Genomic DNA, 115,343 nt, shown 5'->3' on the forward strand with positions numbered 1-115,343 from the left:
CGTTCAGCATCCACTTTATTGCTTCATCATCAGACAGTGATTTCATTTCGATTACAGCAGATTGCTTTTTCAGCAATTTTGTAATTTTTTTTCGCTCATCTAATTTTTCATATGGTGCAACAAACACAACGATCGTATAAGGAGCAGGAGAGTTTATGTATTGTTCAAGCTTTTCAACACGGTGTTCAAGCTTTTCTTTTTTCTTTTCACTTGTTAAAAAGACTGGATTTTTTATAATTACAACCCGCTTTTCTCCCATAAATGGTAACGTTTCAGCATCCTCAATTGCCGTTTCCACTGGTGTTTCTTCCATATCATATACAGATAAATTAAAATCCTTCTCCTCCTCCAAAAGAGAAGCTTGTACGATATGACGGAGTGTTTCCTGCATCAAAAATGACTCTTCTCCAACTAATAGATAAACTGGTTGTATATTTTTTTTCTGAATATCTTTCCATACATTAAAAATCATGTTCATTCTCCAATCGTTCATTTCACTTTATTTATCGTAAAGTGAAAAAACAGCTTTGGCAAGTAATAAAGAAAAACCGAATTCAAAATCAAAGTTATCTTTTATTTATAAAAAATGAATAAGGGAACTAAAAACACTTTAGTTCCCTTTTAAATATGAACGCTTCGATTCAGGGCCTAGGTACCTAAATTCGAAACGATGCTCCAATGTAAGTGTTATTTATTGTGACCAATATAAAATGAACTATTATTGATTGTTTATAACATTAATGGAAATTGCCGCCTTTCGTAAACTGCTCAGCATATCAGGGCTAATTAATAGGAAGATGATGTAGATTTTTTTATAGTAATCGCTTATACTAAAATTGATATAGGAGGGGTAACAGTGAACGAATTTGAAAAGAACGTCCAAAGTAAACGTAATGATGCTATTGATTCAGGTGTGGGATTCGTTGTTTCATTTGGATTTTTCGCGACAATTTTCATCATTGCGACTGTTGTTAAATTAATCTCTGCTTAAGCGATGACACACGATTACATAGAGACTGCTGCTGCAGTCTCTTTTTCGTTTATCACTTTACTTCATCGTATGGCGGATAAGTAAAAAACGTTCCTGCATTTCCATTAAATTCATATAAAATTCCACCTTGAAGATCTGTTCTAAAAATAGAGATTTTTCTACTCATCAATTTCTCCATTACTTCATCATGCGGGTGTTGATATCGGTTTTGATAGCCAGCCGAAATGATCGCAATTGAAGGGTTTAAATGATCTAACAGCTGATCAGAGGTTGAACCTCTGCTTCCATGATGACCAACTTTTAAAACATCTGCTTTTAAATTCGGATATGTCGATATTATTCTCTCTTCACTTTTCATTTCAGCATCCCCTGTAAATAACCATTTTAAGCCACCTATTTCCGCTAATAATACCATGGAATCATCATTTTTACTTTCAGTTAATGCAGAGGGTGACAAAATGTGAAACATAAAATCCTTATATAGTAATTGATCTCCAGCTTCAACAACTCTAATATTCATTTTCTTCCTTTTCGCCTTTTCAACAATCTCACTTTCAAGCTCTCCTCTTATAAATCCTTTAGGTATAACGAGTTCCTCCACATTAACTTCATTTATGAAAATCAAGGCTTCTCCAATATGATCCAAGTCGCCATGCGATAAAAATAATCCATTAAGTTTTGTTACCCCTATTGACTTTAAGTAGGGGATTGTTGTATCTTCAGCAATTGAATAAACATTCTTCCTTAACTCCCAGTCTTCAGAAGGAAAAGTAATTTTACCACCCGTATCAATCAAAAAGTTCCCTTTATTGAATGGAAGTTGAATAAAAATCGAGTCACCTTGTCCAACATTGATCACCATAACTCTTCCATGAGGATTTATATATGATAGATGTAAATGTATGAAAAAAAGAAGGAGCAATCCACAAAATGGTTTATACAAAGACTTAAATGTAGGATTCTTTTCAAAACGAAGGAATAAAACAAGTGTAGCAATACAATAGAAGATAATAAAAAGTAGTGAAGGTTTTCCAGTTGTGAGTGTGGTAAAAGATATATCAGCAGCATTTAAGACAAGATGATGAGAATAACCTAAAATAATGTGTAATAATGAAACCAATGGCATTCCAAGTGTTGATGAAAATGAAATCACAACAGTTGCTAAAATCGATAAAGGTAAGATACATATTGAATAAAAAGGGACAAAGACCATATTCAAAGGTAAACTAATGAGTGATACCTCAAAAAAATGAAACAACATTAGGGGCATTGCACAAAGTTGAGCAACAGTTGATACAATAAACAGCCTTACAAAAGCATTAGAAAACAATGTGATTAATTTTGATGAAAGTAATAATCCAAGGCTTACAATATATGATAATTGAAAACCAACTTGAAACAAATAGTATGGATTAAGCAAAAGTAAAACTAAACATGTAAAACTGATCACATCTGTTGCAGTAAATTTTTTATGAACAAGACTCGTAATGAAATAAAGTATAACCATAAAGGATGCTCGTATAACGGATGGTGAGCCACCAGTTAAAATCATATATATCGGAAGCAATATAATCAAAATTTTCTTTGAATTTTCATGTGTTACACCAAAATAAATGAAAAGGAAATATACTCCTCCAACTAATAAACCAACATGCAAGCCTGATATTGCCAACAAATGGACAATACCTAATTTCTGGTAAGCCACTTCTACTTTTTCATCAAGTAAACGCCTTTCGCCAAAAATGAGGGCTTGCACGATTCCTTCAGACGAACTCGGAAATTTTTCCTCAATTAGATTTAGTCCTTTTTCTCGATACTTTTGAAGAAGAGACATCACGTTTAAATCGCTTGCGTGACATCTTTGAATATCTGTTATCCGAAACTCCCAATGGATATGGTTGTCATGAAGATATTGTTTATAGTCAAATGCGTTAGGCATTGTTGGGGATTTGGGTACTACTAATTCACCTTTTAAAACACAAATATCACCAGATTGTAATTCCTGTAATGAGTTTTTTTCTTCAAATGACTTGATTGAATAGGAAAAAGTAACTTTCTCCTCTAATTCAGTTTGAATTATTCCTTTCATATAATTTCCATCTATTTCTGGGGTAGAGTATACCGTGCCCGTAGTTTGATAATCTCCTTCATTCAGCTTAGTTTGATTTTGAAATTCTGTGTAAAAATAGGTGGAGAGATAGACGAAAATAACAATCAAACCAAGAAAACTGAGAAAGGATTTAAACTTTAATTGGAGATAAATAAGAAAGGCTATTGTAAAGAAGATAGATAACGGGTGGAAATGAAACCGTCCCATTGTTATGGCTAAACAAGCAGCTATTGCGAGGAAAAGAAAATGGCCTTTAATTAAGCTTCACCACCTTATCATGATGAATTTGTAGTCTTTTCATATAAGATTTAATAGAAAGCAATCGCGACTAAACAATTGCTTTCATTAACTATGTTGTTACGAAAATAAAGATTTAGCTTCCTCTTTTAATCGGTGTAGCTCTTCGCTCTTCTGTGTTTTCTCCAGCTTGTCCAGTAGCTCAAACACAAATGCTTCTTTTTCCTTATTTTTGTTCTCAATAGATGTGTTTTCTAGATTAACATGCTCTACTTTAACATTTGCTTGTTGAAATAACTCAACTGCATAAGGATGGTTTTTGTAATCAACCGCATAGTATACAGTTTTAATACCAGCCTGAATAAGTGCTTTACAACATTGAAGACAAGGAAAATGAGTCACATATATCTCAGCACCATCTGTTGGTACTCCAAACTTCGCACATTGCAGCAATGCATTCATTTCAGCATGTACAGTTCTAACACAATGATTATCAATAACATAACAGCCCTCGTCTGAACAATGCACACCACCTGCTATAGAGCCATTATAACCACCCGCTATTATTCTTTTATCTCTAACGATTGTAGCTCCAACAGCTAGCCTCGTACATGTACTCCTCATAGCTAGCAAATGACTTTGTGACATAAAATATTGATTCCAGGATATTCGACTCATGCTGCTACTTCCCCCACTCGACATTTTTCTTAAACCTAGTTTATCGGGAAATGCAAATATTCGCAATTCAAACTTTTGTAAAGTTTAATTAACGGTAACTTCTTCTTTTAATTTTTCTAATGACTTTTCTCCAATACCTGATACTTCTAATAACCCCTCAATCGTTTTAAATTTACCGTTTTCTTCTCTATAAGAAATAATAGCTTCAGCCTTTGAAGGTCCAATTCCTGATAGTGTTTGAAGCTCCTCACTTGTTGCTATGTTAATATTGATTTTCTTAGAACTTTCCTTATTTTCATTAGTAATTTGAAATGGATTTTCTTTATTTTCACCGATTAGTGGAATATAAACCACCATTCCATCTTCTAATGAAGAGGCAAGGTTTACGGCCGCTTCATCAGCGTGATCACTCAATCCTCCAGCTTTTTCAATAATTTCATGTACTCTTGCATTTGCTGAAATTTCATAAACTCCAGGTTGTTGAACGGCCCCTTTTACATCAATGACGATGGTAGCTGCTTCTGAATTTTCACTTATTTTCTCCTCAACCTTGCTTGTTTCATAACTTTCACTTGTTTCAATATAAGCACCTTCAACATTTGCTGTCACAAGTTCAGATGAGGCTTGGATATTAAAAAAAGAATAATAAAGGATGGTTATAACTAATAAACTAACCAATAAGATAATCCATTTTTTGTATTTTCGGATGATACTCATCAATAAAACTCCTTTTAAAAATTAATCATAAAACATCAATTCAAAACATATCGTGTATGAGAGAATTGCATTCTAAGGAGGGGATATACTTTGAATGTAGGTTTTGTTGGAACAGGAAATATGGGGAGAATTTTAATTGAATCATTTATTGAGTCGGGTGCAATTAAACCCTCATTCATTTATATGATGAACCGAACGATGACTAAAGCTGAAGTGATAAAGAATTTATATCCACAAACAAATGTAGTTGAAACAGCTGAAGAAGTAGTGAAACATTCTGATTTAATTTTTATTTGTGTCAAGCCATTAGATATTCACCCCCTTTTAAAGAGTCTTGACCATCTTTTAACACCTAATAAATGCATAATATCAATAACTAGTCCTATTAATGTTGATCAACTAGAATCACTTGTTGAATGTCAGGTTGCAAGAGCGATTCCAAGTATAACGAACCGCGCATTCTCCGGAGTCTCGCTAATTACTTACGGAAATTCATGTCATAAGGAAACAAAAACAACGATTGAAGAATTATTTGAACAAATTTCCAATCCTGTTCAAATTGAAGATGATATTACTAGAGTCTCATCTGATATCGTTAGCTGTGGGCCAGCTTTTTTCAGCTATTTACTTCAACGATTTGTAGATGGTGCGGTTGCGGAAACAAATATAACCAAGGAGCAGGCAGTTCTTTTAGCAAGTGAAATGATCGTTGGTATGGGCAAGTTGTTGGAAACAGAAATATATACTCTTCCTACTCTACAGGATAAAGTCTGTGTAAAAGGTGGAGTAACCGGAAAAGGAATCAAAGTGTTGGAAGATGAAGTGGGAGAAATGTTTGAAAAGGTATTTCAAGCAACACACGAGAAGTATTATGAAGATATAGAAGAAGTGTCTGTTCAGTTTAACAAAATTCCAAATAAGTAATTCTCTATCATAAAGCTAAAATCCTTCTATGTTTATAAAAATTTTTTTAGGTGAACTCTTATTATGAGTTCACCTTTGTTTTTTGACAAATAAAGAAAATTCTTTCTGCTTGAGAATGGGGCTGCCTTTCGAACTCAAAATCACTACAAATATTTAACACTTGAAAAGAAGATGCTTTTAACCAAGAAATATATTCCTCAATTGAATATGTTCGTTGGTAGTGTATCTCATCATATCTTTCATAGAGTTGATTATGTCTAACAAAAAACGTCATATCGTGTTCTATACTGTTTTCTTCATCCCCTAAAAAAGAATTCCAAATAAAGCTAACTTCCTCATCTTGATCAGCAAAAGTATTGTTTGCAAATACATGATGAATTTTATGTATAGAATGGACATCAAAAATAAATAAACCATCCTCTTTAAGTTGTTCAAAAACAGAGTGAAAGGTAGCCATGACATCTTCTTTTGTTTCTAAATAATTTAAGGAATCACAACAAATTGTCACAACATCAAAAAGTTCAGAAAAACCATCTAGCTCGCGCATATCTTGCTGAAGGAATAGTAAATTAACTTTGTTCTTCTCAGCTTTAGATTGTGCTACGGTCAGCATATCTTCACTAAGATCAACACCTGTTACCTCTAAATTATTCTTTGCTAAAGATACCGCTATTTCACCTGTTCCACAGGCTACATCTAAAAGTTTACTTGCTCCCTTATGATACTTTGATATAGAGTCCTGAATAAAACCAACCCACCTATCATAGGGAGCATCTTTCATTAGATGATCATAAATATAGGCAAAGCCTTTATAAATCATTGTTCTAGCTCACTTACGAGATCCTCTGTTGGAGCATCTCCCCATAAACGCTCTAAATTATAATAGCCTCTTTCATCTTTATGAAAAACATGGGCAACGACGTCACCTAAGTCAATTAAGACCCATCGAGCTTCATCGAAGCCTTCAAGTCGTTTTACATTCAAACCCTTCTCTTCAGCCTGTTCTTTTATTTCTCTTGCGATAGCTTGTACCTGTTTATCAGAGTTTCCGTGGCAAATAAAGAAATAATCGGCTATAAGGGAAATTCCATTCATGTTAAGTGCAATAATGTCCTCTGCACGCTTACTGTCTGCTGCTTTTGCTACTGTTGTTAAAATATCTCTACCTGTCATTAACTTGATTTTCCTCCTTTTAAAATTAAAGAATTATATGTTTTAATCGTATCTGGGTAAATGGCTTGATTTTTTTTAAGTAAGAATACAATCGTATTTTGTAAAGATTTGATTAATGCTTGATCTAAGCTTGTCTTAGCTAGCTCTCTTACTTCCTCCACACCGGGAAATTGTCTGCCTGGCTCTATATAGTCTGCCACATAAATGATTTTTTCAAGCAATGTCATATCAGGACGGCCTGATGTGTGGTATTTAATTGCTCTTAAAACCTCTTTATCCTTAATCCCTACTTCTTTTTTCACAAGATAGGCACCAACAGGAGCATGCCAAAGCTCACTATTATGTTCTAACAATTTTTGGGGCATTTCTTGTTCTTCAATAATTCTTTTCATTTCTTTTTTTGGTCTGAACTTAGCATAATCGTGAAAAATAGCTGCTGTTTCTGCCTTTTTGACATCTCCCCCATACAATTCAGCCAAGGAAATAGCTGTCTCCATGACACCCAGTGTATGAACATAGCGGTGCTCTGTTAATTGCTCAGCAACAATTTTTAAGGCTTTTTCACGTTCCATATAAATGATTCTCCTCTATATATCTTTTCACATTCTCCGGCAGAAGATAATCAGTATTTCCGTGTATTCTTAAACGTTTTCTTATCATAGTTGAAGAAACCTCAAATTGAGGAATTTCCACCTCAGTTACCGGATATATAGAGCTTGTCTTAAATCCAGCTCTTTTCACACCAACAAAAGTAACCAATTTAATAATCTCATCTATTTGGTGCCATTTTGGTAAATACTCAATCATATCTGCACCTATAATAAAATAAAAATCATATTCAGGAAATTCTTCAAGTAGTAACCTTAATGTATCATATGTATAAGATGGACCATCTCGTTCTAATTCAATTGTATTGACTTCAAATTGTTGATTATCTTTAATAGCAAGTTTAAGCATATTAAACCGATGTTGACTTTCAGTAAAATGCTCAGTTTGTTTATGAGGAGGAATTTGGTTAGGAATAAACCATATTTCCGATAATTGCAAAGCTTGTAATACTTCACTTGCAATTAATAGGTGGCCAAAATGCGGTGGATCAAATGTTCCACCTAGTATTCCTATTTTCTTTTTCATTCCCCATCCCCCCATTGATTAATTTGGTAAACGGATTTGTTTATTCTCTTTAGATTCTTTATACAAAACAATCGTATTACCGATGATTTGTACAAGTTCAGCTCCTGTACCTTCTACAATCTGCTCAGCAACTGTGTTTTTATCTTCTTCACAGTTTTGAAGAACAGATACTTTAAATAACTCACGTGCTTCTAGTGCATCTGTTAATTGTTTAATCATATTATCATTTACGCCACCTTTACCCACTTGAAAAATCGGGTTTAAATGATGGGCTTCTGAACGTAAAAATCTTTTTTGCTTACCTGTTAGCATGATGTACCTCCTAGTTTGTTATGAACAATTGCTGACATTTTTTCAATTGATGGAGATTTTCCTGTCCATAGCTCAAACGCAAGGGCTGCTTGATGAATAAACATCCCAACCCCTGTATGGACTGTTAACCCAAGAGATTTCGCCTCTTTTAAAAGAGCAGTCTGAATTGGGTTATAAATAATGTCACTAACTACCGCAGAATTTTTGGCATTATTTAATGAGATTGGTTTTTGATCCACATTTGGATGTAGCCCTACAGCTGTGGTTTGAATAATAATGTCATACGCTTGTAACGTTTTCTCAGCCTCTTCTAATGATAAAGCTTTGCTTGTATTTAAAAAAGGACATTCTTTTATTAATTCCTCAGCTTTTAGAATCGTTCGATTACATACATCAACATGTTGAGATCCAGAATGTGTAAGTGTGAGGTATATTCCTCGAGCTGCACCACCTGCACCAATAATTAGTACTTTATTTTCTGACAGGGGCTTTTTAATAACTTCTTTCAATGACTGAACATATCCATTACCATCTGTATTATGACCAATCAATTTTCCATTTTCATTAACAACTGTATTAACTGCCCCTGCAATTTTTGCTGTTTCATCAAGTTCATCTAAATAAGGAATAATCGATATTTTATGTGGAATTGTTACATTAACCCCCCTAATATCAAGGGTTTTCAAGGCTTGAACAGCTTCTTCTAGACGGTCTGGCTCAACATGAAACGCATGATAATGACCATCTAAGTTATTTTCTTGAAACGCGTCATTATGAATAGCTGGTGACATTGAATGTTCAACCGGGCATCCAATTAAACCGTATAGCTTCCCCATATCTATTATCTCTCCCCGATTAAATTAATGATTTTCTTAACGTAACATTAACTCCCTTTGGGGCATAAGCAACGATTTTTTTACCAGGGTTATTAACAGTCACCCACCCCAAGCCTGAAAAGACTACATCTGTTTTCCCCTCACTAATTGAAAATTCATGAGGAATTAGTTTTGGAAATGCTTCAACCTCTTCTTTTCTTGGTGGTGTTAATAATTCCCCTGCGTGCTTTTCATACAAAGAATCTGCATTTTCTAGCTTTGTTCGATGAATTGTTAATTCATTTGGAATATAGCAAACCAACGCTTCTCTTCCACCTGATACATAATCTAGGCGAGCCAACCCACCAAAATACAATGTTTGACTTTCATTTAATTGAAACACTTTAGGCTTGATTTCCTTTTTAGGACTTAATAGCTTTAAGTCGCGTTTATCAACATAATGAGCCATTTGGTGGTGATTAATGATTCCTGGAGTATCGTATAAAGACGCCCCGTTGTCCAGTGGAATTTCAATTAAATCTAGTGTTGTACCTGGATAATGTGACGTGGTGATGACATCGTTTACCCCTGCTACCTCTTTAATCATTCTATTAATAAAGGTAGACTTTCCAACATTTGTACATCCTACAACATAGACATCTTGTCCATCACGGTATTCATCAATTAATTCAGCAACCTCTCTTATACCGTGGCCTTTTGCAGAGCTTACTAAACAAACATCAATTGGTTTTAAGCCTAATTCCTTCGCTTCTCTTTTCATCCAATTGATCAGCTTTTGTTTTTTGACTGATTTCGGCAATATATCACTTTTGTTTCCTACTAATAATATTGGATTACCTTTTACAAATCGCTGAATCCCTTGCAACCAACTTCCGCTAAAATCAAAGATATCAACAATTTTTACAATTAATCCATTCGTTTCACCTATTCCGTGTAAAATCTTTAAAAAATCATCATCTGTTAGTGAAACATCTTGTATTTCATTATAATTTTTTAAGCGAAAACATCTTTGGCAAATGATTTCATCTTTTTCTATAGCACTTGGTGGAGCATAACCCAATATTTTAGGATCTTCGGTTTGTATGGCTACTCCACAACCTATACATGAAAATTGTTGCTCTGACACGTTTTTATTCCTCCCATTGAATCATACCTTTTCGTTTCAAGTTATCCATGATTCTCCGTTCTATCATTCGGTTAATTCTAGTAAAAAAACCATCTGTTGAAGCAACTGGAACAACTAAAATCGTTTTAAAACCATTTCGATTTCCACCTAAAACATCTGTTAAAAGCTGATCACCAATAACAACGACTTCATCTTTTTTTAAGTTCATATCTTTTACAGCTTTTACAAATGCCCTGCCCATTGGTTTTCTAGCCTTATATATGAAAGGGATTGAATGAGGATCCGAGAATGCCTTTACACGTTGTTCGTTATTATTGGAAACAATTGTAATCTTCATTCCTTGATCTTTTACCTCTTTAAACCACTCAAGCAACTGTGGAGTTGCATTCGGGCGATCCCATTCGACAAGTGTATTATCTAAGTCTGTAATAATTCCTTTAATTCCACTCTCTTTTAATTTCTTGGGTGAAATATGAAAAATACTTTTTACATATTCACCAGGTAAAAATAACTGTAGCATGAGTTTTGACACCTCATTATTCATTTTTTTGCCATCTTACATCATAACGAATTTAAAGCATACTTTCAAAACAAAATTAAATTATATGTGTAAAAGGTAGAAAAAATTTCAAAAACTTTTCGACAAATTCCGACCCTCTTCAACAGGTGTGGATAATATTATACACATTATCCCCCTTGAAATACCTCGATTTATCCACCTTATAAACAACATACCCACAATTTATCCACTATTAAATGTGGATAACAGAACGGTTGTTCTCACAAATTATTCATGTTAGATTTAAATCAATAACAAAATATAACATTTTAACAATGACCTAATTAAGAAAGATCGGTCACTACTTTACCTTAAAAAGACCTGAAAATGTTAGGAGGTGTAGAGCCAAACTTAATTGGCCACCCAACATGCGCAAACTTTCTGACGAGCTATTAATTGAATCGTATTTTAAAGCAACTGAAATGAAACTACATGATGATTTTATAGAACTAATTATAATGGAAATTAAGCGCCGTTCTTTGGGACATGTATTAAAAGCTTCTTCATAAGCTTCTACATGCCGCTTAGACGGCTCTTTTTTTATCTATACTCTTAATATGTTATCCAATCGAATTTCACACTACACGCATATCTAATATGTATCTTCTAATTTGTGAATGTTATTATACCATTAGTTCACATGTACCACTATATTTATTTATCAATGGTACATGAAATAACCCCCTATCGTTCTGGGGGTTCATAACTTCACTTATAATAGTTGTAATAATAGTAGCCTCCGCCAATAACCAAAAGTAAGATTAACAGCACGACGATAAACGCATACCAGTACCCATAACCAGTCCCCCCTGCTGCTGCATCGTATTGTCAAAACTTCTATAAGAAATAGGTTATAAAATATCTCCATAGAGGGCTTTATAGGCAAAAAAATTGCCACCCCCTAAATTCTTTGGATAATTGAGGTTACCACACACCCAACAACCAAGAATGGAAGTGACAATTTGTACCCTCAAATTATAACCTATTTATTAACTTTTATAAACTATCAAGAACAACTCATTCGAACATTGCTTACTTTATTGATTGGTAAAAGCATGTTCGATAAACCTACTGAACAGCCCGTAAATAAACCTTATCGAAAACTTCAAGTGGATGACCTTCCGGTCATTGAAGTTCTAGAACAGCTTGATTATCGAGTTCTTCTTAGTGAATATCTAGAGAAGAACGGGAAAGCTCTCAAACCTGTTCAAAGGCGTAAGAATGCAAAAGTTTCCGTACCTAAAGCCATGAACTGTCCAAAGTGTGGTGCTCCATCGGATTATCTTTATGCCAACAATGGAGATAAAGGTCAGTATCAATGCAAGGTGTGTACAGAACTTTTCAGTGAAAAGAACCGTTACTCTAAGGAGGCCATCCTGAAGTGTCCTCATTGTTCCAAGACTCTCGAGAAAATAAAAGAAAGAAAAGATTTTCACGTGTTTAAGTGCAAGAACAATGACTGTTCTTATTATCAAAAGAAGCTCAATGGGATGACTTCAAAAGAAAAGAAAAGGTTCAAAAAGGACCCTCAAGCATTTAAATTGAGATACATTTTCCGTCAGTTTTATATCGATTTCCAGCCGTTATCTAAGGAATCACCAGAACTGCCGGCCGTGGACTTATCAAAGATTTATGCATCCCCACATACATTAGGATTGATCCTAACCTATCATGTAAACTATGGCCTTTCGGCCCGTAAAACAGCTGCGATTATGCAGGACGTACACGGAGTGATGATTTCACATCAGACTGTATTGAACTACGAAAATAGCGTAGCTTTATTACTTAAACCTTATGTGGATCACTATCCCTATGAACTTTCAGACCAATTCTGCGGTGATGAAACGTATATCAGAGTAAACGGTCGATGGCATTATTTATTTTTCTTTTTTGACGCCGTGAAAAAGATTATTCTTTCGTATCCGGTGTCGCCTAATCGAGACACAGCAACAGCCATTCGAGCAATTGATGAGGTCTTAATCAAGATGAAAGAGATTCCAGAAAATCTGACCTTTGTGGTAGACGGGAATCCAATCTATCTTTTAGCCCAACATTTCTTCGCTCAACATGAGATTTTATTCGATGTGAAGCAGGTCATTGGATTAACCAATGAGGACCCTGTTTCAACCGAATATAGACCAATGAAACAAATAATTGAGAGACTTAACCGCACCTTTAAGGGCAATTATCGCTCCACTCATGGATTCGGCTCTGAACATGGTTCCATTTCATACGTCACCTTATTTACGGCCTACTTTAACTTTTTGCGTCCGCATGCCGCCTTAGAAGGAAAAGTGCCCGTAGTGAATCCAGAACTCAAGGGGCTTCCAACAATGCCAGCACGTTGGACAAAGCTCATTGGATTAGCACAACAATGGATAGTAGAACAAAGACAAGCCTAACTTTTTGTTTAGCTGAGCCCTTAAGCTAATTCAGCAATCGGCGGAGCGAACTCTTGACAAACCGAACTTGCCAATGGTTTAAAATGGAAACAACCAAGGGCTTATTTGGTATGCCTTCTTTTGTTCCCTTCGCCCTTGTTAAACAATCCACAAACCATTGGCGTGTTTGTCAAGAGAGATTGCGGCGCATCTCCATCCAGTAAATAGGAGAGAAGCTAACCCTTTAGGTAGTTTTCATAAATCTTTTGACACTACCTGCTGCATAATATGGGTATGGTGCCGGTCCATATGGTGAATATCCGTACATCCCTATTTCCTCCTTTTATGTGGTTGACTACTTTATAAGTATGAACATTTCCCCCATATCGATTAGGCTGATATCCATAAATCGTTCCAAAAATATTCTCTTGAAACTTATTATTGGCTTTTTTATGTGTACAGACACGAACAAGCCTCTACTTACATACACATGACTTATAGGCACTTGCCTACATAAAGTATTACTGGAGGTGGAGGTATGACAGGGCTCATAACAGCACTTGGCTTTTTTGTTAAAGAATTAGTGTTCTTAGTATCTTATGTGAAAAATAATGCCTTTCCACAGCCTTTGTCTGCATCAGACGAAAAGAAATATTTAGAAAAAATGTCTGAGGGAGATGAATACGCAAGAAACCTTTTAATTGAACACAACTTGCGTCTTGTTGCCCATATTGTAAAAAAATTCGAAAACACCGGCGAAGACTCGGAAGATTTAATTTCAATTGGAACAATTGGCTTAATAAAAGCAATAGAAAGCTATTCACAAGGTAAAGGAACAAAATTAGCCACTTATGCGGCTAGATGTATTGAAAATGAAATTTTAATGCATTTACGAGCATTAAAGAAAACTAAAAAAGACGTTTCCTTACACGATCCAATCGGTCAAGATAAAGAAGGTAACGAAATCAGCTTAATTGACGTGTTAAAATCTGAAAATGAAGATGTAATTGAAACGATACAATTAAATATGGAGCTCGAAAAGGTTAAGGAATATATTGATATTCTAGACGGAAGAGAACGAGAAGTTATTGTTGGCAGGTTTGGTCTCGACCTAAAAAAAGAAAAAACTCAACGTGAGATTGCAAAAGAATTAGGTATATCAAGGAGCTATGTATCTAGAATTGAAAAGCGTGCATTAATGAAGATGTTCCACGAATTTTACCGAGCTGAAAAAGAGAAGAGAAATCGATTAAAAGAAAAATAAGAGCTAAAAAAAGAGAAGGGAGTTTAACTCCCTTCTCTTTTTGAATTTTTATTTCTGCTTAGCTAGGCAGTGTCCTTCTCAACAGTTAAATGTAGTAATAATTCAATTTTCATCATTTTCATCGCCTCCAAATTTTTAGTATGTCGTACTCATTACATTTCACGATAAATTCCAAATTGTTTTTCTTTCATTTCATCCATTCTTTTTTGGATCTCTTGATTTCTTTCAACATCATTTTTAGAATTTTTTCTTTTTGAAACTGAAAGTGTCAATGTAATAAAAAATAAGTTAATCGTCATGTGTATCACCTCCTTTAAAGCATTTAACACCTCTTGATGTCTTTACACAGGTTGCCAAATCTTTAAGAGGATACTCCTTTGTAGGAGTTTTTTATTTTCTTTAACAGTAAAGATAGGAAGTAAGAACACATGGATACTTGATGACCGCCGAATACAACACGATCGTCCATAATTACTGAAAAAAGTAAATAAAAACGCCACAGGGGGCAACCTGTGACGTAATAAAGACATATAAAACGCCACAAGTTAAACCTATCAACCTGTGGCGTGTGGTTACTTTTATCATCAAATGTAAAAATAAACTACTATTGGGATACACCAGTGTGGTCGAATAGATCTTTTATTATTTTGTTGTTTTGTTTTTTCGATACAGCAATACATTTGATCATTTTCTTCGACCTCCTTAAGTTTATTTATTACAATGGTAATTATATCCACAATTTCCATTTATGTAAACAACATTTTTCACTTTTATTAAAGTTTATATTTTCTGATAATTCAATTCTAAAATTAACGATCTTCAACGCAAAAAAACCGATCCATTTAAAGATCGGTTTTTCTTAATGCTCCTCTATTTCATCCAACTGTTTTTTAAAATATAATGATTTTTTAAAGCAAAGGAATGATCCAATTAAAAACAATAGTGTTGTAACCATAAGAGCTATGTCATATATTTCTTGCTTTCCTTCGTCAGGTAGTACAACGCCAATATATAAGAAAACACTAACGGCCAATAGGATAAAGGCATAGTGCTTAAAATCCATCATAAGTGCTTGTAACTTTTTCTTAGTCATTTCATCACCTACTAAAAGTGTTATACATACACAATAACACAGACTAGTAGACTATTAATCAAGTAAATAAATCCAAATGTGAGAGCCGATAAAAAAGTCGATCATGAAAGATATTCATAATCGACTTCTTTAAATGGACTCAACAATCTTTAAGACTAAATTAGCAGAGTGCTTTGCTGCTTGATCTAAAAATTGATCAAAAGAAATATTCGATTCTTTACCCGCAATATCAGATAGTGCTCTTATCACAACAAAAGGTACTTCAAATTGATGACATACCTGAGCAATCGCGGCAGCTTCCATTTCACCGGCATAAAGATTTTGAAATTTACTGCGGATAAACTCAACTTTTTCTGGATCACTTAAGAAAGAGTCTCCTGTTACAATTAATCCCTTTGCTACCTGAATGTCTGTTATTTCTTCAGCTTTCTTAGCTGCAATTTCGACTAGCTTAGCATCTGGTGTATATGCTGCTGGTAGTCCTGGTACTTGTCCGTACTCATAACCAAATGCTGTTACATCAACATCATTATGTCGAACCTCAGTAGAAATAACAACATCTCCTACATTTAAAGAAGAATGAAACCCTCCTGCAGATCCAGTATTAATAACATAATCAGGTTGATATCGATCCAAAAGCAAGGTTGTACTTAATGCTGCGTTTACTTTTCCAATACCAGACTTTAAAAGAATAACTTCTATTCCTTTGTAAAGCCCCTTTGTAAATTCACTTCCCGCTATCACTTGTTGCTCTTTGTTATCCAGTTTATCTCTGAGGATGGTAACCTCTTCTTCCATCGCTCCAATAATCGCAATTTTCATCTCATATCATTCCTTCCTTATGTATACCTGTAAACATTATTCTATGTAGTTATGCAGTCTCCTAATAGAGTTTACCCATTTCGAGTCCCTAAAGCAAGGTCAAACAGATCAAGCTTCAACATTATGGTGTTGAAGCTATTCTTTTGGTACTATTTATGATAGATAAAATCAACTAGTTTTGAGGTGTGTAATAATGAATTTACAATTAGATTTACTTAAAGATAAGATAGAGTTTTTTGAGGCACATACGATAAAAGAACTTGAGAAGAGGATAAATGAACAAATTGTTCATAACCAGGCTATTTTATTACATGTTCATTCTGTATCACATCAGATGCATGTGAATGAGGAAGGAAAAAGATTATATAGTGCTGTTGTTCATTTTAAAGCAAACTTTTAACAATTAAAAAGGATGTTTGTACGGTCACAATTAATCGTACAAACATCCTTTTTTATTATTGTAGTTTTTCAATTTTTGTAGGCATCCAGCCTTCATTCTCAACCCATGTAATATAAACTTTATATTTCACAGATTGATCTTTTGGTGAAATAGTTCCAGCTGCATCATTAGGTCCACCATTATTACCAAGATACCAAATAATCATATCTGATTCAGGAATACCTGTTGCATAGCTCAGTGCCTTTGTCATCTCATTCCAATCCTGTGAGCCCTTTGTATAATTTGCTGAATGCGGCTCTGATTGAGAAGTTCCAATTGGTTTCCATCCAGAACTTTCTATGGTTTCTGCAATACCTGATTCTGGGTCTCCCTCAGTAATAGTTGCTTCATCAAATGAATCTTCAACTTCTGATTCAGTTGCTTCTTTCTGTTCCAAGTCTTCATCGGAATCTTGTTTAGCTTGTTCGCTACCTTCTTCGGTATTTTCATCTTGTTTCTCTTTTTGATTTTCTTCTGTATCGGTATCAGGGTTTTCCTCTTCAGCTTTATTTTCTTCACTTGCTACCTGTATATCTGGTTGTTCATTGTATTTAGCTGTTTTCTCAGTTTGGTTTGCACCCAAGATAAGTTGAGAGCCAATAACAAAAATAAGGATTAATACAATACCAATTAATGTGTTTAGTACTATATTTGTTTTTCTTTTCTTATCTCTTTTTTCATAACGAGAGCTGTTTAAATGTTGATTACTCAATGCCCTACACTCCTTTATCCCTCAAACCTTCAGTCTTTATTTTAGCATTTGTACTATTTTCTATCTAGTCGTATCATAAAGCTTAATCCCAAGGATTTCCACTCCTAAACTAGTTTTTTCGTTCGTCAATTTTAGACATCTCTTCTACAACATCATAAAATGCTGCATTTGTACCAGCCTCTGCACTTGTTGTATCCATTTCAACTACGACTAGTGCATATCTAGGATTAGAAGATGGGAAGTAGCCCGCAAACCATTTGTTGTATAATGTATGACCATTCTCATCTTTTTTCCCTGTTTGTGCTGTCCCTGATTTACCTGATACCTCAAAAGAAGAAGTTTGAAACCTTCTACCTGTCCCCTCAGGGTCTGTGACGACTAATCGAAGAAGTTTTTGTAGCTTGGATGCAGTAATTGGTGAAAGTTCTTCTCCTCCTAAAGAATTAGACGTAAATGAGAACATATTTGTTCCATTTTTATATAATATATTTTTTACGATTTTTATTTGTTCTTTTTGACCGCCTCTTGCGATAGTTGCCATCATATTTGCAATAGCAAGCGGTGTAATTTTTACATTCTTTTGACCAATAGCCGTTTGATCAATAGCTTTTGCTACACTTTTATCTTTTTCATCTCCCCAAATATTACCTGTTTTTTCATCAGGCAGCTGTTTAAAATTTTCATAATGGAATACTTCACCACTCCAGCCAACTGGCCCGATTAATCCTAATTTATCCGCAGTATTATCAATTACATTTTTATCTTTTTCCATTAATTCCTCTGCTAAAGTTGTAAAAGTATAATTACAGCTTTTTGCGAAGCTTCTTTCAAAAGAAAGTTGTCCATCATCCTGACCACCATCATCTTCTCCGTATAAATTTAAACTACAATTAAATTGTCTTGTAGCATCATCTAAACCATATTCAATTGCTGCTGCAGAAATGACAGTTTTAAATACTGAACCAGGAAAAAGAGGCTGTAACATATAATTTGTTAACGTACTTGATTCAGAACGACTTAACGTTGGCCTACTTACCATTGACAAGATCTCATTATTTTCAATGTCCAGTAAAACAAGTCCACCTTTTTCAACTTTTTGTTTATCTAATACTTTTTCCGCCATCTCCTGTATGTTTTTATCTATTGTCGTTTGAACGGTTACAGGATAAAAAGGATTTGAATCAGCAATATATTTAACATTAATTCCAAATAAAGGGTGACCGTCTCCATCAACATGGTATAAAAGCTTTGTTTCTGCATCAGGTAATAAAAACTCATCAAATGCCCTCTCAAGCCCTGTTACACCAATTTTTGTTTTATAAGATAAGTCAGTACGATCTGGATACTTTTCCCTTAAGCGTTCAGCGTTTTCTCCGGTAATTCCTATTATATGCTCACCTAATGATTCATCTAACAAAGTTTGTCTATAAATCCCAAACACTCCAGGAATCTTGAGTTCATTTATTTTTTCTAATTCTGCATTTGTTAGTTTTACACCATCGTCTGTAGAAAGCACAACTGGTTCTTTTGTTTCTGAAACTAATCCATTTAGTTCATTGCTTGAGATGTTAACAATTTTAGACAATTCCTCTGCAGGCCATGAAATTTCTTTTAAAAAGGGAAATAATACAAGCGAAGGTTCTGCGTGTTTTTGAATTGATTCTCCATTTCGATCCACGAAACGACCTCTACCGTCATCAATAACAACTTCCTGTGTTCTTTGATTCACACTTTCCTGAACAAGATTTACTCCTTTTTTCGAAAATGATTCTGTGTGAATTAATTGGATATCCGCTAACCTGTATAAAGTAGCACATAGCATTAATATAAAGAAAATACCTACAACAAGCATTCTTCTATTTGGATTCATAAAAACCTCCTGCAGGTGTTTATAGATCCCATTTATAACGGTATATGCACCATTAAATAAAAAACACCTCGTCTCCATTTTGGACGAGGTGTTTCGTATATAAACCTTTTATTAGCTAATGTTCACAATTTTAACAAGCATTTCTCCGCCTGGTGTTTGAACAGTTACTTCATCATCAACCTTTTTACCTAATAAACTTTTGGCAATTGGAGAATCGTTTGAAATTTTACCTTCAAAAGGATCAGCTTCAGCACTACCAACTATTGTATATGTTTCTTCCTCACCGTCTGGAAGCTCTGTAAATGTAACAGTTCGCCCTAATGAAACGGAGCTTGTATCTGCTTCACCTTCGATGATTTTTGCATTTCGGATCATATTTTCTAATGTTGTAATACGACCTTCAACAAATGCTTGTTCTTCTTTTGCAGAATCATACTCAGAGTTCTCAGATAGATCTCCAAAGCTTCGCGCAATTTTAATTCTTTCTACTACTTCTTTTCGCTTAACCGTTTTCAAATATTCAAGCTCTTGCTCAAGCTTATCTTTACCTTCCTGAGTCATAGGAAAAACTTTTTCTTGTGCCATGTTTGTTCCACTCCTTCTAGTAGACTTCCCCGTCGTACTGAATCATTCATGCTTGTTACTTTCTTTATCTTTAATGAAAATAAATATGTAAAGCTAAGGCAGCTGATTGCCTTAAGTAAGAAAGATGTTGAAGCATAATTTCGTTTTATCTATCAGGCATCGTATTCACTTGATAGTATGTAAAAAAGCAAGGGCAACAATGTGTGCCCTTCACCTATCAAATCCTCACATAAAAAAAGAAAATGATTACCTATACATAATATGATCACAGTAGACTTTATCTATGCTATGTTATTACAAAATTGCATTTAGTTCAAGAATTGTTTGAATTTTTGTTACCATTAAGTCAATTGCAACCATATTTTGTCCACCCTCAGGGATGATAATATCTGCATATCTTTTCGTAGGTTCAATGAATTGATTATGCATAGGCCTTACAACAGAAATATATTGTTCAATAACTGAGTCAATAGAACGCCCACGCTCCTTAATATCACGTAAAATACGTCGAATAATTCTAAGGTCTGCGTCTGTATCGACGAAAAGCTTAATATCCATTAAATCACGTAAACGTTCATCCTCTAGGATAAGGATTCCTTCTAAGATGATAACATCCTTTGGCTCTACTACAATAACATCTTCAGATCTTGTATGCAATTTATAGTCATAAACCGGTTTTTCAATGGCTTCATGATGTAGTAACATGTTTAAATGCTCAATCAATAAATCATTATCAAAAGCAAAGGGATGATCATAGTTTGTATTTAACCTTTGTTCAAAGGGTAAATGACTTTGATCTTTATAATAGAAATCTTGTTCAAGCATTAAAATTGAGTGTCCTTTAAAATGTTCGTAGATTGCTTTAGTTACGCTCGTCTTACCAGAGCCCGAGCCTCCAGCAACCCCAATGACAACCGGTTTTTTTGCCATTTGTATTAGAACCCCTTTCGCATCATGTTGTTTCTAAAGACTGGTTTATCCACTTTGAATCTTACAATTTGTAGTGGATGACGGGCTGCATCAAGCTCTTTACCATCTTCATCCCAAATCTTCTCAATTGTTTGTGTAAAGTTTTCAATTTCCGGACCGAAGAATTCAACTGTTTCACCAGGCTTAAAATGATTACGCTGCTGAAGTGTAACCATTTGCGTTTCATTGTCATAATCCATTACAAGTCCTGCAAAATCATATTCCGTTTTTTTGCTGTGGTTACCAAACATCTGTTGTTGAAAACCTGGAACGCCTTCAAAGAAAGCAGAAGCAGTTTCGCGATTTGCACATTTGTCCAGCTCTTTTAGCCATTCCGGGTTGATTTTAAAGTTATCAGGATCAGCACAGTATGCATCAATCACTTTGCGATAAACGCTGACTACTGTAGCTACATAGTGAATAGACTTCATCCGACCTTCAATTTTCAGGCTATCAATTCCTAGCTCTATCATCTTAGGAATTGACTCAATTAAGTTTAAATCTTTTGGACTCATGGCAAAATGTGCATCTTTTTCTTCAAATAAAGCTACTTCCTCATTATCTTTCAACTTAAAGAGATCATAATCCCAACGACAAGATTGACAACAACCACCACGATTTGAGTCACGAGCAGTCATATGATTACTTAAAGTACAACGACCTGAATAGGCAATACACATCGCACCATGGATAAACGCTTCGATTTCAATATCAACCTTTTCTTTCATTTCCTTAATTTCTTCTGCACTAGTCTCACGAGCTAATACAACACGCTCGAGTCCTTCTTCTTTCCAAAACTGAACTGCTTTCCAGTTTGAAAGAGATTGCTGAGTACTTAAATGTACCTCAAGCTTCGGCGCAACCCGACGACATGTTTCGATAATTAATGGATCAGCTACAATGATTCCTGTTACACCTGCATCTTGAAGTCCCATTAAATATTCATCAAGACCGTCAATGTTTTCATTATGTGCAAATATGTTTGTGGTTACATAGATTTTAGCACCATATTTATTGGCAAACTGTACACCCTCTGCCATTTCCTCTAAGGAGAAATTACCTGCATTTGAGCGTAAACCATACTCTTGTCCACCAATAAAAACCGCATCTGCACCATAATGAACAGCGATTTTTAATTTTTCTAAATTACCAGCAGGTGCTAATAATTCTGGTTTTTTCGTAATGACTCGTTTTCCATCAACGATTTCTGAAATTTTATCAATAACTGCAGTCAATTTTTTCACTCCTTTGTTCATTTATAAAAAGATTAATACACTGTTTCTTTAAAGAAAAATCCTGTATCTAAAGGACGGTTTTTCGCCTGTAATTCTTCTATTTCTTCTAATAACGTATCTTTTACCTCTTCATATTCAGCATTATTCTCAACACAAAGATCAATTGCTTTTCGGTATTTTTTTGTTACTTCAATAATATATTCAGGGGTTTGAAGAACTCCATCAATCTTAAATGAGTCCACACCTGCATCAATCATTTCTCCGAGCTCATCAATAATACACATATCATTTGGACTCATAATATGTGTGCCATTCACGTCTTCAAAAATCGGATATTTATTATCTCGTTCTGGATCAAATAGGAACATTGATTCGTTCTGATCACGTTTTTCTATCTTCAATGCTTTACCTTGGTATTCAAAATAATTTCCTAAAAGATTTCGTTTAGATTGGAACATACAGGTCATGCCATGAACTTGTACTTCAATCTCAACTTCTGCATTGTCTTTTATTTCCACAATAGCATCCATACTTAATTCTCTTGCAAGTACAGCGCGTTTTGCACCCTTTTTTCCCCAATAATTACATGTATACCAGTTAGTTGCTGTTGTTTCCGTATTCCAATGGAGCTTTAACTCTGGAGCAACCTCTTTAGCAGCCATTAACACAGCCGGATCACCGAAAATAACAGCGTCTGGCTTGATTTCATTTAGAAAAGATAAATATTTTTCAACCTCTTCTATTGTTTCATTATGAAAAACTGCATTCATTGCAACGTACACTTTTTTATTATGTTTATGAGCAATATTAATTGTTTCTCTCACTTGGTCTTGTGAGAATTCACCTGCAAGTCGAAGACCAAACTTTTGTTCACCAATAACAAATGCATCTGCACCGGCATGAATTAAAGGGAGAATATCTTCTACTTGTTTTGGTGTTACTAATAATTCTGGTTTCTTCATTTTCCAACCACCTCGTTACCTTTCATTTTCTTCTAGTAACAGCAATTCCGTCTCCAACTGGAATGAACGTTGTTTCATAGCCTTCTAACGTAGACAACATCTTGTTATACTCATCTAATTTTCTAACAAGTGTACGTTGTCTTCTTGTGCTCAGTTCTGTACGATCTCTTGCAACGGTTCCTTTAAATAATACATTATCCGTATAAATCATCCCTGTTTTTGACAGCATTGGTTCATATAAATCATAAAACTTCTTATATTTAGCTTTTGTAGCATCTATAAACATAGCATCGAATGGACCATGTTTCTCTATTTCATCAGCTAGTGTTAAGGCATCTCCAAGATAGGTGATAATCCGATTCTCTAGTCCAAGATGTTTAATATTTTGTTGAGCTACTTCAAAGCGTTCTTCATCCATTTCAACACTAATAATCTGTGTTTGTGGCAATTGAAGTGCCATACGGATAGCTGAATACCCGATAGCTGTTCCAATTTCAAAAATTTTTGTTGGCTTTTGCATAGATAAAAGCAACAAAAGTACTTCTATACCTATCTTCTCCATTATCGGAACTTCATGCTCTTGTGCATACTGTTCTATTTCTTTAACAAATTGTGGACTTTCTGGAATTAAGTTCTCCACATACATGATCACGTCATTAGGTAACATGTGGCCCTCCTGCAGATTTAAAGCGCCAACTGAAAACTTGAGGAAGATCAAACCATACCTGCAAGAGTCATATAGCGCTAATGTAAACTAGAGATGATATCAAATCACGAAAAGAAGAGCCCCATACATGAGAACTCTTGTTTTAGCGTTTATAATATTTTCGTTTCAATTAACAACTCGATATATTTTACCACAATAAGAAAGGGAAAGCGAATAGTTAATTCACGATCCCTTTCATTTCCTCTACTGATTTGTAATGTGCTTATTTTTTTCTTTGTTATGCTCATCTAAAGTTTTAGTAAAAATGACGTCTCCTTGCTTTGTAGCAAGAAAATATAAGAAGTCTGTATCTTCTGGATTAAGAGCAGCTACAAATGAAACTTCTCCGGCATTTGCAATTGGTCCTGGAGGTAATCCACGATTTTGATAGGTGTTGTAAGGTGAATCAACCTCTAAATCAGCATATAATACACGATCTTTATGTTCTCCTAATGCATATAACACAGTCGGATCTGTTTGCAACGGCATTTTTATTTCCATTCGATTATAAAATACACTTGATATTTTTTCACGATCAGCTTTTTCTGTTGCCTCTTCTTCAATTAATGAAGCCATTGTAACTAATCTGTGCACACTCATATTTTTTTCCTGTAATTGCGGAATATATTTTGCTACTACTTCACTCATTTTTTGTACCATTGGTTCAAGAACTTCTTCTAATGTTGGTTTTTCTGTATAGTATGGGTAAGTTGCAGGAAATAAATATCCTTCCAAAGCATACTTTATATTCTCTTGATAAATATCATCTGTTAATAAGTCTGGATATTTTGCCTTCATTGAATCAATAAAAGCCTTGTCCGTTAGAGTAGCTAAAACCTCTTTTTCTGTATAAGGTGTATTATTTGCAATAATAGAGGCAATCTCTGTAAGTTGTCTTCCTTCAGATATGGTAATTTGAAAAACAGCTTCATCCATGACTTTTCCTTTTTTAAGTATTGAAATAATATCTGTAATTGTCATTGATTTTGCCAGCTGATAGTCACCAGCCTGAAAACCTGATTCATTTTTAAATTTTATATAATATTTAAAGACTCGATCATCTTTAATAATGCCGCTCTCTTCTAATATTTTTGAAATACTAGAAACAGACGATCCAATCGGTATAGTAACATCAATTGCTGTTTGATCATTAGGATCTATAGGCTGTAATGAAGACTTAATATATAAATATCCGCCACCGATTATCCCTGAAAAAACAATTAGAAGAACGATGAATACTGTTAAAACAATCTTTCTTACAACCTTCGCTTCACTTTGTTTTTCCAGTAACTTTTCGCGGAATGTATCTTTTTTCGAATCATCAGACATGTTGTATCCCCCTCTCATCCCAATTATTATACTACAATGTTCATGATGTTTCGGCAATTTTTTTAAGACAAGGAGAAAATTCATAGTATTAGCACAATGATCCGAAAAAAACACAAAGAAAAAGGGACAAAAGAATGATTCTTTTGTCCCTAACATTTTATTCTTCCTCTTCTTCATCCAGAAACGTATTTAACATTTCTTCAATTAAGTCCCACTCTTCGTCAGTTTCGATTGGTTCTAGTTCACCATCTTCTCCATCCGCATGGGGATTAAAGCTTGATGCATGAATCTCAATCTCTTCGCTGTCATCTTCATCAGCGCCTACTGGATAATATAGTACATAGGATTTTTTGAATTCTTCTGATTCAAACGTAAATAATACCTCGCAAAGTTGTTCATTTCCATTTTCATCAATTACTGTAATTTGTTTTTCACCGTGATCCATTTATTCACCTCATAGTATTGTTTGTTAATTTAGACTATCTAAGTAGCCTTGTAAAATCATAACAGCAGCCATTTTATCAATAACTTGTTTCCTTTTCTTACGACTAACGTCTGCAGAAATGAGCATTCTTTCAGCAGCCATTGTTGTTAATCGTTCATCCCAAAGTACGACTGGAAGACCAAATTTCTTTGTCAAAATATCAGCAAATCGCTGACTTGCTTCAGCTCTTGGTCCTATTGTCCCGTTCATATTTTTGGGCATTCCTAGAACAATCTTTTCTACATTATGCTGCTCAATGATTTCAGTAAGTCGTCCTAATTGATAGTCTCGACTTTCCTCATTTATTTTAATCGTCTCAATTCCCTGGGCTGTCCACCCTAGCTCATCACTTACAGCCACTCCAAGTGTTTTTGAGCCTAAATCTAATCCTAAAATTCGCATATTATGCCTCTCGTTTTTTTTGTAAGTAAGATTTTACTAGCTCCTCAATTAATTCATCTCGCTCAAGTTTGCGAATTAAATTCCGTGCGTCGCGATGACGGGGAATATAGGCAGGATCACCCGAAAGTAAATATCCAACAATTTGATTAATTGGATTATAGCCTTTTTCTTGTAACGCATCGTACACAGTATAAAGAACTTCATTTACATTGGTTTCGACCGTTTCATCAGAAAAATTAAATTTCATTGTTTTATCAAATGAACTCACCGTTCGCACCTCTTTCTCAGATTCATAATCGGAATCTGCTTGTCCAATCTTACCTACATTTTACACTACTTTTCTTAATTATAAAACGGATTCAACCCATTCATCGACAAGTTTTAGCGCTTCTTCCAGTTTTTCTGGTTGTTTTGCACCTGCTTGTGCCATGTCAGGGCGTCCGCCGCCTTTTCCACCACAACGTTCCGCTACTTCTTTGATTAATTTACCAGCATGATATCCTTTATCAACTAAATCCTTTGTAACACCCGCAATCAGATTTACTTTTCCATCTTCAGCTGCTCCGAGAACTACAATAGCTGATTGGAGCTTATTTTTCAAGTCATCCATCATGCCACGCAGGCTGTTCATGTCTTTTGCATTAACTTTTGCAGCTAAAACTGTTATTCCATTTATCGTTTTAGCTTGATCGACGATGCTGCCAGCCTCTAGATTTCCAAGCTTAGTTGTTAATGATTCATTTTCGCGTTGAAGTGCACGGTAATCTTGTAATAAACCACTGATTCTTGAAACAATTTCTTTTGGATTTGCTTTTAGTAGCTCAGCAGCCTCTTTTAATTTCTCATATTGCTCATTCATATATTGATATGCTGCTTTTCCTGTAACAGCTTCAATACGTCTTGTTCCAGCGCCAATACCTGTTTCTGTTACAATTTTGAATAGTCCAATTGAAGATGTATTATCAACATGACATCCTCCACATAGCTCTAAGCTGTAGTCTCCAACTTGAACAACACGAACAATATCTCCGTACTTCTCACCGAATAGTGCCATTGCTCCCATTTCTTTTGCTTCATTTAAAGATTTAAAATCAATATTTACAGCAATACTTTTCCAGATTTGCTCATTTACAATCTGCTCAATTCGTGACAGCTCTTCTTGGCTCACTTGACCAAAATGTGAGAAGTCAAATCGAAGACGATCAACTGTTACTAAAGAACCTGCCTGATTTACATGAGTACCAAGTACATCTTTAAGTGCTTGATGTAATAAATGTGTTGCTGTGTGATTTTTTACAATACCAGTACGATTTTCTTTAGCTACTGAGGCTGTAAATGTATCTCCAGTTTGAAGAGTACCACTTTCTACAATGACATTATGAAGGTTCTGGCCATTAGGAGCTTTTTGAACATCTTTCACTTTGATCATTGCTTTATCACTTGTCAGCGTTCCTTCATCAGCAATTTGTCCGCCACTCTCAGCATAAAATGGTGTTTTATTAAGGATTATTTGCACTTCTTCACCTTCGTGTGCTTCTTGAACAACTTCACCGTTTTTCACAATCACAACAGCTTCTGAATTGTTAACAATTAGCTGATTGTATCCAACAAATTCACTTTCCGTTTTAATTTCTCCAAGCATGCCACCTTGAACCTGCATAGAATCAACCTTTTGCATAGCTGCACGAGCACGTTCGCGTTGTCTGCTCATTTCTTCTTCAAAGCCCTCATGATCAACTTTCATGCCTTCTTCTTCAGCATATTCCTCTGTTAACTCAACAGGGAATCCATACGTATCATAAAGACGGAAAACATCTTCTCCTGGAATTTCATCATTTCCTTTTTCTTTTTGCGTTTTGATTACTTCACTAAGGATGGCTAACCCTTCATTTAATGTTTCATGGAAACGCTCTTCCTCGTTTTTGATAACTTTTTGAATGAACTCTGTTTTTGTTTTTACTTCTGGATAAAAATCAACCATAATTTCAGCAACAACTGGAACAAGCTCGTACATGAATGGACGGTTTATATTAATTTGCTTGGCATAACGTACTGCTCTTCTTAATAGGCGTCGCAATACATATCCACGACCTTCATTAGAAGGGAGAGCACCATCACTTATCGCAAAGCTTACTGTACGAACATGGTCAGCAATAACTTTAAATGAAACATCTTTTTCTTTATCTTTACGATACTGTTCACCTGAAATTTGCTCAGTTGCTTTAATAATTGGAATAAATAAATCTGTATCAAAGTTTGTTTGAACATTTTGAATAACGGAGACCATACGCTCAAGTCCCATTCCTGTATCAATGTTTTTCTTAGGAAGTGGTGTATATGTACCATCAGGGTTGTGGTTAAATTGTGAGAATACCAAGTTCCATACTTCAAGATAACGTTCATTTTCTCCACCAGGATATAACTCTGGATCTTCAGAGTCATTTCCGTAATCTTCACCACGATCATAAAAGATCTCTGTATTCGGTCCACTAGGCCCTTCACCAATATCCCAGAAGTTCCCTTCTAAACGAATGATACGCTCTTCAGGAACACCAATTTTATCCTTCCAAATATCAAATGCTTCGTTGTCCTCAGGGTGAATTGTAACGGATAATTTTTCAGGATCAAAACCAATCCATTTTTCATCTGTTAAGAATTCCCATGCCCATTCAATTGCTTCTACCTTAAAGTAATCCCCAATTGAAAAGTTTCCAAGCATCTCAAAAAATGTATGATGTCTAGCAGTTTTTCCTACGTTTTCAATATCATTTGTTCGAATTGATTTTTGTGCGTTACAAATTCTAGGATTTGCTGGTATTACACGACCATCAAAGTATTTTTTTAATGTCGCAACACCACTGTTAATCCAAAGTAATGTTGGGTCTTCATGTGGAACTAGAGATGCACTAGGTTCCACTGCATGTCCTTTTTCTTTGAAGAAATCTAAAAACATTTGACGTACTTCTGCAGATTGTAAGTGTTTCATATGTATCCTCCTTAAAATTCGGTTTTTATTTGCGAAATTTCTTAACACAAAAAACTCTCGTCTCTGTGTAAAGAATCACCTCTTTGCACAGGGACGAGAGTTAGCTCGCGGTACCACCCTGATTATGGACATAAAAAAGTCCATCACTCTAAAAACCGTAACGTGGTTTTGACGGCAGGTTTTTCTGCACTTAGGAATAGCTTTCAGCTGTCCTTACTTTAGAATTTCTTTCAGCCAGGGAAATTCCTCTCTTTAAAGCGGTCACAACATACTTTTTTCCTTCATTGTTTTTTCATTATTGTACTATCGAGAATTATAGACAAGCGTTATTCAAATGTCAATGTTGTCGTCTAAATTGTGCCAAGTGAACAATAACAACCCTTAAAATGACTACAATAGGCACAGCTAGCATTAATCCTACAACACCAGCTATTTCTCCACCAGCCAATAACGCTAACATAATGACGATTGGATGCATATGAAGGCTTTTCCCCACTATTAAGGGCCCTAGAATATTTCCTTCTATAAATTGCAGCGCAAAGATAATGATCACTACAATAATGAGTGTTTTTGTTGACATTGTAGCAGCAATAATTAAAGCTGGTACCGCTCCAATCACTGGTCCAAAATAAGGAATGATATTTGTCACACCAATTAATAAACCAAGTATTAATGGATATTTCACATGAAAAAACCAAAGAGATAAAAATGCAACTGTTCCAATGATCAAACAAACAAACAGCTGACCACGAATATAGCTTCCTAATGAATGATCTATATCCTTTAGAAATTGAATCGCTTCATTTCTCCATCTTCGCGGGGTAAGATACCAACCAGCTTTTTTTATTTGATCATAATCTTTCAACATATAAAAAACTAAAAACGGGATGATCGCTAGAAGAAGCACATAATCAAATAAGCTCCTTAGACTATTGATCACTCTTTCGATTGTTAATGCAAGCCACTCTTCTGTTTGCTCAAACATCCGTTCAATTCGATCATGTATTCCATCTGGCCAACTGTCTGTTTGATCATGAATTGAATCAATCCATCTGTTATAAGTTGCTTGGAACTGGGGAAAGTTTTCAGATAAATCCCGTAATTGATTAACCAATACAGGTACACCTTTATAAAAACCGTATCCTAGTAAACCAAAAAATAATAAATAAATGATTAAAATTGAAATAGGTCTCGGCATCCCCGTTCGATGTAGTTTTTCAATAACCGGATGCAGTAAATATGTTATAAATGCACTAATAAGAAAAGGGATAAAAATGGCTTTAAACATTAGAAAAAAAGGAGCCCAAATAGAATATAGCTTAAAAAACACAAATACTGTTAACAAGCCTAATAATAAAATGGTAATTCGCAACAACCATTTTATTTGATTGTCTCTCATAGTCACTCCCCCTCTTTCTTATTTATTGTGGAGGGTGATTACGTTTTTTATGTACAAGGTTCATGTAATCTTTAAGAAAAGAGGAGCTGACGAATTCGCCAGCTCCTTACAATTAAAACATTTTCATAACACGTTTTCTCATTTTCTTCATAGAACGATTATTCATCATGTTTGTATTACGTGATAAATGATATGCTGCTGCCCCTACACCCATAGTTATTAATGAGGTTAAAGTTCGATTCAAGACCAATCTCCCCTTTACATGCTTATTGATCGTTCATCCTCAGAAAATAAATCATCAAGTGAGCTAAGTGTCCCATCTTCCTCAACTTGATGTGTTAATATTTTTCCTTTTGAAACAGATAGTTCAATAAAGCAACTCCAGCAGTAATATTGGTTTACACCGATCTTTCCAAGGTCTTTACTTCTACAATTCGGACATGAAAACAATCTAAGCACACCTCTTTTAATAAAGTTCAATGACGATCGCATCTTTGCCAATCGATAGTGGTTCACCGGAAGCCTTAACCACCTTTTTACCTTCAGCGATGTCAGCAAAAAATCCGTCCGTCAGTTCGTATGCCTCAATTGTGTCCATTTTTTCTGAAAAATATACGTCTTCTAATAATCCAAGCTTTTCCCCTTCTTTAGTGAGAACTGCTTTATTGCAAAGATCATCATAAGTGTTATACGTATATTGTTTTTTCATTTCATGTAATGACAGAAGCTTGTCCCTTTCTTCAACCATAACGCCGTTGTCTCCTACTGCATAAATTGATTCAAGAGGAACGAAGCGATTACGCTGAAAAAGGCCCTTGCCGTCCATCATAAGTCCGAATATAAATCCCTTGGAAGATAAGCAAACATTTGTTACATGACCAAGAATGTCTGCACTACTGCTACAATATACTGGAAGTCCCTTTAGCTTCGAAAATGTCCGCAAAGTCATCTCCACCTTTCCGAACATTTTTATATTTCGCCAGCTTCCATAAAGTCATACGGTGTAACGTTTTCCATGCCAATATTTGCATCCTCAAGGGGGAATGGCAATTGTTTTTGTAGTTCGTCAAGTTCTGAATCTTTTATTTGATCCGCTCCAAGCTTTAACATTAAGCTTGTTTGTCTTTCGGAACTTTCATTATTTGAAATTCCCCATTGTAAGGCTTCTAATTCACCACATAAAATAAGAGACCTTTTACTTCTTGTTACTCCTGTATAAATTAAATTTCGTCTTAACATTCGGTAATAGCCTTTAACAATAGGCATAATCACAATTGGAAACTCACTTCCTTGTGATTTATGAATAGAGCAACAAAAGGCATGTGTAAATTGATTAAAATCTTGTTTCGTATACGTTACTTCATTACCATCGAACGAAACTACGATCATATCTTCTTTTTCGGTATTTTCTTTTGCATAAAAAATGGATACAATCTCTCCAATATCTCCATTAAATACGTTGCTATCAGGCTGATTTACGAGCTGAAGCACTTTATCACCATTTCGGTACACAACATCACCGAAATTCAATTCTCTTTTACCAGATGCTTTTGGATTAAAAAGCTCCTGAAGTAATTTATTTAGCTGATCAATACCAGCAGGTCCTCTATACATGGGTGCCAGGATTTGTATATCTTTTGCTGTATATCCCTTTTTCAGTGCACTTTGTATGATTTTACCTATGACTTCTTTCATCTGAGCTTGAGAACACCTAATAAACGAACGATCCGAAGTTGGTGCCGCTATATTTTGTGGAAGTCTACCTTCCTTTATATCGTGGGCAAGTTCAATGATAGAAGATCCCTCTGCCTGACGGTAAATATCTGTCAGACGAACCGTTGGTATCACTTGAGATGCCAATAAATCACGAAGCACTTGACCAGGACCAACTGAAGGAAGCTGATCCTCATCGCCTACCATGATAACCTGAATTTCTTTAGGCAAAGCTTTAAATAATTGGTTAGCAATCCAAATATCAACCATTGAGACTTCATCAATGATCAGAAGTTTGCCTGCAATCGGGTTTTCTTCATCGTGTTCAAACCCATCTGCTCCATTCCATTTTAAAAGACGATGAATCGTAACCGCCGGCATTCCTGTGGCTTCACTCATACGTTTTGCCGCTCTCCCTGTTGGAGCTACAAGTACAATTGGAAAAGTTTCTTCCTTTTTATAATCTTTAGGATCAAGAGAACATCCATGTAAATCTGAATACAATTCTACAATCCCTTTAATAACGGTTGTTTTTCCTGTACCAGGTCCTCCAGTTAGTAGTAACATAGGTGACATTAGCGCCTTCTGAATCGCATCTTTTTGTGTTGGTGCATACTGCACATTCATTCTTTCCTCAAGGTTCCCCAGAGATAATAAAAATTCAGATTCAGGAAATAAATCCTCATATTCTGTTTGATCAAGGATCTTATTAATATTTTTTACCAATCCCTGTTCAGCAAAATAGAGTGATGGAAGGTAAGCACGGTTTTCTTCAACAATCATTTTTCCCTCTTCACCTAGTGCAATGATCTCATTTGCAATATCTGACTCGTGAATGGTTTCTTTTTTAGAGTGATCAAGGAGTTCCTTTGTTTTAACAATTAGCTGCTCCGTTGTAACATAAACATGACCTTCCTGTAGGCAAAGGTGCTCGACATTGTAATGACAAGCTGCTTTAATTCGTTCAGCACTTTTCCCCGATATACCAAGGTGCTCTCCAAGCTCATCCGCACGAACAAAACCAATTCCTTCTACATCCTGTACTAATTGATAAGGATTCTCCTGAATGATGGTTAATGTTTCATCTTGGTAAGTTTGATAGATCTTCATCGCAAGCTGTGGACCAAATCCAAACTGATTTAGCGCAATCATGATTTGCTCAAGACCTTGATGAGAAATTAGCGCATCAACCAATTGTTTTGCTTTATCTTTATTCACCTTAGGAATATCATCCAAAATGGAGGGGTTTTGTAAAATTTTTGAGATAGCGGATTCACCCAATTTTTCAACGATTGCTTCCGCTGTTTTTTTTCCGATACCTTTAAAAAGATCACTTGAAAGATATTGTATAATTCCTTCTTTTGTTTGAGGAATTTCTTTCCGAAAATGCTCGGTTTGAAATTGAAGCCCAAACTTAGGGTGATTTGTAAACGACCCAAAAAAAGTGTAGGTATCATCTTCATGCAGGAGGGGAAAGTAACCAGTAACAGTTATTTCTTTATCTTCTATATCTTCACTCGTTTCATGTACTCTTACTTTTAGCACTGAATAAAGATTTTGTTCATTATGAAAGATAACAACCTTAACTAGTCCTTTGACATAGCGCTCTTTTTCTCCAAATAAATCTGCACTCTCCTGCATTTTTTGCCTCTCCCTTCAGAGAACTTATCTCTCCATATTTCCATTCATAATTTTTAATGCATGTCCTGCCAACATATGGTCCGGCTGGATTTCTAATGCTTTATTCAGCATATCAATTGCTTTTTCACTATTTTCTTTAAAGGCGTATGCTACTCCTATATTATAAAAAGCATCGGCATGTTGCTCGTCTAGTTCGATAACTTCTTCAAATTGCACTAGTGCCTCATCAATTAATTCAAGCTGTGCCAAGCATAAACCATACTGGAATTTTGCATCACTATCATTTTCATTTAACTCTACTGCTCGTTGGAAATAAGGAAGAGCTAAACGGTTTTGACCAAGATTAAATAAACACATTCCTAACATAAAGTGTAAATCACCTTGATCTAAGCCTTTCTTTAATGCTTTTTCATACATATTTTTTGCTTCATCATAGTTTTCTTGATTAAAGTAAACATTTCCTGCTCCATAATAAGCTGTTGCAGAATCTTCATTTATTTCAATTGCTTTTTCATAAAATTTCAATGCCTTTTCAGGTTCATTAACTGCAGAAAGAAGATTGCCAAAGTTAATATAACTAATTGGGTTATTCGGATTTTTCTCAATTGCCTCCGAGAAAAGAGTTGCTGCTTCCTCGAACTCTCCTTTTTGCATTGCTTTAATTCCACGTTGATTAATATCCATCATAATCCTTCCTTTATCTAGTATGTAGTAAATATATAGGATACAGATAAAAAGGGCTGACTCATTGTGTCAACCCCTTCTAGTATCAGAAACATTTATTAAACCAAATTTTTCTCCCTTATCCAACATACCATAATTTTTCACCGTTTTTGAAAACTTCATCGATCGTTCCGCCACCTAAGCATGTATCACCATCATAAAACACTACTGCTTGTCCAGGTGTTACAGCACGAATCGGTTCTTTGAATGTTACCTTAGCGGTTTTGTCATCAATCATCTTGACTGTAACCTCATTATCTTGTTGACGGTAACGGAATTTGGCTGTACAGGTTAAATTCTTTACTTGTTTATCTGAAACCCAGCTCATATTTGTTGCCGTTATGCTATCAGAATATAGTAAGTCATTGTGGAAGCCTTGATCTACATATAACACATTTTTCTTTAGATCTTTACCGACTGCAAACCATGGTTCACCACTTCCACCAATTCCCAAACCATGTCTTTGACCAATTGTATAATACATAAGCCCGTCGTGTTTTCCCTTCACTTCTCCGTCAAGGGTCTTCATCATACCAGGCTGTGCAGGAAGATAGCCACTTAAAAACTCTTTAAAGTTTCTTTCACCGATAAAGCAAATTCCCGTACTATCTTTTTTCGTAGCAGTAGCAAGATTGGCTTTCTTTGCCATTTCACGAACAAGAGGTTTTTCAATATCTCCTAATGGGAACATGACCTTAGACAATTGCTCTTGACCTAGTTGGTTCAAGAAATAGGTTTGATCCTTATTGTCATCAACACCACGCAACATTTTATATTCACCATCTCGATATTCCACTCTTGCATAATGACCTGTTGCTAAGTAATCGGCACCTAGTGACATGGCATGTTCTAAAAATGCCTTGAATTTAATTTCTTTATTACACATTACATCAGGGTTTGGCGTTCTACCTGCTTTATATTCATCCAGGAAATATGTGAATACCTTGTCCCAATACTGCTTTTCGAAATTTACTGCATAATATGGAATACCAATTTGATTACAAACTTCAATCACATCATTATAATCCTCTGTTGCAGTACATACACCATTTTCATCTGTGTCATCCCAGTTTTTCATAAAAATTCCGATAACATCATAACCTTGCTCTTTTAAACGAAGAGCAGCAACAGAAGAGTCAACTCCTCCCGACATTCCTACAACTACTCTTATATCTTTAGGATCTTTTGTCATCCATTATTCACCTCCATGTAACTCTAAGCTGTCACTCTTTTTACAATTTTTGATATTTCATGGGCAGAATATCTAATATCTTCTAAGGATACTCCTAAACCAAAACTAAAGCGAACAGAAGATATGATCCGATCTGAGTCTTTTCCAAACATAGACACTAATACATGAGATGGATCAACAGAACCAGCTGTACAAGCAGAACCACTTGATGCAGCAATACCTGCCAAATCCAAATTCACTAAAAGAGACTCAATTTGAGTTTTCGGAAAGTAAATATTTAGAACGTGAGGTAGACCACTCAATTCTCCATTCACTTCAAATTGTATATCATGTTCTTTAAAAATCGAGATCATTTCCTGCTTATATTTCTTATATTCTTTTCGCTTACCTTCGCGATTGGATGCAGCAATTTCTGCTGCCCGACTGAATCCGCTAATTCCTGCAACATTCTCAGTACCAGCTCGTCGTTTCAACTCCTGTTCGCCACCATATAATGAAGGCTGAAGTTTAATACCGGCTTTAGCATATAAGAATCCAATACCCTTAGGCCCATTGATTTTATGTGCAGATGCAGTTAACAAATCAACACCCAACTCTTGTACGTTAATTTCTTCAATTCCATAAGCTTGAACAGCATCTGTATGAAAATACGCTGGGTATTCCTTTAGAAGTTTTCCTATTTCACGTATTGGCTGAATTGAGCCCACTTCATTATTACCAAACATAATTGAAACAAGCACTGTTTGGTCTGTTAAGTGTTGCTTGAGGTCATCTACAGAAATTAAACCACTTTCGTTAACAGGAAGGTAAGTAATATCGTAACCTATTTTCTCAAGGTATTTACAAGTGTGAAGTACTGCATGATGCTCTATTTCAGTTGTTATAATATGTTTACCGATTTGTTGATTGGCAAGTGCTGTACCGATAATAGCTAAATTATCAGCCTCTGTCCCACCACTTGTAAAAATTAATTCTCCTGGACTTGCGCCAATACTATTTGCAAGAATTCTTCTTGACTCATCAAGAATTCTCCTTGCTTCTCTTCCAAAAGAATGAATACTAGACGGATTACCGAACGTTTCAGTCATTACCTTCATCATTTGATCTGCAACATCAGGGTGAATCGGAGAAGTTGCAGCATGATCTAAATAAACTTTTTTCATTTTCCAACCTCCTTCCTATTAAAAATTTAGTAGCTTAACAAATTTTTAAATATAAAACATATATGGCTCTTGATCTCCGTCTGTATAACTAGCCAAATCTTCAAGCGTTGTGTTATCTAACACTTCTTTTACAGCGTCACGAATTCGTATCCACAGCTGTCTTTTTGCAGGTTCTTCATCCTCTAATACTTCAACAGGGCTTAAAGGCCCTTCAAGAACGCGAATAATATCCCCGGATGTAATATTTGCAGGCTCATCACCTAAAATATAGCCACCATAAGCCCCCCTAATACTTTTTACAAGACGAGCATTTCTTAAAGGTGCGATTAATTGTTCCAAATAGTGCTCTGATAAATCATGAGCCTGTGCAATGCTTTTTAATGAAGTTGGACCTTCACCGTGCTTTCTGGCAAGCTCAATCATAATTGTTAATCCATATCGGCCTTTTGTTGATATTTTCATAATAGTCCCCCTACATACCACGATCTAGTAAACTTGTTTGAAATTGGTTCTTATTAAGTAATTTCATGAATAATAAATTAGTTGTATTCTGACAAAAAGGAATCATAACTCCTGCAACATACCCCAGTGAAATTGTCGCAATCACTGTTCCAATAAAAACAGGACCTCCTAAGAGCCATCCAATGACAAGAACAATTACCTCAATCCACGCTCTAACAAATGTAATAGATTTTCCCGTTTTTTCAACCAGAGCCATCATTAAACTATCTCTTGGACCTGCACCGCATTTAGCAGATATATACAAACCCATTCCATAACATAGTATGACAATTCCCATCACCAACATAATCATTTTACCTAAAAATGATTCAGGAGTTTTTAGAACAGGAAGAAAGATAAACAAGTCAATAAATATTCCAATTGTAAACATATTGATAAAAGCTCCTACCTGCGGAAGCTTTCGCGTTAATAATGATGCAGATAGTAAAACGAGACCACCAATAATAATTGTCCATGAACCTATTGATAACCCTAACTGTTTATATAGCCCGATGTGTAAAACATCCCAAGCTGAAACACCTAAGTCAGCTTTAATTGTTAAAACAATCCCAAATGACATAATCAACAATCCTATAAAAAAGATTGACCATTTTAACAGAAGCTCAAGAGTATTTCTTGTATAAGATTTCAATGAAGGGTCCCCCTATATAGTCATAAACCCTTTACTGTGTAAGCAAGTGTTCAATTCATTAACTTTTTCCATTAGCCATTATAGCATAGATGGTGATATTAGACACTAAAACCGACTATATCGCTAGGACATGATTAATCTAACATGAAAAGTATTATTGATTATTCTTCTTAAACTGCTCAAGCTTGTAATAAATGGCTGATAATCTCTTTTCCTCACCAGCTTCCATTGGTTCGTAATATTTAGTTCCTTTTAAGTTACTTGGAAGGTATTCTTGCTGCACCCATCCGCCGAACGTTCCAATTGGGTGATCATGTGGGTATTTGTATCCAACATGTCCTAACACTTTTGAGCCAGCATAATGGCCATCTCTTAAATGCATTGGGATTTCCCCCACTTTACCTGTTCGAACATCCGCGATGGCCATATCCAAAGCTTTATATGCGGAATTCGATTTAGAAGATAAACACATCTCAACAACCGCAACTGATAAAGGAATACGTGCCTCGGGAAGACCTAACCGCTCACTTGCAATGACAGCAGACAAAACATTGTTACCAACAGATGTATTTGCCAATCCTATATCTTCATAGGCAATCACCACTAGCCTTCTATTTACGGCTACAAGATCCCCTGTCTCAAGTAAATGAGCCAAATAGTATAAAGCTGCATCTACATCGCTACCACGAATACTTTTTTGTAGGCTTGAAAGCAGATTATAAAAGTGAGTTCCCTTTTTATCACCATAAACACCTGTATTACCTGTCAGATCGTTAATAATAGAATCCTCCACTATATAGGTATCTCCTTCTTTAGTGGACGAGTAAACAATTGATTCTAATAAGGTTAAAGATTTTCTTGCATCTCCATTAGCACCATAAGCAATTTTTTTCACTTGCTCCTCGGATATTTGGATACTCATCATCCCTAAGCCATTTTTTTCATCTTTTAACGCCCGTTGAAGTAGCACTTCAATATCATCAACAGTTAATCTTGTTAATTGCTTAATTTGTCCGCATCGGCTTCGTATCGCTGGATTTACATCATGAAATGGGTTTTCCGTTGTTGCACCAATTAAGATAATGTCACCTCGTTCTACATGAGGTAGTAAATAATCTTGTTGAGCCTTATTAAAACGATGAATTTCATCCAGAAACAAGATAACTTTTCCTGTTAAACGAGTCTCCTCAACAACAGCTTCTACATCTTTCTTTCCTGCTGTTGTCGCGTTTAACGCTATAAAAGGTATGCTAGTCGTACCTGCAATAGCAAAAGCTATTGACGTTTTTCCAACCCCTGGCTCTCCGTACAATAACATGGATGGAACATATCCGTTTTTGATCATTTTATATAAACTTGTTTTTTCACCAATGATATCTTTTTGTCCTACGACCTCATCAATTGTTTTCGGTCTCATTCGAAAAGCAAGTGGCTCTCCATTCACTTTAAAACCCCCAGTACAATTCTACCTATAATTATATATGGAATCTTGATGTAAAGAAATAAAAGGAGCTTACCGTCCAAGCACTCCTAAGAATGAAATATGAATCTATGAACTCGAATAAGTATGAGTTTCTAGGAAATGATAAGGTTACGAACGAACATGTTAAAACGAGTAACTCGAAGGAGGTTATCGTGAAAAATAGACATGATGCGTGGACCCACGAAGAAGATATGCTTCTAGCAAAAACGGTAGTAAATCATATAAAGGATGGCAGTACACAAACTGCCGCTTTTAATGAGATCTCGGACAAGATAAACCGGACACCTGCTGCATGCAGCTATCGTTGGAATGCAGAGGTTCGAAAAGAATATGTGAATGATATTGAATTAGCAAAAAAGAAACATAAAGAAAATAAACGCAAATTAAATCAACACAACAATAAAAATACAAGCAAAAAGCCAAAAGAAGACCCTAACATTTTGGAGAGAGCAAAAACGATGCAAACTCAAAGTGAGTTTATTAATATCAATGACTGTATTATTTATCTAAATCAATTAAATAACATGCCCGAAAGCAATTCTTCACTGAAAGAAGAAAATAACCATTTACAAAAAGAAAAACAAGCGTTATATAAAAAAAATAAAGAGCTAGTGGACAGATATAAAAAACTAACAGAGCGGAAACATAAATTAGAAGAAGAATATAAAGTGCTGATGGTTTTAATTCAACATGCACAAAATACATCGGAAGAAGAGCTAAAAAAGGAATACTATCATTAACAGCTAAGAGGCTGCTTGAATGCAGCCTCTTAGCTTTGTTTTTCATCTTTCACTCTTGTAATTTTAATATCCTTCAAAAGTTCTGTAATAACATGACCACCCATGATTAACCCTGCCACAGAAGGGACGAACGCATTTGAAGATGGAGGCATTTTAGCCTTTCTTATCGGCGCAGCATCATTTCCAACTTCTTTACGAACTTCCTCCCGAATTACGATCGGGCTTTCGTCTGAGAAGACAACTTTAATGCCTTTTTTAATTCCTTCTTTACGTAAACGAGTTCGAATAACTTTTGCAATTGGATCTGTATGTGTTTTAGAAATGTCAGCAATTTGAAATCGAGTTGGATCCGTTTTATTTGCAGCACCCATACTTGAAATCACGGGTATATTACGCTTCAAACATTCTTTCATTAAATGAATCTTGTAAGAAATGGTATCTGAAGCATCAATCACATAATCCAAGTTTTGATCAAAAAATTGCTCATACGTTTCTTCTGTATAAAACATTTTTAGAGAAATAACTTCACATTCCGGATTAATATCCTTAATACGTGCAGCCATTAAATCTACTTTAGGTTGTCCAACAGTTGATACTAACGCGTGAATTTGACGATTCACATTTGTAATATCAACATCGTCTTTGTCAACTAATACAAGTCTGCCTACACCTGACCTTGCAAGAGCCTCGGCTGAAAAGGAACCTACACCACCAATTCCTAATACAGCTACCGTACTATTTTTTAGAATATTTAATCCTTCCTTACCAATCGCCAGTTCATTACGTGAAAATTGATGTAGCAACTAACTCACTCCAATTATTAACCTATTTCGTTATCTTGCATAATGACAGTATTTTTACCTGAAAACGAATATAACATACATCGATAGAAAAGCAAGCGTTTTTTGTTTTTTAATCCTATATAAAAAGGGTCACCCTTGTGGAATGACCCTTTCGCTTTGATATGTAGTATAGTCCCAATCGTGCCGTCGCCATTTCCCTCGTTTTGATCCCGCACTCAGCAGGTGGGTGCTTTATTTCAGAGTTTGTAAGTCCTCAATCCGAGGTAGAGGCATGTACTCTGTCTGAAAACTCAAGCTCCCGTATAAACAATGTTAGGTCAAAACTAGGTGTACAACGAACACATCAGGACTTTGTGTTATAGAGATAATATCATAAGCAAATTTTCATTTCAAGATCTTGACAATTAGTCACGCAGTTCAAGATTTAATTCTTCGAGCTGCGCTTCGCTAACAGTGCTTGGTGCGTTTGTTAATAAATCACTTGCACTAGCTGTTTTAGGGAAAGCAATCGTATCGCGAAGATTTGTGCGCCCAGCTAAAAGCATAACTAATCTGTCTAATCCAAGTGCAATACCACCATGTGGAGGTGTTCCATATTCAAAAGCTTCTAATAAGAAACCAAACTGCTCTTTTGCTTCTTCTTCTGAGAATCCTAAAAGCTTAAACATTTTCTCTTGAACATCTTTTTCGAATATACGAATAGATCCGCCACCTAGTTCGTAGCCGTTCAGAACAATATCATACGCTTGTGCTTTCATATTACCTGGGTCTGTGTCAAAAAGATCTATGTCTTCACGAGCAGGCATTGTAAATGGATGGTGAGCTGCATAATAACGTTTAGTTGCTTCATCATATTCTAATAACGGCCAATCTACTACCCATAGGAAATTAAACTTGCTTTCATCGATCAGTTGTAAGTCTTTTCCTAGCTTTGAACGAAGAGCACCTAATGAATCTGCCACCACTGACTTCTTATCTGCAACGAATACAAGTAGATCTCCAATAGTTGCTTCAAGTGTTTGCAATAAACCTTTTTGTTCTTCCTCTGTGAAGAATTTAATAATCGGTCCTTTTAAGCCGTCTTCTTCAACTTTTAACCAAGCTAATCCTTTTGCTCCATAAGGTGCAACGAACTCTGCTAATGCATCCATATCTTTTCTAGAGTATTTCTCAGCAGCACCTTTTACATTAATTGACTTAACTTGACCACCGTTAGCTACAACCGTGTTAAACACCTTTAATCCACTATCTTTAACGATTTCACTAACATCGACAAGCTCTAAACCAAATCGTGTATCCGGCTTATCCGAACCGTAACGTCCCATCGCTTCATCATACGTCATTCTTGGAAGTGGTAACTCAATGTCAACGTTTTTCGTTTCTTTCATGATTCTAGCCATCATTTGCTCTGTCATTGACATAATATCGTCCTGACTCATAAATGAAGCTTCAATATCTATTTGAGTAAACTCTGGCTGACGGTCAGCACGTAAATCTTCATCACGGAAGCAGCGAGCAATTTGATAGTATTTATCAAAACCTGAAACCATTAGTAATTGCTTAAAAATTTGAGGTGATTGTGGTAATGCATAAAATTCACCTTCATGCACGCGGCTAGGTACTAAATAATCGCGTGCTCCTTCAGGAGTACTTTTTGTTAAAATTGGTGTTTCAATATCTAAAAAGCCATTATCATCTAAAAAGCTTCTCATCGATTTTGTCACATTATGACGCATTTGAATGGTATTCAACAATGCTGGTCTTCTTAAATCTAAATAACGATATTTTAAACGAACATCCTCTGAAACTTCTTCTGATTTATCTTCAATTATAAATGGCGGGTTTTTAGCTGCATTGATAATTGTTACTTTTTCAACAATAACCTCAATTGTACCAGTTGATACATTTGGATTAATTGTTTCCTCATCACGGCTTACAACCTTACCTGTTATATCTAACACGTACTCACTACGAACTCGCTCTGCAATCGCTAACGCTTCCGGTGAAACCTCCGGGTTAAAAACAACCTGTACTACGCCAGTACGGTCACGTAGGTCGATAAAAATAACTCCTCCCAGATCACGTCTTTTAGCAACCCAACCTTTTAATACAACTTCTTCTCCAATTGCTGACTCTGGAACTTCACCACAATAATATGTTCGGCCAAACATGTAATCCCTCTCCTTTATACCTTAGATGTTAAATATGTTATAACTTCTTCTATTGAAACTTCTTCTTGAGTGCCTGTTTCCATATTTTTAACGGCAATCACATTTCTTTCAAGCTCATCATCACCTAGTACCGCAACATATTTTGCTTGATGACGGTCAGCAGATTTAAATTGAGCCTTCATTTTTTTATCTTCATAATCTTTTTCTGCAATAAGACCTGCATTTCTCATTTCATAAAGTAAGGAAACGGCACGATCTTTAGCCTGATCCCCCATAGTAACTAAATAACAGTCAATAGATGAGGTAATTGGAAGTTCAATTTTTTCTGCTTCAAGCGCCGCTAATAAACGCTCAATGCTCAAAGCAAAACCAATTCCAGGTGTTTCAGGCCCTCCTATGTCTTGAGCCAATCCATTATAGCGCCCACCACCACATAGAGTGGTAATAGCACCAAAGCCCTCTGCATTACTCATAATCTCAAAAGCGGTATGGTTATAATAATCTAACCCTCTTACTAGTCCAGGATCTACTTCAAATGAGATACCATTTGCACCTAAATAATCTTGAACTTTTTGGAAATACTTCTTAGAATCATCGTTTAAAAATTCTAAAATGGATGGAGCTGTTTCCATTAATTCATGGTCACGATCTTTTTTACAATCTAAGATCCGTAATGGATTTTGCTTCAGACGCGTCTGGCAATCAGAACAAAACTCTTCAATTCTAGGTTCAAAGTGAGCTATTAGTGCTTCACGATGGGCTTTACGACTTTCTGCATCACCTAAGCTATTAATTACTAGCTTTAAGCTCTTTAATCCAAGTGTTTGGTATAAATTCATTGCTAAAGAAATTACTTCTGCATCAATTGCAGGATCATTACTTCCTAATGCTTCTACACCAAATTGGACAAATTGACGAAATCGTCCAGTTTGTGGTCGTTCATATCTAAACATAGGTCCGATATAATAAAGCTTAGTTGGCTGTGATGGATTCGCATAAAGCTTTTTTTCTACAAACGATCTTACAGTTGAAGCTGTTCCCTCAGGTCGAAGAGTAATACTTCTTCCTTTACGATCCAAAAAGGTATACATTTCCTTTTGAACAATATCGGTACTCTCTCCAACACCTCTTGCAAACAGCTCCGTATGTTCAAATATTGGTGTGCGAATCTCCTTATACTGATATCTGTTACATAAATCTCTAGCAGTATTCTCAACAAACTGCCATTTCTCAACTTCTCCAGGTAAAATATCCTGAGTTCCTCTAGGAATCTGGAATGACATAATACTTTCTCCTCCTAATACGAAATGCGGAAGGCACCCGTTTAACGGCGACAAGCATAAGACGAGTAGGAATAGAAGGTTGCCCTTTACCTTCAATTCCTACTTGGCTTATGACCTCGAGGCAGCCAAAAACGCAACGTCCTGTTGACTGCACCTGCACGTCCTGTGCTTCGCCGGTGGCGCCTGTAGCTAGACATTAAAACTTTTTTCAAAAGAACACCACAAATTTTTTACAACAAAAAAACTCCCGTCCTACATCATGTAGGGACGAGAGTTATACCCGTGGTTCCACCCTAGTTGAAGCTGTCTAATGACCTCTTCCACTCAATCAGTTAACGCCTGTATACGTCCTGCCCCTACTAAACGAATGTTTTTCAGAGAGAAACCTAAGGAGTGTTCTTCAATAAGTCATCATGTAGAAATGCTTTCAGCCCCGGACATTTCCTCTCTTGTCATGTGTATTCTTATTTACTGTTCTCCCTCAATGGTTCATAAAAATATGTATGTTTCATTGATAAGATTCTATCGAATTTTATCTTATCATACGTATCTTTGCTGTACATTGTCAAGAACGATTTAAATGTTTTTTTAAATTTTTTACCTCGCGTAATGAAATTCCAAACTCTGAGGCAAGTTCAAAGGAGCTTTCATTTTGTTCTTTTGTCATAAAATCATGAAAATCGATTCCAAAAACATCACGTCGTGAATGCATTAATTCACCTTTATCACTATTTCTCATTTTTAACACACCTCTTTTCAGAAAGGATCAAATTTATAATTCCCTTTTTGGAAGAATTTATTTCAGATTTTAAAGGATCATGAAGATCAGCAGAGAATGAATAATTTGGTAGACCTTTAAAAGGAGGACTTTCTCTTGATTCGCAAAAACCGAACCAACATGATTTGTTTCATACTTTTATTTACAGCTTTTTTATTGAATTCTTCTGTTATAAAGGCCGAAAACAAACAAGTGATCATAAATGTAGAACAAAACTATGTTAGAAGTGGAGCTGGTCTTACCTATTCAGTTATTGCCAAAGTTAAAAAGGGACAAACATTTAATGTGTTAGAAAAGAAGAGGAACTGGATTAAAATTAAACTTTCCCCAACTTCTTCAGGATGGATCCCAAGTTGGTTTACTATAAAAGAAAATTCTGATTCCAAACTTGCTAATAAAAAAACGACTCATTATGAAGTCATATCACTCGCATCTGGACTTAGAATTCGTTCAGGTCCTGGATTATCTTTTGATATGATTGGAAGCTTTGAATATGGAAAAACAGCAATATATCTTGACAAAAGCGGTGAGTGGACACAAATACTCTATTCGGGTAAAACAGGTTGGGTATCCAACAGTTACATAGAGAAAACGAATAGGGCGTCAACAAGAATGGCAAAGGGAATTGTTACAGCTCCTATTTTGAGTATTAGAGATAAAGGAACTTTCTCAGGTAAGGTTCTATCATCAGTACCAAAAAACACAGAGGTGATGATTCTTCAAGAAAAAAACAATTGGTATAAAATATCTTTTAAAAATGAAACTGGCTGGGTTGCAGGATGGTTTATCAAAAAAACAGCAGATACCCAATTCGATACAGATTTAAGCAAGTCTGATCAAACCGTAAAAATTATGTTCGATGGAACCAATATCCGTTCAGGGTCTTCTACGAATAGCACGATTGTGAAAAGAGTCAATTTAGGAGATACATTTCAAATTCTTCAAACAGATGGAGATTGGTATAAGGTTGCCCTTAATGACAAAAAAAGTGGATATGTTGCCGGGTGGGTTGTTGAAACGAGTGGTGTAACTGATCCAATAAGAAGACCAGGTGCCGCACAATATGTTAAAGGTAAAACAATTGTTATAGACCCTGGTCATGGGGGCCAAGATGGTGGAGCAGTTGGCAATGGGGGGACGTTAGAGAAAAATCTTACCCTTACAACAGCAAAGTTAGTATATGATAAGCTGAAATCTGCTGGAGCTAATGTTTTTATAACAAGATCAACAGACACATACATTAGCTTAAATTCAAGAGTCAGTACATCTCATTATCGAAATGCAGAAGCGTTTATCAGTCTTCACTATGACAGTGCTGTTGATCCAAATGCTTCAGGTACTTCAGCCTACTTCTATCATTCACTTAAGGATGCACCATTAGCATTCAGTCTTAACAAAGAGCTAACTCAACAAACAAGACTTATTGATCGCGGTGTCAAATTTGGAAATTTCCATGTTCTTAGAGAAAACCACTCACCTGCTGTCCTATTAGAGCTTGGATTTTTAAGTAATCGAACTGAAGAATTAACGATAAATAGTGCCAGTTATCAAGAACATGCTTCACAAGGAATCTTTAATGGAATTGCGTACTACTTCAAATAAAGTACACTTGAAAAACAAAAAGGTTAGTTTCCCAACAACTAGTTGGAGAAACTAACCTTTATTTACTCTCAATAATTAATGTAACAGGACCATCATTTGTAAACTGAACATCCATCATAGCACCAAATGTTCCAGTTTCAACATGCAGCCCCTTATCTTTTAACTTTTGATTAAACATTTCATATAAATTGTTTGCATAATCCGGCTTTGCTGCATTCATGTAATTAGGACGTCTCCCTTTTCGGCAATCACCATATAAAGTGAATTGTGAAACAGAAAGTACTTCACCTTCTATATCAAGCAAAGAATAATTCATTTTTCCTGATTCATCTTCAAAAATTCTCAAATGAGCAATTTTTTCTGCTAAGTACTCAGCATCTGTCTCAGTGTCGTCATGTGTAATTCCTACAAGCACCATTACACCTGCTTTTATATTTCCAACTACGTCTCCTTCGACTGTTACTTGAGCATCCTTAGCTCGTTGAACAACTACCTTCACAATAAAACCTACCTTAATTCATCATTCTTCGAACCGAATAAATATCCGGTATTTGTTTAATTCTTTCAACTACCTTTTGCAAGTGATTAATATTTGAGATAGAAATAGCCATATTAATTGTCGCAACTTTATTTCGATCAGATTTACCTGCAACTGACGAAATATTCGTTTTTGTCTCATTCACAGCTTGAAGAACTTCATTTAATAAACCACGACGATCATATCCAAGTATTTCAATTTCAACATTGTATTCCTTACGACTTGATAAGGGCTGATTTTCCCATTCAACATCAATTAATCGCTCTTTAGCATCTTCTGTATGCACATTTGTACAGTCAGATCGGTGAACAGATACTCCTCTACCCTTTGTAATAAATCCAACAATGTCATCCCCTGGAACTGGATTACAGCATTTTGAAAGGCGAATTAATAGATTATCAATACCCTTAACTTGTACACCTGCATCACGCTTACGGGAAGATGTAGAAGGAACTTGTTTTACTTCATTCATTACTTCCTGAATATTCTTTTCCTGTTCCTCTTGGTCACGTTTTTTACGCCATTTTTCTGTTAAGCGGTTGGCTACCTGCAACGCTGTTACACCATTATATCCAACAGCTGCATACATATCTTCTTCATTTGAAAAGTTAAACTTTTCGGCTACCCGTTGCAAATTATCAGATGTCATGACTTCTTTTATATCGAAATCAAGATTTTTGATTTCTTTCTCAACCATTTCTTTTCCTTTTTCAACGTTTTCTTCTCGACGTTGCTTTTTAAAGAATTGGCGGATTTTATTTTTTGCTTGTGATGTTTGTGCAAGCTTTAACCAATCTTGGCTTGGACCATACGAATGCTTAGACGTTAGGATTTCAATGATGTCACCAGTTTTTAATTTATAATCAAGCGTAACCATCTTGCCATTTATTTTCGCACCTATTGTCTTATTCCCAATTTCGGAATGAATTCGATAGGCAAAATCAATTGGGACGGAACCAGATGGTAATTCAATTACATCTCCTTTAGGAGTGAAAATAAAGACCATATCTGAGAAAAGATCAATTTTTAATGACTCCATAAACTCTTCTGCATTCGTCACATCATTTTGAAATTCTAGTATTTCTCTAAACCATGATAGTTTTTTCTCTAATGTTGTTTTCTCATCAATATCTTTTCCTTCTTTGTAAGCCCAATGTGCAGCGATTCCATATTCGGCAATCTGATGCATCTCAAATGTTCTAATTTGAACTTCAAGGGGATCTCCTTTAGGTCCAATAACCGTTGTGTGAAGAGATTGGTACATATTAGGCTTTGGCATTGCAATATAATCCTTAAAGCGTCCAGGCATAGGTTTCCAGCAAGTGTGAATAATACCGAGGACAGCATAACAATCTTTAATGCTATTCACAACAATTCGGACTGCCAAAAGATCATAGATTTCATTAAATTGTTTATTCTGAAGAACCATTTTACGATAAATACTGTAAATATGTTTCGGTCTTCCAGAAAATTCCGCTTCAATATTTACTTCGTCTACACGCTCACGTACTTCATCAATTACTTGATCTAGATACTCTAACCGCTCCTGACGTTTCTTTTTCATTAGATTTACGATTCGATAATATTGCTGTGGATTTAAGTATCTAAGCGATGTATCTTCAAGCTCCCATTTGATTTTTGAAATCCCTAATCTATGAGCTAGAGGAGCAAAAATCTCAAGTGTCTCATTTGAGATACGTCTTTGCTTTTCTTGTGGCAAATGCTTTAACGTTCTCATGTTATGAAGACGGTCTGCTAGTTTGATGAGAATAACCCGGATGTCCTGAGCCATTGCAACAAACATTTTACGATGGTTTTCTGCTTGCTGTTCTTCTTTTGATTTATATTTTATTTTTCCTAGTTTTGTAACACCATCGACGAGCATTGCCACTTCATCATTAAATTCATTGCGCAAATCCTCAAGAGTGACCTCTGTATCCTCCACAACATCATGTAAGAAGCCACCAGCAATTGTTGATGGATCCATCTCTAAATCTACCAATATCCCCGCGACTTGAATAGGATGGATAATATATGGCTCTCCCGATTTACGGAATTGTTCTCTATGTGCTTCTTCAGCAAAATCATAGGCACGTTGAATAAAAGCGGTATCTTCGACTGATAAATATCGCTGTGCCTTTTGAATTACTTGCTCAGAAGATAATACTTGTTCATTAGACATGGAATCACCTTTTTGTATTGAAACTTTGATAAACCTCTAAATAAGGAACTGCGCGAAAAATCTGATTTATTCATGTGAAAATCGAGGTGACGAAAAAATTTCATCAATACGATTAGAAAATTTACTATATTGTAACTATTATCAATAAAAAAAGTGGAGATGTAAAGAGGTACATACTATTTTTTACCTACTCCAATTACTGGATATGTTCCTACTTGAGGAATGATAAGGACCATCTTACAGAAAGTTTGCAAAAAAAGCACCCTTCAGAGTGCTCTTAAGAACAAAGGGGACAGAGTTACCTTATTAACTCTTATCCCCTATCATTTATTTTAGTTCATTAAAATTTCATTAATGTTAATACATCATAGCCATCTAATAATTTACGGCCATCTAAATAAGATAACTCAATTAGAAAAGCAATCCCCGCAACAATACCACCAAGCTCTTCAACAAGTTTAATGGTCGCTTCAATTGTTCCTCCTGTTGCTAATAAATCATCTGTAATTAAAACACGTTGTCCTGGCTTGATCGCATCTTTATGAATAGTTAATACATCTTTCCCATATTCAAGACCATATTCAACACGAACTACTTCACGAGGTAATTTACCCTCTTTACGAACAGGGGCAAAACCTACTCCTAGTGAATAAGCAACAGGGCAACCAATAATAAAGCCACGTGCTTCAGGACCAACAACAAGATCAATATGCTTTTCACGAGCATATTCAACAATTTGGTCTGTCGCATATCTATACGCATCCCCATTATCCATTAATGTTGTAATATCCTTGAATTGAATTCCTGGTTTCGGATAATCAGGTACGACTGTTACGAATTGCTTTAAATCCATTTTTTCTTTGTCCTCCTTATACACCTACAGGCGCATCTAATGGAAATCTTTCTTCAAACCACTGCTTAAGCTGCATGTAAGATGTATATAATAACGTTTTTTCTAGTTCTATTCTCATTTGTTTTTGGGCATATGTTTTCGATTCTGTTAAATCTCGTTTTCGAGTTGAAGAATTTGTCGAAATAACACCATTTTCTATTGTAACAAATTCTAGTTCAAAAAACACCTGTGACATGAACTCAATTGTTTCTTTTGTCCAACCCTTATGAGCAGCTAGTTGTTCACCTTGCTCTTGAAGCTTAAAAGAGCCTTTCTTTAAAAGAAATCCATAATACCATTTAAAGTGTTCTCTTGTCGGAATCGTTGAAAAAAAGTGATCTGAATCTTGTTGAAATACCGAGTAAATTCTTGCAGGCTTTCCTTCAGAAAAAAGTGCATCAAAAGAATCTAGTGATGATGGAATATCCATTAAAATAACATGTTTATTTTGAACAGATAGATTTATGGCATCTTGTTTTGTTTTTAAAAACATAGCTTTTTGTTCGAAGCCTATACTCTTCACATAATCATGCGTTTTTTCCTGAAAAGTAACAATTATACTTTTATCTATAGTTGCTACTGAACTTACAAGCTTGTCCACATTTCTTGTTCCTCTAAAATCAAACAGCTGCCACTCATCAACCTTAATGTCTTGTAACATGATTTGTGGTTTGCGAAGATTATTCCACTCATTAATAGATAGTTCCCCAATTGCTGATAAAGTAACAGAGGGTGAAAGTTCATCATGGATATACCCCATACCAAACCCAACGCAATCAAGCTGATAATCTTCTTGAGAAAAAACCAACTTTAGATGATTTTGTTCAGCACCAATTTTCCGAACATTTGCTAATGTAACATTTTCAATTTGAATAACAGGTTTAGGATTGTTCATTCCAAAGGGTGAAAGAAGCTGCATTTCTTCTATTGAATTAACTGAAATATCTTCTAAATTACAGCTTACATCCACTTTTGTTACCGGTATAAAATCATTTTCTGTTAATATGTTTTGTGCCTTTTCAACAAGTCTTTCTCTTAGTAAATCAACATCATCCAGATTTAGTGTCATACCTGCTGCCATTGGGTGCCCACCAAAATGAGGAAGAATATCGCGACATGTTGATAGATTTTCAAACAAATCAAAGCCAACGATACTTCGAGCTGATCCTTTTGCAATTCCTTTTTCTCTATCAATGCTTAAAACAATTGTTGGACGATAAAAACGATCTACAAGCCTTGATGCAACTATACCAACCACACCTGGATTCCAGCCTTCTCTAGCAATAACTAGAACTGGATGATCCTCGATCGGAAAACGAGTTTCAACCTCCTCAATTGCTTCTTCTGTCATTGTGCTAACAAGTTTCTGACGTTCTTTGTTAAGAGAATCAATTTCCTCTGCAATAGCTGCAGCTTCCTCTTCATCTTCAGAAAGAAGAAGATCCACTGCGGGGTCAGCTGATTGTAAACGACCAACTGCATTAATTCGCGGCCCCAGTGCAAAACCTATCGTATCCTCATTTATTTCATCCATCTTGACATTGGCAATTTTCAACAATGATTTTAGTCCAACACGTTTTGTTGTTTTTAACTGATTTATACCTTTTTTAGCTATTAATCTATTTTCATCATGAAGTGCTACTAAATCTGCAATTGTTCCTATTGCTGCTACTTCTAATAAATCAGTTGGAACGTCACCAAGCAGAGCATGACTTAATTTAAAGGCAACTCCAACCCCAGCAAGCTCTTTAAAAGGATAGGTACACCCTGGTTGTTTTGGATGGATAATCGCAATTGCTTCTGGAAGGATCGGACCTGGCTCATGGTGGTCAGTAATAATCACGTCTATCCCTAATTCTTTTGCCACTTGAGCTTCATGAACTGCTGCAATTCCTGTATCAACTGTAATGATTAAAGAAAAACCCTTTTCATGTGCATGTCTAAAAGCAGCTTCATTTGGTCCATATCCCTCGGTAAATCGATTTGGAATATAGAAATCTACGTTTGCACCCAGTGTACGTAAAGCTGTTAATAATACAGTTGTACTGCTTACTCCATCAGCATCATAATCTCCATAAACTAATATATGCTCATTTTGTTCTATCGCCGTTTTTATTCGGTGGACAGCCTTGTCCATATCTTTTAGAAGAAACGGATCATGAAAAGATTGTTTTTCAATTTCCAAGAATTCACGTGCTTCTTCTACTGAATGTATGCCTCTATTTACAAGTAAAGATGCGACTAACGGTGTAATGGATAAGTTATCAATTAGTGTCCCAATTAAGGTTTCATCAGATGATTGAACCATCCATCTTGTTTTTGCCTTTAACATAGTTTCACCCCTCAACCATCCCATTATACAAGAGTGGTCAAGGGGTTTCAATTTAAGGATTATTCCAGAAGTAAATAGGCTTGATTACTAAGCACCGGATGTTGGTTCATGATCCATTTCTTCCTTTTTGTTATCAAGATCTTTTACATTCTTTTCTTTTTCGTCCTTTAACGTTTCTAGCTCCGTTATTAATTTCGCATTTTCTTTTTCAGCAACTTTCAATCTTCGGTGGATTGTTAAAATTCTAACAACTCCTGCAGATGCAATAATAAATCCTCCCATAAAAACTGAACCTAAAATAATTAGTACAAGGGGCCATTCTGCTTTTCCAAATAAATAATCAACCTCAACTGGCTCAACATTTATAACTGCAAAGATGGCAATAATGATGGCAAAAATAATGGCTAGAATTAAACTCCATTGACGTTTCATTTGTATTCCTCCCTTCTTCTAAGGTGAGTAAGGGTTAATATGTACCATTACATTTTGTACGTGTTCATGCTCACTCATTAGCTTTTCTTTTACAAGCTTCCCTATGTTATGACCTTCTTCAACCGTTATGTGAGGGTCAACGGAAACTTTAATATCTACGATAACATAATGTCCATGTTCTCTGGCATGCAACTCATCAATTTTTTTAACCTCACTTATTTTACTCACTGTATCCTTAAGATCAACAACATCTTCATCATGCAAAACATGATCAAGTGTTGTATGGATTGATTCAGCACCAAGCTTCCAGGCCATCTTTATAACCAATATAGCTACAAATAGTCCTGCAACAGGATCTGCATAAACAAGCCAGTCTATTCCCATCTTTTGACCAATTATCGCGGCACCAATACCAGCCAAAGCAGCTATGGAAGAATAAACATCTGAGCGATGCTCATAAGCATTTACAATGATAGCATCACTTTTTATTCTTTTACCCAATCTAAACTTATATCGAAACATCCATTCTTTAACGACGATTGACAATATGACTGCATATATTGCAAGTGGCTTCGGTGCTTCAATTTCCTCAAAAAAAGACTCGAAGGAAGATTTACCAATTTCAAGTCCTACTAAAAACAAAAGAACAGCTACAATAATGGCAGCAATTGACTCTGCTTTTCCATGTCCATAAGGATGATCTTCATCAGGGGGCTGTTTTGCAGCACGTACACCTATGAAAACGGCTAATGACCCTGCTACATCTGATGCCGAGTGAACAGCATCTGCTACTAATGCACGACTTTCTGCAATAACACCAACTGCCCCTTTCACAATTGCAAGTACAATATTTCCAACTACTCCAATCATGGCAGCAAACTCAGCTTGCTTAAATCGATCATTTTTCCCCATATCTTCACCTCTTTTGCTCGTACCTATAGTTTAACCAACTGCTTACAATAAATGAGGGTTATCCCATCTCATTGTATTATTTCGTAAACACATGTGGTTACTTTAAATAATAACAAATTAGAGAGGGATAACCCTTAATTTTATACTTGTGGTTCGTCACTTACTTGAGAAGGAACATCCTTCTTTTTAGTTAATTGCTTTCCTTTCCAAATTAGCCATAGCTGAGCAGCAATAAATAATGAAGAATAGGTGCCCGAAACCAATCCAACTAGTAAAGCAATCGAGAAATTCGTAATTGAAGCACTACCAAAGATCATTAGCGCTATAACAGCAATAACAACAGTCAATACTGTATTAACAGATCTAGTAAAGGTTTGCTGTAAACTGCGATTTACAATCAACTGTAAATCTTCAACAGTTTTAACCTTTTTCTTCTTGTATAGCTCTCTAATCCGGTCGAACGTTACAATTGTATCATTAATGGAATAACCAACAATTGTTAACACCGCTGCAATAAAGGTAATGTCAACCTCTAAACGGGTAATGCTGAAGAAAGCAATGATAAAGAATGCGTCATGAAGCAAGGCAACGATCGACGCGAGCGCCATATAAAACTCAAATCGAATCGCTACATATATGATAATTCCTATTGAAGCAATCAATATTCCATACATTGCATTTCTTGCAAGCTCTTTTCCGACAGTAGGAGAAACTGTACTTATATTTGGATCCATACCATATAATTCTTGAAAATGACTTTTTACTTCCGCAATTTTTTGTTGATCAAGAACACCGATAAATCTAGCAACAGCAATTTCATTGTTATTACCAGCCAAGACAATATCATCAGCTTCTAGACCTAATTTTTCCATTTCATCATTTACTTGTTGTGTTGTTAGACTTTTTTCTGCTTGAACCTCAACACGTGTACCACTTGCAAAGTCTATACCAAGATTCAAACGGAATACTACTAATATGACAATACCAGCGATTACAAGAATTGTTGATAGCATAAAAAATTTCTTGCGATGTTTTAAGAAATCAACATTATCAAAACGAGTAGGTGCAATCGTATCATCATCTGTTTCTTCAATACTGATGATATGCTCCTTCTTCACACCGAAATACCCTTTTTTCTTATCAAGCCAACGGCTCTCTACTAAAAGTCCAAGCAAGATTCTTGATAAAAATACAGCCGTTAAGAAGCTTACAATAATACTAATGATTAACATTGTGGCAAAGCCTTTAACAGAACTTGTCCCAAAGAAAAAGAGCACAGCTCCTGCTAGAATGGTTGTAATATTCGCATCAAAAATCGTTGCAAACGATCGTCTTGATCCAGCCTTAAAGGCAGACCGAACTGTACGCCCAAGTTTTAATTCTTCTTTAATTCGTTCATATGTGATAATATTCGCATCAACTGCCATACCGACACCAAGAATAAGTGCAGCAATACCTGGTAAAGTTAAAACACCATTCATCCAATCGAACACTTGAAGAATTAAGTATATATACGTTGAAAGAGTAATTATTGCAATCAAACCTGGTAAACGATAGAAGAATAACATGAATAGGAAAATGATAGCTATTCCTACAATTCCAGCCAGAACTGTTTGATCTAATGCCTGCTCACCAAACTGAGCTCCAACGGAAGTTGAATACATCTCTGTTAACTTAACGGGAAGAGAACCTGCGTTTAATAAATTCGCCAAATCTTGTGCTTCTTGGATTGTAAAGTTCCCTGTTATGGTAACATCTGTTTGATTAAATACTTGATCAACATTTGGTGCAGAAAGATATTTTGGATCTTGCTTAGTTGCTTCTTCTTGGAATGAATCTCCCTCTTCATAATCAAGCCAAATAACAAGTTGATTATAAGGAGCATTTCCTACAATTTCTTCTGTTACTTCTTTAAACTTCGTTGCATCTTTTAATTGAATCGCAACATTAGGCTTTCCTTGCTCATCAAATGATTGCTTCGCTCCACCTTCTACTAAGTCAGAGCCGTTAAGCATTTCTTTGTCTTCATGATCTCGGAAAGTTAATTCAGCTTGTGTAGATAAAATTTCCCGTGCTTTATTTTGATCACTTACACCTGCAAGTTGAACACGAATTCGATCTTCACCTTCAATCTGAATATTCGGTTCACTTACTCCAAGGACATTTGCACGCTTTTGCAGAGCATTAACTGTACTTACAAGCACATCCCTTGTAATTTCGTCCCCTTCGTTTGCTGGTTCAACTTCATATAGAATTTCGAAGCCCCCCTGCAAATCTAGTCCCAAAATAATGTTGCTTGTTGCCCTATTTGTATTCAGGCCAATAATACTACCTACTACTAGGACAAGTAGAAAAAACGCAATTATGCGTCCGCGCTTAACCATTATGTATCCTCCTTAATTTCCACAAAACGAAATGATATAAAGCCGATAATAACTTACTAAAGATGCAGGCTTTGTTTATTTTACAAGGTTAACATTCCCCATCAAATTATACGCTTTTAAAAGATGTAGAATCAATGTTAAATCAAACCTTTTAACAAATCTTTACCTTCGTCACTTTCGAACCAATTTCCTCCTTTAAATGATTCAACAGTGGCATAGTTCATAAAATCTCCAACTTTTAATGAAAGAATATCACGCACAACCTCATGTACATAAAGTTCAGGTGTTTTTTTCCATTTTTTTGTTTTTAGAAATGACCAAAGCTTTTCTTCAGAAACATCCTCATAGCCTAAAATCATAAATTCTTCTAATTTGCTCTTAATTGCAGGTTTCACATGATGACGGAATTCATCAATTGGCTGCTTATTCATTATTATTACACTCCTTTTACGAGACATTTTAAGGGCTATTTTAAGGAAGTACCACACAATACTATATAACTTGTCATGCTTGGCCTATTGAGTCGCATATAGTAATTGTATATGATTCCACGTTATTTGAGAAGGCAGGGAGAGAAATGTCAAAGCAAACGTTTCTAAAAGGAACGCTCATATTAATCTTGGCAGGATTTATAACCCGTGTATTAGGATTTATTAACCGAATAGTTGTTGCCCGTTTCATCGGAGAAGAAGGGGTTGGTTTATATAACATGGCCGTCCCAACCCTTGTTTTAGCGATTACCATTACACAACTTGGATTACCTGTTGCCATTTCAAAGCTTGTTGCAGAAGCTGAAGCAAAAGGTGATTCTCGTAAGGTAAAGAAAATACTTGTTGTTTCGTTATCAGTAACCGGAACCCTAAGTATCATTTTCACACCAACTATGATGCTTCTCGCACCATTTTTATCTGAGCATGTTTTTACAGATCGACGTACATATTGGCCATTGCTGGCAATTGCTCCCGTAGTTCCAATCGTGGCAATTTCTTCTGTTATCCGCGGCTACTTTCAAGGACGGCAAAATATGCGACCTGCTGCCATTTCCCAAGTGTTAGAGCAAGTTGTTCGTATTTCGTTGGTTGCAATATGTACAAGTGCCTTTTTACCATACGGAATTGAATTTGCCGCAGCTGGCGCAATGATTTCAGCTGTTGTTGGAGAATTGGTTTCACTTATCTACTTGGCAGCCATGTTTAAAGTGAAAAAGAAAATAAGAATTCGAAGAAAATTCTTTAAATCTGTTCAGAATGGAAAAGAAACATTTAATCAATTAATGGGTATCGCACTCCCAACTACAGGAAGTCGATTTATCGGATCACTTTCATGGTTCTTTGAACCAATAGTTGTTGCAAACAGCCTTGCTATAGCAGGAGTTGCCACAGCTGTTGCTACAAAACAATATGGAGGTCTTACAGGATATGCAATACCCTTATTGATGCTGCCTTCATTCATTACATATTCTTTATCTACCTCCCTTGTTCCTGCAATAAGTGAGGCAATGGCTAATAATCAGCTAAAGCTCGTTGAACATCGCTTGCAGCAAGCTTTAAGACTCTCACTTGTAAGTGGTGGGCTGGCATGTGTTGTGTTATATGTTTTTTCGGAACCTTTAATGAGCATCATGTATGGTAGTAGCAAATCTGCCATTTTCGTTCAAGTGATGGCACCATTTTTTATTTTTCATTATTTCCAGGGACCTTTACAGGCTGTGCTACAAGCTTTAGACTTAGCAAAAGCTGCTATGATTAATAGTTTAATAGGTTCAGCTGTCAAAACAGCTCTTATCTTCGTATTAGCAACAAGACCGTCACTCGGTATTATGGGTGCTGCTTTGGCTATTGTCATAGGTATTATGCTTGTTACTCTTTTACATTTTGCAACAGTTATAAAAGTTGTTCCGTTTACGATTCATATAAGAGACTATATTAAAAGTGGAATGACAATGGTCATAGCCGGTGTGACAGGATATTTGTTCTATGAAAATGTCGTAACGGAATTCCCGATCATTTTAAGGTTAATTACATCTTTAACCGTTACATCACTCATTTATTGCTTCTTACTTTTAGTGTTAAAACTTGTAGAAAAAGACGAAATACAACGCATTCCTTTTGTAGGTCATTTTCTTGCTCGATTAATACCAGCAAAATAAAAATATTTTTTCTATTCGTGCAATTGAGTAATGCTCAATTGCTTTTTTTACATAGGCTGTTTTCGTAAAGTTTGTTGTTTTTTGATAAAAGTTGATAGGTAACAATTTTCTGATAAAATAAAATAGAGTGCAACTTCAAGAGGGTTTTATTCGTCTAATTTGAATATTAGAACAAGACGATTGGAGGTTTATAATATATGAGAAAAATTACTCTGCTTTTATCTTTAACTTTGTTGTCCGCTATTCTTTTTGGTTGCCAATCGGAAGATAGCACTACTACGGATGCGGCAAATACCAACGCTGAATTACAATCAGAAGGTGATGCGGAAATTACAAAGATTAGTATTTCTAAGTCAAAAGGAGTCAGTCCAACTGTTTTCGAAGAAGATAAAGATGTCGAAACATTTAAAAGTATTATTTCAAGTGCTGTAAAAGAAGACGGGATAGCGAATATGGCTAATCCTGAATATTATTTGGATGTCATCTACATAAATGAAAATAAGCAAAGTTATCATTTATGGATAGGTGAAAAAGGACAAAAAAGCACCTTAATGAAAACAGACGACACTCATACAATCTATACTGTTTCAGAAGAAATGACTGATAAGTTAATTGAGTTAATAGAATAGAAATTTAATGAGACCTCTTGCTTGAGGTCTTTTCTTATGCACATTTTAGCATTTCAACTGTTGTGTTATTCGATTTTTGACACGCTGAAATAAGCATTTGCTCCACTTGTTTTTCAAAGGATAAATGCTTGTCTATTTCAAGCCATCTGAACCAATAAAGGTAGTTGTCAAGATACTTTGTTGCCACACCTTGAAATCTTCGCATCCAAGTCTTTAAGCGGCTATGAAAACTATTTACATTTTGAATATGATAAATTCCCTTCTTTACTCGTTGTTTCTGTCGGTCATTGATAGGTTCGTGCTTTAATCCCTTCATTTTTGCGAATTTCTTATAGTTAGTCGCTGTATCAGTGCAAAGTAAAGATTTGGGGTCTATATATTTACCGATGGCAGTATCAATTTCATCTGCTTTAACACGACCTGTTCCAGCTTTCAAAGCAATAATGTTGTTATTTCGGTCTTGTGCTACAACAACGGCAATTTTTAAGTCAGAAATCCCTCTCTTTTCGTCTGGAGTCTTCCTTTTCTTAGGTTTACGATGGGTAACTTCACGACCTTTCATTGACTCACGAAAGAAGGTCTCGTCACTTTCAACGATACCTTGTAGTTGTGCAAAATCTAACGAACGCAGAGCATTCAGTATTTTATGCCTCCAATAGAAAGCCGTTGAGATGTGTATTCTAAGCCATTTAGCGATTTTAGGTAGTGTATATCCTTCGACCATCATCTCCATATATTTCACCCATTTATCAGGATAGCGAGAACCAGAGAATGGTGTATTAGTCATATCGTTAAATGTTTTATTACAGTCCTTACAAAGATAGCGTTGGCGAGTCTTGTATTTACCATTACGCTTTACAGATGTGCTTCCACAATGAACACAAGCCATACCACTGTTAAAACGAGTTTCACGAATTTGTTTCAGTAGTTTGGTAATCTTATCTGGTTCATCTGGAAAAAGGTCTCTTTTAAGAGCATTAAATAACTCTAACTGTTCTTCTGTTGTAAGCTCATTTGCATTTTCATACACATCCAACCACATACCGAACGCCTCCTTGAAATAGCATTATACCAAGCCTTTAACAGTATGGTCAAGAAAGCAACAATCTATGCGAAAACAGCCTTTACATAAAAAAAGGTGAAAGTCAATGCGACCTCCACCAACATTAGTTTTTATCTTCGTCCTTCAAATCAATGAAGAAAATGCCTTTTCCATATGTGCATAACGAAATTTGCTTTGTATCTTTATATCCAAGCTTCCGAAGTTGCTGTCTTAACCATAAGTTGTTTTTGTTAATCGTGAGCAAATTCTCATCTTGAATGTTTCCATCAACAATTAGAGGAAGCTGAAGCTCTGGCTGCTTTTTATTTTTTTTCTGTCTTTCAATGACTGAAAGTTTCCCTGTCGGCTCCAAGATAGCAAATTCAACATCTGCAACATTGTTGATGTTTTTATCACGTAGCTGTGTCATCAAATCATCAAAGTTATATCTTTGTGTTCTCATGGCTTGTTCATCTACTTTTCCACGATTAATAATAATTGTCGGCTTTCCGTCTAAAATATGCCTGATTTTTTGATTTTTGAGAGATAAATATGCTAATGAAATCTGAATGATCATTAGAATCAGCATAGGAATAACTGTATTTATTAATGGGTCACTTGGGGCCTCAATTGCTGTTACTGCCATTTCTGCAATCATGATAAAGACCACTAAGTCCAATATGCTCAACTCACCAATTTCTCTCTTTCCCATAAGCCTAAAAATAAGAACAATGAGAAAGTAAAGAAATAGGGTGCGAGCCAAGATCGTTATGTAAAATTCCACTTTTCATGGCCTCCTTTTATCTAATTGCTTAACACTTATTTTGAACGATAACTTAACTTTTATGTAAACATTTCATCTACATCGTAAAGTTTAGAAGATATCGAAAATAAACGTAAACAGAGGAGATACCAAGTGAGATAATAACGATTGGAAAACCAACTTTAAGAAATTCGATAAAATTGATATGCTCTTTTTCCTTTGCTGCAAGTCCCGCAACAACTAAATTAGAGCTTGCACCTAATAATGTCCCGTTTCCTCCTAAGCAAGCTCCTAATGCCAAAGACCACCATAAAGGATCTAAATTTGTCATTCCGTAATCTTTAAACTCGATAATCATCGGAATCATTGCTGCTACAAAAGGGATATTATCAACAAAACCTGATAAAATACCTGTCATCCATAAAATAAGCATTGATGTTTTAGGTAAATCACCCTCTGTGTAAAATACCATTCCACGTGCAAGCTCATCAATAACCCCTACTTCTTCAAGCCCGCCAATTAACATAAATAATCCTACGAAGAAAAATAATGTTCCCCATTCAACTTGTTTAAACACCTCATCAGGCTTGTATTCATCGTGAGTAAGCAATAATAACAATAATGCCCCTGCTAATGCAACACTCGTAAGATCAATGTGTAAAATAGGATTTAAGACAAAGCCAGCAATAGTCATAAGTAAAACGAAAATGGACTTTGGTAATGCCGGTGTTAGTTTTAAATAGTTACTCGCCTTAATCGACGCTAGCTTTTTTTGATCAATCGTGTCAACCTGAAGTTTTGGCCAATAGATCGCGATTAAGTAAATCAAAACAACTGCATAAATAATCAACACAATTGGACTTAAATGAGTAATAAAAGCATTGAACGTTAAATGCTCAACTGCTTGACCAATCATGATATTTGGAGGATCTCCAATTAGTGTAGCTGTTCCACCAATATTTGAAGCGATAATAATTGTAATTAGATAAGGAATGGCAGGTATATCTAACATTCGCACGATTGTAAGGATAATTGGAACAAGTAGAAGCACCATCGTCACATTTGCAAGAAAAGCTGATCCAATAGCTGTTAACGTAGAGATAACAATAAGAAGTGGAATAGGCCTCCCTTTTACTACTTTAGCCATTATAATTGCTACAAACTCAAATACACCTGTTTGACTTGTAATAATGACAATCAGCATCATCGCGAATAACAGCGAAATTGTATTCCAATCTATGTACGTAAGAAATGCCTTGTTTATATCATAAATTCCAACAATAAGCATAGCGACTCCACCCAAACCAGCCGCTAAAGCACGATCAATTTTTTCCGTCATTATAACAAAATAAGTAATAAGAAAGATGATAACTGTTAAAGTGGTAAGCATTATTTATCCTCCTTGATAGTAAACACCATTTAAAAGCAGCCGGATAACATGATGTTTACTACCGAATGAAATAGTACTCAATAAGTAAAAGGATTTTTTTAATCTACAAGCAAGTCCTCTTTACCATCATATGATGCAAGTCCACTAAAATATTTATAGTCTATTTTTTTATTCTATGAATATTCTTTAATAAGACGAGCTCACAACAAGCTCGGGACTTGTCTAGAGGGAAAGGGGGATGCTTTGTGGAAACAAAACAATGGGGTAAAGCAATCCTTTATGGTCTTATCACCATCTTTGTTATGGCTTTAGCCACAAGCCTAGTATTTTCTTTATTATTAAAGTTTACCGATTTAACAGAATCATCAATTACATGGGTGCTTTTAGGTTTGTCGATTCTGGCCTTATTTATCGGTGGCTTTGTTGCCGGAGGAAATGGAAAGGAAAAAGGCTGGCTTATCGGAGGGATTACCGCCCTGCTTTTCTCACTCATTATTTTATTGTTTAAATTTCTGGGCCATGGTGAAATTTTTACAATGGAAGAACTTATGTATCATGGAGGATTTTTATTAGTAGCAATGCTTGGTGGAATCTTTGGGGTTAACGTGTCTTCATCACGAGCAGCAAAATAAAAAACAGGGTTAAATTTATACCCTGTTTTTTTATTATGTTCATAATTAGTCTTTTATAACTTCACGTACTGATTTACGATCGAATGTTAAACGAGTGCCATCTCCTACTTTTAGGACGATTTTGTTTTCGTCAACTGAATCAAGGATACCATGTAGTCCTCCGATCGTCACAATTTTGTCACCCTTTTGTAGGCTGTTTTGCATTTCACGTACAGCTTTTTGTTGCTTTTGCTGCGGACGAATTAGCAAGAAGTAAAAAATTGCGAACATCAATACTAACGGTAAAACTGTTCCTAACATTTCCATTTATTTCACCCCTTTCAAGCAAGTATTAAAAGTTTTTAGCATTTGGTTTATTAAAACCATATGTTTCAAAGAATTCATCGCGGAAATCTCCTAAACGATCTTCACGGATTGCTTGTCTAACTTTCTCCATTAAGTTTACCAGAAAATGAAGATTATGATAAGATGTTAATCTTAAGCCGAACGTTTCATCACTTTTAATGAGATGTCGAATGTATGCACGAGAAAAATTACGACATGTGTAACAGTCACAGTTTTCATCCAGTGGTCCAAAGTCTTTTGCATATTTTGCATTTTTTACGACTAATCGGCCTTCACTCGTCATCAATGTACCGTTTCGCGCAATTCGGGTCGGTAATACACAGTCAAACATATCAATACCGCGGATCGCTCCATCAATTAATGAGTCTGGAGATCCTACACCCATTAAATAACGGGGCTTGTTTGAAGGCATTAATGGCGTTGTAAATTCTAGTACCCGATTCATCACGTCTTTAGGCTCTCCTACAGATAATCCACCAACCGCATAGCCCGGAAAATCCATAGAAACTAAATCTTTTGCACTCTGCTTTCGTAATTCCTCATATTCCCCACCTTGAATAATTCCAAATAACCCTTGATCATTCGGTCTATTGTGAGCTTTAAGGCATCGTTCAGCCCAACGAGTTGTTCGTTCAACTGATTTTTTCATATAATCATATTCGGCTGGATACGGCGGACATTCATCAAATGCCATCATGATATCAGAGCCTAAGTCATTTTGAATTTGCATAGCCTTTTCAGGAGATAAAAACAGCTTGTCACCGTTCAAATGATTTCTGAAGTGCACACCTTCTTCTTCAATTTTACGGAATTCACTTAAACTGAATACCTGAAATCCACCTGAATCGGTTAAGATGGCACGATCCCAATTCATAAATTTATGAAGTCCTCCAGCTTCTTTTACAATCTCGTTTCCTGGACGGAGCCACAAATGATATGTATTACTTAAGATAATTCCTGCTCCCATTTCCTTTAATTCTTCAGGAGACATTGTTTTTACAGTCGCAAGTGTTCCTACTGGCATAAAAACCGGTGTTTCAAAGCTGCCGTGAGGGGTGTGTACCTTTCCTAATCTTGCTCCTGTTTGTTTGCATGTTTTAATAAGTTCGTAACGAATTGGTGAAGTTGACACCCTATTTCCTCCTTAAATGTAACGCTCTGTTTGTCCTTAAGTAAAGGGACAATATTAGATAATTAGCATAGCATCTCCAAAGCTGAAGAATCGATATTTTTCCTTTACAGCGGTCTCGTATGCATGCATAACATGGTCTCGTGTTGCTAACGCACTAACAAGCATAATTAATGAAGATTTCGGCAGGTGAAAATTTGTAATCATGCCATCAATCCCTTTAAACTCATAGCCAGGATAAATAAATATATTTGTCCAGCCATTTTCAGCTGCAAACTTACCATTATGTTTTGAAGCGATGGTCTCAAGTGTTCTAGTTGAAGTCGTACCAACAGAGATAATTCTTCCTCCATTTGAACGAACTTCATTTAAAAGAGCAGCCGTTCCATCTGTTAATTGATAAAATTCAGCATGCATTTCATGCTCTTCTACTGTTTCAGCACTAACAGGACGGAATGTTCCTAATCCTACGTGCAAAGTGATAAACGCAATATGGACACCTTTATTTTTGAGCTCATCGAGAATTTCCTCAGTAAAATGTAAGCCTGCTGTCGGTGCAGCAGCTGAACCGATTTCCCGTGAAAAAACAGTTTGATATCTTTCGCGGTCATCGAGTTGCTCTTTAATATATGGTGGTAACGGCATTTCGCCAAGCGCATCTAAAACTTCGTAAAAGATTCCTTCATAGTCAAAGCGTAATAAACGACCACCATGATCACTTGAACCAACACAAGTTGCTTTTAAGTTCCCTGCTCCAAAGGTGATAATCGTTCCTTCTTTCACTCTTTTTGCAGGCTTAACAAGTGTTTCCCATACATCATCTTCCTGTTGCTTTAACAACAGAATTTCAATACTTGCTCCTGTATCTTCCTTAACTCCAAAAAGTCGGGCCGGCATGACTCTCGTATTGTTAAGAACAAGACAATCACCCGGATTAATATAATCAACAATGCTCTTAAATGTTTCATGCTGAATGTCTCCGGTGTCTTTTTGAAGAACCATTAATCTTGACGCATCTCTTTCTTTTAATGGAACTTGTGCAATTAATTCTTCAGGAAGATGAAAATCAAATAATTCTACTTTCAATACATTCACCTAATTTCTAATCTATCTATTTACATATTTTTAACTACCCATTACTTAAATCGTCCAAGAAACGAAAAAACTAATGAAAGAACAATACTGATAACAATACAGGTGACAATTGGGAAAAATACCGTTGTATTTCCTTTTTTAAACACAATATCTCCTGGTAGTTTCCCTATAAACTGCATAAAAAATCCGACTATAAGAAGGATTCCACCTATGATCATTAAAACTTTAGGAAAATCAATCATGATGAGGAGCCTCCATTTTAAAATGTTGGTAAACCAGATCAGTTACAATTCTTCCTCTTGGTGTTCGTTGAAGAAAGCCTATTTGTAATAAATATGGTTCATAAACATCCTCGATTGTATGAGATTCTTCTCCTATTGTTGCCGAAATTGTATCAATTCCAACCGGACCACCACGGAATTTTTCAATAATTCCAAGTAAAAGCTTATGATCGATATGATCAAGACCTAATTTATCCACTTGCAATCTCTCAAGTGCGTCTGTTGCCAATTCATTTGTAATCGTTTCTACCCCTGTAACTTGAGCAAAGTCTCGAACTCTTCTTAACAAACGATTTGCAATCCTCGGCGTTCCTCTTGATCTTCTTGCCATTTCAACTGCCGCATTATAATCTAAGCCTATATCTAGTATTTCCGCTGTTCTCTCAATGATGTGGGCAAGCTGTTTTTCATTATAATATTCCAGGCGACTTAATACACCAAATCGGTCCCGAAGAGGTGCTGTTAATAAGCCTACCCTTGTTGTTGCTCCAATGAGCGTAAATGGAGGTAGATCTAATCGGACGGATCTTGCAGTCGATCCTTTTCCAATCACAATATCCAGGCAAAAATCCTCCATGGCAGGATATAATACTTCTTCGATTGAACGATGTAAACGATGAATTTCATCAATAAACAGAACATCTCCTGGCTCCAAAGCGGTTAAAATAGCTGCTAAATCTCCGGGCCTTTCTATCGCTGGACCAGATGTGGTACGAATATTAACCCCCATTTCATTCGCAATAATAGTTGCCAATGTGGTTTTCCCTAACCCAGGAGGTCCATATAACAGAACATGATCAAGTGTTTCACTTCGCATTTTAGCAGCTTCTATAAATACTTTTAAATTTTCTTTTACCTTATCCTGTCCGATATATTGACTTAGTGTTTGAGGTCTTAAACTTTGTTCAAGAGAGGATTCTTGTAAGTCTGCTTCACTTGAAACAAGACGTTCGTCCATGTTATCACCTTACTTTAATAGCTTTTGCAAAGCTTTTTTTACATACTGATCAGTTGATAGATTTTCTTGTTGAAGAGAAGGAGTGATCTTTTTAATTTCACGTTCTGCATATCCTAAAACCTTTAATGCCTCTATAGCTTCATTTAAGGCGTGATTTGCTGTTTCAGTTTGCTCTATTTCTTCATGGTTAAACAAATCTGGTGCATACAGAGCTGCCACATCTCCTAATTTACCTTTTAAATCTAAGATAATTTGACGTGCAGTTTTCTTCCCAACACCTGGGAATTTGACTAAAAATGTATCATTTTCATTCTCAATTGCTTCTATTACCTGTGAAGGGTTACCTGATGCAAGTATCGCTAAAGCACCTTTCGGCCCAATGCCCGTCACATTTAAGAGCTTCATAAATAACGCCTTTTCTTCCCTTGATGGAAATCCATATAAAGCTAATATATCTTCACGCACATGTTGATATGTATAAACAACAACTTCCTCTTTACGGCTTTTCGTATAGCTGTAAGGATTCGGGGCATGAATTTGATAGCCTAATCCATGATGATCAATAACAATGTGCTCAGGCGTAATATCATCAACAAAGCCTTTAATAAACTCAATCATTTCTTCACCTCATTATAACTGTACCTCATTGTATCAAAAAACGTTTCTATTCAGAAGTCATTTTATTCAATCTTTCAAAAGGGGTACAATTGTTCTCATCATTATATCTTATCATTTATTATAAAATGTTTGTACGTATTTCTTATTTTAAAAAGGTTTTACTTATTTCCTTATAGAAAAAGAGCTAACCTAAGAGAAACTCTTTAGATTAGCTCTAATTTTCATTGTTTTTCGGTTTTTGAATAATACTGAAGGTTTTGTAAGACTTCTAGATATTGATCTTTAGATTGAATACGAATTCCTTCTTTAAGTTCATCATGTTTTCGACTCTCTAATTTTTCAACATCTAACTGAAAAAATGATTGAATCACTTCATTCGTTTTTGGCTTTCCATTGAAGATCGTCAATGTGCCATCACCAGCAATACCAAAATATCCATTTGTCTTTAATAACGGAGAGATATCATCAATATTTTTCTGAAAGACAACTCTATCCTCTTCTTGATTTAGCAATTGCCAATCCTTATATTCTGCCCAAAAATCTTTCATTGATAAGATGGTTTCCTTTGTCACTTCCTCACTGATTTCTCCATCTAAGTATTTTCTCTTCAATATAACCTTTACTGTTAAAGGCTCCTGTACACTATGTTCTTCAGCATGAATAGGCTGTTGATTTACATTTAAAAGACTGATAAACAACATAACTCCTACAAAACTACAAATGGTAAGGATGCGGCTTCGATGAAACATTCTCACCTATCTCACCTCGCTAATGATTATTAAATCATTTTATATTGTGACCATTTATAGAAGTTTTAACCAAAAATTTTTAATCTAAATCAAAAAACAAGGAGCAAAGCTCCTTGTTTAACGGTTATTAGTAAAAGGACGTTGAACTGCATCGCCTAAGTCATTCAATAATTCATTAACATCTGTATCAATGACATCTCTGTCTACAGCATTTTGAATATCGTTATCGATATTTCGAATGCGTGTAAACGTTCCTTCATCTGTGTAAACTTGAATATTACGTCCATCTGACATTTTTTGAAGCTCTTTTGTTACCTTTTGCTTCATATCTTTGTCATTTCGATCATTCGTATCAACCGCAACTAGCACATTGTCATCTGTAACAATGACTCGCGCATCCTCAACATTGTCCATTTTTTCGACGGAGTTTTTCACTTTTTGAGCAATCTCACCATCACCACGGTTATAATACCCCACTTCATTTAAATGGCGGTGATAATTCGCATCTCCATGGCTATAACGGTTGTCCCGGACAAGACCGTTATCATTATTACCTAGCGGGACAGTTGGATTGCTCATATTACGGTTATCATACCGATTGTTAACTCGTTGAAAATAATTTCTATTATTTTCGCCATTCATTCCATCCATCATTTCAGTAACAGGACCTTCGTTATCTGCACCGTTACCTTCATTTGTATAGTATCCAATTGGCTGAGCTTGATTATTGTTATTGTTTTCTAAGGCACCTTGATCTCCATTACAAGCTGTTAAACCCGTTGTTAACAGTGCAATTGCTGTTAAAGCAGTAGCTTTTTTACCTTTTGTCAAATCAATAACCTCCCCAAGATACTATGTGAGCAAGATGATCGCTCATGTATTATCTTGTACAAGGAAGGAAAAATAAGTCTGTTAGTTAAAGGTAACTATTTAAAAATATGGTGCTTGAGAAGTAAGGTTTGACTTAAGAAAAATATAAAAAAGCAAGGGTGCTTTCACCCTTGCTTCAGACTGTCGACAAAAAGGGTTTGGAATGTAATACATTCCAAACCCTTTTTGCGATTTTATATTAATTTCGTTCAACTTTTATGAAAAAGAGACTCTTCGAGTCTCTATATTATACTATTACTGGACCTTTCCAAGTCCAGTTGGCCATCTTCTTTAAGTTCATGGCAGCAAAAGTAAGCATCGCCTGCATTGTCAATTTTTTGAGTCCCCTCAAAGTTGTCCAACGCATCCCATGCTTTTCTTTGGCATCCGCAAATACACGTTCAATTGTTTCTTTCCGTTTTGCATATATCGGTTTTACATCTTGATGATGACGTAGATGGTCTGCCTCTTCTACGTATTCTTGCCAGATATGGCGCGTCACCACTTTTTGGTGATCTTTACTCTTTGTACATTGAGCCAATAATGGACACGTTGCGCAAATGTGCTTTGGAGATTTGTACTCTCTATATCCCTCTTTAGTTGTTGTAGAGTATTTCAAGATTTCCCCAGCTGGACATAAGTAACAATCGAAGTGTTCATCATAAACATATTCATGTTTTCGGAAGAATCCATCTTTTGTACGTGGTCTTGTGTAAGGTACTGCTGGAATAATATTGTTTTCTATTAAGTACTTTGTAATCGCTGGAGTCTTATAAGCAGCATCTGCAGCAACAGCATTTGGTTTTCCTATTATCTCGCTTACATCTTCAACCAATGGCTCTAACATTTGACTGTCATGAATATTACCTGGTGTAACATCCACGCCTAATACAAAACCTTTGCGATCTGCTGCTGCGTGAAATGAATAGGCAAACTGTTTTGTGCGTTCGTCTTTAACGTAGTAACCACTTTCTGGATCAGTTGTACTTTCCTTGATTTCTTTTGATTCTGCCTTGTCAAACTTATCTGGTGAAAAAGGCTTTTTCCCATGATCTTCACGATCTTGATTAATCTCTTCTTGAAGACGCTCTTGGTAAGCTCTTGTTTCTTTCCGTACGACCTTCTTTTGAAATTTATGCTTATTAGCACTAGCTTTTACATGAGTAGAATCAATGAATATGTGTTCTGCACTAATAAGGTTTTTCTCTGCAGCACTCTTTAATATACGATAGAATATTTGTTCAAATATATCTGTATCTTTAAATCTACGTTCGTAATTTTTCCCGAAGGTAGAGAAGTGCGGTACTTTATCATGGAAACCATAGCCCAAGAACCATCGATAGGCCATGTTTGTTTGAACCTCTTCAATTGTCTTACGCATCGAACGAATACCGAAGGTATATTGAATGAAGGTTAGTTTAATCAGAATGACTGGATCAATACTCGGGCGGCCTACTTCAGAATACATATCTTCCACTAAGTCATAAATAAAAGAGAAATCAATCGCAGCCTCTATTTTGCGAACCAAATGGTCCGCTGGTACAAGTTGATCTAAAGCGATCATTTCAATTTGATCTCGTTGTATGGAATTATGTTTCGAAAGCATATTTATCACCTCAAGATTTTCTTAATACAAGTTTAAATTAAAAAAGACTGTAAGCAAACTCAATTTTCTTGAGTTTGTCTACAGTCTGAAGCAAGGGTGCTTTCACCCTTGCTTTTAAGCAAATTAATCTTCTTCTTCTTCATCACGTTCATCATAATTAGGCATTCCAAACATTTGACCACCTGGGGCTGGTTGCGCTGGATTGTATCCATAAGGACCTGCACCATATGGGGCATAACCTGGTTGGGCCATAAATGGTTGCTGATATGGTTGTTGATATGGCTGCTGATACGGTTGCTGAGCTGGAAAACCGCCATATGGTTGTGCCATAGGGTATCCGCCATATTGGTATGGATTTGCATATGGTGTTGGTCCTCCGCAACCACAATCATCTTGATCATATGCCGGTGCTACTGCCTGTGGATATGGCATACTTGGCATTTGTGGTTGGTTTTCATACTCATACTCATCAGGCATTTCATCATAAGCACCCATAACCTGGTTAGGATATCCAGTGAAGCCCGGTCCAGGCATAACTAGTGACACAGGTACTCCTGCATATGGATTTACTGGAAAGTTTGGTGCATATTGAGCAGGTGCTGCTTGTGGGTATGGCATATTTTGCATATGTCCCTGATTTTCATAATCATAATCATCATCTTCATCATATTCCTCAGGACTTAGTTGCGTTGGATAAGGTTGGTTCGGCATCATCCCCATCCCTGGTCCATATCCATATGGCATTTGCATTGGATAGTATGGAGCAGGTGGACAAAGACCTGATCCTGGTAAAACGGGTGAAACTGGTACCATATACTGCGGTGAAACATATTGCGGCTGGTACATTGCCGGCTGATTATAAGCAGGCATCTGCATTTGTGGCATATTAGGTACATTCGGGACATTTGCCATATTAGCTAAATTCGGCATGTTTGGTACATTAGGCATATTGGCCATATCTTTTAAGTCCTCCTTATCTTCTGTTGCTTCTGGTAAGTAAAATGGCTCTAGTTTTTCTTCTGCGTCTACTTTTGTCATATCAGGCAAGACATTTGCCGGTTTTGGTGGAAGTTGTGGATTTGCCATGTTTGGCATCATCGCCATATTCACCGTATAATAATTATTCACATCCATGCCAGTATATACCGGATGTTGCGCATTTGGTACAGGCGGTATATAGGGTTTTGATGGTTTTTCTGTTAAAGGCTCTTTTGGCATAGTGTCTTCAACATCTACTACTGCCTTTGGCTTTTCTTTTGCAAATGGATGCTCGGCGTTAGGCATTTGCTTCTGGATAGGAGCCTCCTCTTGAATTGGTGCAATTTGCTGTATAGGTGCCTCTTTTTTTATTGGCGCTGTTTGCTGTATAGGCGCTTCCTTCTTAATTGGTGCTTCTTTTTTTACAGCTACATTACCAGAAGGTACTTTGATCTTCATTCCAGGCATGATAAGATCTGGATTACTTAATTGTGTATTCATTCCTTTTAACTCTTCAAAATCAACTCCGTATTTTTTTGCAATTTTCCAAAGAGTGTCGCCTTTTTGTACAATATGAATTTTCAATGCTTTCCCTCCTAAGCCTAAAAATAAATCTAAGCCAACTTCTTCGATGAATGAATGAACATAATGATGATTGACAAATGAAGAAATCATTATGTTGCTTGAGCAAGTTATAAAGAATTCAGATAATGCCATTAATCTTCATAACAATTTATGAGTAAGAAATGGCGAATATGAATAAAATGATAATAAAAGTGGATAAACCTAATGGAAACAGACCTTGTTACAATACTATGATTCAGTGTTGAAAATTATTAGAGTTTTTTTAAAGAGAATTAAGTTATCTCATTAAAATAAAAAAAGAACCGACTAAGTCGATTCCTTTTAGGTGTATTTTATACATTTGCGAGCATACGATCTAATGCTAAAACAGCATCTTTTGTAATTTGTTCCGGTACAACAATTTGGTTAGAGATTTCTCCCTTTTCAAGTCCTTCTAAGGCCCAGAGAAGATGAGGCAAGTCAATGCGGTTCATTGTTAAACACGGGCACATAAATGGATTTAATGAGACAATTTTTTTATCTGAATGATTTTGGATGAGTCGATTAACAAGGTTCATTTCTGTTCCAATTGCCCACTTTGTTCCTGGTTCAGCTGCCTCGATCATATCAATAATATATTTAGTAGAACCGGCGTAATCAGATAAGCCAACAACTTCACGACTACATTCAGGGTGAACAATGATATTCATATCAGGCTCTGTTTTTCGGATATGTTCAATATTTTTTACTGTAAAATTCTCGTGAACAGAACAATGTCCCTTCCAAAGAATGACAACAATTTCTTCTACATGATTACCTTCATACTCCAGCTCATTCGTAATCGGATTCCAGATTGCCATTTTGTCTAAAGGAACCCCTAAATCATAAGCTGTGTTTCTTCCTAAATGCTGATCCGGTAAAAATAAAATCCGTTGTTTTTGAGTAAATGCCCATTCTAGCATTTTTTTTGCATTGGATGATGTTACCGTTGCTCCACCATTTTTACCAACAAATGCTTTAATTGCTGCAGTCGAGTTAACATAAGTTAGCGGAAGAATTGTATCTCCAAAAATCATTTGCAGCTTTTCCCACGCACGATCTGTTTGATCAATATCTGCCATATCGGCCATTGAACACCCGGCTCTCATATCAGGTAAAATTACTTTTTGATTTTCTGATGTTAACATATCTGCTGTTTCAGCCATAAAATGAACACCGCAAAATACAATATACTCAGCCTCTTTATTTAATGCTGCCGCTTGAGCTAATTGCAGAGAATCACCAGTAACATCAGAGAATTGGACAACTTCATCTTTTTGATAATGATGTCCTGGTATATAAAGCTTTGTACCGAATTTCTCTTTAATTTCCTTTACTCTTCTTTCCATTTCTTCAGTTGTTAAATTTTTATAGAATTCCGGCATCATTTCTTTCTTTTCGTGTTCAAGGATATCTAACAGTTCCATTGATGTTCCCCCCTATTTTACATTTAAGCTTATATCTAATGATCTGTATGAATGTGTAAGTATTCCTAAGGATATATAGTCAACATTCGTATGACGATAATCCGCTAAATTGTGCAAGCCAATTCCACCAGAAGCTTCAGTGATAATATGCTTTGGTGTTATTTCTGCAAATCTCGCTACCTCTTCTGGTGACCGATTATCAAACATAATCACATCCGCACCTGCATCAATCGCTTCTTGTAACTGCTCCTCTGTTTCAATTTCCACTTCAATTTTTATCATATGTCCCGTACTTTCTCTTACTTTATTTACAGCATTTTTAATTGAGCCAGAAAATGCGATATGATTATCTTTAATCATCACTCCATCATACAAGCCAAAACGATGATTAAATCCGCCACCACAACGAACAGCGTATTTTTCAAACATTCTTAAACCAGGAGATGTTTTTCTTGTATCACAAATCCTTGTAGTATTTGATTGAAGCAAGTGGATAGCTTTATTTGTTAATGTTGCAATTCCACTCATGCGTTGAAGCAGATTTAAGATAACACGTTCTCCACTTAAAATAACGGCAACCGGTCCTTCAATTTCTGCAATAATGTCTCCTTTTTGAAGAAGATCACCATCTTGTTTTTTTAGATTTACTATTACATCAGAATGAAATAAAGAATAACCAGCTTCAATAATGTTCACTCCTGCAAGTACTCCCTCTTCTTTCGCAAGAATAACAGCCTCTCCTCTAGCCTCCACGCCAAAGATCGTCTGACTGGATACATCTAATTCACCTAGGTCTTCTAAGAAAAACTCTTCCAACTTTTTCTTTAGTTTTATAACATTCACTTTTATACCCCCACAACCATTTCATTCTTTGATCTAAATACTTGTTTTCGATGCCATTTTTCTACTTGATTTGGATAATCTAAACGATAATGACCGCCTCTACTCTCAGTCCTGCTAAGAGAAGAAGTTGTGATCAACCAACCAACTGTCAGCATATTTGTTCTTTCTATTTCATCTATTGTGAAATCCTTCACATTAATATCCCAAAAAGAGATCTGATCCCGATAAGATTCAAACCATTGCTTTGCGAAAAGAAGCTCTTCCTCTGTTCTTTGAATTCCAACATATTTTGTCATGATTTCTTGAATTTCTTGTTTAGTCGGAAGTTTTTTGTTGTCATAATTACTATTTTTATTTGAGTGAAGATTAATATTCGTTGTAGTTTGATGTTCAAAAGGTTGTGATAAAAGATAAGTTGCCAATCTTTGACCGAATACAAGCCCTTCCAACAAAGAGTTGCTTGCTAACCGGTTGGCACCGTGTACACCTGTACATGCCGCTTCACCAATTGCATATAAGTTCTTAATACTTGTCTCCCCTTTATCATTTGTAACGATACCACCCATCAAAAAATGCATGCCAGGAGCAACGGGGATTTTTCCTAATTCAAGTTTTACTCCATATTTTCTGCAAAGTGCAGAAATCGTAGGAAATCTTAAAGAAAAGTTCTCGATCATAGAGATATCTAGAAAAACACGATTTCCTTTTTTCATTTCATAGAAAATGGCTCTTGAAACAATATCTCTTGAAGCCAAGTCAGCTTGAGGATGCAATTTACTCATAAAAGCTTCGTCATTTTGATTAATTAAAATGGCTCCTTCTCCTCGAACAGCCTCAGAAATAAGGCCAACACACTTTCCATCTATATGAAGCATCGTCGGATGAAATTGAATAAATTCCATATCAGCAATGTCTGCTCCTGCCCTATATGCCATTGCAATTCCATCACCCGTGATCACATCTGCATTTGAGGTATGCCCATAAACAGCTCCACAACCACCACTTGCAATAATTGTTTTACTTGCTAGGTATTGCTTACATTCCCCTTTGTTGTTTTTTGTATTAACACCAACACATTTTCCACTCTCAATCACTAGCTCGATCGCCATTTCATTTTCAATCATAGAAACATATTTTTTCGTCTTTTGATACAGAAAAGTGGTCAACTCTTTACCAGTTGCATCTCCACCAGCATGAATAATCCGATTCCTACTATGAGCCCCTTCTTTCCCAAGCAATAATTGTCCGTATGGATTAGTATCAAAATTCATTCCATTTTGTATTAACCCCTGAATCTCAGAAGGACCATCTTGTACAAGGTACTCAACGTTCTGCACATGATTATGATCACAACCAGCAGCCAATGTATCTTCATAATGAAGCTTCCAAGAATCTTTTGAATCTACTGCTGCAGCGACTCCACCTTGGGCAAGCATTGAATTACTTGCTGACCATGAAGACTTTGTAATGATTGTCACATTCAGGTAACGAAGATGATACGCAGCAGAAAGTGCCGCAAGTCCACTACCGATAATAATAACATCTGTTTGAGGCATAACACCCCTCCTGTAATTTACACCTGTCTTGACACCTATATTTACATAAATTTAAAATAATGACAAGAGTTTTTATTTCTATCTTTATAAGATTATTAGAATAATAGGGGTGATACCGTGATTTATCTTGACTATGCAGCAACAACACCAATGAGTGACAATGCTCTTCACATATATACGAAAGCCGCAAAAAGTGCATTTGGAAACAGCAGTAGCTTACATGATATTGGGGAAATTTCAGCAAAAACACTACATGCCTCTAGAAAAATCATTGGAGATTCTATTGGCGGAAATGAAAAAGGCGTTTATTTTACAAGCGGAGGTAGTGAAGCAAATATAGTTGCTGTTCAATCTTTATTAAATGGCTTAGATTCTAACAAAAAACATTTGATTACCACTGTAATGGAGCATTCTTCGCTTTTTACTTATTTCAAAAAGCTAGAATCTGAAGGGTTTGAAGTAACTTTCTTATCTCCTGATAAATATGGGAACATTTCATTATCTTCAGTAAAAAAGGCAATAAAGAGTGATACAGGACTTGTCTCCATTCAACACGGTAATTCAGAGATAGGAAGCATACAGCCTATTGAAGAAATTGGACTATCTTTAAAAGAAATGGGAATTATTTTTCATAGTGATTGTGTTCAAACATTTGGAAAAATACCTCTGAATGTTACCAATATTGATGCAATATCAATTTCAAGTCACAAAATTTACGGCCCTAAAGGAATCGGGGCAGCATATATAAATCCATCTATTCATTGGCACCCTGTCATACCAGGTACAACACACGAATTCGGGTTTCGACCTGGAACAGTCGATGTTCCTGCTGCTGCAGCATTTGCAACAGCAGCCAATGATATAATGACTAATAGAAATGACTTCTACAATCACTATCAAAAGTTAAAAAATTTGTTTATTGAGTTACTTCAGCCTTATAAGGAAAAAATAACTATATTAAACTGGGATGACAAGTTTCACTCCCTGCCAAACATACTGCCTATTATGGTCAAGGGAATCGAGGGACAATATGTCATGCTCGAATGTAATCGGTTTGGCTTTGCTGTATCAACAGGAAGTGCATGTCAAGTCGGAATGCAGGCTCCCCCGAAATCTGTTGTTGCATTAGGATATAGTGATCAAGAAGCAAAGCAATTTATTAGGGCGTCTTTCGGAAAGGATACTACGGAAGAACATATTAGACGTTTTACTGATATTTTAATAAGAATTGTAGAAAATTTCTAAAAAACTTGATGGAATATAAAAAGCAATGGTTTACTAGTGTATAGAGTGTACTCTGGAGGAATGAAAATGAAAGATAAAATATTAGGAGAAGAACGAAGAAGCCTATTATTAGACAGACTAATAAATGCCGAGGAGCCCATCACGGGTGGAGAGCTGGCAACTTTAGCGAATGTGAGCAGACAAGTTATTGTACAGGATATTTCGCTACTAAAAGCCAAAAACCATCCAATTATGGCAACAAGTCAAGGCTATGTTTATTTAAATAAAGAAGCGAATGAACAAAAATTGCATGAACGTATTATTGCATGTAGTCATAATCCTGAACGAACAGAAGAGGAACTAACCATTCTGGTGGATCACGGTGTTTTCATCAAAGATGTTATTGTTGAACATCCTGTTTACGGTGACTTAACAGCATCTATTATGGTTGGAAATCGAAATGATGTAAAAGAATTCATGAAAAAAATCAATCAGCATAATGCTGCTTATTTATCACAATTAACAGAAGGTCTACACCTTCATACGTTGCAGGCAGATACAAGCGAAAAATTAGATCTAGCTTGTGAAGAGTTAAGTAAGGCTGGATTTTTAGTAAAAGAATAAAGGTGACGCAAAAGTACACTATACGAATTAACATTACATTTCGTATAGTAATTCGTGCTAGGCTTAAAAAGCAATTTGGTAAGAAAATCAGCAAAGAAAAATGCTTGGAGATACTCCAAGCATTTTTTACACCAAGTGAAGCACCCGATTAAGCGATTACCAAATCTTCATGGATCACCAGGAAATAAGCTACTAAAATAAGCGGAGAGATTCCTCTTATTGAGGAAATAGCACGAAAAATAGATGTAATAGACGGAAAGATTCCGCTTATTTAATCAAAAAAGATGAAAAGGAACCATTTTAGTTTGCTTAACGGGGAAAATTCCGCTTATTTCCCCGAACCAAGCTCATTCTTCAGTCTAACCGGAAAAACTCCGCTTATTTAAACCATCGGTTATTCAAGTAAGGAGATCACTTTTCTTATTTTGCCTCTTTTTCTGCACCCTGCTTAATCATATAAGCATCATAAGTACCTAACAGCTTTACGCCGCAGCCAAGTGCTTCCAATTCTGAGATCGCTCCTGGTATTAAGACTTCATCTACTTTCATATCAATATCAATGATAAAAAAGTAGTTTCCTAAACCGGTTTTCATTGGTCTAGATTCGATTTTCGAAAGGTTTAGCTTCCGCCAGGTAAACGCGGATAACACTTGATGCAACGCACCTGACTGATCAGATGGCAAGGTAACCATTAATGTTGTTTTTTCCTTCTCCGACACCAATTTTGAGCTTGGATACTCCCCATCAAGAGACGGATGAACAATAGCAAAACGAGTATGATTATAATGATAATCATGAATATTTGCCTTTACTATTTCTAAACCATATTCCTCTGCTGCTAGCTTGTTTGCAATAGCTGCGACAAGTTCTTCGGAATGCTGACTCACATAGTAAGCTGCTGCTCCAGTTGATGTAGCATAGTCATATGTAATGCCTTTAAACGTTTTATGCAAAAATTTATGACATTGAGCAATAGCATGGGAATGAGAATAAACACGATTCACTTGTTCCCACTTCTCTCTATTAGCAGGATGAACCATAAAGTGTTGCTCGATTGGTGAAACAATTTCCCCTACTATATATAATGGTTGCTCATGGATTAAATAGTCTATCGTTAAATTTACTGATCCTTCAAGTGCATTTTCGGTAGGTACGACGGCAAAATCAATCTCCCCACCAGCTACTGCATCAATACATTGCGGTATTGTGGAGTAAGCTACTTGCTCAATGTCATCTCCAAAATATGATTGAACAGCTAAGTGGGTAAATGTTGCTTTCGGACCTAAAAAACCTACCTTAATTGCCAACTTCCATTCAACTCCTTATGCTCCTTGCCCTAAAATCTCAACCTTTTCAACAAACTCTAATCTTCTTAGCTTGGACATAAGCTGATTTATTTCTTCTGTCATCCCATTAGTATTAAGTGATAGCGTTACATTAGCACGGCCTTGAATTGGAATCGTTTGATGTATCGTTAACACATTACAACCAGCATTTGCGACAACAGATAACAAATGAGAAAGTGTACCACTACGATCTTCTAAGTGAAAAAAAAGGGTAATCAGTTTTTCTTTAACCATTGTGTGAAACGGAAACACAGCATCTCGATATTTATAAAAAGCGCTACGGCTCATATCAACACGCTGCACAGCTTCAGCTACAGAGTCTACCTTCCCTCTTTCTATTAACTTCTTTACCTCAAGTGTTTTTTTCATCGCTTCAGGTAATATATCCTCACGCACCAAATAAAAGGTATCGTCCTTCATGATTTCCCTCCCACTTTTTTCTCAATGTAGATAATTTATCACAATATTGGCTAAATTTCTTCCTTTTTTCAGAAGAAAAACGAAATTTCCTTATAAATTGACCAAAATATATGTATAGGTTTTAATTAAGACATAAAAAAAGAGAGCTAACGTTCAGCTCCCTACTAGCTTAGTTTAATCTGCTATTCAACGAATTCAAATTCATAATCCATTAATTTAACAATGTCTCCATCTTCTGCTCCACGTTCACGCAATGCTTCATCAACACCCAAGCCGCGAAGCTGACGTGCAAATCGTCTCACAGACTCTTCTCGAGAGAAATCTGTCATTTTGAAGAGTTTTTCGATTTTCTCTCCTGTTAGAACATATGCCCCTTCACTGTCACGAGAAATAGCAAAATTCGGCTCTTCTTTCTTGAACTCATACACAACACGATTTTCTGTTTCTTCTTCTTCATAAAGAGGAAATTCTGGAGCTTGTTCAATTGCATCTGCAACTGCGTATAATAGTTCTCGAACACCTTCTCTTGTGATGGCCGAAATAGGGAAAATTTGTAGATCTTCCTCTAACTTTTCTTTAAATGATTTAAGATTTTCCTCAGAATCAGGCATGTCCATTTTATTGGCTACAATAATTTGCGGTCTTTCTGTTAAACGTAAGTTATATTCCTTTAACTCCGCATTAATCGTTAAATAGTCTTCATAAGGATCTCTTCCCTCTAACCCGGACATATCAATCACATGAACAATAACACGCGTTCTTTCAATATGTCTAAGGAATTGATGACCTAAACCAATACCCTCATGAGCTCCTTCAATCAATCCTGGAAGGTCTGCCATAACGAAGCTTCTTCCATCTTCCGTTTCGACCATTCCTAAATTTGGAACTAGAGTTGTAAAGTGATATTCAGCAATTTTAGGTTTTGCAGATGACACAACGGATAATAATGTAGATTTACCTACACTTGGAAACCCAACTAATCCAACATCAGCTAATACCTTTAATTCTAAAATAACATTTCGCTCAATACCTGGTTCTCCGTTTTCTGAAAGCTCTGGAGCAGGGTTTGCAGGGGTAGCAAATCGACTATTCCCTCTACCACCACGGCCACCTTTTGCTATAACCGCTTGTTGTCCATGTTCAGTTAAATCGGCGATAACTTGTCCTGTTACTTCATCTGTCACAACAGTCCCTGGTGGAACTTTTACAATCATTGGTGAAGAATTTTTACCATGTTGATTTTTTGACATGCCATGTTCTCCACGAGGTGCCTTAAAATGACGTTTGTATCTAAAGTCCATTAACGTTCGTAGTCCTTCTTCTACTTCAAAAACAACGTCAGCTCCGTTGCCGCCATCACCACCAGCAGGACCTCCCTTTGGAACATACTTCTCGCGACGAAAGGCAACCATTCCGTTTCCACCGTCGCCACCTTTTACATAAACCTTGACCTGATCGACAAACATTTGTCTTCCTCCGTTCTACATACCTATACATAAAGTAAGCTTATATTCAGCTCACTATTAAAGAAAATGAGTAATTGGAATCACATGAGTGATAACGCCACCGTTATCTGGTATGTACTAATTTCCAGTTCATCTACCTGAATAGCATGATTCCCTGATCTTTCAAACCAATTCTTTATTTGCTCTTTATCTTTTAGTATGCCTTCAAAATCAAAAAAGAAACGAATTCCTTCTTCATTAGAATGACCTGTATTCAAAGTAATACTTACATGATTTTCACCCGAGTAATCAACGGTGTTATCTAGTATATCCAAAAATTCCTTACTCCATTTTGTAATTGGTTCATCATAGTGTGAAAAGCTCTTTATATCACCTAAAACTTCATATTCTAATGTAAAATGATGACTATACCAATTAAACGTCATGAGGTAACTTGCAAATAAAGGCATGTGCAGATTACACAACTTTGATTCTTGCTGTGCTTCAATGACAATCTCTTCAATAATATCCTGAACACGATCATATTTTTGTAGTGACATATTACCCTTAATTAACTGCAATTTATTCATCCAGTCATGCCGGGAATGACTTAAAAGATCAATAATATTCATATCATTTTGATTGTTTTTCATACAATTTCTCCTACTATTTAATTAAAATCATTTTCATAAAGGAGTTATACTTATTTTTAGGCTGTATTAAAAATTATAACAAACATTGTATTAGAACTTAAGGAGTAATTTCTAATTTAAGAAGAATTGTATTAAATGAAGTTGAAAATACGTGACGTGTAGTAGAGTTGAATAAGAATAGAGAGCTTATGTACTGTTCTAATTGTTGTTTTTTATCACTATAGATTCAATTGGATATTACTACATGAACATAACCATTTAATTAAAAAACTCTAACCTAGCCGGTTAGAGTTTTTCGTAAAATTAAGCTTCTTGAGCTACTGGATATACGCTAACTTTTTTACGGTCACGTCCGAAACGTTCGAACTTAACAACACCATCAACTTTTGCGAATAGTGTATCATCACCGCCACGGCCAACGTTTTCACCTGGGTAAATTTTTGTACCGCGTTGACGGTAAAGAATTGAACCACCAGAAACGAACTGACCATCTGCACGCTTAGCACCAAGACGTTTTGAGATAGAGTCACGACCGTTTTTAGTCGAACCTACCCCTTTCTTAGATGCGAAGAACTGAAGATCTAATCTTAACATGAAGTTTCACCTCCTGCTTAATGATGAGTTACCGAAATATATTGTCCATACTCTCTTTCAATTGTTTGTAATGAAACAACCATACCTTCTAATAACAATTGAACTTTGTCACTTGTTGATGCATCGAGATTTTCGGGGATTTCTACTTTGAGATATCCTCCTTCTCCTCCTTGATCAATTTGTGGTTCAATGTTTGTTAACGAGAGAACTGCATTAACAGCTCCGAAGGTAACAGCAGATGCTCCAGCGCAAACAATGTCTTTGCCGTATTCATCGAATTCAGCATGTCCAGATAAGATGAACGCTGTAATTAGTCCCTCATTTGAACGATAAATTTTGGCATTTATCATTTCAAATCGCCTTACGCGTTGATTTTTTCAATAACAACTTTTGTGTAAGGCTGACGGTGACCTTGCTTTTTACGGTAGTTTTTCTTAGCTTTGTATTTGAAAACAGTGATTTTCTTTTGACGACCTTGTTTTTCAACTTTAGCCGTAACAGAAGCACCACTTACAGTTGGGCTACCAACTTGAACGTTGTCTCCACCTACAAATAAAACTTTGTCAAACGTAACAGTTTCACCTTGGTCAGCAGCTAGTTTTTCAACGTAGATAACTTGACCTTCTTCAACCTTGATTTGTTTACCACCAGTTTCGATAATTGCGTACATTCTCTGCACCTCCTATAGACTAAGACTCGCCAAAATCAGGTGAATGCCATAGCATTACTTACTACCATATTTTGAGCGGTTGTAGCACGGTGCGCTACAAGTCATAACATTAAACATATTATCAAAAACATAAAGATTATGCAATAGATTTTTCTTTAAACTTTATTTTACTTTGAATATGTGCGAACCCTTTCCATTATTGATTGATAATCGCCAAACTGTTTTATCCGATAGCTTGGGTTCGAGGTATGATACTCAGAACATATAATAGTTATTTTTAATATTTCCTCAAGTTTTATAAGATGTTCATTATTTTCACCGGCTAACAAGTGTATAACATCATTAGTTGCTTCAATCCACACAGCTTCCTCATCCATAAACTGATATTCCCATAGTTCCCGTTCAAGCTTAAAAGCGATAGCTTCTGCTGATGGCATTCGCCCTGTACCTTTGCAAAGTCTACATGGTTCGGTTATAGAAATATCGACAGGTTGTCGAACCTTTTTCCTTGTTATTTGTAAAATATTTAACTCGGTAAATCCTAAAACCTTATGCTGTACACGGTCTTGTTTCATTTGTTTCTTTACTGTTTCTTCAATAAACTGTCGATCTTCCTTTTGCTTCATATCAATAAAATCAATTAAAATAATGCCACTATGATTACGAAGGCGAATTTGTTTTGCAGCCTCAATTGCGGCCAATTCATTTGTTTTCAAAACGGTGTCACGCATCGATAATTTCCCGGAAAATTTCCCGGTATTTACGTCAATTATCGTCATGGCCTCTGTTTGCTCAATAATGATGTATGCACCGTTCTTTAACCAAACAATTTGTTTCAATAATTTCTCTATTTCCTGCTCGATTTTATAAAATGAGAATATTCCCTCCTTTTTATCATGATAAACGATTGATGACTCGGGGTATTCTGTTTTAAGGCTCTGCACACGTTCAAGTTGATCACTAATTAACGTGTCTTCCTTCCTGATAGACATTTCATTCATAAGACGATCAACAAAACTCCTTGCTTCATATACACATTGTGGCTTCGAAATAGCTATCTTTTTCACTTGTTCAAACTTCATCTTCAGACTATTATACTCTTCTTCTAAATCTTTCTTGGATTTCCCTTTGCTTGCCGTACGCAAAAGAATCCCCTCTTGATTCTTACAAAATTCCTCTGTAAGAGCCAAAAGGCGATTTCTCTCTGTTTCATCTGTGATCTTTTTAGACACAGCTTTATAATTGCCATAAGGCATATACACTAAATGACTGCCACCAAATTCAATATTTGTTGTTAGTTTAGGTCCTTTTTGATCTGTTCCGCTTTTAACCACTTGAACAAGCAGCAGCTCACCTTCTCTAACATAATGAGAGACGGATGATTTTGTAGAAGATTCGGCAAGTTGAAAGCTCACCAAATCATTACGATGCAAATAGCCGTTATGAGGTAATCCGATATCAACAAACGCAGCCTGCATACCTGGCAAAACCTTTTTAACACGACCTGCAAAAATATTTCCTACAATTTCATCTTCTGAGGAATATGATTGATGGATTTCAACGAGTTGCTCTTCCTCAAGAACAGCACATCTTGTTTCTTTTGTTTTTTCATTTATGATTATTCTTCTCACAGTTATGAACTCTCTTTCTCTAACTTAAATTCAACGTAAGTGTAATTTTACTATACCATAACATGGACAAGAGAATTAATAGGCATACACAAGATCACCTATTTTTGAATCTGTTAATTTATCAGCAAAATAAGCATGCAGTAACTCATTTTCATCCATTTGAGAAATCTTCACGCCATCTCTTTCAACAATTATTAAGTGCTTACAGCCTCTTTGAAATTGAAGAAGCACATCATAAATGAGCTCATTTTCTTCCACAACAATTGGCTTTATATGATTAATTGATGCCTGTTTTCCATAATATCTTTCCATTAAAAATCGTAGACAACTGTACATTCTGTTTTTATGTTCATGATACAAACTATAAATAAGGAAAGTAGTAATGATCCACATATTAAGATGTGTTGGTGAAAACAACACCGTACTCACTACGTATAATCCTAAAAAGATAAGAGAAGAAATCATCATATGAAAGTGGGCTTTTTGATATGACCAAAAATTTGAGAATAAAATAAATAACAGCTTTCCGCCATCAAGGGGCCAGATTGGTAATAAATTAAAAAGAAGAATGGTCATATTATAAAACGAAAACAGTTGATAATCATCCGGGTTTACGAACCCGAAAAAATACAATAGAAAAACTGTACCTTGAAGCCAAAGATGCTGGATAGGACCTGCAAGCACCACAATAAACTCTTCTTTTAATGAGCGATTACCATGTTCATCAACCTCGGCAACCCCACCAAATGGGAGAAGCATAATATTTTTTATCCTCCAAGAAAAAAAATGAGCACTTATTGCATGGCCCATTTCATGTACAAAAATAATAATCATTAAAAAGAAGAGGGGTTTGAAATTTGCAGTAACGATACTAATAGCAATCATGACCCATAACAAAGGATGTATATGAATTTTTTGTAGAAGTGAAAGATATTTACTCAAATTGAATCACCTGAATTGGGTCTATAAATGCATCGCCCTTTTTAATCGCAAAATAATACGTTCCTTTTTGATTTTCAGAAAGTTTTATTTTACCTAACTCCTTACCTTTTTCAACATAGTCATAAAGAGCAACATCCACTTTATCTAAGTTTCCATACCATGACTTTGTGCCATCAGCATGTTGAAGAACAATCGTAAGCCCTGTTTGATCTTTTTCGCCAGCTTCGATGATAATCCCCTCATTCATCGCTTCAACAGATGGTCGATTCGTTTCCACCATTATTCCTTGTCCATTGTCTTTAAATGACTCTAACACCTTACCTGAGGCCGGTACAGCAAGTTGTACCATTTGAGTATCGTTCTCTGTCTCTGTTTTGTTTTCGTCCTTTGGTTGAAATAAAGCTAGTGGTTCTCCAAACTGATCTTGATACCATTTAGATACAGTCGCAAATTGAAACTCTTCCTCAAGTGAATAATTGATTACCGATTTAGCTTGATCAAACATCGGTGCTCCATTTTTAAAGACAATCGCTGTGACAAGAACCAATATAGCAGAAAATAAGATCTTAAACATAAATACTTCTGTTCGAAAGAGTGGGTGTCCTCCGTTTGGCTTGCCAGGTCCCCCCTCATATGTAGGAGGAGAATAAATACCACCATATCGCTCTTCATCACTTATAAATAAGGAGGTACGACTTGGTTCGTGACTATTTCCATTTGATAAACCTTTTTCGCGTTTCCGCTTTGCAATTCTTTTTCTTACTTCATCCGCTCGATGACTCATCCCCATCCATCCTTTTAGCAAGTTTGTACAAGTGTATGCCTTGTCCTGCCAGGATATGAACAAAAAATGACCGGTATCAAAATTCACCATTGTAAAATGGTTAGAATTAAGACACCAGTCATTTAATCTATAAATCTAGTATTTAAACTCGTACACCGAAGAATTTTTTTAGTTTTACAAACATCCCTTTATTTTGATCTTCTAAAGATTGTAATGGGACGGATTCTCCAAGAATTCGACGAGCAATATTTCTGTAGGCAATTGCTGCACGGTTATCTGGATTCATCGCAATCGGCTCACCATTGTTAGATGCCTTAATAACATCATCATCATCAGCGACAATGCCGATTAAATCAATCGATAAATGTGTCACTATTTCATCTACATCAAGCATATCTCCATTTTTCACTAAATGGTTGCGAATTCGATTAACAATAAGTTTAGGTGGTTCAATTTCTTCTTGTTCTAGTAACCCAATAATTCGGTCTGCATCACGAACAGCTGAAATTTCAGGTGTTGTAACAACAATTGCTTTATCCGCACCGGCCACCGCATTTTTATATCCTTGTTCGATGCCAGCAGGACAGTCAATAACGATATAATCATAATCTTGTTTTAATTCATTAATGAGCTTTTTCATTTGTTCCGGTTTAACAGCCGTTTTATCACTTGTTTGCGCAGCAGGTAATAAATATAGTAAATCCTCAAAACGCTTGTCCTTTACAAGTGCCTGATGCATTTTACAACGACCTTCAACCACATCTACTAAATCATAAATAATTCGGTTCTCAAGCCCCATTACAACATCCAGGTTTCGAAGACCGATGTCTGTATCTACTAGACAAACTCGTTTGCCTAATATAGCTAAAGCTGTCCCAATATTTGCCGATGTCGTTGTCTTACCAACGCCACCTTTACCTGAGGTAATGACAATTGCTTCACCCATTGTTAGATTCCCCCTTCAAACCTCGTTAAATTCGGTCGTAGATGAGTAAGTTGCTGTAATCTCTCAATTACCATTTCTTCGTCTTCATTAATATAAGCACATTCCATCTCATTACCTTCGTTTGGTATATGATCTGGAGCCCGATTAATAACCTCACCGATGCGCAGCTGTGTTGGCTTCATTATTGAAGCAGCAATTACAGCTTGTTGATTTCCATTTACACCAGCATGCGCAATACCTCTTAACGCTCCTAGAACAAAAATATTCCCAGTGGCACTTACTGTTCCACCTGGATTCACATCACCTATTAGCAGTAGATCTCCATTCACCTTAAGAACTTGACCGGAGCGCACAATTTTCGTAATAGAAACGATCTCCGTCTCTCTTTTTAATCTTAGTGCCTCATCCTTCGTCATAACATTACTATCAATTGACTCTACCAAAAGATTCCGCTTCTGCTTAATAACCGATTCTAGTTTTTCTCGCTGATTCTTATCTATGAAACGATTTCCAACCTTTACATTAACTCCAATAACCGGACCGCCTTGTTGAACATATTGCTTTAAAGACAGCATTTCCTCAAGCTCCTGGAGCAATTGGTCAAAAGAACATGAATCATCGAGATGTAACGTTAAGCCATCTTTAGTGCCTTTTATCGTAACATATTGCTGTTTTTGGACCTTCATGACGTTCACCTCAACGATTTTACTATTCGACAGAAATGCTCTAAATCCTTTTTATACTATCAAATAATATAAGATTTTAGGAAAGATAGTATATGAAAAACTAAGACTTTTGCCATAGAACTTGATAATAAGCCGAGTTTTTCTAATGTAATCATATCATTCATTTTATATTGAATGTTATAGGAACCTCATTGCCAGTTAATCTTAATCCTCTGACTCTGCCAACTTTAATTTCGTTAAAAATGTTTTTAATGGATAAATAAATAAACCAGCAACAACAAGATTCATTGCCAAGGTTGGAAGTAACCTTAACGTTGTAAAATCATAGAGAGACATTTTTGTTGCATCAATTAAATAGTTAATTCCATAAACATAGTATTCAAGCACAGATATAGCTAAGAGAGTAAGAAATAATACAATTAATACGTGTCCATGTAGTACCTTCATTGCCTTTGATATAAGATAGGCCAAGAATCCGTATGCAAAAAGATAAATTCCCATGACTTCAATATAAATAATATCGTGTAAAAGTCCAAATATAAAGCCAAATAACATACCTTGGGTACGATTTAAGTATACAGTTATGAAAATGACAAAAATTAAAATAAATCTCGGAACAAATATATAATCTTCGGATATAAATGAAAGTGAAACTAAATGTGCAAAGATGCTTTCACTTATAAAAGAAAAAAAGACAAGAAAAGGAAGAATGAAACGTCTCAAGATTCCTCCTCCTCCTCTTCAGCCAATGCTTCCACCGGATCTTCTGATGCTGCGTTTCGCTTCGCTACCCATACCCGGTCAATATCGTAAAAATTAGCTGCAGGCTTTACATAGGCCATTTGTTCCAACCCATAAGAATCAGGCTCTACTTCGGTAATCTCCCCAATAAGAATTCCTCCAGGGAAAACTCCTCCTATGCCTGCTGTTATGACTTTTTGACCTTCCACAAGCTTAACATTTGATTCAATTCGACGAAGCAGAAGGGCTCCTTTTTCTTCGTCATAACCTTCAATTAACCCTGTAATTTTCTCATTATTTTTAGTTGTGTCGTTTTCTTTTTCATCACCATCTGCTACTGGCAGTGGTTGCACCTCAGCTGATATTCGATTTTTCAAATCTGTTGCACTTAAAAGTTGTACAGTCGATGTGAATTGAGAGGTTGATTTTACTTTCCCAACCAGTCCCTGTGCTGTGACAACAGCCATGTTCGGCTCAACCCCGTCTTGTTCTCCTTTATCAATGGATACATAGTCATACCATTTATCTGGATTTCGACCTATAACAGCTGAAAATATTGGATTATAATCCCTTAAATCGGCAACCTTTCCAAGCTCAGCCTTTAGTTTTTCATTTTCAATTTTGTACTCTTGTAAATCAGCTTCAAGCTGCATATATTCATCAAGTCTACTTTTTAGTAGCTCATTTTCTTCATACGTATTTTTTAAATCGTTCACATTTTCAAAGAAGTTTGATACGTATGTTGCAGGCTTATGAAAAATTGATTGAAAAACACTTACGGTGTCTTGCAAAAATTGTTCCGGCCATGATAGCTCTCGATTATCTTTTAAAGAAAAACCAATCAATGCCACTAAAACGATCACACTTACTAGTAACAAGATAAGGCGTTTATTTAGAAAAAACTGTGGCATGATGAACACCCTCTTATTTCTAATTTAGTAGAAAAACTCGGCTTAGCGCCAAGTAGAATGGCGAAAACCTTTGTCTTTTTTATCCTATTATTGCAGGAGAATCTTATTCTTCTTACTAACATAAAACAGAGCCAGCACTGCGAGTCAGTACCAGCCTGATTTATAAAACTATTGCTTACAAAAGTTAACGACTGTCTCTAGCTTTATTTTTAAACAAATGAATATGCTCTAAAGCTTTACCTGTTCCGATTGCAACACAATCTAACGGATCTTCTGCAATTAATACCGGCATATTCGTTTCTTCACCAATCACCTTATCAAGGTTGCGAAGAAGGGCTCCCCCTCCTGTTAACACAATTCCACGATCCATAATATCCGCAGCAAGCTCTGGTGGAGTTTTTTCCAATGTATTTTTCACTGAATCAACAATCATATAAACCGTGTCTTTTAGGGCTTCGGCAATTTCCTCAGCCGTAATCTCAATTGTTTTCGGTAATCCTGTTAATAAGTCACGTCCACGAATATCCATGTTTTCCACGCCATCAGGAGAACCTGCTGAACCAATTTCTACTTTGATCGCTTCAGCCGTACGATCACCAATCATTAAGTTATATGTTTTGCGAATGTATGTAGTAATAGCCTCATCCATTTCATCACCGGCAACACGAATTGATTGACTTGTAACAATTCCACCTAGTGAAATAATGGCTACTTCCGTCGTTCCTCCACCAATATCAACAACCATACTACCTGTTGGTTCCCAAACAGGCAGATTTGCACCGATAGCAGCAGCAAATGGCTCTTCTATTGTATAAGCATCACGGGCACCTGCTTGTCTTGTTGCATCAATAACTGCTCTTTCCTCTACCGCTGTTATACCTGAAGGAACACAAACCATAACATAAGGCTTTCTTGAGAAAACACCTTTTGTTTTCGTTGCTTGCTTAATATAATACTTCATCATTGTTGCTGTTGTTTCATAATCCGCAATAACGCCATCCTTCATTGGTCGAAGGGCAACGACATTTCCTGGCGTACGTCCGATCATGTTTTTTGCATCATTACCAACGGCAACAATTTGCTTTGTGTCTGTTTGCAGAGCAACTACAGATGGCTCCCTAACAACAATTCCTCTTCCTTTAACAAACACAAGTGTGTTTGCAGTCCCCAAATCTATTCCAAGGTCTCTTGTACCAATACCGAACATAGGGTGTATCTTCCTTTCTGAAACGAAATATGCTTTTGCTTATTTTTATGAAAATTGACAGAATGCAACTTTCTTCTTTTTGAGGTTAGCTTGCTCGTTACTAACAAGTGAGTTCTTTTTCGTAACTTTTCTTCATCTTCCATAAAAACATGAGCTTTTTTGGTGACCCTAAAAAACCCATAAGACTTATTATATCGTAATTGCTCAAAAAAAAAAGTATTACATGTAGCCTTTTTCTTTCAGACTAACAAATTTTTGTTCACCAATGATAAGATGGTCCAAAAGTTCTATGCCTAACACCTTTCCACATTCTGATAACCGTTTTGTTACCTCAATGTCTTCTCTACTCGGTGACGGGTCACCAGAAGGATGATTATGGATGCATATTAAAGAAGCTGCAGATCTTTTTAAAGCTTCCTTAAAGTAGGGTAAGAACCCGGCGCCTTGCTTAGTTGCCTAAGTAGGTTTCCAAGAACTCCCCTCCAAACCGTACGTACTCCTCTCAGAGTATACGGCTTTCCATTTATCAATCTAACTTTCCATTGTGTAAGTCATGGTGGCATTTTACACACATGGCAATCGTCTTGCGATTTCTTGCAATCATGGTTTGTTCCCATCGTTTCTTACCTTTTAAATCTTTAAGTTTATTGACATGATGCATTTCTAATGGAACATTTTCTGCACCACACCATTCACACTTTTCAGCTAAGAGGCGTTCAATGAGGCTTGTTCTGCCACCGTAAAGTAACGTATTTTCAATTATATCGACTGATTGTTTATTGATTTCCGAGTTCTTTTCCATTCGTTGTTCCGTAAAAAAGGCAATTTTAGGACCATCCTTCGTTTTATAATGTATACCGAATTTCCCGTTTATCGAAAATTCTGTAATGATTTTACTAACGGTACTTTTATATTTACTGGCATACGTTTTAATCATGCTGTATTTCATTGTTTGACGGAAAGATTGAAGTACATGCACATTGCTTGCTAGACGAAAATAATGATATAATCCTTCAATTTCCGCATTATACGTACGAAGAATTTCAAGGTCATCGTTATGCACTAGATACGGACGATGAACAGGTTTCCACCCATTGTTGCTGCCAATTTTTAATGCACCTAAATTGATGAGTTTTTTGATATATTTCTCATGTGGTACGAATAGCTTCGTTTGATAGTTGAACTTTCGCTTTTTCGTACCATTTGACATTTTCATTCTTTGCCAATCTCTTGCTACTCGAATGTCGTATCCTAGAAATCTAGCGTTTGTCTTACTATTTGTTATCAACGTTTTTTCAGCACTTAATTCTAATTTGAGTTTATCTGCTAGGTAATCTGTTAAATCCTTCTTGATTTGTTCAGCTTCTTTATTACTGCCAATAACCCCGATAATAAAATCATCAGCGTATCTCACATATTTCATTCGACGGTAGTTCGGGTCAAAGAGGTCTTTGCTCTCATGGCTTTGTAACTCTTTATATAGAGCTTTTAATTTTCTAAGCCTTTCAGCTTTTTCTTCTTCAGTTAACCGTTCCCAATCACGTTTATTTTTACTTTTACTATGATTAATCTTTGATGCTACGTTATGATAGATAAGATTATGTCTGCGCTTTTTACCTTTGTTATAGTCCAGTGCATATTGTTCTACATATTTATCTAATTCATGCAGATAAATATTCGATAATAACGGACTAATTATGCCACCCTGAGGGGTTCCACTGTAAGTTTTGTGAAAAGTCCATTCTTCTACATAACCTGCTCTAAGGAATTTCCAAATTAAATTAATTAATTTCTCGTCCCTGATACGTTTTCGTAAAAGCCCAATTAATACATGATGGTCGATATTGTCAAAGAAACCTTTTATATCACCCTCAATAAACCATCTCGTACCTGTAAACGTGTTACGTATTTCTTTTAAAGCCGTGTGACAGCTACGATTTGGTCGAAAACCATGCGAATGATTTGAGAATTGTGGCTCATAAATACTTTCTAAAATGCTCCGAACAACTTCTTGCACTAATTTATCCTCAAAAGTCGGGATACCCAAAGGTCGTGGCTTTCCATTTTTCTTAGGGATATATGTTCTGCGCGCTGGTTTTGGTTGATAAGACTGCTCTTTTAATTTTTCAATCAAACGCTCGATTCTTTCTAAGCTTATTCCATCAATAGTGTCATTATTGACACCTTTTGTATTGCTTCCTTTATTCGAATAGAGTTTGGCATAGGCTGCTAGATAAAACTCGGTATTATACAAATTTCGATACAACCGTTCAAATACGTACGTTTTATTTTGAGCTTTGGAAGTTAGACTGTTTAACACTACTTTTGGATTTCTCATAGAGCCTCACGCTCCTTCCCAATTTGGTATTAAACTAGATAAACTGCTCCCCTTCGCCATGTAATAGGCTTTCCCTATCTCGGACTACTACGAGAGCTCCGTTGCCATATCAGATATTCAGCATCATCTTTCTTGCCTTTCAGCTTGAAATTTTTCATCCAATTGGACATTATGCATAGCTGTATTTACAGCGTTCTGACTTAGGCAATCCCCATTTAGACATATAGAAACATAGCATTTCATAGTTTCGGATATGATTTTCACTCGTTTCTTCCATATAGAAGATGGACAAAGCAGTATCACTTCATATTTCTCGAAGTTTTTAAGAAACATGCATACTTCGCACAGCGTAAATCGTTACCTCCCGCTGAAGGTCCCCGTAGTCCTCCTTGAGCTATCATTCAAGCAATTCAGCTTTCATCCTTATCTATGAATTTCATCTCGCCATTCAGTCGTGCCTTGGTAACTAGACAACTTATGGCTTTTCCAACATGCTACACTCCCCGCTTGGTTTCCCTTACGGATAAGTTGGCTGATGATAGGGTAAAGAATGTGATATTTCCCTACTGCTTTGCTAATGCAGATTTTCTAAATGTCCTTATGGGCGCACAACCTCCCTCGGATGTACAATCGATGCGTTAAGACTGCCGATAAACACGGTTTGTTTATGAAGCACTTGATTTTTTGTATTCAAGTATAGACAAACAAAGTGTTCTTGACTTAAAAAGCGCATTTCTTCCATCACATAATTTGCACCATCTTGCGGAGAGCGTATAACATAACGATCTTCATAAGTTAAACGGTTGAATCTGCGACCAAGTTCAAGAGCAGCTAATATTTGGACGGCCTTAGCCGTTCCAATCCCTGAAATTGTCGTGATCTCCTCAACAGATGCGTCTTTTAACATTCTTAAGCCTTCAAAATGCTTTAACAGTTTTTGTGACAAATCTAGTACAGATTCTTTCTTTGTGCCTGTTCGTAACAAAATGGCTAATAGTTCCTGATTAGAAAGTTTATCTGGACCTTCGTTTAACAAGCGTTCTCTCGGTCGTTCATCTTGAGGGAAATCCCGGATTTTAAAAGTTGATGTTTCCATTTATCCTCCTTCATTTCCCTTTCTGCTCTGTTCATTCTTTTCTCTATGTGTAATAGAATGTTTCCTTTGTTACCTTTTTATGCCACAAAATGATTTACAATTTTCCTCTTACCATGTGAACCCCGCTGCAACAAGCTCTCTTTTTGTTCTAGCGATCGGCAGACCAACTACTGAATAATAATCACCATGTATTTCCTTTACAAGCAATGATCCATACCCTTGAATTCCGTATGCACCTGCTTTGTCCATTGGCTCACCTGTTTGAACATATTCATCAATTTCCTTATCTGTTAAAGAATAAATCGTTACGCTCGTTTTTTCAGAAAAACAACGCACATCATCGTTGTTTATAAGACATACTCCGGTATACACCTCATGTGTTTTTCCTGAAAGCATTTTAAGCATTTGCACGGCTTCAGAGAAGTCCTTAGGCTTACCTAGCATTTTTCCTTCATAAACAACAAGCGTGTCTGATCCAATAACAAAAGCATTTGAAACATTTTCGGCTACACTTTTGGCTTTTTGCTCAGCCAATGATTGAACCATTTCGGCAGGACTGAGCTTCTCGTCAACAACCTCCTCCACCTCACTGGCAATCACTTCAAAAGGAAGTTGGAGAAGCTCTAGAAGTTCTTTTCTACGGGGAGAAGCTGAAGCTAAAATGAGGTTTTTTTTCATGTCAAAACATCCTTTCTTCGTTTCAGATTAGAAGATACTTCTATATCTTACCAAAGGATTTTTTTTAGGACAATTTTGTAATATTAAATTTTAAAGTGTCGAATTTTAGTGATTGCTCAAATAACAAGTTGTATAAAAAAAAGACTGATAAAAGAGTAAAAATATCTTTTATCAGTCTCTTATTCTACGATTGTAAGCTTGCAACAACCTCTAAAATCTCTTGCTGAGCCTCCCAGCCTTTATTAGCTTTAACATTTGCAGCAGCTTCTGAGAGCTTGCTAAGTAAAGACTTTTCTGTGTCGTTCGCAGTTTCAATCTCTTTTAATTGTGACTCAACAGCTGATACTTCATCTTGATTCACACTTTGCCCGTTTGTTGCTTGAGAAGCTAGTGAAGATAAAGTAACAATTGAGCTTACCCATTGATCAGGGGTCTTTGTAGTTGCAATAGAAAGGGATAACTGCTTTCCTCCCCAAAAATCATTAAACGAGTTCTGTTTATATAGATTGTTTAAGGCTTCTGTTTCGGCTTTCTCTTTCCCAATACCAGCTAAAACAGTGAAAGATCCATCTGCCTCAATCACTGTAGAAGCCAACCCTTTATTTTTTATAGTAGACGAAACTGTATCTGCTCCCTCTTTCGTTGAAAAGATCCCACCTTGTACAACGTAAAGCTGAAGAGTAGCTGTAGAGGTTGAAGCTGCTGCTGGCTCCTCTGTATTACCACCCTCGGTTGAAGCTGCATCAGGTGTGTCATTTGTGACAACCGTAGGAACAGACGCTTCTGGCATATCTTTATTAGATAAAAAGTTTAATGCAATATAACCAAATCCAACTCCTAGAAAAATAGCCATAAGAATCACTGTGAACATTTGTTTTAAAGGAAATGTGACAAAATTACTTTTGCTTTTTGCTTTTTTCGAATAAACAAAAGGTGCAACTGTTGAATTTGATAAAATTTTCTTTTTCTTAGGAGTTACTACCTTAGGGTCATCTTCAAAAATACTGTCATCTTCATCAGGCAAAAGCCAAGGAAAATCTTCTTCTTCTTTTTTAGCAGAAGCCATTTCTTTTTCAGCTTGTAGCTTCTCTTCCCATGACGATATTTGATATTCTTCGTTTTTTGATTCTTTATCTGACACAGGACGATCTTTACCATTTATTTTGATTTTTACTGTGTCTGAGGTCTGCTTGTCCATATGCCTACCACCCTTCTTTGAAAACACGACCACTCATAATGATCTAATGCTAACAGAAGGATAAAAAAAAAGAACAAGACATTTGTCGTCTCATCCTTAATTTTTTTCGTCATTTTTTTTAAAATGCTATGATCGATCTTCGTCTTCTTCTTCAATCGCATTTGTAAAAGGATTTTGTTTGTCACTTGGCTCAGGCGTAAAAATTGGTGGTAGCTGTTCTCGTAACTCTTCCAAACTAGGTAAATAAAACGTCGAAACAACAACATTGTATTCATAATCAGTTTCTTCACTATCTTCAAGCAGATGAACGAATTCAGGATTTCCTTCTACTGATACAGATTCAATTTGTGTAATTCTTTTAGAGTTTTCCAAAATTCGGATAAAATCCTCTAATTCATAATAGCTTGGAGATGTTACGGTTAACTCAACCGTTAACTTTTCTAATCCTTGCGGCATTGGCTCTGTTTCTACTTCTTCAGAGGCTTCTTCATTACCCTCATTCTCTGCATCAGGATCTAGTTTCTCGTCATATGCTTCAACAAGCTCATCCCCATCTTCTTCAGCAGTGACCTGCTCTCCTTCTTGAAAGGTTAACGACGTAATCATGCTGTTCGAAATGGTCTCCGCCTTTTCTAAGTCTAGAAGAAATTGCTCTTCAAACGGACTAACAGGCAGAATTTTTTGTAATTCAACTGCAGAAAGCATCGCTTCATTAATATTTGATCCAGAACTAGACTTTTGCAAAGTTTGAATAAGTGTATTCTCCGTTTCAATTTGACTTTGCAGGCTCTCTATTTGTTGAGCTTTTGGTTTTATTAAAAGTAAATAAGAAAAATAAACAACAAGAGAAGATAGAACAAGTGTAAGGACGATGATTATTGTATGTTTTTTTCTCCATTCAATCATTCTTCACTGTCCTCCTCTTTAAAAGCCTTTAGGGCAGCTCTGTCAGTAAGCAGTTTATACCCAGCGAGATATCGCGGAACAGAATCTTCTTCTGCTACATCAATTGGTACCGTTTCTACTGTTAGTAATTTCACTTCTTTTAATAAGTCAGATTCTTTAAGTCTTTTTAAATAATAGGCTGTTTCACTAGATGACTCAAACTGTACAATCAATTCCAGTGAAGAGCTATCCAAGTAATCCATTTGATAGAAATACCCTTTTTCAGGTAGCTGTTTTGTTAATTCATTTAATAAAGGAACAAAATCTACTGGATATTCTTCAGACCATTGAATGGCTTTTTCCAAATCTGATACGGCATCGGAATCAGTACTTTGACTTGCTTGCTGCTGCAGTACAGTTGTCTGCTGCTGAGCTGTATCATATTCTTGTTCTAATTGAGCTATTTGTTCATTTTTCTTGTTCAGTAATGAAAAAATAGTCAGCGTTGCACAGAGTATCATGATGGCCACAATTAAGATAACAAGGAGATTGGTGTAATTTCGTTGCTGTTTTTGTGGGAGTAAATTAATTTCCGCTAACATGATGTTTTACACCTCTTTTAATGCTAATCCAAGCACAGTATGAAACTTAGCGGGAACAGCTATGTTTTTATGTGTGTATACACGATCTTTGAAAAGAGAAATAGTAATGGATGTTCCCAGTTCTTTTAAGTCCTTCTGTAATTCATGTATATACGGGTTATCACCTAATAATTCAATATGTGTAATTTGGTGATCTCCTTGATGAAGACTAAAACGATAGAAATTGATGATTTTTTCAATTTCTTTCACTACATCCCGAAATTGAAGAGAAAGCTCTTCAGGTTCTTTACATTCATATTGATAGTATAATTGCGTTTCCGGCTCAAGTTTGTACGACCATTTTTTCAACATTCCCTCTAACGGCAAATGACGTGTAAAAATTGGCTTACAATCTTCAAAAATACTAAAGTTTACCGAGTCAAGCTTTACTTCCACTAGCAATGTGTTATCTTTACTTTTCACATGCTGTTTGTTATAAAGCAATCTGTAATTAGAAAGTGCCGATAAATCTGCAGCAATTGCTTCTAGCTTCAAATCATCAAGCAGTTCTGTGTATTGCTTAATCATAGCCTCTGGTGCTGCAAAGAGAAGAATTTCCTTTTCAGTCTCTGTTTCTTGCAGAGGCACAAAGTCAAATACAGGCTCTTCAAAAGGAAGATGAATATTGTTTCCAAGCTCTAAATAAAGATAGCCTTTTATTTCATCATCTTTTAAATCTGCTGGTACCTTCACTTTCCGAACACTGACGAATGCATCTGGAGTAATAAATCGTACCTGTTTACGTTTTATTCCCCAGTCACTCATACACTGATCCAAAATCATCGCAAGCTTATCTGCATCCTTAATCTGCCCGTCAACGACAATTCCTTCAGGTAAATACGTTTCAACAAAATGGTTCACAACAAGTGGATCTGTGCTTTTAAGCTCAAGCAGTTGAATGGAATAATTTGATATATATAAGTTAATAGAATGTTTAGTTTGTCTAAATAAAGGAAGAGCCATTATAAAAACCCCTTCTTAATATAAGTAAGAAAAGAATGTAGTCATGTATAGCGAGATAAGTTCAGAACCAAAGAAATATGCCACCAAAGCACCGATAACTAGAAATGGACCAAAAGGGAAAGGTTTGCCCTTTTTCACACTACCTGTCAGCATCCCAACTACTCCTACTATGGTACCAACTAATGTGGCGATAAAAAAGGTTAGGAGCACAAGTTTCCAGCCAAGCACAACACCAAAAACAGCTAAAAGCTTCATATCTCCGCCACCCATACCACCTCGACTGACCAAAATAATAACGAGAGGCACAAGAGTCCCAACAATTAGACCCGCAATTGGATCCCACCATGGTTCAGTACGTATGAACATTCTCTCAATAAAAAATAAAACAAGAAAAAACAAATTCACCTTATCAGGAATAATCATATATTTCAAATCTGATACGGTAACAATCATGCAAAGTGAAATAAGTGACCATGCTATAATCAATTCTTTTGACCATCCCACCAAAAGCGGTGAAATCGTAAAAAGAATCGCTGTTAGTAGTTCCATAGATGGATAAAATGGTGAAATAGACGTTTGGCAGTTTTTGCATTTACCCATTTGCAGTACGTATGACAATATTGGAATAAGTTCAATTGGTGATAGTTTTTTATCACATACTGGGCATGCTGAGCTTGGGTATGCGATGGATTTCTTTATTGGGACACGTAGTCCGACTACGTTGAAAAAGGAGCCTAGTGTTGCGCCTAGTATGAAGATGTAGGTGTGTAGGATCGTTGTGATTAACATTAAATGGGCTCCTCCCTTTCCTTTCAATAGAAAGATAGATAGTCCTTTTATTAAGAACTATCTATCTTCCTATCATTACTCTATTTTATATCTGTTCTTACTAAATCATTAACATCTTTACCACCAGATACAGTTTGATCTGTATATTCTTTACCAGCTGTTTGACCACTAGCTGCGGCTTGTAGTTTAACAAAATATTGATAATTATTATTAGCTGTTTTCTTTATAATAACTTTAGTATTTGTAGGATCATATTTTGCATTACCAGTCCCATTTGGATCTTTAATATTATCTTCTAAATGTCCTTTAGAAATTAAAGTTGAAATATCAACTGATGTACCAGTCGTGTCTACTGTTATGTTGTCAGTTGTCACATATAACCTCGCTGAATTAGCTATTTGCTTAGCGTTAGCAATATGAGCATCAGCCTTAGAATTCGCAATCATCCCACCAATCGCCGGAATCGCAATCGCAGCAATAATCCCTAAGATTACAACTACCGCTAAAAGCTCGATTAAAGTCAATCCGCGCTCATTTTTCATAAGTTTTTTTAACATTTCTTTTCCTCCTAAAAGCTTAGTTCTAATTCCCTAAATCTATGTTAATTATACATCAATTGTTTAGGTAGTGAATATAAAAATATTGTAAATTTACATCTGCACATGGTTAAATATGTCAAACATTGGAACAATAATAGCTATGACAATCGTACCAACTATTCCTGCTAATAAAACAATCATTAACGGCTCAATTAGTGACTTTAGTCGGTCTGTACTATTTTCTACTTCTTCTTCATAAAAGTCCGCTACTTTTCCAAGCATTTCATCTAGTGAACCAGTTTCTTCTCCAATGGCAATCATTTGAGTAACAAGCGGTGGGAATGCCCAGTGCTTTTTCATTGGTTCAGTTAATGACAAACCATTTTCCAAGGAAACACGAGAATTAGCGATCACCTTTGCCACCACTTCATTTTCAACGATTTTCTCGACAATTAATAATGACTGAAGAATCGGCACAGAGCTTGAAAATAACGAACTGAGTGTTCTTGTCATTCTTGCTAATACAGCCTTTTGTATCATGCTTCCAAAGATCGGCATACGAAGGGCAACAACATCTAAATAATACTTTGTTTGCTTATTTTTACGTAACGCATAAAAGGTTGAAAAAACAGCAACAAAAAACAAGACAACAATATACCAATATTCCTGCATAAAAATACTAGAGTTTAAGACAAACAATGTAATAGCGGGTAACTGTGCTCCAAACCCTTCAAACATGGAAACGAAGGTAGGAACAACAGAAACTAGTAAAAAGATTACAACAACAACAGCAACAATTGCAACCGCCATTGGATAGGCCAAAGCAGATTGAATTTTTTGCTTTGTACGATGCTGTTTTTCATACTGAACAGCAAGTCGATCCAGCGTTTCTTCCATACTACCGCTTGCTTCACCAGCTTTAATCATATTCACAAACATCGAAGAAAATATCCGTTTATGCTTTGCTGCTGCAACAGATAAGGCTTGTCCGGATTTTAAATCATCTTCCATTTGCTCTAATGCTTTACGTAACGGTTTACTACTAGTTTGCTTCGCTAAGATATTTGTTGCATCTACTATCGTCACACCTGCTCGTAACAAAGTGGAAAATTGTCTAAGATAAATAACAAATTCCTGAAGCTTTACAGGATTACCAATCGCTATATCCTTTGTTAGCAGTGTTTCTGGTATTTCCTCAATATTTGTTATTCTTATTCCTAGTTCACTCAGTTTCATAACAGCTTCACGCTTTGAATTGGCAGTTACTTTTCCTGACTTTTTACCTGTACGGTCACGACCTTCATATTTAAATTTTGCCATTAATCTGTCGTCCCTTGTTTGTATGGTAAAGCTGCTTCAGAAGAAATAATTCCTGCTTTAACATATTCTGAAAGAGAGCTTTCAAAGGTTCTCATTCCTTGTGCCCGGCTTGTTTGAATCACGCTCGGAATTTGGTATGTTTTTTCATTACGTATTATGCTGGCAACTGCCGAATTATTCAATAGGATTTCTGTAACAGCACGGCGCCCTGATTTATCAACAGTCGGGAAAAGTCTTTGTGAAATAACTCCAACTAACACCGAAGCTAGCTGAAGTCGAATTTGTGGCTGCTGGTTAGCCGGAAACACATCAATAATCCGATCAACCGTTGATGCAGCAGACGACGTGTGAAGTGTACCAAGAACAAGATGTCCTGTTTCTGCTGCCGTTATTGCTGTGTGAATTGTTTCTAAATCACGAAGCTCTCCAACTAAAATCACATCTGGATCTTGTCTTAGTGCTGCTTTTAAACCTGATGCAAAGCTACCTGTATCAAAACCAACTTCACGTTGATCAACAATGCATTTATGATGTTTATGCAAATATTCAATCGGATCCTCAAGTGTAATAACATGGCGCTTCATCGTTTGATTCATAAAGGAAATCATCGACGCAAGTGTTGTTGATTTTCCACTGCCGGTTGGTCCAGTTACTAAGATCAGTCCATGAGGCTTTTCCACAATTGATTTTAAAATCGATGGCAACTGTAAATCGTCTATTGATGGAATATTCCTTGGGACAATTCGTACAGCTAAGGAAATACAAGAACGCTGGCGAAACGCATTAACACGAAAACGAGATACACCTGGAATTCCGTAAGAAAAATCAAGCTCTCCTTTTTCTTCAAACAATGACCATTTTGCTGAAGAAATCATTGCCTTTGCCATTTCTTCTGTATCAGCAGGCATTAACATGCTTTCGCCAATTCGAACTAACTCGCCGTTCATTCTCATAACAGGAGGTACACCAACTGACAAATGAATGTCTGAAGCTTGCTTTTCAAAAGCAAGCTTTAATATAGAGTCAATTTTTGCCTTCAATGTTTTCACCTACTCCGCTACAGTTACACGTAATATTTCTTCTGTTGTTGTTAAACCTTGCTTTACCTTAAGCAGACCATCATCAATTAAAAAGATTGTTTTATTTTTTATCGCAAGATCACGGAGCTTTGAAAATGGTTCATTATTCATGATCACTCGCTTCATTTCATCACTCAACATAAGAAGCTCGTGGATGGCTAATCTTCCTTTATAGCCTGTCATATTACAAGTTCCACAGCCTCTGCCTCTTACAACTTTATCAATGGATAAGCCTCTTTTAGCAAAAATCTCAATTTCTCGTTGTGTAGGAGCTTGTTCTGAAGCACAATCACGGCATACTTTACGAACAAGTCGTTGAGCCACAACACCAGTTAAAGAAGATGCAACTAAAAATGGTTCTACTCCCATATCAACCAAGCGTGTAATGGTACCTAATGAATCATTAGTATGAAGCGTGCTTAACACTAAATGTCCTGTTAATGACGCACGTACTGCAACATCAGCTGTTTCACGGTCACGAATTTCCCCGACCATAATAATATTAGGATCTTGACGAAGAATGGATCGCAATCCTTTTGCGAATGTCATTCCAACATTTGCATTGACTTGAATTTGATTAATTCCTTCAAGCTGATACTCAACTGGATCTTCAATCGTAATAATATTTACTTCCTCTGAATTTAAGTGATTTAACGCTGCATACAAAGTGGAAGATTTCCCTGAACCTGTTGGACCTGTAATTAACATAATCCCTGTAGGATTTTCTATTAATGTTTTGAATCTTTTTAAATTTAAGCTATTAAAACCGAGCTTGTTTAAGTCATTTAAGGTACTGCCCAAATCTAAAATACGCATAACAATCTTTTCACCGTAAATCGTCGGAAGTGTTGAAACCCGAAGATCAATTGGGTGAAATTCGATATGCATTTTAATTCGACCATCCTGTGGAACACGGTGCTCGGTAATATCTAAATTTGCCATGATTTTCAGACGGGCAACTAAAACGCTTTGCATATGCTTTGGAAATGTTCGTTCATTTTTTAGAACACCGTCAACACGAAAGCGAATTAACACTTTTGTTTCCTGAGGGTCAATATGAATATCACTGGCTTTTTGTTGAACAGCATTTTGAAGAATTTGATTAACAAGTCTAACAACAGGTGAATCATCACTTGTGATTTTTTCTTCCTGAACCTCATCTTGAACGGTTAATTGGTTCATAATATCTGACATGCTGTCATCGATTTCATAGTACTTATTGATTGCTCTTAAAATATCATCTTTTGAGGCAATAGCTGTTTCAATTTGAAATCCTGTTGCTAGACGAAGATCATCAATCGCATAGAAATCCATCGGATCTGCCATCGCAACAAAAAGCTTATCTCCCTCAACTTTGATTGGAATTAATAAATTTCGCTTAGCCATTTCTTTTGATACAAGCTTAACTAATTTTTGATCAAACGGAAAACGATACAAGCTTACATGCGGAATTCCTAACTGAAATTCTAGAACCTCAATTAATTGCAGCTCTGTAATAAATCCTCTTTCAAGCAAGGCATCCCCTAATCGCTGCCCCTTTTGTTTTTCTGCTAGAGCCGATTGTAGTTGTTCTTCTGTTATAAGTCCTGAATCTAGTAATAAGTCTCCCAATCTTTTTCTAGTATCGTTCATCCATAATCCCTTCTTTAATTCAGGTTATTTTTCAATCGCATTTTTAGCTGGAGTTTCCCAAATGCCTTCGCTGTTAGACTTCTCTTCATTATCCGTTGTATTACTGTCTTCTTTTACTGATTCCTTATTTTCACTGTTATCATTTTCTGTTGTCTCCTGCTCAGTGCTTTCTTTCTCTTCAGTGAATACTTCGTTTGAAGATTCATTATTTAGTAATCTATTAATTAATCCGGTTTCAATTATTTTATGAGTAGGAGGATAAAAATCTTCAGCAATTTCTTCCGATTTAATAAAGACTCCTTCTAGATCAAACACTTCACGAGTGATTTTAACTGATAAACCATCTTTTCCTTTCTGAACAACCTTCTCTTGGCCTTCTTCTAGAAAACTAGTATATCGAATAATAGATTTTGGAGGATATGATGTTTTTTCCACTAAGTTCACTTTATAGCTATTTAAAAATGGTGCCCCATTTACTCTTGCAAATAGTCCAGCATTTGTTAGCTCTAATGAAATCGTATATTCTGTTGAATTTGGGTTATACCATTTTAAATCAGACTTATCTTTTATAATATTTGCCTCATACCCGAGTTCAATCGTTTCTGGCAACTGAATACCTGTATGTCGTTCAACTATAACAAAATTAGTTGAGAGGAATGTTTTATAAAGTGCAGATGCCACAACATTTAGTCCATCCTGCGGAAGATTTTCCGAATCTTTTATTACCTCAAGAAATGAGACTTGCGATTGAGCCGGTATGATGATTGTTCCAATTGAGTCAACCACCTTTTGAACCATAGCCTGATCAAATGATGATGAAACAAAATTTTCAGCTGCTACCGTATTTAGATCACTTTTCACATATGCCCCAATCGAGAAAAACTGATTTTCTGTTGCCATTTTCTTCACAGCATCTACCATGACTGCTTGAAGTTGTTCATGATCAATTGTTTCGTAGCGCTTATTAAGAAAAGTTTTTAGCTGTTCTTCATAGACAGTTTGATTAACAGATACAATCAACTCATTACTTGTTTCACTTGTAATGGAATCAACAGTTGCTGGAAAATCAAAGTTAAAAAAGTCCTGTCCAATCACTGTAATTTCTTCATTAATTGAGAGCTGTAAATACTCACCTTGAAACCATGCCGTTACTTGCTGTTCTAGCTCATTTATAGCCTGCTCTTTTGTCATATTCTCAATATTAACGGAGCCAATTAAAGTTCCTGGCTCAAATGTTCCTTTTGTTAGAAACGCATCATAAGCCTTCACACCCATTTGTGAAAAACTAACTAAATAAACAGTGGAAATAAGTAATACTAAATATATTTTCAACCCTCTGTTTAAGTTCAAAATTGGTTGCTCCTTTTTTACATTTCAGTATTCATAGACAGTTCAACGAATGTACTTGGGCCATCATTTTGGGCCTTTTTAATATCATCAATTGACAATACTGTACCACTTTCAATAAGTAACTCTTGATTCGATCCATAAATATCTTTAATGACTCTTTTTCCTTCTAATAACTGAATTTGTTTTTCCTTAATCACATCAATTTGTTCATTATCCAGATCCTCAAATTGATCGTCCTTTTGTACTGGAGATAGATCTTCTAATAATTCTTCTACCGTATTATTTTGGTTTTCTGTTGAAACTTCCTCTTCAACAAGGTGTTTTGCAGACTCCAGTAATGCTGCGGCAGCATCTTCACTTACAACTAATATATCTTTTCCGAACGTTAAAACATTTTCAGACTTTACATAAACATCTTTATTATTCACAAACAAGTGAAGGCCGATAATAACACCAGTTTCTTCATTAACGTAATACTCTTTGGCTTCTCCGAGTAATTGACCTTTTCGAGTAATAACACGAGTATCGGTAATTTTAATTCGCTTATTAACAAGCTGATTAGCGATTGGTATTTCATTAAGGTCAATAATGGCATTATCTGAATCGATTGTAACCGCAAATTCACCAATTCCAATTACTTTACTAAACGGAATAGCCTTAACACTAACCTGCCAGTCATCATGTTCAACAGTTAAAAAATCAACCGTCCCTTTTTCAGGATTCACAACAAGTGATTTTACATTGCCGAGCTCTACCCCAGCTGTAATACTAATAATTGGTAAACCTACGATTTCACTACTTTTTTTCATCTGTGTCACACACCTATTCTCTATTTTTGCTATTTATTTAAAGAACTTATCCAGGTTAACTGTTCAAGTAGAACAGGGTATTGGTTTAATTTTCGCTTCATATCTTCAAGTAATACATGATAATCATTTTCTTTATTTTTTTCGAAATAATGCTGTAAAAGCTCTTTGGCAAATAAGTAATAATCTTTTTCAGTTGATGCCTCAGAAACAGCTTTTTGAAGAACCGCTTCATATTCAAGATTAGAAAGGTTGTTCTTATAGTAATGAAGTTGTTCTAGCAGCATATTTAGAACGTTATTTGATAACTGATTTTGGTTCTTTGGTTCTTCTACTTCAGTAGGAAGTTGCTGATCATCAGTTTCTTCTTCGAGCAGATGATCTTGTTCAAAGGTGTCAGCTATCTCATTTTCTTCTTCAAGATTATGCTGCGCAACAGATTCTTCTTTTGCGGATCCTTCGGTGTCTTCAATCATTTCCTGATCCTCAGTATAAAGCCTCTCTTCGTCTTCTTTCATTTCTGAAGCCGATACTCTCTCCTCATCATTCATTAACGTTTCAAACAATTCGTTCATTTCGGAGTATGGCTCTGAGTCTTCCAGCTCATCTTCCGTTTCTTTGTTGTCATTTTGAATTCCACTGATTTTATCGACTTCATTATTATCTAGGTCGACCACATCTCGACCCTCAAAAAGCTCAAGTAAAAAGTCATCCCCTAAATCAGTTTCCACCTTATCTTTAGAAGATGCTTCCTGCTCATCATTTTCTTTAGAAATAGCAACTTCTTCTAGTGTCTTAGATTCAGGTTGTTCATCGTTTTGACTTGCATCTAATTGATCAAAAAATTCCTCAAGAAAATCTTGTTCATTCTCATTCTCTGATGTTTCCGATTCGAATTCCACAATTACATCATTTGGTTCTATTTCAATATTAGAAGGTGAAACTTCTATCTCCTCTTCGATGATGATATTAGATGGAGATTCAACATTTTCTTCTTGAAGTTTTTCGTTTTCTTCCTCATGTTGTAATTTTTCTTCTTTTGAAACAAATGACTCATCCTGACTAAATTCATCTGTGTTTTCTCCATGTTCCAATTGAAAAAGAGCCTCCCTTTTATTCAATAAATACCCTACTGCTACTAGAAGAACTAAGATAGCTGGGGCTGCTTGCCATATGGGCATTAATTGAATGGTGAAGGAAAAAAGCGCAGCACATAGTAAAGCTACACCTGCTAATACCATCTTACCGGTTTTATGTAACCCGAACGGAATAAAAAACAGAATTGGCATCAAAAGGATAAAACCAATTACTAACATTAAATATACCTTCAAAATATCACCCCATTTAGTGATTAAGTAATTTTTCCTATATTTCTATCATTTATCCATGTATTTAACTAAAAAAAGACAAAAATCGACTATAACTTATTGTATAATAAAGTCGACCTATTTGAAAGAAGGGATTGGAATGAAATTCAAATTGGTAAAACTTTTCACCTATAACAAAGGTTTTACATTAATTGAAGTATTATTGTCTATAGTTATTTTTAGTATTTTAACTTTAGGTATGCTAGCACTTTTTTCACAGGCCATGACATACACACAAAAAAGCGAAAACGATACTTTAGGAGTATACGCTGCTAGAAATATGTTGAATTTTATGGAACAACAAAGCTTTAACACGATAAAAAAAGACTATGTAGATGCTTTAACAGATGAAGGAGAAGGGTCAACTGTTATGATTACTAATGAAGTTTGTCCTATATGGTTTAATGGTGATAGCGATGAAATAAAAAAGAAACGAGAAAGATGTTACATTACTTTTAGTCCTAATTTAAATAATCGCCAATTGAATGTAAGTGTAGAACTAAAAAAACATACTGATTCCACACTTCAAACTTCATTAATTCCAATGAAAATTTTAGTTGAGTGGGATGAAGGAAACGAATCAAGCTTAGAGGGGTTTATCACAAATGAAAAACTTCGTTAAAGCCATTAAAGAAGAAAGAGGTGTGTCCCTATTAGAAGTAATGGCCACCATCTTAATTTCTTCAATTATTTTGGTTGTTGTTTATAATGTTTTTATTATGGGAATCAAAACTTACGAAAAAGTAGGAGTCGAAATGCAGTTAAAAGATGAAGCAGATCATATTGTCGCTTCTATACTTAAAGAATTGTATGAAACACCAATCGACTCGGTCAAACCTTGTGATGGTATTGAAAACTGTATAACCATTAGTCATGATAAAAAATTAAAAGCAAATGAGCAATTTCCTTCTGTTATTGAGCCAACAGAGCTTGATGCAACACACATAATTGAAATTGCACTAGTGGAGAACGAGCTAAAATTAACAGTACGTACTGATGAAACCGTTCTTTCTACAAGCAATCTTTTAAATAAAAAATATGAACTGCTACTTGGGGATGAAATCGATCAAAATGAACGATCACGACTAGAGATTATTGATTGTATTGATGAAGATAACGAACCTAACACATGTGAAAAAGGCCTTATCCAAATTTTTCTTCATCTTCAAGACAAAAGTTTCACAAAGGACAAACTCATCTCTGTCGATCCTATTAAACTTGAAAGTAAATTCGGTTTTTAACCGCTGGAGGTGTACAAATTGAATAATGAAAAAGGACAAGCTCTTCTTACCGTCCTTCTCGTCTCCTTAATCTTTACGGTGCTGGGGCTAACGATCGTTGCAGCATCTATTAATAGTAACCAGAGAACTGGAGTCCGTATCGATGATATAGAGTTAACTGCTGAAGCAACACGAACTCTAAATGAGGCCATTGCCGTATTTAGTCAAAAGGTTTCAAGTAATATAAATTTATCTGAGCCTAATTTATTAAGTGGTAAATTGGATAATGAACTGTTATTGGAAATAAGAACAGATCTAACAAATAAATTTTCGGAAAATCTTGAAATTGAAGATATTACAGACAACGGTGAATTTGGTGCAATTAATAAATCAAAACACCTAACCCGGATCTTTCGCTTCTCTTATACTAACGAAAATACCGATGGTCGTGCAAAAATCATAAAAAAAGTATCTCGAATCGTCTACTTGGCACCAACTCCTAGCTTCTTAAAATACGCAATTGGTTCAGGACCTGAAGGTAAATTATACCTAAATGGAGCTACTGAAATTGTTGGAGACTTACACAGCGGTTTTATCTTTACCGACGATCTTGCATGGTTCACTGACACTGATGATTCCTTACGGAGAAGTAATGAGACCTTGTTACCCCGAATACTACCTAACAATGATCAGACTGGAGGAAACATATTCTATCGAGAAGAAATAAATAATCTAACTGACTCACCATCTATTATTAAAAATATTAATGATCACTTTGATGAGCCAAAGCCAACTATTATAAAAGATACAGCTGATTTTATTAGTGTAAATTTCGAAAGCACATTGGCACAAATATTTAATGATATTATTGGAAATAGTAAATTCACCGCCAGTGACTTTACCTCAACTTATTCTATGACAAATGCTGTCAATGAGCTTAAAAACGATAGCTTAGTTCAGCAAATTGATTATTGTGAAGAAACCTCTCCACAAGGGGCCCAAAGAGCTCAAGCATACATTTACAACTCAAATATTATACAAGGAAATAGTTGTAATCATTTTCTTGAAAATAGCTGGTTTATCATTGATGGAGATCTGCAAATTCCAAGAGATACTGAAATCCCCGGGAACATCATAGTCACAGGAAATTTAATTATACAGGGAAATGAATTTGATAATAGCCAGCCCGATAAGCTAGAAGTAGAAGAGGATGACAATATTTATTTTAACTCTACTATTTATGTAATGGGAAAAACGAGCATTACTAATACAAATATTAAACGTTTAAATAATGCTCAAAGCTCTAAACTCCTTTTGTTAACCAAAGGAAATTTATCAATTTACCGAATAAATGAATTTAACACGAACAATAAGGACATTGAGCCTCTAGATGCTTTCTTCTATACTGACTCGGAAGCAGACCTATATGGTGTTGCATCACTTTTTAAAATTAATGGAGGTCTTTTCGCAAATAAAAAGCTAACTGTTAATGCAATAAGACAAAACTCATTTTCTAAAACAACGAACGATTTAAAAAGTGTTATAGATCCTGTTATTTTACAGAGAAATAGCGAATCAAGGTTTTTCGTAGAACACGACAGATCGGTTCTCTTAGATCCTGACAGATTAAATTCATTGCCAAGAGTAGATAAATATCAATTATTATATGATCAGGTTATTGTGGAAAATGGGGAAGTAAGCAGTTCACCCTAAGTAAAAAGGCAGATTCAAAAAGAATCTGCCTTTTTACTTACCATTTATTTTCTTTGTCGTAGGTATTTCCACCACCATTCTCAGAACCATCACCTGGATCCGAGCCACCTTCTTGGTCATCTTCACCTGTTTCTCCACCGTCGCTAAAATCTGTATTACGTTTAACAACAACCCTCATAGTCGCAGAGATATTTGAGTTTTCATCAGCAATTGCTTTAATATCTGTGTATCCAATATCTTTGCCTGTAATATACCATTCATGTCCAATTCTATCGATAATTATTGGAACATTATAATCTGTTGTTACATTTCCAATCAGTTTATTTGTCGCATCAAAAGGTACAAATGAGAGATAATCCTCTACTTTAAATTTTTCACCTACATAAATTGTTTTCTGCTTTGGATTAAAAGAAATACTTTCTAATGGAATGTTACGCTCTTTAACTTTCACTGTAAAAGGAATACCTTTCTTCGTGACATTTCCTGAATTATAAAGGATATCAAATGAAAAATTATAATCCCCAGTTGCTGTAAATGTTACAGGTAATTCATAATACAGAGATCGGTCACCAGCATTAGGTGGATTTGGATTATACTTTATATCTTTTAAATTCATAATAACAGAATCATCAACGATGGACACTGCATCTGTTTGTTGAACTGTTACACCGCTTGGAAGCTTAAACCGTATAAAGCCGTTTGAAAGAGATGGATATTCAGCAGAGATATTTGTAGAAATATCTTCAAACATCTTTACGAGGTTATCACTTGTTGCTCTTTCAGCTTTCCCATTAGACATACTAGATAATTCGGCTAAATAATTCATATCCAACTGATCCCGATCTCCAAAACCTATTGATAAAAGCGTTATCTTGTTATTGTTTATACTTTGGGCTTGTTCTCGTCCATGCTGTTTGATTGCATTCGGCACTGACTGGTTGTAATGTGAATGATAATAAAGGTTATTATTATGTTCTATTGCCATTGTATTTCTATCGCCGTTAGAATCATAATACATCGTTTTAGTACCACTTATAGCTACTTTTGAATCAGATATGACATAAGTGTTATTTCCTATCGAAACAAATTTCCCATCATAGTACTTTTCATAGTATTTTTTATAACCATAGTAATAGTAATAGTCAGAATGCTCTATTAATCTAAAATAATTGCCATTAACAGCAACTTGTTTGGATGAATTCGTTGGTTTTCCGTCTGTCATAAAAATAATGTATTGATCACGTTCACTTCTATTTGTTGAGTTTTTTAAGATATTTTCAGCTATCTTTAATGCATCTGTGTAATTTGTCCCACCCTCAGCAGGAGCATTTTTTATTTTATCTATAATTTTATTTGGATCTGATTGGAGGGTACTGATTGTATATGTGGAGTTCACATCTGAATCAAAGGCTACAATCCCATACCGATCATTACCATTTTTAGAATTTGTTTTAAACGTATCAACTGCTTTTTGAACAGCTTCTTTTGCTAACTGAAGTTTTGTTTTTCCTTTACTGACTTCTTCTGACATCGAACCGGATTTATCAAAGACAATGACAACATCCATCGGCTTACGTACATTTGCTTGAGCCGTTCCTCCGGGAAGTAAATCAAACGTTACTGTAGTTGTTACTTTACCATCCCTACCGATTTCCAAAGTTTGCTGTCCACCAACTGTCGCATTTATCGAGAGGCCATCAACAGCTGACGCTTGATTAAAAGGGACAATGGATTGAACGATTAATAGAACCATCATAAATACTGCGAAAAAATATTTGTACATATGTAACCTCCCACGACATGTCCTACTACGAAAGATCTATAGTAGTTAGATAGTTCAATTATATCAGACAAAAGAATCAAATATAATAGCTTCATATAATTTTTACATAAATACTACAATATTAGACGTTTATTGCGCAGGAAATATTCTCTTCTTCACAAGTAAATGCTAGCTAACATATCCAGCTACCCTATTACGTCCAGCTCGTTTTGCACCTATATACATCGCACGGTCTGCATGGCGTATTAGTGATAATGGATCATCTGCATCATTTGGTGCTGTCGCCACACCAAAGCTTGCTGTTACAAAAAGAGCTTGTGTATGATTTGAGTTTTGTAGTGTGGATTCAATGATAAATGGTATATTAGCTATTTTTTGTCTTAGCTCTTCAGCTATTTGCAGGCTGTCTTTGTTGCTATAACCAGGCAGAAGAACAACAAATTCCTCTCCACCATACCTAGCAACTGTTCCATTTCCTCCTACAGCCTCCACAATTCTATTTGCCAATTCTATTAAAACCTCATTGCCGGCATGATGCCCGTATGTATCATTTACTGACTTAAAATGATCTAAATCTATTAGAATAATAGAAAGGGATTTATTTTCCTGACTGCTAATTAATTCAAATTCTTTCTGAAGTTCATTTTCTATAAAGCGATAATTATATAATCCAGTAAGAGCGCAGTGCTCACTTTGTTTTTTTGTTTTCTCATAGTTTCTAGCATTTTCTATAGCAACACCGAGATATGTTGAAAGTAAGTCAATTAACATTAGCTGAGTTCGATCAAATGCCCTCTTTTTGTTGCTTGCTAAAATAACGATTCCAACCAAATCTTGATTTCTCTTCACAGGTACTCCTATAACACTTTCAACAGACTCAGGGAGTTGAGAATGCTGTATATTTTTCCATTGCGCTCGAGAATGAAAAAGAACACTTTCTCTCATAGCGTACACATATCCAGATATACCTTTTTTAGTTGATTTATTCGTTTCTGGCTTTAGCTGAATAAAACCACTTTCAAACTCTCTTACAATTTTAAGCTTTTCTTGATCATAAACATCTATAATATAAGCTGCTTCAACAGGAATCATTTTCGTAATCTTTTCAATAAATATATTGAGAACTTCATTCTTTTGCAGCCTTTCTGTTAACTGGTGACCAATTTCACTTGCTTGCTGCAAATAATGATTAATTTGCTTGCTTTTGTAGTAAAGAGTCAGAATGATAGATAATGTTAATAGTGGAATACCTATAAATAGAATGGAGGAAATCCCGACTTCAAAATATAGAAAATATAAAGCTACTGCAAATGGAAACACGATGATGGAAGTAACAAATTCCCATAGAAAGCTTTTTGTTAGAATATCAAACTTTTCCTTAAACAAAAGTGATTTAATTGCATTCAGTAACAGCTGATTTGAAAGGAATATAGTTGCTTCATAAGCAATGATTGCAGAAAGAAAATGAGCACTGTATCCATTTCTCCCATGTGTTCCACCTACTAAATAGTAAACGATTGCGCCTATTATTGAGATTGACAAAAACAGCAACGAATTAAGAGGCACTCGATACAGATCTTTTCTTCTTAATCGAAGCTTACTTAACAGGACAATCACTGCAATTTGAGTGAAAATGATCTCAACGAACAATCCAAAATAAAGAAAAACAACAAGTGAAACACCTTGAATATAAAACACTGGTGTATCATTAATTATAATTGGAAAGAAAGCAACCAAACACATTAATACTAGAAATGAAATAAGATCGATTTCTAGACCTTTAATGGTAGGAGGCGACATTTGATAAGAAATCCATAGTAAAATGGGGGATAAAATGATCCATGTAGCCCAAATAAGAGCCTGTACCTTCTTATTCATCAATCAGCCTCCTTTACAAAATAAGTATTTATTCCTATATTATACTAAATTTAAAGAATATTTCTAAACTTTTTTCACTAAATATTTACACTAGTTTTCGTAGTCATTATGTTCCTTTATTATGATTCTTTTTTATTAAATAGCTCCTTATTTCCGATATAAAATATAATGATCCTGTAACGATAATTATATCTTCCTTTTCTCCCTGGAATAAATGAAGCAATTGATCCAACATTTCCTTCCAAGATTCAGAATAACTCTTTTCTTCATGTTTACAAGCAGAGTAAAGTTTTTCCGCGACTTCTGCCCTAGGAAAATCAAAAGTCGTAAAATGCATGGTAGCAGCAATACTACTAAGGCGGTCAATCATCTCCTCATACTCTTTATCTTTAAGTGCACTAAATAAAATATGAATATTCTTGTCCGAGTAATGACTCGTTATAGTCTCAATTAGACTCTCAATTCCTTCATGATTATGAGCCCCATCGACAATGATAACGGGATTGCTATTAACCTGTTCAAATCTACCTTTCCACGTTGCTCTTAAAAGACCCTTATAGATTTGATCATCTGAGATTGTTAACTTGTTACTTTCCCTTAAATAATGTAAGGCTGAAACAGCTAATGCTGCATTTTTTGTTTGATGCTGTCCCCTCATCTGAATTTTAAGGTTTTCAAAAAAATAGCCTTCTGTTTCAACAGTAAATATTTCACCTCGCTCATAGGTGGAATGTTCAAGAATGTGAATTTCTGAACCAACACTTAAACTTTCTGCGTCTAATTGCTTTGCTTTATTCTTTATTACCTGAAGTGCTTCATCTTTTTCTACCGCTGTTAGAACCGGCACATTTTGTTTAATAATGCCTGCTTTTTCAGAAGCAATTTCAGTAATTGTATTCCCCAATATATTCATGTGATCATAGCCAACATTCGTAATAATGGATAATAGCGGGTTGATAATGTTGGTCGAATCCAGTCGGCCTCCTAAGCCTGTTTCCAGCAGCAGAATATCTGGTTGATTCAACTTA

At 35.8% G+C, this 115,343-nt stretch carries 114 protein-coding genes, 1 other RNA gene, 2 pseudogenes and 3 other annotated features (2 of these 120 running past the window's edge); of the genes and pseudogenes, 16 read left to right on the forward strand and 101 right to left on the reverse strand.

Going from position 1 to position 115,343, the window contains the following annotated elements; translation table 11 throughout:
• A protein-coding gene (gene holA, locus LPC09_RS17815) for a DNA polymerase III subunit delta (RefSeq protein ID WP_231307909.1) crosses the window boundary here: on the reverse strand, nucleotides 1–472 show its 5' end (the start). 551 nt of this gene lie to the left of the window's left edge; the window shows 472 of its 1,023 coding nt (coding positions 1–472); its start codon is at nucleotides 470–472; the stop codon falls past the left edge of the window.
• Nucleotides 473–856: 384 nt separating this feature from the next.
• Here holA and LPC09_RS17820 point away from each other — a divergent pair, with 384 nt between their 5' ends.
• Nucleotides 857–991, forward strand: coding sequence for a YqzM family protein (locus tag LPC09_RS17820; protein ID WP_121662901.1), 135 nt, complete (start codon nucleotides 857–859; stop codon nucleotides 989–991).
• A 52-nt stretch (nucleotides 992–1,043) separates the two neighbouring features.
• Here LPC09_RS17820 and LPC09_RS17825 read toward each other — a convergent pair whose 3' ends face one another.
• The 3 genes from LPC09_RS17825 to LPC09_RS17835 form a co-directional block, all read right to left on the reverse strand.
• Nucleotides 1,044–3,308: a DNA internalization-related competence protein ComEC/Rec2 gene (locus LPC09_RS17825; RefSeq protein WP_231307910.1), complete on the reverse strand. Its 2,265-nt coding sequence runs from the start codon at nucleotides 3,306–3,308 to the stop codon at nucleotides 1,044–1,046.
• 150 nt (nucleotides 3,309–3,458) lie between these two features.
• Nucleotides 3,459–4,016 (reverse strand): ComE operon protein 2, encoded by a 558-nt coding sequence (locus tag LPC09_RS17830; RefSeq protein WP_231307911.1) that lies wholly within the window; start codon nucleotides 4,014–4,016, stop codon nucleotides 3,459–3,461.
• A gap of 84 nt (nucleotides 4,017–4,100) precedes the next feature.
• Nucleotides 4,101–4,733 carry a helix-hairpin-helix domain-containing protein gene (locus LPC09_RS17835; protein ID WP_231307912.1) on the reverse strand — a complete coding sequence of 211 codons (633 nt, stop codon included), beginning with the start codon at nucleotides 4,731–4,733 and terminating at the stop codon, nucleotides 4,101–4,103.
• Between the two features lie 90 nt (nucleotides 4,734–4,823).
• Between LPC09_RS17835 and comER the strand changes: the two genes are divergently transcribed.
• Nucleotides 4,824–5,657 (forward strand): late competence protein ComER, encoded by an 834-nt coding sequence (comER, locus tag LPC09_RS17840; protein ID WP_231307913.1) that lies wholly within the window; start codon nucleotides 4,824–4,826, stop codon nucleotides 5,655–5,657.
• Between the two features lie 61 nt (nucleotides 5,658–5,718).
• Here the strand turns inward: comER and LPC09_RS17845 are convergent, their stop codons facing one another.
• Genes LPC09_RS17845 through LPC09_RS17880 form a run of 8 tightly spaced genes read right to left on the reverse strand, consistent with a single transcriptional unit; the run spans nucleotide 5,719 to nucleotide 10,758 of the window.
• Complete coding sequence (locus LPC09_RS17845) at nucleotides 5,719–6,477, reverse strand: class I SAM-dependent DNA methyltransferase (protein ID WP_231307914.1); 759 nt, start codon at nucleotides 6,475–6,477, stop codon at nucleotides 5,719–5,721.
• Nucleotides 6,474–6,830: a ribosome silencing factor gene (gene rsfS / locus LPC09_RS17850; protein WP_231307915.1), complete on the reverse strand. Its 357-nt coding sequence runs from the start codon at nucleotides 6,828–6,830 to the stop codon at nucleotides 6,474–6,476. Before rsfS ends, LPC09_RS17845 begins: the two co-directional genes overlap by 4 nt.
• The gene (gene yqeK / locus LPC09_RS17855) at nucleotides 6,830–7,402 is read right to left on the reverse strand and encodes a bis(5'-nucleosyl)-tetraphosphatase (symmetrical) YqeK (RefSeq protein WP_231307916.1); all 573 of its coding nucleotides are present in this window, start codon (nucleotides 7,400–7,402) and stop codon (nucleotides 6,830–6,832) included. Before yqeK ends, rsfS begins: the two co-directional genes overlap by 1 nt.
• Nucleotides 7,392–7,964 (reverse strand): nicotinate-nucleotide adenylyltransferase, encoded by a 573-nt coding sequence (locus tag LPC09_RS17860; RefSeq protein ID WP_231307917.1) that lies wholly within the window; start codon nucleotides 7,962–7,964, stop codon nucleotides 7,392–7,394. Before LPC09_RS17860 ends, yqeK begins: the two co-directional genes overlap by 11 nt.
• 18 nt (nucleotides 7,965–7,982) lie before the next feature.
• The gene (gene yhbY / locus LPC09_RS17865; protein WP_231307918.1) at nucleotides 7,983–8,276 is read right to left on the reverse strand and encodes a ribosome assembly RNA-binding protein YhbY; all 294 of its coding nucleotides are present in this window, start codon (nucleotides 8,274–8,276) and stop codon (nucleotides 7,983–7,985) included.
• Nucleotides 8,270–9,112, reverse strand: coding sequence for a shikimate dehydrogenase (gene aroE / locus LPC09_RS17870; RefSeq protein ID WP_231307919.1), 843 nt, complete (start codon nucleotides 9,110–9,112; stop codon nucleotides 8,270–8,272). The genes yhbY and aroE overlap by 7 nt, the downstream gene beginning before the upstream one ends.
• Before the next feature lie 19 nt (nucleotides 9,113–9,131).
• Nucleotides 9,132–10,238 carry a ribosome biogenesis GTPase YqeH gene (gene yqeH, locus LPC09_RS17875; protein ID WP_231307920.1) on the reverse strand — a complete coding sequence of 369 codons (1,107 nt, stop codon included), beginning with the start codon at nucleotides 10,236–10,238 and terminating at the stop codon, nucleotides 9,132–9,134.
• Between the two features lie 4 nt (nucleotides 10,239–10,242).
• The gene (locus LPC09_RS17880) at nucleotides 10,243–10,758 is read right to left on the reverse strand and encodes a YqeG family HAD IIIA-type phosphatase (protein ID WP_442919998.1); all 516 of its coding nucleotides are present in this window, start codon (nucleotides 10,756–10,758) and stop codon (nucleotides 10,243–10,245) included.
• A gap of 407 nt (nucleotides 10,759–11,165) precedes the next feature.
• Here LPC09_RS17880 and LPC09_RS17885 point away from each other — a divergent pair, with 407 nt between their 5' ends.
• From LPC09_RS17885 to sigK, 3 genes are all read left to right on the forward strand, one after another.
• A complete protein-coding gene (locus tag LPC09_RS17885) occupies nucleotides 11,166–11,306 on the forward strand; it encodes a sporulation histidine kinase inhibitor Sda (RefSeq protein WP_098797527.1) in 141 nt (46 codons plus the stop codon).
• Nucleotides 11,307–11,759: 453 nt separating this feature from the next.
• Complete coding sequence (locus LPC09_RS17890) at nucleotides 11,760–13,199, forward strand: DDE-type integrase/transposase/recombinase (protein WP_098795475.1); 1,440 nt, start codon at nucleotides 11,760–11,762, stop codon at nucleotides 13,197–13,199.
• Nucleotides 13,200–13,716: 517 nt separating this feature from the next.
• Nucleotides 13,717–14,442: an RNA polymerase sporulation sigma factor SigK gene (sigK, locus tag LPC09_RS17895; protein ID WP_121662915.1), complete on the forward strand. Its 726-nt coding sequence runs from the start codon at nucleotides 13,717–13,719 to the stop codon at nucleotides 14,440–14,442.
• Nucleotides 14,443–14,594: 152 nt separating this feature from the next.
• Here the strand turns inward: sigK and LPC09_RS17900 are convergent, their stop codons facing one another.
• From LPC09_RS17900 to mtnN, 3 genes are all read right to left on the reverse strand, one after another.
• Complete coding sequence (locus tag LPC09_RS17900) at nucleotides 14,595–14,741, reverse strand: YrzI family small protein (RefSeq protein WP_231307922.1); 147 nt, start codon at nucleotides 14,739–14,741, stop codon at nucleotides 14,595–14,597.
• 560 nt (nucleotides 14,742–15,301) lie between these two features.
• A complete protein-coding gene (locus LPC09_RS17905) occupies nucleotides 15,302–15,535 on the reverse strand; it encodes a YrhC family protein (protein WP_231307923.1) in 234 nt (77 codons plus the stop codon).
• Between the two features lie 129 nt (nucleotides 15,536–15,664).
• Nucleotides 15,665–16,357, reverse strand: coding sequence for a 5'-methylthioadenosine/S-adenosylhomocysteine nucleosidase (gene mtnN / locus LPC09_RS17910; RefSeq protein WP_231307924.1), 693 nt, complete (start codon nucleotides 16,355–16,357; stop codon nucleotides 15,665–15,667).
• 193 nt (nucleotides 16,358–16,550) lie between these two features.
• Between mtnN and LPC09_RS17915 the strand changes: the two genes are divergently transcribed.
• On the forward strand, nucleotides 16,551–16,757 hold the full coding sequence (locus LPC09_RS17915) for a DUF2536 family protein (RefSeq protein ID WP_231307925.1): 207 nt from the start codon (nucleotides 16,551–16,553) through the stop codon (nucleotides 16,755–16,757).
• Between the two features lie 55 nt (nucleotides 16,758–16,812).
• Here LPC09_RS17915 and LPC09_RS17920 read toward each other — a convergent pair whose 3' ends face one another.
• The 23 genes from LPC09_RS17920 to LPC09_RS18030 all read right to left on the reverse strand — a co-directional run bounded on the left by LPC09_RS17920 (nucleotide 16,813) and on the right by LPC09_RS18030 (nucleotide 39,464).
• Nucleotides 16,813–17,508: a YrrS family protein gene (locus LPC09_RS17920; RefSeq protein ID WP_231307926.1), complete on the reverse strand. Its 696-nt coding sequence runs from the start codon at nucleotides 17,506–17,508 to the stop codon at nucleotides 16,813–16,815.
• Nucleotides 17,509–17,617: 109 nt separating this feature from the next.
• Nucleotides 17,618–19,378 carry a peptidoglycan D,D-transpeptidase FtsI family protein gene (locus tag LPC09_RS17925; RefSeq protein ID WP_231307927.1) on the reverse strand — a complete coding sequence of 587 codons (1,761 nt, stop codon included), beginning with the start codon at nucleotides 19,376–19,378 and terminating at the stop codon, nucleotides 17,618–17,620.
• A gap of 111 nt (nucleotides 19,379–19,489) precedes the next feature.
• Nucleotides 19,490–19,963 carry a transcription elongation factor GreA gene (gene greA, locus LPC09_RS17930; protein ID WP_098797910.1) on the reverse strand — a complete coding sequence of 158 codons (474 nt, stop codon included), beginning with the start codon at nucleotides 19,961–19,963 and terminating at the stop codon, nucleotides 19,490–19,492.
• A 294-nt stretch (nucleotides 19,964–20,257) separates the two neighbouring features.
• A complete protein-coding gene (gene udk / locus LPC09_RS17935; protein WP_098797911.1) occupies nucleotides 20,258–20,893 on the reverse strand; it encodes a uridine kinase in 636 nt (211 codons plus the stop codon).
• A gap of 5 nt (nucleotides 20,894–20,898) precedes the next feature.
• Nucleotides 20,899–22,167 (reverse strand): peptidase U32 family protein, encoded by a 1,269-nt coding sequence (locus LPC09_RS17940; protein WP_141549697.1) that lies wholly within the window; start codon nucleotides 22,165–22,167, stop codon nucleotides 20,899–20,901.
• Nucleotides 22,168–22,199: 32 nt separating this feature from the next.
• On the reverse strand, nucleotides 22,200–23,129 hold the full coding sequence (locus LPC09_RS17945) for a peptidase U32 family protein (protein ID WP_098797913.1): 930 nt from the start codon (nucleotides 23,127–23,129) through the stop codon (nucleotides 22,200–22,202).
• Between the two features lie 22 nt (nucleotides 23,130–23,151).
• Entirely contained in the window at nucleotides 23,152–23,796 is a 645-nt protein-coding gene (locus LPC09_RS17950; protein ID WP_098797914.1) for an O-methyltransferase, read from the reverse strand.
• 243 nt (nucleotides 23,797–24,039) lie between these two features.
• Complete coding sequence (gene mltG / locus LPC09_RS17955) at nucleotides 24,040–25,164, reverse strand: endolytic transglycosylase MltG (protein WP_098797915.1); 1,125 nt, start codon at nucleotides 25,162–25,164, stop codon at nucleotides 24,040–24,042.
• 157 nt (nucleotides 25,165–25,321) lie between these two features.
• Entirely contained in the window at nucleotides 25,322–25,609 is a 288-nt protein-coding gene (locus LPC09_RS17960; protein ID WP_098797916.1) for a DUF1292 domain-containing protein, read from the reverse strand.
• A 24-nt stretch (nucleotides 25,610–25,633) separates the two neighbouring features.
• The gene (gene ruvX, locus LPC09_RS17965; RefSeq protein ID WP_098797917.1) at nucleotides 25,634–26,050 is read right to left on the reverse strand and encodes a Holliday junction resolvase RuvX; all 417 of its coding nucleotides are present in this window, start codon (nucleotides 26,048–26,050) and stop codon (nucleotides 25,634–25,636) included.
• A gap of 1 nt (nucleotide 26,051) precedes the next feature.
• Nucleotides 26,052–26,318, reverse strand: a complete 267-nt coding sequence (locus tag LPC09_RS17970; protein WP_231307928.1) for an IreB family regulatory phosphoprotein — start codon at nucleotides 26,316–26,318, stop codon at nucleotides 26,052–26,054.
• 78 nt (nucleotides 26,319–26,396) lie between these two features.
• Complete coding sequence (alaS, locus tag LPC09_RS17975) at nucleotides 26,397–29,036, reverse strand: alanine--tRNA ligase (protein WP_098797918.1); 2,640 nt, start codon at nucleotides 29,034–29,036, stop codon at nucleotides 26,397–26,399.
• Between the two features lie 86 nt (nucleotides 29,037–29,122).
• Nucleotides 29,123–29,330: a binding site (T-box leader), on the reverse strand.
• Nucleotides 29,331–29,373: 43 nt separating this feature from the next.
• Nucleotides 29,374–30,435 (reverse strand): AI-2E family transporter, encoded by a 1,062-nt coding sequence (locus LPC09_RS17980; protein ID WP_098797919.1) that lies wholly within the window; start codon nucleotides 30,433–30,435, stop codon nucleotides 29,374–29,376.
• Between the two features lie 112 nt (nucleotides 30,436–30,547).
• Entirely contained in the window at nucleotides 30,548–30,679 is a 132-nt protein-coding gene (locus tag LPC09_RS17985) for a YrzQ family protein (protein WP_121662931.1), read from the reverse strand.
• 14 nt (nucleotides 30,680–30,693) lie between these two features.
• On the reverse strand, nucleotides 30,694–30,885 hold the full coding sequence (locus LPC09_RS17990) for a hypothetical protein (RefSeq protein WP_121665060.1): 192 nt from the start codon (nucleotides 30,883–30,885) through the stop codon (nucleotides 30,694–30,696).
• Between the two features lie 16 nt (nucleotides 30,886–30,901).
• Nucleotides 30,902–31,378 carry a PRC-barrel domain-containing protein gene (locus LPC09_RS17995; RefSeq protein ID WP_231307929.1) on the reverse strand — a complete coding sequence of 159 codons (477 nt, stop codon included), beginning with the start codon at nucleotides 31,376–31,378 and terminating at the stop codon, nucleotides 30,902–30,904.
• A 26-nt stretch (nucleotides 31,379–31,404) separates the two neighbouring features.
• Nucleotides 31,405–33,789, reverse strand: a complete 2,385-nt coding sequence (gene recD2 / locus LPC09_RS18000; RefSeq protein ID WP_098797922.1) for an SF1B family DNA helicase RecD2 — start codon at nucleotides 33,787–33,789, stop codon at nucleotides 31,405–31,407.
• Nucleotides 33,790–33,813: 24 nt separating this feature from the next.
• Entirely contained in the window at nucleotides 33,814–34,473 is a 660-nt protein-coding gene (locus LPC09_RS18005) for a tetratricopeptide repeat protein (protein ID WP_231307930.1), read from the reverse strand.
• 118 nt (nucleotides 34,474–34,591) lie between these two features.
• Nucleotides 34,592–35,704, reverse strand: coding sequence for a tRNA 2-thiouridine(34) synthase MnmA (gene mnmA / locus LPC09_RS18010; protein WP_098797924.1), 1,113 nt, complete (start codon nucleotides 35,702–35,704; stop codon nucleotides 34,592–34,594).
• 23 nt (nucleotides 35,705–35,727) lie between these two features.
• Nucleotides 35,728–36,867 carry a cysteine desulfurase family protein gene (locus LPC09_RS18015; protein ID WP_098797925.1) on the reverse strand — a complete coding sequence of 380 codons (1,140 nt, stop codon included), beginning with the start codon at nucleotides 36,865–36,867 and terminating at the stop codon, nucleotides 35,728–35,730.
• A gap of 45 nt (nucleotides 36,868–36,912) precedes the next feature.
• Entirely contained in the window at nucleotides 36,913–37,329 is a 417-nt protein-coding gene (cymR, locus tag LPC09_RS18020) for a cysteine metabolism transcriptional regulator CymR (protein WP_098797926.1), read from the reverse strand.
• Between the two features lie 10 nt (nucleotides 37,330–37,339).
• Complete coding sequence (locus tag LPC09_RS18025) at nucleotides 37,340–38,020, reverse strand: YczE/YyaS/YitT family protein (RefSeq protein WP_176551114.1); 681 nt, start codon at nucleotides 38,018–38,020, stop codon at nucleotides 37,340–37,342.
• Between the two features lie 154 nt (nucleotides 38,021–38,174).
• On the reverse strand, nucleotides 38,175–39,464 hold the full coding sequence (locus LPC09_RS18030; protein WP_098797927.1) for a replication-associated recombination protein A: 1,290 nt from the start codon (nucleotides 39,462–39,464) through the stop codon (nucleotides 38,175–38,177).
• A 191-nt stretch (nucleotides 39,465–39,655) separates the two neighbouring features.
• Between LPC09_RS18030 and LPC09_RS18035 the strand changes: the two genes are divergently transcribed.
• Nucleotides 39,656–40,243, forward strand: a complete 588-nt coding sequence (locus LPC09_RS18035) for an RsfA family transcriptional regulator (RefSeq protein ID WP_098797928.1) — start codon at nucleotides 39,656–39,658, stop codon at nucleotides 40,241–40,243.
• 29 nt (nucleotides 40,244–40,272) lie between these two features.
• Here the strand turns inward: LPC09_RS18035 and LPC09_RS18040 are convergent, their stop codons facing one another.
• The 5 genes from LPC09_RS18040 to LPC09_RS18060 all read right to left on the reverse strand — a co-directional run bounded on the left by LPC09_RS18040 (nucleotide 40,273) and on the right by LPC09_RS18060 (nucleotide 45,239).
• Nucleotides 40,273–41,046, reverse strand: a complete 774-nt coding sequence (locus LPC09_RS18040; RefSeq protein ID WP_098797929.1) for a tRNA threonylcarbamoyladenosine dehydratase — start codon at nucleotides 41,044–41,046, stop codon at nucleotides 40,273–40,275.
• Between the two features lie 167 nt (nucleotides 41,047–41,213).
• Nucleotides 41,214–41,399, reverse strand: a non-coding RNA gene (gene ssrS, locus LPC09_RS18045) — 6S RNA.
• Between the two features lie 51 nt (nucleotides 41,400–41,450).
• Nucleotides 41,451–43,217, reverse strand: coding sequence for an aspartate--tRNA ligase (gene aspS / locus LPC09_RS18050; protein ID WP_098797930.1), 1,767 nt, complete (start codon nucleotides 43,215–43,217; stop codon nucleotides 41,451–41,453).
• Nucleotides 43,218–43,231: 14 nt separating this feature from the next.
• Nucleotides 43,232–44,500, reverse strand: coding sequence for a histidine--tRNA ligase (gene hisS / locus LPC09_RS18055; protein WP_231307931.1), 1,269 nt, complete (start codon nucleotides 44,498–44,500; stop codon nucleotides 43,232–43,234).
• Nucleotides 44,501–44,760: 260 nt separating this feature from the next.
• Nucleotides 44,761–44,994: a binding site (T-box leader), on the reverse strand.
• Between the two features lie 71 nt (nucleotides 44,995–45,065).
• On the reverse strand, nucleotides 45,066–45,239 hold the full coding sequence (locus tag LPC09_RS18060; RefSeq protein WP_176551115.1) for a hypothetical protein: 174 nt from the start codon (nucleotides 45,237–45,239) through the stop codon (nucleotides 45,066–45,068).
• 135 nt (nucleotides 45,240–45,374) lie between these two features.
• On the opposite strand from LPC09_RS18060, the gene LPC09_RS18065 reads away from it, so the two are divergent.
• Nucleotides 45,375–46,880 carry an N-acetylmuramoyl-L-alanine amidase family protein gene (locus LPC09_RS18065; RefSeq protein ID WP_231307932.1) on the forward strand — a complete coding sequence of 502 codons (1,506 nt, stop codon included), beginning with the start codon at nucleotides 45,375–45,377 and terminating at the stop codon, nucleotides 46,878–46,880.
• A gap of 58 nt (nucleotides 46,881–46,938) precedes the next feature.
• On the opposite strand, the gene dtd is transcribed toward LPC09_RS18065, so the two are convergent.
• The 8 genes from dtd to LPC09_RS18105 all read right to left on the reverse strand — a co-directional run bounded on the left by dtd (nucleotide 46,939) and on the right by LPC09_RS18105 (nucleotide 56,983).
• On the reverse strand, nucleotides 46,939–47,379 hold the full coding sequence (gene dtd / locus LPC09_RS18070) for a D-aminoacyl-tRNA deacylase (RefSeq protein ID WP_098797933.1): 441 nt from the start codon (nucleotides 47,377–47,379) through the stop codon (nucleotides 46,939–46,941).
• 13 nt (nucleotides 47,380–47,392) lie between these two features.
• Nucleotides 47,393–49,600: a RelA/SpoT family protein gene (locus tag LPC09_RS18075; protein ID WP_098797934.1), complete on the reverse strand. Its 2,208-nt coding sequence runs from the start codon at nucleotides 49,598–49,600 to the stop codon at nucleotides 47,393–47,395.
• Between the two features lie 340 nt (nucleotides 49,601–49,940).
• Entirely contained in the window at nucleotides 49,941–50,453 is a 513-nt protein-coding gene (locus LPC09_RS18080) for an adenine phosphoribosyltransferase (RefSeq protein WP_098797935.1), read from the reverse strand.
• 16 nt (nucleotides 50,454–50,469) lie between these two features.
• On the reverse strand, nucleotides 50,470–52,824 hold the full coding sequence (recJ, locus tag LPC09_RS18085; RefSeq protein WP_231307933.1) for a single-stranded-DNA-specific exonuclease RecJ: 2,355 nt from the start codon (nucleotides 52,822–52,824) through the stop codon (nucleotides 50,470–50,472).
• 87 nt (nucleotides 52,825–52,911) lie between these two features.
• Nucleotides 52,912–53,256, reverse strand: a complete 345-nt coding sequence (locus tag LPC09_RS18090) for a LapA family protein (RefSeq protein ID WP_231307934.1) — start codon at nucleotides 53,254–53,256, stop codon at nucleotides 52,912–52,914.
• A gap of 18 nt (nucleotides 53,257–53,274) precedes the next feature.
• The gene (locus LPC09_RS18095; RefSeq protein WP_231307935.1) at nucleotides 53,275–54,168 is read right to left on the reverse strand and encodes a cation diffusion facilitator family transporter; all 894 of its coding nucleotides are present in this window, start codon (nucleotides 54,166–54,168) and stop codon (nucleotides 53,275–53,277) included.
• Between the two features lie 140 nt (nucleotides 54,169–54,308).
• On the reverse strand, nucleotides 54,309–56,552 hold the full coding sequence (gene secDF / locus LPC09_RS18100) for a protein translocase subunit SecDF (protein ID WP_098798780.1): 2,244 nt from the start codon (nucleotides 56,550–56,552) through the stop codon (nucleotides 54,309–54,311).
• A 137-nt stretch (nucleotides 56,553–56,689) separates the two neighbouring features.
• The gene (locus LPC09_RS18105) at nucleotides 56,690–56,983 is read right to left on the reverse strand and encodes a post-transcriptional regulator (RefSeq protein WP_098798779.1); all 294 of its coding nucleotides are present in this window, start codon (nucleotides 56,981–56,983) and stop codon (nucleotides 56,690–56,692) included.
• A gap of 146 nt (nucleotides 56,984–57,129) precedes the next feature.
• Between LPC09_RS18105 and spoVB the strand changes: the two genes are divergently transcribed.
• Both spoVB and LPC09_RS18115 read left to right on the forward strand, forming a co-directional pair.
• On the forward strand, nucleotides 57,130–58,701 hold the full coding sequence (gene spoVB, locus LPC09_RS18110; RefSeq protein WP_231307936.1) for a stage V sporulation protein B: 1,572 nt from the start codon (nucleotides 57,130–57,132) through the stop codon (nucleotides 58,699–58,701).
• A 197-nt stretch (nucleotides 58,702–58,898) separates the two neighbouring features.
• The gene (locus LPC09_RS18115; RefSeq protein WP_098795656.1) at nucleotides 58,899–59,330 is read left to right on the forward strand and encodes a YhfM domain-containing protein; all 432 of its coding nucleotides are present in this window, start codon (nucleotides 58,899–58,901) and stop codon (nucleotides 59,328–59,330) included.
• Between the two features lie 34 nt (nucleotides 59,331–59,364).
• On the opposite strand, the gene LPC09_RS18120 is transcribed toward LPC09_RS18115, so the two are convergent.
• The 3 genes from LPC09_RS18120 to LPC09_RS18130 form a co-directional block, all read right to left on the reverse strand.
• The gene (locus tag LPC09_RS18120) at nucleotides 59,365–60,372 is read right to left on the reverse strand and encodes an IS1595 family transposase (protein ID WP_098795657.1); all 1,008 of its coding nucleotides are present in this window, start codon (nucleotides 60,370–60,372) and stop codon (nucleotides 59,365–59,367) included.
• Nucleotides 60,373–60,496: 124 nt separating this feature from the next.
• Nucleotides 60,497–61,156: a DUF421 domain-containing protein gene (locus LPC09_RS18125; protein ID WP_231307937.1), complete on the reverse strand. Its 660-nt coding sequence runs from the start codon at nucleotides 61,154–61,156 to the stop codon at nucleotides 60,497–60,499.
• A gap of 76 nt (nucleotides 61,157–61,232) precedes the next feature.
• Nucleotides 61,233–62,525, reverse strand: a complete 1,293-nt coding sequence (locus LPC09_RS18130) for an ArsB/NhaD family transporter (RefSeq protein WP_098798775.1) — start codon at nucleotides 62,523–62,525, stop codon at nucleotides 61,233–61,235.
• A gap of 245 nt (nucleotides 62,526–62,770) precedes the next feature.
• On the opposite strand from LPC09_RS18130, the gene LPC09_RS18135 reads away from it, so the two are divergent.
• Entirely contained in the window at nucleotides 62,771–63,157 is a 387-nt protein-coding gene (locus LPC09_RS18135; RefSeq protein WP_176551172.1) for a TIGR04086 family membrane protein, read from the forward strand.
• 45 nt (nucleotides 63,158–63,202) lie between these two features.
• Here the strand turns inward: LPC09_RS18135 and yajC are convergent, their stop codons facing one another.
• The 13 genes from yajC to nadB form a co-directional block, all read right to left on the reverse strand.
• Nucleotides 63,203–63,463 (reverse strand): preprotein translocase subunit YajC, encoded by a 261-nt coding sequence (gene yajC / locus LPC09_RS18140; protein ID WP_098798774.1) that lies wholly within the window; start codon nucleotides 63,461–63,463, stop codon nucleotides 63,203–63,205.
• 25 nt (nucleotides 63,464–63,488) lie between these two features.
• Nucleotides 63,489–64,634, reverse strand: a complete 1,146-nt coding sequence (gene tgt / locus LPC09_RS18145; protein WP_098798773.1) for a tRNA guanosine(34) transglycosylase Tgt — start codon at nucleotides 64,632–64,634, stop codon at nucleotides 63,489–63,491.
• Nucleotides 64,635–64,688: 54 nt separating this feature from the next.
• Nucleotides 64,689–65,717, reverse strand: coding sequence for a tRNA preQ1(34) S-adenosylmethionine ribosyltransferase-isomerase QueA (gene queA, locus LPC09_RS18150; RefSeq protein ID WP_098798771.1), 1,029 nt, complete (start codon nucleotides 65,715–65,717; stop codon nucleotides 64,689–64,691).
• 50 nt (nucleotides 65,718–65,767) lie between these two features.
• Nucleotides 65,768–65,968, reverse strand: coding sequence for a DUF2905 domain-containing protein (locus tag LPC09_RS18155; RefSeq protein WP_098798770.1), 201 nt, complete (start codon nucleotides 65,966–65,968; stop codon nucleotides 65,768–65,770).
• Nucleotides 65,961–66,965, reverse strand: coding sequence for a Holliday junction branch migration DNA helicase RuvB (gene ruvB, locus LPC09_RS18160; RefSeq protein WP_098798769.1), 1,005 nt, complete (start codon nucleotides 66,963–66,965; stop codon nucleotides 65,961–65,963). The genes LPC09_RS18155 and ruvB overlap by 8 nt, the downstream gene beginning before the upstream one ends.
• 9 nt (nucleotides 66,966–66,974) lie before the next feature.
• Entirely contained in the window at nucleotides 66,975–67,583 is a 609-nt protein-coding gene (gene ruvA / locus LPC09_RS18165) for a Holliday junction branch migration protein RuvA (RefSeq protein WP_098798767.1), read from the reverse strand.
• Between the two features lie 221 nt (nucleotides 67,584–67,804).
• Nucleotides 67,805–68,332, reverse strand: coding sequence for an intercompartmental signaling factor BofC (locus LPC09_RS18170; RefSeq protein WP_098798766.1), 528 nt, complete (start codon nucleotides 68,330–68,332; stop codon nucleotides 67,805–67,807).
• 117 nt (nucleotides 68,333–68,449) lie between these two features.
• The gene (locus tag LPC09_RS18175) at nucleotides 68,450–69,163 is read right to left on the reverse strand and encodes a YhcN/YlaJ family sporulation lipoprotein (protein ID WP_176551171.1); all 714 of its coding nucleotides are present in this window, start codon (nucleotides 69,161–69,163) and stop codon (nucleotides 68,450–68,452) included.
• A 286-nt stretch (nucleotides 69,164–69,449) separates the two neighbouring features.
• Entirely contained in the window at nucleotides 69,450–70,808 is a 1,359-nt protein-coding gene (locus LPC09_RS18180) for an IS1182 family transposase (RefSeq protein ID WP_098799807.1), read from the reverse strand.
• 123 nt (nucleotides 70,809–70,931) lie between these two features.
• Entirely contained in the window at nucleotides 70,932–72,371 is a 1,440-nt protein-coding gene (safA, locus tag LPC09_RS18185) for a SafA/ExsA family spore coat assembly protein (protein WP_098798784.1), read from the reverse strand.
• A 332-nt stretch (nucleotides 72,372–72,703) separates the two neighbouring features.
• Nucleotides 72,704–73,816: a quinolinate synthase NadA gene (gene nadA, locus LPC09_RS18190; RefSeq protein ID WP_098798764.1), complete on the reverse strand. Its 1,113-nt coding sequence runs from the start codon at nucleotides 73,814–73,816 to the stop codon at nucleotides 72,704–72,706.
• Nucleotides 73,817–73,828: 12 nt separating this feature from the next.
• Nucleotides 73,829–74,659 (reverse strand): carboxylating nicotinate-nucleotide diphosphorylase, encoded by an 831-nt coding sequence (gene nadC, locus LPC09_RS18195; protein ID WP_098798762.1) that lies wholly within the window; start codon nucleotides 74,657–74,659, stop codon nucleotides 73,829–73,831.
• 2 nt (nucleotides 74,660–74,661) lie between these two features.
• Nucleotides 74,662–76,215, reverse strand: coding sequence for an L-aspartate oxidase (gene nadB, locus LPC09_RS18200; protein ID WP_098798760.1), 1,554 nt, complete (start codon nucleotides 76,213–76,215; stop codon nucleotides 74,662–74,664).
• A 117-nt stretch (nucleotides 76,216–76,332) separates the two neighbouring features.
• Between nadB and LPC09_RS18205 the strand changes: the two genes are divergently transcribed.
• Nucleotides 76,333–77,460, forward strand: a complete 1,128-nt coding sequence (locus LPC09_RS18205; RefSeq protein ID WP_098798759.1) for an IscS subfamily cysteine desulfurase — start codon at nucleotides 76,333–76,335, stop codon at nucleotides 77,458–77,460.
• Nucleotides 77,461–77,520: 60 nt separating this feature from the next.
• Nucleotides 77,521–78,063 carry a transcription repressor NadR gene (locus tag LPC09_RS18210; protein ID WP_098798758.1) on the forward strand — a complete coding sequence of 181 codons (543 nt, stop codon included), beginning with the start codon at nucleotides 77,521–77,523 and terminating at the stop codon, nucleotides 78,061–78,063.
• Between the two features lie 420 nt (nucleotides 78,064–78,483).
• On the opposite strand, the gene pheA is transcribed toward LPC09_RS18210, so the two are convergent.
• The 31 genes and pseudogenes from pheA to LPC09_RS18365 all read right to left on the reverse strand — a co-directional run bounded on the left by pheA (nucleotide 78,484) and on the right by LPC09_RS18365 (nucleotide 107,685).
• Nucleotides 78,484–79,365 carry a prephenate dehydratase gene (pheA, locus tag LPC09_RS18215; protein ID WP_098798782.1) on the reverse strand — a complete coding sequence of 294 codons (882 nt, stop codon included), beginning with the start codon at nucleotides 79,363–79,365 and terminating at the stop codon, nucleotides 78,484–78,486.
• Between the two features lie 21 nt (nucleotides 79,366–79,386).
• Entirely contained in the window at nucleotides 79,387–79,830 is a 444-nt protein-coding gene (locus LPC09_RS18220; RefSeq protein ID WP_098798757.1) for an ACT domain-containing protein, read from the reverse strand.
• A gap of 182 nt (nucleotides 79,831–80,012) precedes the next feature.
• Entirely contained in the window at nucleotides 80,013–81,296 is a 1,284-nt protein-coding gene (gene obgE / locus LPC09_RS18225; RefSeq protein ID WP_098798755.1) for a GTPase ObgE, read from the reverse strand.
• Nucleotides 81,297–81,376: 80 nt separating this feature from the next.
• The gene (locus tag LPC09_RS18230) at nucleotides 81,377–81,928 is read right to left on the reverse strand and encodes a sporulation initiation phosphotransferase B (protein ID WP_098798753.1); all 552 of its coding nucleotides are present in this window, start codon (nucleotides 81,926–81,928) and stop codon (nucleotides 81,377–81,379) included.
• Nucleotides 81,929–82,231: 303 nt separating this feature from the next.
• Nucleotides 82,232–82,522 carry a 50S ribosomal protein L27 gene (gene rpmA / locus LPC09_RS18235; protein WP_026558613.1) on the reverse strand — a complete coding sequence of 97 codons (291 nt, stop codon included), beginning with the start codon at nucleotides 82,520–82,522 and terminating at the stop codon, nucleotides 82,232–82,234.
• A 17-nt stretch (nucleotides 82,523–82,539) separates the two neighbouring features.
• Nucleotides 82,540–82,872 (reverse strand): ribosomal-processing cysteine protease Prp, encoded by a 333-nt coding sequence (locus tag LPC09_RS18240; RefSeq protein WP_098798750.1) that lies wholly within the window; start codon nucleotides 82,870–82,872, stop codon nucleotides 82,540–82,542.
• An 11-nt stretch (nucleotides 82,873–82,883) separates the two neighbouring features.
• Nucleotides 82,884–83,192, reverse strand: coding sequence for a 50S ribosomal protein L21 (gene rplU, locus LPC09_RS18245; protein WP_098798749.1), 309 nt, complete (start codon nucleotides 83,190–83,192; stop codon nucleotides 82,884–82,886).
• Between the two features lie 12 nt (nucleotides 83,193–83,204).
• Nucleotides 83,205–83,283, reverse strand: a sequence feature (ribosomal protein L21 leader region).
• Between the two features lie 76 nt (nucleotides 83,284–83,359).
• Nucleotides 83,360–84,823 carry an Rne/Rng family ribonuclease gene (locus LPC09_RS18250; protein ID WP_176551170.1) on the reverse strand — a complete coding sequence of 488 codons (1,464 nt, stop codon included), beginning with the start codon at nucleotides 84,821–84,823 and terminating at the stop codon, nucleotides 83,360–83,362.
• A 75-nt stretch (nucleotides 84,824–84,898) separates the two neighbouring features.
• Nucleotides 84,899–85,765: a M50 family metallopeptidase gene (locus LPC09_RS18255; protein WP_098798745.1), complete on the reverse strand. Its 867-nt coding sequence runs from the start codon at nucleotides 85,763–85,765 to the stop codon at nucleotides 84,899–84,901.
• Nucleotides 85,758–86,549, reverse strand: coding sequence for a M23 family metallopeptidase (locus LPC09_RS18260; RefSeq protein ID WP_098798744.1), 792 nt, complete (start codon nucleotides 86,547–86,549; stop codon nucleotides 85,758–85,760). Before LPC09_RS18260 ends, LPC09_RS18255 begins: the two co-directional genes overlap by 8 nt.
• Nucleotides 86,550–86,691: 142 nt before the next feature.
• Complete coding sequence (gene minD / locus LPC09_RS18265) at nucleotides 86,692–87,495, reverse strand: septum site-determining protein MinD (protein WP_098798742.1); 804 nt, start codon at nucleotides 87,493–87,495, stop codon at nucleotides 86,692–86,694.
• Nucleotides 87,496–87,497: 2 nt separating this feature from the next.
• Nucleotides 87,498–88,181, reverse strand: coding sequence for a septum site-determining protein MinC (gene minC / locus LPC09_RS18270; RefSeq protein ID WP_098798741.1), 684 nt, complete (start codon nucleotides 88,179–88,181; stop codon nucleotides 87,498–87,500).
• 204 nt (nucleotides 88,182–88,385) lie between these two features.
• A complete protein-coding gene (gene mreD / locus LPC09_RS18275; RefSeq protein ID WP_176551169.1) occupies nucleotides 88,386–88,904 on the reverse strand; it encodes a rod shape-determining protein MreD in 519 nt (172 codons plus the stop codon).
• On the reverse strand, nucleotides 88,901–89,833 hold the full coding sequence (gene mreC / locus LPC09_RS18280) for a rod shape-determining protein MreC (protein ID WP_098798739.1): 933 nt from the start codon (nucleotides 89,831–89,833) through the stop codon (nucleotides 88,901–88,903). Before mreC ends, mreD begins: the two co-directional genes overlap by 4 nt.
• A gap of 184 nt (nucleotides 89,834–90,017) precedes the next feature.
• A complete protein-coding gene (locus LPC09_RS18285) occupies nucleotides 90,018–91,040 on the reverse strand; it encodes a rod shape-determining protein (protein WP_098798738.1) in 1,023 nt (340 codons plus the stop codon).
• 219 nt (nucleotides 91,041–91,259) lie between these two features.
• A pseudogene (locus tag LPC09_RS18290) lies at nucleotides 91,260–91,463 on the reverse strand (JAB domain-containing protein); the annotation flags it as partial.
• A 103-nt stretch (nucleotides 91,464–91,566) separates the two neighbouring features.
• Complete coding sequence (ltrA, locus tag LPC09_RS18295; protein WP_098799486.1) at nucleotides 91,567–93,378, reverse strand: group II intron reverse transcriptase/maturase; 1,812 nt, start codon at nucleotides 93,376–93,378, stop codon at nucleotides 91,567–91,569.
• 604 nt (nucleotides 93,379–93,982) lie between these two features.
• Nucleotides 93,983–94,474, reverse strand: a pseudogene (gene radC, locus LPC09_RS18300) (RadC family protein); the annotation flags it as partial.
• 108 nt (nucleotides 94,475–94,582) lie between these two features.
• The gene (locus LPC09_RS18305) at nucleotides 94,583–95,152 is read right to left on the reverse strand and encodes a Maf family protein (RefSeq protein WP_098795932.1); all 570 of its coding nucleotides are present in this window, start codon (nucleotides 95,150–95,152) and stop codon (nucleotides 94,583–94,585) included.
• A 184-nt stretch (nucleotides 95,153–95,336) separates the two neighbouring features.
• Nucleotides 95,337–96,350 (reverse strand): SPOR domain-containing protein, encoded by a 1,014-nt coding sequence (locus tag LPC09_RS18310; RefSeq protein ID WP_098795931.1) that lies wholly within the window; start codon nucleotides 96,348–96,350, stop codon nucleotides 95,337–95,339.
• A gap of 126 nt (nucleotides 96,351–96,476) precedes the next feature.
• Nucleotides 96,477–97,256, reverse strand: a complete 780-nt coding sequence (locus tag LPC09_RS18315; protein WP_231307939.1) for a pilus assembly protein PilO — start codon at nucleotides 97,254–97,256, stop codon at nucleotides 96,477–96,479.
• Entirely contained in the window at nucleotides 97,253–97,837 is a 585-nt protein-coding gene (locus LPC09_RS18320) for a PilN domain-containing protein (protein ID WP_098795929.1), read from the reverse strand. Before LPC09_RS18320 ends, LPC09_RS18315 begins: the two co-directional genes overlap by 4 nt.
• Nucleotides 97,838–97,843: 6 nt before the next feature.
• Nucleotides 97,844–98,839: a type IV pilus biogenesis protein PilM gene (gene pilM, locus LPC09_RS18325; protein WP_098795928.1), complete on the reverse strand. Its 996-nt coding sequence runs from the start codon at nucleotides 98,837–98,839 to the stop codon at nucleotides 97,844–97,846.
• Between the two features lie 15 nt (nucleotides 98,840–98,854).
• The gene (locus LPC09_RS18330; protein WP_231307940.1) at nucleotides 98,855–99,628 is read right to left on the reverse strand and encodes a prepilin peptidase; all 774 of its coding nucleotides are present in this window, start codon (nucleotides 99,626–99,628) and stop codon (nucleotides 98,855–98,857) included.
• A gap of 80 nt (nucleotides 99,629–99,708) precedes the next feature.
• The gene (locus tag LPC09_RS18335) at nucleotides 99,709–100,185 is read right to left on the reverse strand and encodes a prepilin-type N-terminal cleavage/methylation domain-containing protein (RefSeq protein WP_231307941.1); all 477 of its coding nucleotides are present in this window, start codon (nucleotides 100,183–100,185) and stop codon (nucleotides 99,709–99,711) included.
• Nucleotides 100,186–100,278: 93 nt separating this feature from the next.
• Entirely contained in the window at nucleotides 100,279–101,487 is a 1,209-nt protein-coding gene (locus LPC09_RS18340; RefSeq protein ID WP_231307942.1) for a type II secretion system F family protein, read from the reverse strand.
• Nucleotides 101,487–102,527, reverse strand: a complete 1,041-nt coding sequence (locus LPC09_RS18345; protein ID WP_231307943.1) for a type IV pilus twitching motility protein PilT — start codon at nucleotides 102,525–102,527, stop codon at nucleotides 101,487–101,489. Before LPC09_RS18345 ends, LPC09_RS18340 begins: the two co-directional genes overlap by 1 nt.
• A gap of 9 nt (nucleotides 102,528–102,536) precedes the next feature.
• A complete protein-coding gene (locus LPC09_RS18350; RefSeq protein WP_231307944.1) occupies nucleotides 102,537–104,198 on the reverse strand; it encodes a GspE/PulE family protein in 1,662 nt (553 codons plus the stop codon).
• A gap of 24 nt (nucleotides 104,199–104,222) precedes the next feature.
• Complete coding sequence (locus LPC09_RS18355; protein WP_098795922.1) at nucleotides 104,223–105,548, reverse strand: G5 domain-containing protein; 1,326 nt, start codon at nucleotides 105,546–105,548, stop codon at nucleotides 104,223–104,225.
• A 17-nt stretch (nucleotides 105,549–105,565) separates the two neighbouring features.
• A complete protein-coding gene (locus LPC09_RS18360; RefSeq protein WP_098795921.1) occupies nucleotides 105,566–106,357 on the reverse strand; it encodes a PRC-barrel domain-containing protein in 792 nt (263 codons plus the stop codon).
• Between the two features lie 29 nt (nucleotides 106,358–106,386).
• Nucleotides 106,387–107,685 carry a hypothetical protein gene (locus tag LPC09_RS18365; RefSeq protein ID WP_141549653.1) on the reverse strand — a complete coding sequence of 433 codons (1,299 nt, stop codon included), beginning with the start codon at nucleotides 107,683–107,685 and terminating at the stop codon, nucleotides 106,387–106,389.
• A 136-nt stretch (nucleotides 107,686–107,821) separates the two neighbouring features.
• On the opposite strand from LPC09_RS18365, the gene LPC09_RS18370 reads away from it, so the two are divergent.
• Genes LPC09_RS18370 through LPC09_RS18380 form a run of 3 tightly spaced genes read left to right on the forward strand, consistent with a single transcriptional unit; the run spans nucleotide 107,822 to nucleotide 110,654 of the window.
• Nucleotides 107,822–108,343 (forward strand): type IV pilus modification PilV family protein, encoded by a 522-nt coding sequence (locus LPC09_RS18370; RefSeq protein ID WP_176550998.1) that lies wholly within the window; start codon nucleotides 107,822–107,824, stop codon nucleotides 108,341–108,343.
• Nucleotides 108,327–108,962, forward strand: a complete 636-nt coding sequence (locus LPC09_RS18375; RefSeq protein ID WP_098795918.1) for a PulJ/GspJ family protein — start codon at nucleotides 108,327–108,329, stop codon at nucleotides 108,960–108,962. Before LPC09_RS18370 ends, LPC09_RS18375 begins: the two co-directional genes overlap by 17 nt.
• Nucleotides 108,963–108,980: 18 nt before the next feature.
• Nucleotides 108,981–110,654, forward strand: coding sequence for a hypothetical protein (locus LPC09_RS18380; RefSeq protein WP_098795917.1), 1,674 nt, complete (start codon nucleotides 108,981–108,983; stop codon nucleotides 110,652–110,654).
• A gap of 37 nt (nucleotides 110,655–110,691) precedes the next feature.
• On the opposite strand, the gene LPC09_RS18385 is transcribed toward LPC09_RS18380, so the two are convergent.
• The 3 genes from LPC09_RS18385 to LPC09_RS18395 form a co-directional block, all read right to left on the reverse strand.
• Entirely contained in the window at nucleotides 110,692–112,437 is a 1,746-nt protein-coding gene (locus LPC09_RS18385) for a vWA domain-containing protein (protein WP_098795916.1), read from the reverse strand.
• A gap of 168 nt (nucleotides 112,438–112,605) precedes the next feature.
• On the reverse strand, nucleotides 112,606–114,315 hold the full coding sequence (locus LPC09_RS18390; protein ID WP_231307945.1) for a sensor domain-containing diguanylate cyclase: 1,710 nt from the start codon (nucleotides 114,313–114,315) through the stop codon (nucleotides 112,606–112,608).
• 106 nt (nucleotides 114,316–114,421) lie between these two features.
• A protein-coding gene (locus LPC09_RS18395) for a bifunctional folylpolyglutamate synthase/dihydrofolate synthase (protein ID WP_098795914.1) crosses the window boundary here: on the reverse strand, nucleotides 114,422–115,343 show its 3' portion. 401 nt of this gene lie beyond the right edge of the window; only the last 922 of its 1,323 coding nucleotides appear in the window; its start codon lies off the right edge, out of view; it ends in the stop codon at nucleotides 114,422–114,424.

It is taken from the genome of Metabacillus sp. B2-18 (genome assembly GCF_021117275.1).
GTDB lineage: Bacteria > Bacillota > Bacilli > Bacillales > Bacillaceae > Metabacillus.

Bases quoted from the DNA above. Each gene is read 5' to 3' on its own strand.
- LPC09_RS17825 (WP_231307910.1), bottom strand. From the start codon at position 3,308: ATGGGACGGTTTCATTTCCACCCGTTATCTATCTTCTTTACAATAGCC.
- LPC09_RS17830 (WP_231307911.1), bottom strand. From the start codon at position 4,016: ATGAGTCGAATATCCTGGAATCAATATTTTATGTCACAAAGTCATTTG.
- LPC09_RS17835 (WP_231307912.1), bottom strand. From the start codon at position 4,733: ATGAGTATCATCCGAAAATACAAAAAATGGATTATCTTATTGGTTAGT.
- LPC09_RS17845 (WP_231307914.1), bottom strand. From the start codon at position 6,477: ATGATTTATAAAGGCTTTGCCTATATTTATGATCATCTAATGAAAGAT.
- rsfS (WP_231307915.1), bottom strand. From the start codon at position 6,830: ATGACAGGTAGAGATATTTTAACAACAGTAGCAAAAGCAGCAGACAGT.
- yqeK (WP_231307916.1), bottom strand. From the start codon at position 7,402: ATGGAACGTGAAAAAGCCTTAAAAATTGTTGCTGAGCAATTAACAGAG.
- LPC09_RS17860 (WP_231307917.1), bottom strand. From the start codon at position 7,964: ATGAAAAAGAAAATAGGAATACTAGGTGGAACATTTGATCCACCGCAT.
- yhbY (WP_231307918.1), bottom strand. From the start codon at position 8,276: ATGCTAACAGGTAAGCAAAAAAGATTTTTACGTTCAGAAGCCCATCAT.
- aroE (WP_231307919.1), bottom strand. From the start codon at position 9,112: ATGGGGAAGCTATACGGTTTAATTGGATGCCCGGTTGAACATTCAATG.
- LPC09_RS17880 (WP_442919998.1), bottom strand. From the start codon at position 10,758: ATGCTACAGTTATTTTTACCTGGTGAATATGTAAAAAGTATTTTTCAT.
- LPC09_RS17885 (WP_098797527.1), top strand. From the start codon at position 11,166: ATGCGCAAACTTTCTGACGAGCTATTAATTGAATCGTATTTTAAAGCA.
- sigK (WP_121662915.1), top strand. From the start codon at position 13,717: ATGACAGGGCTCATAACAGCACTTGGCTTTTTTGTTAAAGAATTAGTG.
- LPC09_RS17900 (WP_231307922.1), bottom strand. From the start codon at position 14,741: ATGACGATTAACTTATTTTTTATTACATTGACACTTTCAGTTTCAAAA.
- LPC09_RS17905 (WP_231307923.1), bottom strand. From the start codon at position 15,535: ATGACTAAGAAAAAGTTACAAGCACTTATGATGGATTTTAAGCACTAT.
- mtnN (WP_231307924.1), bottom strand. From the start codon at position 16,357: ATGAAAATTGCGATTATTGGAGCGATGGAAGAAGAGGTTACCATCCTC.
- LPC09_RS17915 (WP_231307925.1), top strand. From the start codon at position 16,551: ATGAATTTACAATTAGATTTACTTAAAGATAAGATAGAGTTTTTTGAG.
- LPC09_RS17925 (WP_231307927.1), bottom strand. From the start codon at position 19,378: ATGAATCCAAATAGAAGAATGCTTGTTGTAGGTATTTTCTTTATATTA.
- greA (WP_098797910.1), bottom strand. From the start codon at position 19,963: ATGGCACAAGAAAAAGTTTTTCCTATGACTCAGGAAGGTAAAGATAAG.
- udk (WP_098797911.1), bottom strand. From the start codon at position 20,893: ATGGCAAAAAAACCGGTTGTCATTGGGGTTGCTGGAGGCTCGGGCTCT.
- LPC09_RS17945 (WP_098797913.1), bottom strand. From the start codon at position 23,129: ATGAAGAAACCAGAATTATTAGTAACACCAAAACAAGTAGAAGATATT.
- LPC09_RS17950 (WP_098797914.1), bottom strand. From the start codon at position 23,796: ATGTTACCTAATGACGTGATCATGTATGTGGAGAACTTAATTCCAGAA.
- mltG (WP_098797915.1), bottom strand. From the start codon at position 25,164: ATGTCTGATGATTCGAAAAAAGATACATTCCGCGAAAAGTTACTGGAA.
- LPC09_RS17960 (WP_098797916.1), bottom strand. From the start codon at position 25,609: ATGGATCACGGTGAAAAACAAATTACAGTAATTGATGAAAATGGAAAT.
- ruvX (WP_098797917.1), bottom strand. From the start codon at position 26,050: ATGCGAATTTTAGGATTAGATTTAGGCTCAAAAACACTTGGAGTGGCT.
- alaS (WP_098797918.1), bottom strand. From the start codon at position 29,036: ATGAAACACTTACAATCTGCAGAAGTACGTCAAATGTTTTTAGATTTC.
- LPC09_RS17980 (WP_098797919.1), bottom strand. From the start codon at position 30,435: ATGAGAGACAATCAAATAAAATGGTTGTTGCGAATTACCATTTTATTA.
- recD2 (WP_098797922.1), bottom strand. From the start codon at position 33,789: ATGCAGGAGAGTGCAGATTTATTTGGAGAAAAAGAGCGCTATGTCAAA.
- LPC09_RS18005 (WP_231307930.1), bottom strand. From the start codon at position 34,473: ATGGATATTAATCAACGTGGAATTAAAGCAATGCAAAAAGGAGAGTTC.
- mnmA (WP_098797924.1), bottom strand. From the start codon at position 35,704: ATGACAAAAGATCCTAAAGATATAAGAGTAGTTGTAGGAATGTCGGGA.
- LPC09_RS18015 (WP_098797925.1), bottom strand. From the start codon at position 36,867: ATGAAAAAAGTTTATTTAGATCATGCTGCAACTTCTCCGATTCACCCT.
- cymR (WP_098797926.1), bottom strand. From the start codon at position 37,329: ATGAAAATATCAACAAAAGGCCGATATGGATTAACAATTATGATTGAG.
- aspS (WP_098797930.1), bottom strand. From the start codon at position 43,217: ATGTTTGGCCGAACATATTATTGTGGTGAAGTTCCAGAGTCAGCAATT.
- hisS (WP_231307931.1), bottom strand. From the start codon at position 44,500: ATGTCATTCCAGATTCCTAGAGGAACTCAGGATATTTTACCTGGAGAA.
- LPC09_RS18060 (WP_176551115.1), bottom strand. From the start codon at position 45,239: ATGAGAAATAGTGATAAAGGTGAATTAATGCATTCACGACGTGATGTT.
- LPC09_RS18075 (WP_098797934.1), bottom strand. From the start codon at position 49,600: ATGTCTAATGAACAAGTATTATCTTCTGAGCAAGTAATTCAAAAGGCA.
- LPC09_RS18080 (WP_098797935.1), bottom strand. From the start codon at position 50,453: ATGGATTTAAAGCAATTCGTAACAGTCGTACCTGATTATCCGAAACCA.
- recJ (WP_231307933.1), bottom strand. From the start codon at position 52,824: ATGTTAAAGGCAAAAACAAGATGGATGGTTCAATCATCTGATGAAACC.
- LPC09_RS18090 (WP_231307934.1), bottom strand. From the start codon at position 53,256: ATGAAACGTCAATGGAGTTTAATTCTAGCCATTATTTTTGCCATCATT.
- LPC09_RS18095 (WP_231307935.1), bottom strand. From the start codon at position 54,168: ATGGGGAAAAATGATCGATTTAAGCAAGCTGAGTTTGCTGCCATGATT.
- secDF (WP_098798780.1), bottom strand. From the start codon at position 56,552: ATGGTTAAGCGCGGACGCATAATTGCGTTTTTTCTACTTGTCCTAGTA.
- LPC09_RS18105 (WP_098798779.1), bottom strand. From the start codon at position 56,983: ATGAATAAGCAGCCAATTGATGAATTCCGTCATCATGTGAAACCTGCA.
- spoVB (WP_231307936.1), top strand. From the start codon at position 57,130: ATGTCAAAGCAAACGTTTCTAAAAGGAACGCTCATATTAATCTTGGCA.
- LPC09_RS18115 (WP_098795656.1), top strand. From the start codon at position 58,899: ATGAGAAAAATTACTCTGCTTTTATCTTTAACTTTGTTGTCCGCTATT.
- LPC09_RS18120 (WP_098795657.1), bottom strand. From the start codon at position 60,372: ATGTGGTTGGATGTGTATGAAAATGCAAATGAGCTTACAACAGAAGAA.
- LPC09_RS18130 (WP_098798775.1), bottom strand. From the start codon at position 62,525: ATGCTTACCACTTTAACAGTTATCATCTTTCTTATTACTTATTTTGTT.
- yajC (WP_098798774.1), bottom strand. From the start codon at position 63,463: ATGGAAATGTTAGGAACAGTTTTACCGTTAGTATTGATGTTCGCAATT.
- LPC09_RS18155 (WP_098798770.1), bottom strand. From the start codon at position 65,968: ATGATTGATTTTCCTAAAGTTTTAATGATCATAGGTGGAATCCTTCTT.
- ruvB (WP_098798769.1), bottom strand. From the start codon at position 66,965: ATGGACGAACGTCTTGTTTCAAGTGAAGCAGACTTACAAGAATCCTCT.
- ruvA (WP_098798767.1), bottom strand. From the start codon at position 67,583: ATGATTGAGTTTATTAAAGGCTTTGTTGATGATATTACGCCTGAGCAC.
- LPC09_RS18170 (WP_098798766.1), bottom strand. From the start codon at position 68,332: ATGTTTCATCGAAGCCGCATCCTTACCATTTGTAGTTTTGTAGGAGTT.
- LPC09_RS18180 (WP_098799807.1), bottom strand. From the start codon at position 70,808: ATGCTTTCGAAACATAATTCCATACAACGAGATCAAATTGAAATGATC.
- nadA (WP_098798764.1), bottom strand. From the start codon at position 73,816: ATGGAACTGTTAGATATCCTTGAACACGAAAAGAAAGAAATGATGCCG.
- nadB (WP_098798760.1), bottom strand. From the start codon at position 76,215: ATGCCTCAAACAGATGTTATTATTATCGGTAGTGGACTTGCGGCACTT.
- LPC09_RS18210 (WP_098798758.1), top strand. From the start codon at position 77,521: ATGAAAATGAAAGATAAAATATTAGGAGAAGAACGAAGAAGCCTATTA.
- LPC09_RS18220 (WP_098798757.1), bottom strand. From the start codon at position 79,830: ATGAAGGACGATACCTTTTATTTGGTGCGTGAGGATATATTACCTGAA.
- obgE (WP_098798755.1), bottom strand. From the start codon at position 81,296: ATGTTTGTCGATCAGGTCAAGGTTTATGTAAAAGGTGGCGACGGTGGA.
- LPC09_RS18230 (WP_098798753.1), bottom strand. From the start codon at position 81,928: ATGAAAAACAATCAAAATGATATGAATATTATTGATCTTTTAAGTCAT.
- rpmA (WP_026558613.1), bottom strand. From the start codon at position 82,522: ATGTTAAGATTAGATCTTCAGTTCTTCGCATCTAAGAAAGGGGTAGGT.
- LPC09_RS18240 (WP_098798750.1), bottom strand. From the start codon at position 82,872: ATGATAAATGCCAAAATTTATCGTTCAAATGAGGGACTAATTACAGCG.
- rplU (WP_098798749.1), bottom strand. From the start codon at position 83,192: ATGTACGCAATTATCGAAACTGGTGGTAAACAAATCAAGGTTGAAGAA.
- LPC09_RS18260 (WP_098798744.1), bottom strand. From the start codon at position 86,549: ATGAGTCATCGAGCGGATGAAGTAAGAAAAAGAATTGCAAAGCGGAAA.
- minD (WP_098798742.1), bottom strand. From the start codon at position 87,495: ATGGGTGAAGCAATTGTCATTACCTCAGGTAAAGGTGGCGTTGGTAAG.
- minC (WP_098798741.1), bottom strand. From the start codon at position 88,181: ATGAAGGTCCAAAAACAGCAATATGTTACGATAAAAGGCACTAAAGAT.
- mreC (WP_098798739.1), bottom strand. From the start codon at position 89,833: ATGCCACAGTTTTTTCTAAATAAACGCCTTATCTTGTTACTAGTAAGT.
- LPC09_RS18285 (WP_098798738.1), bottom strand. From the start codon at position 91,040: ATGTTCGGTATTGGTACAAGAGACCTTGGAATAGATTTGGGGACTGCA.
- ltrA (WP_098799486.1), bottom strand. From the start codon at position 93,378: ATGAGAAATCCAAAAGTAGTGTTAAACAGTCTAACTTCCAAAGCTCAA.
- LPC09_RS18305 (WP_098795932.1), bottom strand. From the start codon at position 95,152: ATGAAAAAAAACCTCATTTTAGCTTCAGCTTCTCCCCGTAGAAAAGAA.
- LPC09_RS18310 (WP_098795931.1), bottom strand. From the start codon at position 96,350: ATGGACAAGCAGACCTCAGACACAGTAAAAATCAAAATAAATGGTAAA.
- LPC09_RS18315 (WP_231307939.1), bottom strand. From the start codon at position 97,256: ATGATTGAATGGAGAAAAAAACATACAATAATCATCGTCCTTACACTT.
- LPC09_RS18320 (WP_098795929.1), bottom strand. From the start codon at position 97,837: ATGTTAGCGGAAATTAATTTACTCCCACAAAAACAGCAACGAAATTAC.
- pilM (WP_098795928.1), bottom strand. From the start codon at position 98,839: ATGGCTCTTCCTTTATTTAGACAAACTAAACATTCTATTAACTTATAT.
- LPC09_RS18330 (WP_231307940.1), bottom strand. From the start codon at position 99,628: ATGTTAATCACAACGATCCTACACACCTACATCTTCATACTAGGCGCA.
- LPC09_RS18335 (WP_231307941.1), bottom strand. From the start codon at position 100,185: ATGTTAAAAAAACTTATGAAAAATGAGCGCGGATTGACTTTAATCGAG.
- LPC09_RS18340 (WP_231307942.1), bottom strand. From the start codon at position 101,487: ATGGCAAAATTTAAATATGAAGGTCGTGACCGTACAGGTAAAAAGTCA.
- LPC09_RS18350 (WP_231307944.1), bottom strand. From the start codon at position 104,198: ATGAACGATACTAGAAAAAGATTGGGAGACTTATTACTAGATTCAGGA.
- LPC09_RS18360 (WP_098795921.1), bottom strand. From the start codon at position 106,357: ATGAAAAAAAGTAGTGAAATCGTAGGTTTACCAATTATTAGTATTACA.
- LPC09_RS18370 (WP_176550998.1), top strand. From the start codon at position 107,822: ATGAAATTCAAATTGGTAAAACTTTTCACCTATAACAAAGGTTTTACA.
- LPC09_RS18375 (WP_098795918.1), top strand. From the start codon at position 108,327: ATGAAAAACTTCGTTAAAGCCATTAAAGAAGAAAGAGGTGTGTCCCTA.
- LPC09_RS18385 (WP_098795916.1), bottom strand. From the start codon at position 112,437: ATGTACAAATATTTTTTCGCAGTATTTATGATGGTTCTATTAATCGTT.
- LPC09_RS18390 (WP_231307945.1), bottom strand. From the start codon at position 114,315: ATGAATAAGAAGGTACAGGCTCTTATTTGGGCTACATGGATCATTTTA.